Origin of the sequence: Actinoplanes sp. NPDC049668 (assembly GCF_044465445.1) — a bacterium.
GTDB lineage: Bacteria > Actinomycetota > Actinomycetes > Mycobacteriales > Micromonosporaceae > Actinoplanes.
Map to the genome: position 1 here is coordinate 338,717 of NZ_JBITLR010000009.1, position 112,656 is coordinate 451,372.

General features: G+C 72.0%; 102 protein-coding genes and 5 pseudogenes (1 of these 107 running past the window's edge). 59 read left to right on the top strand and 48 right to left on the bottom strand.

Annotation, left to right across the window (positions count from 1 at the left end; translation table 11 throughout):
* Positions 1-907 carry the 3' portion of a hypothetical protein gene (locus ACIBSW_RS35000; protein ID WP_354727478.1) on the top strand. It extends 557 nt beyond the left edge of the window, so the window shows 907 of its 1,464 coding nt (coding positions 558-1,464); its start codon lies beyond the left edge, outside the window; it ends in the stop codon at positions 905-907.
* Here ACIBSW_RS35000 and ACIBSW_RS35005 read toward each other — a convergent pair.
* Entirely contained in the window at positions 825-1,466 is a 642-nt protein-coding gene (locus ACIBSW_RS35005; protein ID WP_354727480.1) for a TetR/AcrR family transcriptional regulator, read from the bottom strand. The two genes, ACIBSW_RS35000 and ACIBSW_RS35005, sit on opposite strands and share 83 nt — an antisense overlap.
* A 118-nt stretch (positions 1,467-1,584) precedes the next feature.
* Between ACIBSW_RS35005 and ACIBSW_RS35010 the strand changes: the two genes are divergently transcribed.
* From ACIBSW_RS35010 to ACIBSW_RS35025, 4 genes are all read left to right on the top strand, one after another.
* The gene (locus ACIBSW_RS35010) at positions 1,585-2,778 is read left to right on the top strand and encodes a molybdopterin-dependent oxidoreductase (RefSeq protein WP_354727482.1); all 1,194 of its coding nucleotides are present in this window, start codon (positions 1,585-1,587) and stop codon (positions 2,776-2,778) included.
* A complete protein-coding gene (locus ACIBSW_RS35015) occupies positions 2,759-3,244 on the top strand; it encodes a nucleoside deaminase (protein ID WP_354727484.1) in 486 nt (161 codons plus the stop codon). Before ACIBSW_RS35010 ends, ACIBSW_RS35015 begins: the two co-directional genes overlap by 20 nt.
* Before the next feature lie 359 nt (positions 3,245-3,603).
* Positions 3,604-3,912: a hypothetical protein gene (locus tag ACIBSW_RS35020; RefSeq protein WP_354727486.1), complete on the top strand. Its 309-nt coding sequence runs from the start codon at positions 3,604-3,606 to the stop codon at positions 3,910-3,912.
* Positions 3,905-5,242 (top strand): wax ester/triacylglycerol synthase domain-containing protein, encoded by a 1,338-nt coding sequence (locus ACIBSW_RS35025; protein ID WP_354727488.1) that lies wholly within the window; start codon positions 3,905-3,907, stop codon positions 5,240-5,242. Before ACIBSW_RS35020 ends, ACIBSW_RS35025 begins: the two co-directional genes overlap by 8 nt.
* A gap of 13 nt (positions 5,243-5,255) precedes the next feature.
* Here the strand turns inward: ACIBSW_RS35025 and ACIBSW_RS35030 are convergent, their stop codons facing one another.
* The gene (locus ACIBSW_RS35030) at positions 5,256-5,408 is read right to left on the bottom strand and encodes a hypothetical protein (protein WP_354727490.1); all 153 of its coding nucleotides are present in this window, start codon (positions 5,406-5,408) and stop codon (positions 5,256-5,258) included.
* A gap of 29 nt (positions 5,409-5,437) precedes the next feature.
* A pseudogene (locus ACIBSW_RS35035) lies at positions 5,438-5,680 on the bottom strand (universal stress protein); the annotation flags it as partial.
* 187 nt (positions 5,681-5,867) lie between these two features.
* Here ACIBSW_RS35035 and ACIBSW_RS35040 point away from each other — a divergent pair.
* The 4 genes from ACIBSW_RS35040 (at position 5,868) to ACIBSW_RS35055 (ending at position 8,717) form a co-directional block, all read left to right on the top strand.
* Entirely contained in the window at positions 5,868-6,317 is a 450-nt protein-coding gene (locus tag ACIBSW_RS35040; RefSeq protein WP_354727492.1) for a universal stress protein, read from the top strand.
* 115 nt (positions 6,318-6,432) lie between these two features.
* Entirely contained in the window at positions 6,433-7,077 is a 645-nt protein-coding gene (locus ACIBSW_RS35045) for an SRPBCC family protein (RefSeq protein ID WP_354727494.1), read from the top strand.
* A 201-nt stretch (positions 7,078-7,278) separates the two neighbouring features.
* Positions 7,279-7,803, top strand: coding sequence for a flavodoxin domain-containing protein (locus ACIBSW_RS35050; RefSeq protein ID WP_354727496.1), 525 nt, complete (start codon positions 7,279-7,281; stop codon positions 7,801-7,803).
* A 23-nt stretch (positions 7,804-7,826) separates the two neighbouring features.
* On the top strand, positions 7,827-8,717 hold the full coding sequence (locus ACIBSW_RS35055) for an Acg family FMN-binding oxidoreductase (protein ID WP_354727498.1): 891 nt from the start codon (positions 7,827-7,829) through the stop codon (positions 8,715-8,717).
* Here the strand turns inward: ACIBSW_RS35055 and ACIBSW_RS35060 are convergent.
* The gene (locus ACIBSW_RS35060) at positions 8,683-11,352 is read right to left on the bottom strand and encodes a PEP/pyruvate-binding domain-containing protein (RefSeq protein ID WP_354727500.1); all 2,670 of its coding nucleotides are present in this window, start codon (positions 11,350-11,352) and stop codon (positions 8,683-8,685) included. The genes ACIBSW_RS35055 and ACIBSW_RS35060 overlap by 35 nt on opposite strands.
* A gap of 180 nt (positions 11,353-11,532) precedes the next feature.
* On the opposite strand from ACIBSW_RS35060, the gene gap reads away from it, so the two are divergent.
* The 3 genes from gap (at position 11,533) to ACIBSW_RS35075 (ending at position 15,609) form a co-directional block, all read left to right on the top strand.
* Positions 11,533-12,549 carry a type I glyceraldehyde-3-phosphate dehydrogenase gene (gap, locus tag ACIBSW_RS35065; protein WP_354727502.1) on the top strand — a complete coding sequence of 339 codons (1,017 nt, stop codon included), beginning with the start codon at positions 11,533-11,535 and terminating at the stop codon, positions 12,547-12,549.
* Positions 12,550-12,739: 190 nt separating this feature from the next.
* Entirely contained in the window at positions 12,740-13,108 is a 369-nt protein-coding gene (locus tag ACIBSW_RS35070; RefSeq protein ID WP_354727504.1) for a CBS domain-containing protein, read from the top strand.
* Positions 13,109-13,176: 68 nt separating this feature from the next.
* The gene (locus ACIBSW_RS35075) at positions 13,177-15,609 is read left to right on the top strand and encodes a phosphoketolase (protein ID WP_404799549.1); all 2,433 of its coding nucleotides are present in this window, start codon (positions 13,177-13,179) and stop codon (positions 15,607-15,609) included.
* 67 nt (positions 15,610-15,676) lie between these two features.
* Here ACIBSW_RS35075 and ACIBSW_RS35080 read toward each other — a convergent pair whose 3' ends face one another.
* Positions 15,677-16,159 (bottom strand): hypothetical protein, encoded by a 483-nt coding sequence (locus tag ACIBSW_RS35080; protein WP_354720340.1) that lies wholly within the window; start codon positions 16,157-16,159, stop codon positions 15,677-15,679.
* On the opposite strand from ACIBSW_RS35080, the gene ACIBSW_RS35085 reads away from it, so the two are divergent.
* On the top strand, positions 16,134-16,481 hold the full coding sequence (locus ACIBSW_RS35085; RefSeq protein WP_354720342.1) for a universal stress protein: 348 nt from the start codon (positions 16,134-16,136) through the stop codon (positions 16,479-16,481). The two genes, ACIBSW_RS35080 and ACIBSW_RS35085, sit on opposite strands and share 26 nt — an antisense overlap.
* A 112-nt stretch (positions 16,482-16,593) precedes the next feature.
* The gene (locus ACIBSW_RS35090; RefSeq protein WP_354720343.1) at positions 16,594-17,592 is read left to right on the top strand and encodes an Acg family FMN-binding oxidoreductase; all 999 of its coding nucleotides are present in this window, start codon (positions 16,594-16,596) and stop codon (positions 17,590-17,592) included.
* Here the strand turns inward: ACIBSW_RS35090 and ACIBSW_RS35095 are convergent.
* The 3 genes from ACIBSW_RS35095 to ACIBSW_RS35105 all read right to left on the bottom strand — a co-directional run bounded on the left by ACIBSW_RS35095 (position 17,589) and on the right by ACIBSW_RS35105 (position 20,380).
* The gene (locus ACIBSW_RS35095; RefSeq protein WP_354720345.1) at positions 17,589-17,744 is read right to left on the bottom strand and encodes a hypothetical protein; all 156 of its coding nucleotides are present in this window, start codon (positions 17,742-17,744) and stop codon (positions 17,589-17,591) included. The two genes, ACIBSW_RS35090 and ACIBSW_RS35095, sit on opposite strands and share 4 nt — an antisense overlap.
* Positions 17,745-17,838: 94 nt before the next feature.
* Positions 17,839-19,485, bottom strand: coding sequence for an ABC transporter permease (locus ACIBSW_RS35100; RefSeq protein ID WP_354720347.1), 1,647 nt, complete (start codon positions 19,483-19,485; stop codon positions 17,839-17,841).
* The gene (locus tag ACIBSW_RS35105) at positions 19,475-20,380 is read right to left on the bottom strand and encodes an ABC transporter ATP-binding protein (protein ID WP_354720349.1); all 906 of its coding nucleotides are present in this window, start codon (positions 20,378-20,380) and stop codon (positions 19,475-19,477) included. Before ACIBSW_RS35105 ends, ACIBSW_RS35100 begins: the two co-directional genes overlap by 11 nt.
* Positions 20,381-20,572: 192 nt before the next feature.
* Between ACIBSW_RS35105 and ACIBSW_RS35110 the strand changes: the two genes are divergently transcribed.
* On the top strand, positions 20,573-21,532 hold the full coding sequence (locus ACIBSW_RS35110) for a universal stress protein (RefSeq protein ID WP_354720351.1): 960 nt from the start codon (positions 20,573-20,575) through the stop codon (positions 21,530-21,532).
* Between the two features lie 9 nt (positions 21,533-21,541).
* Here the strand turns inward: ACIBSW_RS35110 and ACIBSW_RS35115 are convergent, their stop codons facing one another.
* From ACIBSW_RS35115 to ACIBSW_RS35125, 3 genes are read right to left on the bottom strand one after another with little or no spacing between them, the layout of a single operon-like run.
* Complete coding sequence (locus tag ACIBSW_RS35115) at positions 21,542-22,246, bottom strand: VIT family protein (protein ID WP_354720353.1); 705 nt, start codon at positions 22,244-22,246, stop codon at positions 21,542-21,544.
* Between the two features lie 8 nt (positions 22,247-22,254).
* Entirely contained in the window at positions 22,255-22,722 is a 468-nt protein-coding gene (locus ACIBSW_RS35120) for a universal stress protein (RefSeq protein WP_354720355.1), read from the bottom strand.
* Between the two features lie 5 nt (positions 22,723-22,727).
* Positions 22,728-22,934 (bottom strand): DUF1918 domain-containing protein, encoded by a 207-nt coding sequence (locus tag ACIBSW_RS35125; RefSeq protein ID WP_354720357.1) that lies wholly within the window; start codon positions 22,932-22,934, stop codon positions 22,728-22,730.
* Positions 22,935-23,176: 242 nt separating this feature from the next.
* Between ACIBSW_RS35125 and ACIBSW_RS35130 the strand changes: the two are divergent.
* Positions 23,177-23,349, top strand: a pseudogene (locus ACIBSW_RS35130) (nitroreductase); the annotation flags it as partial.
* A gap of 107 nt (positions 23,350-23,456) precedes the next feature.
* On the opposite strand, the gene ACIBSW_RS35135 reads toward ACIBSW_RS35130, so the two are convergent.
* The 7 genes from ACIBSW_RS35135 to ACIBSW_RS35165 all read right to left on the bottom strand — a co-directional run bounded on the left by ACIBSW_RS35135 (position 23,457) and on the right by ACIBSW_RS35165 (position 28,778).
* On the bottom strand, positions 23,457-24,017 hold the full coding sequence (locus ACIBSW_RS35135) for a hypothetical protein (RefSeq protein ID WP_354720358.1): 561 nt from the start codon (positions 24,015-24,017) through the stop codon (positions 23,457-23,459).
* A gap of 98 nt (positions 24,018-24,115) precedes the next feature.
* Positions 24,116-24,253, bottom strand: coding sequence for a hypothetical protein (locus tag ACIBSW_RS35140; protein ID WP_354720360.1), 138 nt, complete (start codon positions 24,251-24,253; stop codon positions 24,116-24,118).
* 378 nt (positions 24,254-24,631) lie between these two features.
* Positions 24,632-25,534 (bottom strand): universal stress protein, encoded by a 903-nt coding sequence (locus ACIBSW_RS35145; RefSeq protein ID WP_354720362.1) that lies wholly within the window; start codon positions 25,532-25,534, stop codon positions 24,632-24,634.
* Positions 25,535-25,638: 104 nt separating this feature from the next.
* Complete coding sequence (locus tag ACIBSW_RS35150) at positions 25,639-26,154, bottom strand: flavodoxin domain-containing protein (RefSeq protein WP_354720364.1); 516 nt, start codon at positions 26,152-26,154, stop codon at positions 25,639-25,641.
* 73 nt (positions 26,155-26,227) lie between these two features.
* The gene (locus ACIBSW_RS35155) at positions 26,228-27,196 is read right to left on the bottom strand and encodes an Acg family FMN-binding oxidoreductase (protein WP_354720366.1); all 969 of its coding nucleotides are present in this window, start codon (positions 27,194-27,196) and stop codon (positions 26,228-26,230) included.
* On the bottom strand, positions 27,193-27,741 hold the full coding sequence (locus tag ACIBSW_RS35160) for a cyclic nucleotide-binding domain-containing protein (RefSeq protein ID WP_354720368.1): 549 nt from the start codon (positions 27,739-27,741) through the stop codon (positions 27,193-27,195). Before ACIBSW_RS35160 ends, ACIBSW_RS35155 begins: the two co-directional genes overlap by 4 nt.
* Positions 27,738-28,778, bottom strand: coding sequence for a zinc-dependent alcohol dehydrogenase family protein (locus tag ACIBSW_RS35165; protein WP_354720370.1), 1,041 nt, complete (start codon positions 28,776-28,778; stop codon positions 27,738-27,740). The genes ACIBSW_RS35160 and ACIBSW_RS35165 overlap by 4 nt, the downstream gene beginning before the upstream one ends.
* 147 nt (positions 28,779-28,925) lie before the next feature.
* On the opposite strand from ACIBSW_RS35165, the gene ppdK reads away from it, so the two are divergent.
* The 14 genes and pseudogenes from ppdK to ACIBSW_RS35235 all read left to right on the top strand — a co-directional run bounded on the left by ppdK (position 28,926) and on the right by ACIBSW_RS35235 (position 45,575).
* Complete coding sequence (gene ppdK / locus ACIBSW_RS35170; protein ID WP_354720372.1) at positions 28,926-31,586, top strand: pyruvate, phosphate dikinase; 2,661 nt, start codon at positions 28,926-28,928, stop codon at positions 31,584-31,586.
* A 10-nt stretch (positions 31,587-31,596) separates the two neighbouring features.
* On the top strand, positions 31,597-31,938 hold the full coding sequence (locus tag ACIBSW_RS35175) for a hypothetical protein (RefSeq protein WP_354720374.1): 342 nt from the start codon (positions 31,597-31,599) through the stop codon (positions 31,936-31,938).
* 243 nt (positions 31,939-32,181) lie between these two features.
* A complete protein-coding gene (gene pflB, locus ACIBSW_RS35180; protein WP_354720375.1) occupies positions 32,182-34,416 on the top strand; it encodes a formate C-acetyltransferase in 2,235 nt (744 codons plus the stop codon).
* A complete protein-coding gene (gene pflA, locus ACIBSW_RS35185; RefSeq protein WP_354720377.1) occupies positions 34,413-35,168 on the top strand; it encodes a pyruvate formate-lyase-activating protein in 756 nt (251 codons plus the stop codon). Before pflB ends, pflA begins: the two co-directional genes overlap by 4 nt.
* A 169-nt stretch (positions 35,169-35,337) precedes the next feature.
* Positions 35,338-35,583 carry an SHOCT domain-containing protein gene (locus ACIBSW_RS35190; RefSeq protein WP_354720379.1) on the top strand — a complete coding sequence of 82 codons (246 nt, stop codon included), beginning with the start codon at positions 35,338-35,340 and terminating at the stop codon, positions 35,581-35,583.
* Between the two features lie 30 nt (positions 35,584-35,613).
* A pseudogene (locus ACIBSW_RS35195) lies at positions 35,614-35,775 on the top strand (cation-transporting P-type ATPase); the annotation flags it as partial.
* A gap of 188 nt (positions 35,776-35,963) precedes the next feature.
* Positions 35,964-36,764, top strand: coding sequence for a universal stress protein (locus ACIBSW_RS35200; RefSeq protein ID WP_404799550.1), 801 nt, complete (start codon positions 35,964-35,966; stop codon positions 36,762-36,764).
* A complete protein-coding gene (locus tag ACIBSW_RS35205; RefSeq protein ID WP_354720383.1) occupies positions 36,761-39,460 on the top strand; it encodes a GNAT family N-acetyltransferase in 2,700 nt (899 codons plus the stop codon). The genes ACIBSW_RS35200 and ACIBSW_RS35205 overlap by 4 nt, the downstream gene beginning before the upstream one ends.
* A 33-nt stretch (positions 39,461-39,493) precedes the next feature.
* Positions 39,494-40,345, top strand: a complete 852-nt coding sequence (locus tag ACIBSW_RS35210) for a universal stress protein (RefSeq protein ID WP_354720510.1) — start codon at positions 39,494-39,496, stop codon at positions 40,343-40,345.
* 555 nt (positions 40,346-40,900) lie between these two features.
* Complete coding sequence (locus ACIBSW_RS35215) at positions 40,901-42,481, top strand: family 16 glycoside hydrolase (RefSeq protein ID WP_354720385.1); 1,581 nt, start codon at positions 40,901-40,903, stop codon at positions 42,479-42,481.
* A gap of 16 nt (positions 42,482-42,497) precedes the next feature.
* A complete protein-coding gene (locus ACIBSW_RS35220) occupies positions 42,498-43,475 on the top strand; it encodes a pectate lyase (protein WP_354720387.1) in 978 nt (325 codons plus the stop codon).
* Entirely contained in the window at positions 43,472-44,434 is a 963-nt protein-coding gene (locus ACIBSW_RS35225; protein ID WP_354720389.1) for a pectate lyase, read from the top strand. Before ACIBSW_RS35220 ends, ACIBSW_RS35225 begins: the two co-directional genes overlap by 4 nt.
* 117 nt (positions 44,435-44,551) lie before the next feature.
* Positions 44,552-44,962: a hypothetical protein gene (locus ACIBSW_RS35230; protein ID WP_354720391.1), complete on the top strand. Its 411-nt coding sequence runs from the start codon at positions 44,552-44,554 to the stop codon at positions 44,960-44,962.
* 61 nt (positions 44,963-45,023) lie between these two features.
* On the top strand, positions 45,024-45,575 hold the full coding sequence (locus ACIBSW_RS35235; protein WP_354720393.1) for a hypothetical protein: 552 nt from the start codon (positions 45,024-45,026) through the stop codon (positions 45,573-45,575).
* 11 nt (positions 45,576-45,586) lie between these two features.
* On the opposite strand, the gene ACIBSW_RS35240 is transcribed toward ACIBSW_RS35235, so the two are convergent.
* On the bottom strand, positions 45,587-46,402 hold the full coding sequence (locus ACIBSW_RS35240) for a DUF6406 domain-containing protein (RefSeq protein WP_354720395.1): 816 nt from the start codon (positions 46,400-46,402) through the stop codon (positions 45,587-45,589).
* 20 nt (positions 46,403-46,422) lie between these two features.
* The gene (locus ACIBSW_RS35245) at positions 46,423-48,342 is read right to left on the bottom strand and encodes a C2 family cysteine protease (protein ID WP_354720511.1); all 1,920 of its coding nucleotides are present in this window, start codon (positions 48,340-48,342) and stop codon (positions 46,423-46,425) included.
* A gap of 639 nt (positions 48,343-48,981) precedes the next feature.
* On the opposite strand from ACIBSW_RS35245, the gene ACIBSW_RS35250 reads away from it, so the two are divergent.
* Positions 48,982-49,791 carry a TIGR02996 domain-containing protein gene (locus ACIBSW_RS35250; protein WP_354720513.1) on the top strand — a complete coding sequence of 270 codons (810 nt, stop codon included), beginning with the start codon at positions 48,982-48,984 and terminating at the stop codon, positions 49,789-49,791.
* 2,865 nt (positions 49,792-52,656) lie between these two features.
* On the opposite strand, the pseudogene ACIBSW_RS35255 reads toward ACIBSW_RS35250, so the two are convergent.
* The 3 genes and pseudogenes from ACIBSW_RS35255 to ACIBSW_RS35265 all read right to left on the bottom strand — a co-directional run.
* A pseudogene (locus ACIBSW_RS35255) lies at positions 52,657-58,863 on the bottom strand (toxin glutamine deamidase domain-containing protein); the annotation flags it as partial.
* Positions 58,864-59,015: 152 nt separating this feature from the next.
* Positions 59,016-59,357 carry a hypothetical protein gene (locus ACIBSW_RS35260; RefSeq protein WP_354720397.1) on the bottom strand — a complete coding sequence of 114 codons (342 nt, stop codon included), beginning with the start codon at positions 59,355-59,357 and terminating at the stop codon, positions 59,016-59,018.
* Positions 59,354-59,746 carry a YbaB/EbfC family nucleoid-associated protein gene (locus ACIBSW_RS35265; RefSeq protein ID WP_354720398.1) on the bottom strand — a complete coding sequence of 131 codons (393 nt, stop codon included), beginning with the start codon at positions 59,744-59,746 and terminating at the stop codon, positions 59,354-59,356. The genes ACIBSW_RS35260 and ACIBSW_RS35265 overlap by 4 nt, the downstream gene beginning before the upstream one ends.
* Positions 59,747-59,901: 155 nt before the next feature.
* On the opposite strand from ACIBSW_RS35265, the gene mycP (ACIBSW_RS35270) reads away from it, so the two are divergent.
* Entirely contained in the window at positions 59,902-61,212 is a 1,311-nt protein-coding gene (mycP, locus tag ACIBSW_RS35270; protein ID WP_354720400.1) for a type VII secretion-associated serine protease mycosin, read from the top strand.
* A gap of 75 nt (positions 61,213-61,287) precedes the next feature.
* Here the strand turns inward: mycP (ACIBSW_RS35270) and ACIBSW_RS35275 are convergent, their stop codons facing one another.
* From ACIBSW_RS35275 to eccB, 3 genes are all read right to left on the bottom strand, one after another.
* Positions 61,288-61,572, bottom strand: a complete 285-nt coding sequence (locus tag ACIBSW_RS35275) for a WXG100 family type VII secretion target (RefSeq protein WP_354720402.1) — start codon at positions 61,570-61,572, stop codon at positions 61,288-61,290.
* Positions 61,573-61,585: 13 nt separating this feature from the next.
* Positions 61,586-61,909: a WXG100 family type VII secretion target gene (locus ACIBSW_RS35280; RefSeq protein ID WP_354720515.1), complete on the bottom strand. Its 324-nt coding sequence runs from the start codon at positions 61,907-61,909 to the stop codon at positions 61,586-61,588.
* A 136-nt stretch (positions 61,910-62,045) separates the two neighbouring features.
* The gene (gene eccB / locus ACIBSW_RS35285) at positions 62,046-63,467 is read right to left on the bottom strand and encodes a type VII secretion protein EccB (RefSeq protein WP_354720404.1); all 1,422 of its coding nucleotides are present in this window, start codon (positions 63,465-63,467) and stop codon (positions 62,046-62,048) included.
* A gap of 104 nt (positions 63,468-63,571) precedes the next feature.
* Between eccB and ACIBSW_RS35290 the strand changes: the two genes are divergently transcribed.
* Positions 63,572-64,333 (top strand): SUKH-3 domain-containing protein, encoded by a 762-nt coding sequence (locus tag ACIBSW_RS35290; protein ID WP_404799551.1) that lies wholly within the window; start codon positions 63,572-63,574, stop codon positions 64,331-64,333.
* A gap of 21 nt (positions 64,334-64,354) precedes the next feature.
* Here ACIBSW_RS35290 and eccD read toward each other — a convergent pair whose 3' ends face one another.
* Entirely contained in the window at positions 64,355-65,737 is a 1,383-nt protein-coding gene (gene eccD / locus ACIBSW_RS35295; RefSeq protein ID WP_354720408.1) for a type VII secretion integral membrane protein EccD, read from the bottom strand.
* A 128-nt stretch (positions 65,738-65,865) separates the two neighbouring features.
* Between eccD and eccCa the strand changes: the two genes are divergently transcribed.
* The 5 genes from eccCa (at position 65,866) to ACIBSW_RS35320 (ending at position 74,223) form a co-directional block, all read left to right on the top strand.
* Positions 65,866-69,822 carry a type VII secretion protein EccCa gene (eccCa, locus tag ACIBSW_RS35300; protein ID WP_354720410.1) on the top strand — a complete coding sequence of 1,319 codons (3,957 nt, stop codon included), beginning with the start codon at positions 65,866-65,868 and terminating at the stop codon, positions 69,820-69,822.
* Positions 69,823-69,948: 126 nt separating this feature from the next.
* Positions 69,949-70,569, top strand: a complete 621-nt coding sequence (locus ACIBSW_RS35305) for a hypothetical protein (RefSeq protein ID WP_354720412.1) — start codon at positions 69,949-69,951, stop codon at positions 70,567-70,569.
* A 14-nt stretch (positions 70,570-70,583) separates the two neighbouring features.
* A complete protein-coding gene (locus ACIBSW_RS35310; RefSeq protein WP_354720414.1) occupies positions 70,584-72,347 on the top strand; it encodes a hypothetical protein in 1,764 nt (587 codons plus the stop codon).
* Positions 72,348-72,485: 138 nt separating this feature from the next.
* Positions 72,486-73,730, top strand: a complete 1,245-nt coding sequence (mycP, locus tag ACIBSW_RS35315; protein WP_354720416.1) for a type VII secretion-associated serine protease mycosin — start codon at positions 72,486-72,488, stop codon at positions 73,728-73,730.
* Between the two features lies 1 nt (position 73,731).
* Positions 73,732-74,223: a hypothetical protein gene (locus tag ACIBSW_RS35320; RefSeq protein ID WP_354720418.1), complete on the top strand. Its 492-nt coding sequence runs from the start codon at positions 73,732-73,734 to the stop codon at positions 74,221-74,223.
* A 9-nt stretch (positions 74,224-74,232) separates the two neighbouring features.
* Here ACIBSW_RS35320 and ACIBSW_RS35325 read toward each other — a convergent pair whose 3' ends face one another.
* From ACIBSW_RS35325 to ACIBSW_RS35335, 3 genes are read right to left on the bottom strand one after another with little or no spacing between them, the layout of a single operon-like run.
* Positions 74,233-75,504 (bottom strand): SseB family protein, encoded by a 1,272-nt coding sequence (locus ACIBSW_RS35325; protein ID WP_354720420.1) that lies wholly within the window; start codon positions 75,502-75,504, stop codon positions 74,233-74,235.
* Positions 75,498-75,983, bottom strand: coding sequence for an SUKH-3 domain-containing protein (locus ACIBSW_RS35330; protein WP_354720422.1), 486 nt, complete (start codon positions 75,981-75,983; stop codon positions 75,498-75,500). Before ACIBSW_RS35330 ends, ACIBSW_RS35325 begins: the two co-directional genes overlap by 7 nt.
* A complete protein-coding gene (locus ACIBSW_RS35335) occupies positions 75,980-76,363 on the bottom strand; it encodes a YwqJ-related putative deaminase (RefSeq protein ID WP_354720424.1) in 384 nt (127 codons plus the stop codon). Before ACIBSW_RS35335 ends, ACIBSW_RS35330 begins: the two co-directional genes overlap by 4 nt.
* Positions 76,364-76,510: 147 nt before the next feature.
* Between ACIBSW_RS35335 and ACIBSW_RS35340 the strand changes: the two genes are divergently transcribed.
* The 3 genes from ACIBSW_RS35340 to ACIBSW_RS35350 are packed head-to-tail and all read left to right on the top strand — an operon-like array spanning position 76,511 to position 80,471.
* Entirely contained in the window at positions 76,511-78,190 is a 1,680-nt protein-coding gene (locus ACIBSW_RS35340) for a right-handed parallel beta-helix repeat-containing protein (protein ID WP_354720425.1), read from the top strand.
* Between the two features lie 32 nt (positions 78,191-78,222).
* Entirely contained in the window at positions 78,223-79,800 is a 1,578-nt protein-coding gene (gene eccE / locus ACIBSW_RS35345) for a type VII secretion protein EccE (protein ID WP_354720427.1), read from the top strand.
* Positions 79,797-80,471: a hypothetical protein gene (locus ACIBSW_RS35350; protein ID WP_354720428.1), complete on the top strand. Its 675-nt coding sequence runs from the start codon at positions 79,797-79,799 to the stop codon at positions 80,469-80,471. Before eccE ends, ACIBSW_RS35350 begins: the two co-directional genes overlap by 4 nt.
* A 28-nt stretch (positions 80,472-80,499) precedes the next feature.
* Here ACIBSW_RS35350 and ACIBSW_RS35355 read toward each other — a convergent pair whose 3' ends face one another.
* The gene (locus ACIBSW_RS35355; protein ID WP_354720430.1) at positions 80,500-81,810 is read right to left on the bottom strand and encodes a sugar transferase; all 1,311 of its coding nucleotides are present in this window, start codon (positions 81,808-81,810) and stop codon (positions 80,500-80,502) included.
* Between the two features lie 282 nt (positions 81,811-82,092).
* Here ACIBSW_RS35355 and ACIBSW_RS35360 point away from each other — a divergent pair, with 282 nt between their 5' ends.
* Positions 82,093-83,178, top strand: coding sequence for an LCP family protein (locus tag ACIBSW_RS35360; protein WP_354720432.1), 1,086 nt, complete (start codon positions 82,093-82,095; stop codon positions 83,176-83,178).
* Between the two features lie 4 nt (positions 83,179-83,182).
* Here ACIBSW_RS35360 and ACIBSW_RS35365 read toward each other — a convergent pair whose 3' ends face one another.
* From ACIBSW_RS35365 to ACIBSW_RS35400, 8 genes are all read right to left on the bottom strand, one after another.
* On the bottom strand, positions 83,183-84,550 hold the full coding sequence (locus tag ACIBSW_RS35365; RefSeq protein WP_354720434.1) for a glycosyl hydrolase family 28-related protein: 1,368 nt from the start codon (positions 84,548-84,550) through the stop codon (positions 83,183-83,185).
* Positions 84,540-85,763, bottom strand: a complete 1,224-nt coding sequence (locus ACIBSW_RS35370) for a hypothetical protein (RefSeq protein WP_354720436.1) — start codon at positions 85,761-85,763, stop codon at positions 84,540-84,542. The genes ACIBSW_RS35365 and ACIBSW_RS35370 overlap by 11 nt, the downstream gene beginning before the upstream one ends.
* The gene (locus ACIBSW_RS35375; protein WP_354720438.1) at positions 85,760-87,028 is read right to left on the bottom strand and encodes a hypothetical protein; all 1,269 of its coding nucleotides are present in this window, start codon (positions 87,026-87,028) and stop codon (positions 85,760-85,762) included. The genes ACIBSW_RS35370 and ACIBSW_RS35375 overlap by 4 nt, the downstream gene beginning before the upstream one ends.
* Positions 87,025-88,101: a glycosyltransferase gene (locus ACIBSW_RS35380; RefSeq protein ID WP_354720440.1), complete on the bottom strand. Its 1,077-nt coding sequence runs from the start codon at positions 88,099-88,101 to the stop codon at positions 87,025-87,027. The genes ACIBSW_RS35375 and ACIBSW_RS35380 overlap by 4 nt, the downstream gene beginning before the upstream one ends.
* Positions 88,102-88,112: 11 nt before the next feature.
* On the bottom strand, positions 88,113-89,117 hold the full coding sequence (locus ACIBSW_RS35385; protein WP_354720442.1) for a glycosyltransferase: 1,005 nt from the start codon (positions 89,115-89,117) through the stop codon (positions 88,113-88,115).
* Positions 89,104-90,186, bottom strand: coding sequence for a glycosyltransferase (locus ACIBSW_RS35390; protein ID WP_354720444.1), 1,083 nt, complete (start codon positions 90,184-90,186; stop codon positions 89,104-89,106). The genes ACIBSW_RS35385 and ACIBSW_RS35390 overlap by 14 nt, the downstream gene beginning before the upstream one ends.
* A gap of 1 nt (position 90,187) precedes the next feature.
* The gene (locus tag ACIBSW_RS35395; RefSeq protein ID WP_354720446.1) at positions 90,188-90,985 is read right to left on the bottom strand and encodes a hypothetical protein; all 798 of its coding nucleotides are present in this window, start codon (positions 90,983-90,985) and stop codon (positions 90,188-90,190) included.
* Positions 90,986-91,401: 416 nt separating this feature from the next.
* Positions 91,402-92,136 carry a hypothetical protein gene (locus ACIBSW_RS35400; protein ID WP_354720448.1) on the bottom strand — a complete coding sequence of 245 codons (735 nt, stop codon included), beginning with the start codon at positions 92,134-92,136 and terminating at the stop codon, positions 91,402-91,404.
* Between the two features lie 194 nt (positions 92,137-92,330).
* Between ACIBSW_RS35400 and ACIBSW_RS35405 the strand changes: the two genes are divergently transcribed.
* Positions 92,331-92,657 carry a cupin domain-containing protein gene (locus ACIBSW_RS35405; RefSeq protein WP_354720450.1) on the top strand — a complete coding sequence of 109 codons (327 nt, stop codon included), beginning with the start codon at positions 92,331-92,333 and terminating at the stop codon, positions 92,655-92,657.
* A 101-nt stretch (positions 92,658-92,758) separates the two neighbouring features.
* Here the strand turns inward: ACIBSW_RS35405 and ACIBSW_RS35410 are convergent, their stop codons facing one another.
* The 3 genes from ACIBSW_RS35410 to ACIBSW_RS35420 form a co-directional block, all read right to left on the bottom strand.
* A complete protein-coding gene (locus tag ACIBSW_RS35410; protein ID WP_354720452.1) occupies positions 92,759-94,381 on the bottom strand; it encodes a DUF1996 domain-containing protein in 1,623 nt (540 codons plus the stop codon).
* Between the two features lie 149 nt (positions 94,382-94,530).
* Entirely contained in the window at positions 94,531-95,907 is a 1,377-nt protein-coding gene (locus ACIBSW_RS35415; protein ID WP_354720454.1) for a hypothetical protein, read from the bottom strand.
* A complete protein-coding gene (locus tag ACIBSW_RS35420; RefSeq protein WP_354720456.1) occupies positions 95,904-96,959 on the bottom strand; it encodes an NAD-dependent epimerase/dehydratase family protein in 1,056 nt (351 codons plus the stop codon). The genes ACIBSW_RS35415 and ACIBSW_RS35420 overlap by 4 nt, the downstream gene beginning before the upstream one ends.
* 124 nt (positions 96,960-97,083) lie before the next feature.
* On the opposite strand from ACIBSW_RS35420, the gene ACIBSW_RS35425 reads away from it, so the two are divergent.
* From ACIBSW_RS35425 to ACIBSW_RS35465, 9 genes are all read left to right on the top strand, one after another.
* Positions 97,084-97,758: a glycosyltransferase family 2 protein gene (locus tag ACIBSW_RS35425; RefSeq protein WP_404799552.1), complete on the top strand. Its 675-nt coding sequence runs from the start codon at positions 97,084-97,086 to the stop codon at positions 97,756-97,758.
* A complete protein-coding gene (locus ACIBSW_RS35430) occupies positions 97,758-98,405 on the top strand; it encodes a DUF2064 domain-containing protein (protein WP_354720460.1) in 648 nt (215 codons plus the stop codon). The genes ACIBSW_RS35425 and ACIBSW_RS35430 overlap by 1 nt, the downstream gene beginning before the upstream one ends.
* On the top strand, positions 98,402-99,049 hold the full coding sequence (locus ACIBSW_RS35435; RefSeq protein WP_404799553.1) for a methyltransferase domain-containing protein: 648 nt from the start codon (positions 98,402-98,404) through the stop codon (positions 99,047-99,049). The genes ACIBSW_RS35430 and ACIBSW_RS35435 overlap by 4 nt, the downstream gene beginning before the upstream one ends.
* The gene (locus ACIBSW_RS35440; protein WP_354720462.1) at positions 99,022-100,158 is read left to right on the top strand and encodes a molybdopterin-dependent oxidoreductase; all 1,137 of its coding nucleotides are present in this window, start codon (positions 99,022-99,024) and stop codon (positions 100,156-100,158) included. The genes ACIBSW_RS35435 and ACIBSW_RS35440 overlap by 28 nt, the downstream gene beginning before the upstream one ends.
* Positions 100,155-100,598, top strand: a complete 444-nt coding sequence (locus ACIBSW_RS35445) for a hypothetical protein (protein WP_354720464.1) — start codon at positions 100,155-100,157, stop codon at positions 100,596-100,598. Before ACIBSW_RS35440 ends, ACIBSW_RS35445 begins: the two co-directional genes overlap by 4 nt.
* Before the next feature lie 9 nt (positions 100,599-100,607).
* The gene (locus tag ACIBSW_RS35450; RefSeq protein WP_354720466.1) at positions 100,608-101,297 is read left to right on the top strand and encodes a response regulator transcription factor; all 690 of its coding nucleotides are present in this window, start codon (positions 100,608-100,610) and stop codon (positions 101,295-101,297) included.
* Positions 101,294-102,316, top strand: coding sequence for an ATP-binding protein (locus tag ACIBSW_RS35455; RefSeq protein WP_354720468.1), 1,023 nt, complete (start codon positions 101,294-101,296; stop codon positions 102,314-102,316). The genes ACIBSW_RS35450 and ACIBSW_RS35455 overlap by 4 nt, the downstream gene beginning before the upstream one ends.
* Positions 102,317-102,401: 85 nt before the next feature.
* Positions 102,402-102,956 carry a DM13 domain-containing protein gene (locus tag ACIBSW_RS35460; RefSeq protein WP_354720470.1) on the top strand — a complete coding sequence of 185 codons (555 nt, stop codon included), beginning with the start codon at positions 102,402-102,404 and terminating at the stop codon, positions 102,954-102,956.
* Between the two features lie 13 nt (positions 102,957-102,969).
* Positions 102,970-103,683 (top strand): flavodoxin family protein, encoded by a 714-nt coding sequence (locus ACIBSW_RS35465; RefSeq protein WP_354720472.1) that lies wholly within the window; start codon positions 102,970-102,972, stop codon positions 103,681-103,683.
* A gap of 27 nt (positions 103,684-103,710) precedes the next feature.
* Here ACIBSW_RS35465 and ACIBSW_RS35470 read toward each other — a convergent pair whose 3' ends face one another.
* Positions 103,711-104,202 (bottom strand): MarR family transcriptional regulator, encoded by a 492-nt coding sequence (locus ACIBSW_RS35470; RefSeq protein ID WP_354720474.1) that lies wholly within the window; start codon positions 104,200-104,202, stop codon positions 103,711-103,713.
* A gap of 81 nt (positions 104,203-104,283) precedes the next feature.
* Here ACIBSW_RS35470 and ACIBSW_RS35475 point away from each other — a divergent pair, with 81 nt between their 5' ends.
* Positions 104,284-104,916, top strand: coding sequence for an NAD(P)H-dependent oxidoreductase (locus ACIBSW_RS35475; protein WP_354720476.1), 633 nt, complete (start codon positions 104,284-104,286; stop codon positions 104,914-104,916).
* Positions 104,917-104,934: 18 nt separating this feature from the next.
* On the opposite strand, the gene ACIBSW_RS35480 is transcribed toward ACIBSW_RS35475, so the two are convergent.
* From ACIBSW_RS35480 to ACIBSW_RS35490, 3 genes and pseudogenes are all read right to left on the bottom strand, one after another.
* Complete coding sequence (locus ACIBSW_RS35480) at positions 104,935-105,723, bottom strand: maleylpyruvate isomerase N-terminal domain-containing protein (protein ID WP_354720478.1); 789 nt, start codon at positions 105,721-105,723, stop codon at positions 104,935-104,937.
* A 233-nt stretch (positions 105,724-105,956) separates the two neighbouring features.
* The gene (locus ACIBSW_RS35485) at positions 105,957-106,142 is read right to left on the bottom strand and encodes an FCD domain-containing protein (protein ID WP_354720480.1); all 186 of its coding nucleotides are present in this window, start codon (positions 106,140-106,142) and stop codon (positions 105,957-105,959) included.
* Between the two features lie 57 nt (positions 106,143-106,199).
* Positions 106,200-106,289 (bottom strand): annotated as a pseudogene (locus ACIBSW_RS35490) (hypothetical protein); the annotation flags it as partial.
* A gap of 29 nt (positions 106,290-106,318) precedes the next feature.
* On the opposite strand from ACIBSW_RS35490, the gene ACIBSW_RS35495 reads away from it, so the two are divergent.
* The 4 genes from ACIBSW_RS35495 to ACIBSW_RS35510 are packed head-to-tail and all read left to right on the top strand — an operon-like array spanning position 106,319 to position 108,349.
* A complete protein-coding gene (locus ACIBSW_RS35495; RefSeq protein ID WP_354720482.1) occupies positions 106,319-106,450 on the top strand; it encodes a hypothetical protein in 132 nt (43 codons plus the stop codon).
* Positions 106,447-107,406 (top strand): aldo/keto reductase, encoded by a 960-nt coding sequence (locus tag ACIBSW_RS35500; RefSeq protein WP_354720484.1) that lies wholly within the window; start codon positions 106,447-106,449, stop codon positions 107,404-107,406. The genes ACIBSW_RS35495 and ACIBSW_RS35500 overlap by 4 nt, the downstream gene beginning before the upstream one ends.
* Positions 107,403-108,230: an amidohydrolase family protein gene (locus ACIBSW_RS35505; protein WP_354720486.1), complete on the top strand. Its 828-nt coding sequence runs from the start codon at positions 107,403-107,405 to the stop codon at positions 108,228-108,230. Before ACIBSW_RS35500 ends, ACIBSW_RS35505 begins: the two co-directional genes overlap by 4 nt.
* The gene (locus ACIBSW_RS35510; RefSeq protein WP_354720488.1) at positions 108,227-108,349 is read left to right on the top strand and encodes a hypothetical protein; all 123 of its coding nucleotides are present in this window, start codon (positions 108,227-108,229) and stop codon (positions 108,347-108,349) included. Before ACIBSW_RS35505 ends, ACIBSW_RS35510 begins: the two co-directional genes overlap by 4 nt.
* A gap of 48 nt (positions 108,350-108,397) precedes the next feature.
* Here ACIBSW_RS35510 and ACIBSW_RS35515 read toward each other — a convergent pair whose 3' ends face one another.
* Positions 108,398-109,147, bottom strand: coding sequence for a hypothetical protein (locus tag ACIBSW_RS35515; protein WP_354720490.1), 750 nt, complete (start codon positions 109,145-109,147; stop codon positions 108,398-108,400).
* Between the two features lie 296 nt (positions 109,148-109,443).
* Here ACIBSW_RS35515 and ACIBSW_RS35520 point away from each other — a divergent pair, with 296 nt between their 5' ends.
* Both ACIBSW_RS35520 and ACIBSW_RS35525 read left to right on the top strand, forming a co-directional pair.
* A complete protein-coding gene (locus tag ACIBSW_RS35520) occupies positions 109,444-110,055 on the top strand; it encodes an RNA polymerase sigma factor (RefSeq protein WP_354720492.1) in 612 nt (203 codons plus the stop codon).
* Positions 110,045-111,217 carry a CU044_5270 family protein gene (locus ACIBSW_RS35525; protein WP_354720494.1) on the top strand — a complete coding sequence of 391 codons (1,173 nt, stop codon included), beginning with the start codon at positions 110,045-110,047 and terminating at the stop codon, positions 111,215-111,217. The genes ACIBSW_RS35520 and ACIBSW_RS35525 overlap by 11 nt, the downstream gene beginning before the upstream one ends.
* A gap of 472 nt (positions 111,218-111,689) precedes the next feature.
* On the opposite strand, the gene ACIBSW_RS35530 is transcribed toward ACIBSW_RS35525, so the two are convergent.
* Complete coding sequence (locus tag ACIBSW_RS35530) at positions 111,690-112,169, bottom strand: GNAT family N-acetyltransferase (protein WP_354720496.1); 480 nt, start codon at positions 112,167-112,169, stop codon at positions 111,690-111,692.
* Positions 112,170-112,656: the final 487 nt, after the last annotated feature.

The window sequence follows — 112,656 nt, forward strand, 5'->3', positions numbered from 1 at the left end:
CGCCGAGGAAGGCCCCTTGCTCTCCGTGCCGCTACTGGGAATGCTGACCGAGCACATCCTGATGAGCATCCCCGGCGGACGGGCGCCGAACAATGCCGCAATCGGCCGTGAGGTGCACCGCCGAATCCTCGCTCGCTACGCGGATGATCACCCGGATCACCTCGTTGTGAACGACGGCCGGGTGCGGTTCACCGGTGTCGGCTCGGAACAACTGGTGGTGTCGGAGATCTGGGACGCCACCGGCGCCATCCTCACCCCGTCCGTCAACATGGATCGGCTGGCGTGCTTCTGGCTGGCCATGCGGAATCCGGTCACCGGCCGGCGCATCCACCCCGACATCGCGGACCTGCACACCAAGGCGACGGGAACCGACCCCGACGACGACTGGGGCTGGTTCGAGATCAAGCCGATGCACGACGCGCGGCGCGCGTTCGACGAGGTCTACGGCTACTACCTGCGCAAATGGAACTACGATCCGATGGTCCGCAGCATGGCGCCGGACTGGGACTGCGGTCCGGGCACCTGGCAACCGGGAACGATCGAGGTACTGCCCAAGTACCGCTGTGTCTTCGCCGCCGTGACGATCTTTCCCGGCGTCATCGGCTACGTCACCTACGACTTGGAGGCCGACGCCAAGGTTGCCGTGGCGGCCGCGCTGGCCGCGCTCGCCTCGTTGTTCAACCGGAAACTCCTGCGCTCCCTGCAGCAGGGTGTTCGCGGCGTGGAGGTGGTGACCAAGGAGATCCTGGAGTATCTGGCCACCGTGGCGCTGTGTGTGACGCTGCTGGTCATCCTGGTGTTCGCCGCCGCGGCGTTGCTCGAGGTCACCGTCCTCGCCCTCCTCGCCGAGCTGGCGGCGCTGCTCGCCCGCCTGTTGGCGCTCGGCCCGGTCCTGGCCCCCAGCTGACGGGGCCGGCGGGTAGGAGATCGAGGCCCCGGTGGATGGTGCGGCGCAGGTCGGTGGTTGCCGGCGCGTCGGCCCACAGGATGATCGCCATGTTGATCATTCCCATGATGGCGGCCCCCATCAGCAGCGCGTCCGGCTCGTCGGCCGCGTCGCCGGCGAGCAGTTCCGCCATCACCTGGATCCAGTCGCGGTCGCGGGCCGCCGCCGCGGCGGCGAGTGACGGTTGCTCGGTCGCCAGCTGGTATGCGGCCAGCACTCGGTCCGCATCCCGTTCGATCTGCTCGGCCACCGCGTCGCAGCAGCGTCGCACCAGGGCCCAACCGGAGCCCGACTGCTCCACGACCACAGCGCGTACGGTCTGCTGCCACTCGTCCTGGACGGAGAAGACGAGGTCCGCCTTGGTACGGAAGTACCGGAACGCGGTCGGCCGCGAGACGCCGGCGGCCTCGGCGATGTCGGCCATGGTCGTTGCGGTGTAGCCCTTGGTACGGAACGACAGTTCGGCCGCCGCCAGCAGGGCGGCGCGAGTGTCGGCGCGGCGTTTCGCGGTGACGGGCATCGCATCCTCCCTCTCTTGCTGAGACTGAGTCTCAGTGTAACGTGCGATGTGATACCGAGTATCACATTGGGGGTTTGCGATGTTCAGTCGTCCGACCATCAGGCGCGGTGCGGCTGCCGTGGCGGCGTTGCTCCTGCTGGTCACCGCGGTCGTGCATCTCTACTGGGCCGGGGGCGGCCGCTGGCCGGGAACCGACGACGCGTCACTGGCCCAGCGGGTGGTCGGAGACACCACCCGCTTTCCGTCACCGGCCGTCACCGCGGTGGTGGCCTGCGTCCTTGCGGCGGCCGCGGTCCTGCTCCTGACGCGAGGTGGCGTCCTCCGACTGCCGCTACCGCGGCGTGCCGTCGCGATCGGAGTCGGGGCCATCGTCGTCGCGGTCACCGCGCGTGGCCTGCTCGGTGTGGTGAGCTCCGGCGTCGCCGTGGCCCGCGGCACTCAGGTGCCGTACTTCCACCTCGACCTGATCTCGTACTCGCCACTGTGCCTGCTTCTCGCCGGCCTGTGCGCGGTGGCGCTGGCCGGCGGGCCACCGGCGGCCGATCCGATTCCGTGGACGAGCCTGTGGCCGCGCCGTTCACCCGGCGTGACCCTGCCGCCCGGGCAACGCGAGCTGCGGGTGTTCCCCCGCTTCTCCGACAACCCGCTGCGGCGACCGCCGGCCGCCCCCGAGCGGGCCACATTGACCGTCGCCGGGGCGGTGCGGCAACCGTTGACCGTCGGCCTCGACGAGCTGCACGACCTCGTCCCGCGGACGTCGCTGACCGCCGACTTCCACTGCGTCACCACCTGGACGGTCCGGGACATCACCTGGCGTGGCGCGCTGTTCGCCGACTTCTGGCACCGGGTCGTCGTCCCGCGTTGCGAACCGGACCCGGAGGTCCGGTACCTCGTCGTGCGTGGCCTCGACGGAGTGCAGGCCGTCGTCGACCTTCGGGACGCCCTCGAACCCGACGTGCTGCTCGCCGATGAGCTCGACGGCGCACCACTCGGCGACGTGCACGGCGCTCCACTGCGCTTCGTCACACCCCGGCAGTACGGCTACAAGAACATCAAGCACCTCCACGGCATCGAGGTGTGCCGTACCGCGCCGCCGAGCACGTTCGGCGCCAAGGAGCACCCCCGAGCCCGGGTGGCGTTCGAGGAGCGCCACGCCACCCTCCCCGCCTGGACCTTGCGGTGGGCGTACCGTTCGCTGGTGCCGTTGACCGCGCGTCTGGCCGAGCGATCCGCCGGGAGGTTGCGGGCCGAGCGGCGCGGCGAACGCCCTGAGGTCGGTAATCTGAGCGGTCATGACCATGAACCCGGATGATCTCGTGCACCTGCGGCGGTGCGTGGCCCTCGCCGCCGAGGCCCTCGACGCGGGTGACCACCCGTTCGGATCCGTACTGGTGGGCGCGGACGGCGATGTCCTCGCGGAGGACCGTAACCGGGAGAGCGGTTCGGCGGATCCGACCGCGCACCCGGAGCTGGCGCTGGCGCAGTGGGCCGCGAGGAATCTGCCGCCCGACCGGCGGGCCGCCGCGACCGTCTACACGTCCGGCGAGCACTGCCCGATGTGCGCCGCCGCGCACGCGTGGGTCGGCCTCGGCCGGATCGTCTTCGCCGCGTCGAGTGCTCAGCTCGCCGACTGGCGTTCCGGCTGGGGCCTGCCGGCCGCGCCGGTCGCGGTCCTGCCGATCGCCGTCATCGCACCCGGTATCCCGACGACCGGTCCGGTGGCGCCCTTCGACCAGGAGATGCGCGTGCTCCACCAGCGCGCGATGCAGCGCTCGTAAAGTCCGTCTTCAGCGGGCTCGGCTAGCAGCACCGGGTGGACAACGACACGCCGCCGAGCGGCCCGGTGCTCAGCGACCGCGCGTGGTGTCCGCCGGCGGAGTCGTCCGGCACGCCTACGTCCGGGAGTTGCGCCGGCGATTCGCGTCGAGGACTGGATCTCCAGCGAGGAATACGTGCGGTGAACCGCACTGCCAGGACTCGGTCCTGACAAGGATCTGCAGGTCACGGTGTGCTGACTGTCAAGGCGGAGCGCCGCGAGGAGCAGAAGGGACCGAACCGCCGTTCCGGTAATCGCCACCCGGGTACTTCGGCGCGGAGCCTCAGGCCATAAGTCCCTGCTGACCATCAGGACGGCTCGATGAGCATGGTCCTGAAGGAGGTGCGGAGGATGTTCTACGTCATCGCTGTCGTCGCGGCCTTCACGTTGCTCTGCGTACTCGCCTGGACCTGGCGCGACCCTGCAGCCGAGCCCGCCGGTACGACAACCGGCGTGGACGCACCGCACACCGGCGCGCCGACGAGTCTCGAGGGGGCGCTGGTCGCCCAGCTCGTCGCCGGAGAGATCACCCCGGCGCAGTACCGGCGGGCCGTCGAAGTGCTCTCCGCCCGGGACGACGAACGTCATCCGATGGACGTGCCGCCGGAGATCGGACCCGCGGATGCGTGAGAGGCACCCGATCGACCGCGCGAGCGACGCCGACCTCGCGTTCCTCGCGATGGACCGGGACGCGGTGCCGCAGCAGATCGCCGTCGTGCTCCTGCTCGACCGGGCGCTGCCGGAGGACGCCTGCCTCCGGCTGCTCGGCGACCGGAGCGCGACGGTGCCCCGCCTGCGGCAGCGGCTGATCCGTACGCCGCTCGGCTGTGGACGGCCGATCTGGGTCGAGGACGACGGCTTCGACCCGAGGCGGCAGGTGAACGCGGTTCCGTGCGCGGCGCCGGAGGACACCCGGGCGCTGCTCGACGCAGTCATGCCGTACGTGCTGCGGCCGCTGCCGCGGGACCGGCCGCTCTGGCGGGCGGTCCTGGTCCGCGGGCCGGCCGGTGGGTGCGCCGCACTCGCGATGATCGTGCATCACGTTCTGAGTGACGGCCTGGGCGGGCTCGCGGCGCTCGATCGGCTCCTGGACGAGGCCGTCGCCGTGACCGTTCGGCCGCCCGCCCGGCGGCCGGCGCCGTGCAGCCTCGCCGCGGACGCGTGGCGGTCCCGGCTGACGGCCTGGCGACGGGTGCCGGCCCGGCTGCGCCGCATGCGGTCGGCGATGGCCGCGGGCGGCGGCGTGGCTCCCGCACCGGTTGCGCGGTGCTCCCTGCTGCGGGCCACCGGTGCGCTTCGCCGCAGCGTCGCGGTCCGGGTCCCGTTGGACGCCCTGCGCGACGCCGCGCATCGGCACGATGCCGGCGTGCACGCCGCGCTGCTGACCGCGGTGGCCGGTGCGTTGCGCGTCGTGCTCGACCGGCGGGGCGAGACGATCGGCGCCGTCACGATCGCGGTGCCCGTCGGTACGCCGCGGCCGGCCGGTGAGACGGCCGGCAACGCGGTCAGCCCGCTGATCGTGACCGTGCCGGTCACCGGGCCGCCCGGCCGCCGCCTCGCCCGGGTCGCCGCCGAGGTGCGGCGCCGGCGCGCCGCGGCCGCCGGGCCGGCACCGATCACCGTGCTGGGCGGCTGGTTCCGGCTGATCGCGGCGCTCGGCGGCTACCGCTGGTACATGACCCATCAGAAGCGCCTGCACACGCTGGTGAGCTTCGTGCGCGGCCCGGCCGCGCCGGTCCGGCTCGGCGGTGCCGAGGTCCGCGCCATGATTCCGATCGCGGTCGGCGGCGCCACCAACGTGACGGTGGCCTTCCTCGCGCTCTCCTACGCCGGCACGCTCACCGTGACCGCCGTCGCTGACCCCGTCCGCTGCCCCGACCTGGACCTGCTCGGCCGCGTCCTGGCGGCGGAGCTGGCCGCCGTCGCCGCCGGGTCCGCGAGCGGCAGCGGTGAAGGATGACGACCCGGCGCGGCTAACCGGCCGGCTCGCCGTCGCGCCAGTGCCGGTATGCGGAGACCGCGGTAGGAAGGGTGGGGAAGATCCGCTCGGCGCCGACGGCCGCGGCCAGGCCGAACGCCTCCAGTTGGTCCAGCAGGTCCTGCTTGACGCGGGCGAGGGCGAACACGCCTGCGGGTAGAACCGGTCGGTTCAGGCTTACCGCGGCTTGGGCACCGGCTCGGCGTTCGCGAGGGCCGGTAGCGGTACGGGGATGACGACCACCGGGCAGGTCGCCTTGCGGATGCACTCGTCTCTGACGGAGCCGAGCACCGTGTGACGGAGCCGGCCGCTGCCGTGGCTACCCAGCACGAGCAGGTCGGCGGTCCGGCCGGCGTGTGCCAGGGCGGCACCCGGGCTTCCCTCGATCACCTCGGCGGCGACCGGGACGTCCGGCCACGGGCCTGTCGGTGCAGATGGTGCTCCGGGTCGGCTACGGAGGGCCGACGGACGCGACGCGGCGGCGGCCGACGGCCGAGGTGCTGCAGCCCGGCCCGCACACCGGCGATGGTCCCGGCCGGGTTAGGTCCTCCGGCCCTGATCGCTTCCCCGCGCGTCGAGGTGTGATGGAGGCGACGAAGGGGGCGACATGACGAACGAGCAGGTTTCCGAGGTGCGGGACACCGACATCGTCGTGGGTGTGGACGGTTCCCTGCCGGGCAAGGCGGCCCTGCGGTGGGCGCTCGCGCAGGCGCGGCTGACCGGAGGACGGATACGCGCCACCATCGCGTGGGAGATACCGAGCTACATCGGTTGGGCGCTGATCCCGTACGACGGTCTCGAGGCCGCCGCGGGAAAGCTGCTCCACGAGTCAGTGGAGGAGGCCGTCGGCTTCGACGGGCCGGACGTCACGGTCGTGGAGAGCGTGATGCCGGGCCACCCGGCGCAGGTGTTGATCGACGCGTCCGCCCACGCGGCGCTGCTCGTGGTGGGCTCCCATGGGCACGGCATCTTCGCCGGCACGCTGCTCGGCTCGGTGAGCCGGCACTGCGCCCAGCACGCGCGCTGCCCGGTCGTCGTCGTGCGCGGGAAGAACTGAGGACCTGCGTCCGGGTGCTGATCGTGCCCGGACGGCGGCCGGCCGGCCCGCCTGACCTCACTCATGGGGCCGGACGACCCTGCCGACGCTCACCGGGCTCTGCGAGCGTGGGGGGATGAGAACAGCATTGTGGAAGGGAATAGGCGGTGCGGCCCTGGCCGCGTCCGCCGTGGCCTACTCGCCGCCGGTGCGGCGGTGGTATCTGGGCTACGGCGCCACCGCCGAAGAGGTCGCCCAGGAACTGCCCGGCGACGATCTGCTGCCGTGCCCGGATCTGCTGTCCACCCGCGCCATCACGATCGATGCCGCCCCGGCGACGGTCTGGCCGTGGCTGGTACAGCTGGGCAGCGGGCGTGGTGGCGCGTACAGCTACGACTGGATCGAGAACCTGCTCGGCCTGGACATGCACAGCGCCGACGAGATCCTGCCGCAGTTCCAGCGGCTCGCCGTCGGCGACGTGCTGCCGCTCGGACCCGCCGGCCCCGGCATGCGGGTCGAGATCTGCGATCCGGAGCGGACACTGGCGTTCCGCTCCACCGACGGCGCCTGGGTGTGGATCTTCGACCTCCGCAGTTACTGGCTGGGTACCCGCCTGATCAGCCGGAATCGAATCGCGACGCCGGGTGCCGGCTGGCCGCGCCGGCTGGTGAACCGGATCGTGATGGAGCCCGGCAGCCTCGTCATGGAGCGGCGGATGCTGCGCGGGATCAAGGAACGCGCAGAGTTCAGCGCGCCGTCCGCGGCGCTGCTGCCCGTCTGACCACCACCGACGTCAGGTCCTCCGGCCCTGCCCGACCCCTCCCGCCCGCTCTTGGCGTCGAGGGCGAGGAGGTTGTCATGACCCGGGCCGTCGTGTCCGTGGAGGAGGGCGCCCGCTATCGGGACGTGGTGGATCTGCTGATCAGCCGTCGTGCCGCGCCGGACTGACGTCGCTGTCTCGACTGTTCGAAAGGAGATCGGGATGACCGTTCTCGTAGCGTACGGATCGGCCGGTGGCGGCACCGGTGAGATCGCTGGATGGATCGCCAAGGAGTTGCGCTCCGCGGGTCTGAATGTTCACCTGTCGCCGGGCGGCGGCGTGACCGATGTCGGGACCTACGAGGCGGTGATTCTCGGCTCGGCCGTCTACGCCTCCGGCTGGCACGCCGACGCCCGGACCTTCACCCACCGGTTCGCCGGCCGGTTCACCGATCGTCCCGTCTGGTTGTTCAGCAGCGGGCCGTTGGACACCTCCGCCGATCGGGGTGTGCTGCCGCCGAGCCACCACGCTGAGCTGGCTCTCAAGGAGTTGCCGGCACGCGAGCATGTGACGTTCGGTGGACGGATGACGTCCGAGGCGCACGGCTGGATCGGCATCATGGCGCGGCAGCTCGCGCGTGAGGGCCATGCCGGTGACTTCCGCAACCCCGAGCGGGTCCGGGCCTGGGCCCGGTCGGTCGCCGCGGAACTACGCAAGGAGGGTGTGCGGGCCGGCTCCGAGCCGTAGCGCCCCGGCACAGCCAGCCCTGGTTGTTCCGGATCGCCGGGCCCGCGGTCGACGTGTACGCCGACCCGGGCCGCCGGCTGCCGGTCCTCGACCCGGATGGGCGCGAGCAACTGATCAGCGTCGGCGCGGCGGTCTTCACCCTGCGCCTGGCCATCCGGCAGGCGGGCTACCGGTGCCGCTCGACGACGTTCCCCGATCGGGAGGAGCCCGATCTGGTCGCCCGCGTCCGGGTGGCCGGGCCCGCGGCGGCGACCCCGGCGGTGGAGGCGCTGGCCGCGGCCGTGCCGCACCGGCACACCAACCGGTTCCCCTTCGCACACACGCCCGTGCCGGACAACGTCCTCGATCACCTCGCGGACGCCGCCCGCCGGGAGGGCGCCACGCTCACGGTGGCGACGCCGGCGGGCCGGGAGAGCATCCTGCGCCTCGCCCGCGAAGCCGATCAGTGGTTGCGGGCCCGCCCGGGCTACCGGGAGGAGCTCGGGCGCTGGTCCGGCACCGGCGTCCGGCCCGACGGTGTCCCGATGTGGGCGGTGGGGCCGTGGGACGCTCTCGAGGCGGTGCCGATGAGGGACTTCGCCGAGCTGCTGCCGCTGCCGCGGCCGACCGATGAGTTCGAGCCCTATCCGACGCTTCTGGTGCTCAGCACGGACGGCGACGGCCCGGCTGACTGGGTGCTGGCCGGGCAGGCCCTGCAACGGGTGCTGCTCACCGCGACCTGGCAGAACCTGTCGACCACGCCGATCAGCCAGCCGGTGGAGGTGCCCGGCCTGCGGCGGCGGCTCACCGATCCGGCCGGCGGCCGGCTCGCGCAGCTGGTGTTGCGGGTCGGCTTCGGCAAAGCGGTCGGCGTGACGCCCCGGCGCAGGCTCGCCGACGTCATGCTCCGGAGGTCGGCGCCGGCACCGGCATGATCAGACCGGTGGTGCCGTCGACGGTGATCCGCTGACCGGTACTCACGTGCGTGGTGGCGCCCGCGACGCCGACGACGGCGGGGATGCCGTACTCGCGAGCCACCACGGCGCCGTGCGAGTTGGCGCCGCCCATCTCCATGACGAGACCGCCGGCGGTCAGGAAGAGCGGCGTCCAGCCCGGGTCGGTGGACGGGGCGACGAGGATCTCGCCGGGCTCCAGGTGGGCGCCGACCGGGTCCAGGATCACCCGGGCCGGTCCGGTGACAGTGCCCGCCGAGGCCGGTGTGCCGGCCAGCGCGCCGTCCGGTGCGGCCGGGCCGGGCAGGTCACGCTCGGGTTCGGTGCCGTCGGAGAGCAGCACCCGGGGCACATGCCGGCGGCGCATCTCCCGGTCGTATTCCGCGCGACGAGCGGCGATCAGGGCGTGCTGGTCGCTGCCGGCGAGCGCCGCGCGGATCTCGGGCAGGTCGAGGAAGAACACGTCGTCGGCGCTGCCGATCCGGCCGGCGGTGGTCAGCTCGGTACCGACGATGGACAGCTGCCGGCGTACCGCGGCCAGCACGACGATGAGGTAGTACTTCGGAAACTCCCGCAGCCCGGCCAGGGCTCGAACCCGGCCGAGAGCGAACCGGACCGCGCGGCGGCGCAGCCCGCCGCGGGCGCGGCCGATCAGGGTCGTGGTCATCTCCTCGGCCTGCCGGGCGCCGGCGGCGAACACGGCGTCCGGTGCCGCGGCCGGGTCGTCGAGGCGCTGGTAGTTCAGGAGCACGCCGAGCACGTGCCGCGGGTCCTCCGACCAACGCGGCAGGCCGAGGTCGATCTCTGCGACGGCGCGGTGACCGTAACGGTCGAGGAAGGCCGCCAGGCCCTGCTGGGCGACCGGCGGCAGTGTGCCGGCCCGGTACCGGTCGGCCAGTGTGTCTGGGTCCGCGTCCAGGGTCTCGCCGGCGGTGCGGATCCGGCTGGCCAGTTGCCACAGAGCCAGGTCCATCTCGGTGGTGACGTTGTTCGGCAGGCCGCGCAGCACGGTTTGCAGCTCGCCGGGCGCCAGGTCGGGGCGCAGCAGCCGGCCGGCGAGGCCGAGCATGGCGAAGCCGGCGGCCGCGGCCGGCGCGGCGACCGGCATGACGACGCCGACGACCTCATGGGCGAGGACCTGTTCGACCAGGTCGAGCCGGTCGCCGGCGGTGGTGGTGGCGGGCAGGTCGAGCCGTCGGCGGGCGGCGTCGGCGAGGCCGTCGAGGTCACGGCGGACCCGCTGCGGGTCTCGCAGCGCTCGCACGACACGGACCGGGAGCCGGTTGCGGGCGGCGATCCGCGCGGCCCGGGCCGCGGTGGGCAGTACGGAACGGTGGGTCAGCGCGAACTCGGGCCGGTCGAACAGCGAGCGCATCACCACGGCGGCGCGGGCCTCCATCACGTCGAACACCCGCGGCACGAGGGCCCGGCCGACCCGGCTTCGCAGTACGCCGGTCAGGTCGACGAACAAGCGCAGCCCGGCCTGTGAGTATGGGGCGGCCCCGGTGACCGGGTCGGCGACCGGGCGGCCGAGCAGCTCCGCAACACCGCTGCTGAGCAGCCGGAGCGCGGCCAGGCCGAGTGGCGTCAAGGGCCGGGTCAGTCCCTGCGCGAGGGTGAAGCAGAAGTAGGCGCGCACTCCGTCCCGGGCGGCCGGTAACGGGTAGACCGTGGTCACCGGCCGGGCCTGGGTCAGCCACAGCGTGCCGCCCGCGTCGATGGCCCATTCGATGTCCTGCGGGTCGTCGTAGTGGGCCTCGACGCGAGCGCCCAGGGCGGCGAGGGCCTGTAACTGTGCGTCGGTAAGGCACGGGCTGCCGGCGTCGCCGGGCTTGGCGACGTGTTCGACGCCGCCGCCCGGTACCCCTCGGACAAGCGTCTTCTTGTCGCCGAGGCGGCGTTCGCGGATCTCGCCGGTTGCGGTGTCGACCACGAAGTGGTCGGGGTTGACCATGCCGGAAACGACCGACTCTCCCAGCCCGGGACTGGCATCGATGACCGCCTCGTGGCGGCGGCCGGTGACCGGGTTGGCGGTGAACAACACGCCGGCGACGGCGGACTGGACCATGGCCTGGAGGACCACGGCGAGGCGGACGGTGCGGTGGTCGATGCCGTTCGCGGCCCGGTAGGTGACGGCCCGATCGGTCCACAGCGAGGCCCAGCAGCGGTGTACCGCGTCGAGCACCGCCGCCTCACCTACGACGTTGAGATAGGTGTCCTGCTGGCCCGCGAAACTGGCGAACGGCAGATCCTCGGCGGTGGCCGAGGAGCGGACGGCGACCGCGTCCATGCCCCGGTACCCGTCGGCGACGGCGGCCTCGATCGCTGCCGGGATGGGCGCCGCGCGCAACGCGCCCCGCACCCGGCCGGCGAGGTCGGTCAGTCGCCGCAGGTCGCCGGGTGCGGTGGCGACCAGGTCCTCGATCATCTCGTCGAGCCCGGGAACCGCGTGGGTGACCTCGTGGTACGCGGTGGTCGTGACGCAGACGCCGGGCGGCACCGGCAGGCCGGCGCGGATGAGTTCCCCGAGGTTGGCCGCCTTGCCACCGACCTCGCCGAGCATGGTGGAGTCGATGTCGGCGAGGTCGAGCACCAAGCGGGAGGGATCGACGGACATGGCGAATCTCCTCGGAGGGCAGGTACCTCGACGATAGTCAGCGACACCTGTCGCAGTGAGCCTTCGCCGAAGATTGCCAGGCTGCCCCCGGCGCCGCCCTCCGCCGGGACTTTCGACTCTGCCCGGCCGTCGGGCGCGGCGGAAGGCTGAGGAGAGGAAGAGAGAATCTGGAGGACGACCATGACCTACCGCATCGCGATCAACGGTTTCGGCCGGATCGGCCGGAACTATCTGCGCCGGCTGTCGGACAGGACGCCGGCCGGCGAGGGCCTGCAGGTGGTGGCGGTCAACGATCTGTACGACACCGCCTCCCTCGCCCACCTGCTCGAGTACGACTCGACCTACGGCCGCATCGACGCCGAGATCGGCCACGACGAAGACAATCTGATCGTCGACCGGCGCAGCATCCCGGCCTTCTCCCTGCGGCGACCGGACGAGCTGCCCTGGGGCGACCTCGGCGTCGACCTGGTCATCGAGGCGACCGGCAGGCTACGCACCCGCGACGAGGCCGCGCTGCATCTGAAGGCCGGCGCCGGCCGGGTGCTCATCTCCGCGCCGGGCAAGGGCGTGGACGCCACCCTGGTCCCGGGAGTGAACGCCGGCACCTACGACCCGGTCCGGCACCAGATCGTGTCGGCCGCATCGTGCACCACGAACTGCGTGGCGCCGCTGGTCAAGGTGCTGCACGACGCATTCGGGATCGAGCAGGGATATCTGACCACCGTTCACGCGTACACCAACGACCAGAACGTGCTCGACGCGCCGCACAAGGACCCGCGCCGCGCCCGTGCGGCGGGCGTCAACATCATTCCGACCAGCACGGGCGCCGCCAAGGCCGTCGGCCTGGTGCTGCCGGAGCTGGCCGGCCGCCTGGACGGCGTGGCACTGCGGGTGCCGGTGGTGGACGGTTCCATCAGCGACCTCTCCCTGGTACTCGGCACGGACGTCACGGCCGACCGGATCAACGAGGTGGTAGCCGCCGCGGCCGCCGCGGATGGGCCGATGCAGGGCATCATCCGCTACGCCGAAGCGCCCCTGGTCTCCACCGACGTCCTGGGCGACCCGGCATCGTGCGTCTTCGACGCCCGCCTGACCCAGGCGCAGGGCCGGCTGGCCAAGGTGTTCGGCTGGTACGACAACGAGTGGGGCTACACCAACCGCCTCGTCGACCTGACGAGGCTGATGGCGCAGAGCTGAGGACCGCTGCCATCCTGGTCCGGTCCGATCAGGACCTACGGCCCTGCCTCCGCCGGATCTGCCGGCCCTATCGTCGGGACACCTGCTACGCAAGATCGAGTACGGCGGTGACGAGACGCCTCGAATCTTCGACGGGTCGCGCCGTCGGGGCGAACGGCGTAAGGCCCAGGGCCGGACGGCGGCTGACCTGATGAGCGCGCCGGCCGTCGTGGCGCTCGCCGACACCTCGATCGCCGCGGCCGCCCGGCGTATGGACAGCGAAGGCGTCAAGCGGCTCCCGGTCACCGACGACCTCGGTCGCCTCGCCGGCATCGTCTCCCGCGCCGACCTGCTCAAGGTGCACCTGCCATGTCGAGCATGTGGCACGGGCGGCGCGAACGGCACAGGCGAACGCAACGAGTCGCTGGGCCGAACGTCCCGCGCGACAGCAACGAGCACCTGGTCGCGGCACCGCCGCCGGTTCCCTCTCCGGACAACGGCGCGAGGGGACGCCCGGTCCTGGCGAAGGTCCCGCCCGCGCGGGCCGGACGGCCCGCCGTGGGCGCCCTTGGGCCCCTGACCGTGCGATCACGACGGACATACGGTGAGACGGAACAGTCGGAGCCCTGCCCCTCGAAAGGAACTGCCGTGACCGCCATTTCGGACGACCAGGTCGCCACTCGCGCCGACGATGAGACGGCCCGAGCACTCGCTGTCCCGACCGAGACGGAGATCGCTCAGCTGGACGCCTGGTGGCGGGCGAACAACTACCTGACCATCGGGCAGATCTACCTGCAGGGCAATCCGCTGCTACGCGAGCCGCTGACGCCGGCGCACATCAAGCCGCGGCTGCTCGGCCACTGGGGCACCAGCCCCGGCCTCTCGCTGATCTACGCGCACGTGTCCCGGCTGATCCGCTACACCGGTCAACAGGCCATCTATCTCGCGGGTCCTGGGCACGGTGGCCCGGCGCTGGTCGCCGCCGGCTACCTCGAGGGGACCTACAGCGAGACCTATCCGGAGATCAGCCAGGACGAGGCCGGCATGCTGCGGCTGTTCCGGCAGTTCTCCAGCCCCGGCGGCATTCCCAGCCACGTGTCGGTGACCACGCCCGGCTCGATTCACGAGGGCGGCGAGCTCGGCTACGTCCTCGTCCACGCGTTCGGCGCGGTGATGGACAACCCGGACCTGCTCGCCATCGCGGTGGTCGGCGACGGCGAGGCCGAGACCGGGCCGCTGGAAGGCTCCTGGAAGGGCGTCTCGTTCCTCAACCCCAAGCACGACGGCGCGGTCCTGCCGATCCTGCACCTCAACGGCGCCAAGATCGCCGGACCGACCGTGCTGGCCCGTAAGGACCCGGACGAGGTACGCGCCCTGTTCCGCGGTCACGGCTACGACGTCCTCGAGGTCGAGGGTTCCGACCTGCCCGGCATGCACCACCGTTTCGCTGCCGTCCTGGCCGAGGCGTGGGGCAGGATCCGCGCTATACAGACCGCCGCCCGCGACGGCGAGTGGAACGGAACCCGGCCACGCTGGCCCCTGATCACGCTGCGATCGCCGAAGGGGTGGACCGGTCCGGAGACGGTCGACGGCATCACGGTGACCGGCACGTGGCGCTCACACCAGGTTCCGCTGTCCGGGGTACGCGACAACCCCGAGCACCTGGCGATCCTGGAGCGCTGGCTCAAGTCGTACCGTCCGGAAGAACTCTTCGACGGCGGCGGCGCGCCCACCGCCCACGTGCGCGGTCTCCCGCCTAAGGGTGCCTTGCGGATGAGCGCAAGTCCGCACGCGAACGGCGGCCGCCTGACTGAGGAACTGGCCCTGCCCGACTTCCGCCGCTACGCGGTCGACGTGCCGCGCCCGGCGGAGCTGCGCGCGGAATCGACCCGCAAGCTGGGTGAACTCATGCGCGACACCTACACGCGCAACCCGGACCGGTTCCGGCTGTTCTGCCCGGACGAGACGAACAGCAACCGGCTCGGTGCGGTGTTCGAGGTCTCCGACCGGGGCTTCATGGAGGCCGTCACGCCGGAGGACGTCGCGATCAGCCGTGACGGCCGCGTCATGGAGGTGCTGTCCGAGCACAACTGCCACGGCTGGCTGGAGGGCTACACGCTGACCGGGCGGCACGGCATGTTCGCCACCTACGAGGCGTTCGCGATGGTCAGCGCCTCGCAGACCGTGCAGCACGGCAAGTGGCTGCAGGAGGCCCGGAGCCTGCCGTGGCGGGCCGAGGTGCCGAGCCTCAACGTGTTGCTGACTTCGACGGCGTGGCGCAACGACCACAACGGCTTCTCGCACCAGGGACCCGGCCTGATCCAGGTGGTGCTGACCCAGCGCGGCGATATCGCCCGGGTCTACCTGCCGCCGGACGCGAACTGCCTGCTGTCGGTGGCCGACCACTGCTTCCGGTCCCGCTCGTACATCAATCTGATCGTCATCGACAAGCAGCCGCAGCTGCAGTACCTGACGATGGACGAGGCGATCGAGCACTGCACCCGCGGCGCCGGGGTCTGGGAGTGGGCCGGCACCGACGACGGCACCAGCGACCCGGACATCGTGCTGGCCTGCGCCGGCGACGTGGTGACGATGGAGACGGTCGCGGCCGCGCAGATCCTCAAGGAGCGGCTGCCCGGCTTCAAGGTCCGGGTCGTCAACGTCGTCGACCTGATGACGCTGCCCCGGCCCAAGGACCACCCGCACGGCATGAGCGAGACCCAGTTCACCGAGCTGTTCACCGACACCGTCGACGTCGTGTTCTCCTTCCACGGCTACCCGGGCGCGATCCATCAGCTGGTGCACGGCCGGCCCGACGCCGACCGGTTCCGCGTGCGCGGCTTCGTCGAGCAGGGCACCACCACAACCCCGTTCGACATGACGGTACGGAACAGGGCGTCGCGTTATCACCTGGTGATGGACGCGATCAACAACGCCAAGCGGCTGCCGCGCGGCGCCACCGTCCTCAAGCAGTGGTGCGAGCAGCAGCTGGCGAAGCACGAGGCGTACGTCATCGAGCATCTCGAGGACATGCCCGAGGTCCGCGACTGGTCCCTCGCCGGCCGGGCGCAGCAGGGCTGACAGAAGGCCCGGATGCCGGGATCCCAGGGCCGCGCGTCGAACCGCGCGGCCCTCGATCCGTCGGTGGTCACGTCACGGGCATGTCCCTGCGGCGCAGCCCGGCGAGACCTGCCGCGCCGAGGGCGGCGGCGATGACGGTGAGCCACAGCACCGGCGTCAGCGTGAACGCGGCGCCGGGCAGCTTCGGTACATGCGCGAACGGGGTGAGATCGACGATCCGCTGGTTCAGCCCGAACAGCGCACCGAGCTCGAAGAGCAGGACCGACACGATGAGTGCGGCCCAGGTCAGCGAGGCGCGCCCGGGCGCAAAGCCGATCAGGGCAGTGCCCAACCCGGCCAGCACCCACGTGGCCGGCAGCTGCACCAGTGCGGCGCCGAGCAGTCGCCCTGTCTGCCCACCGATGTCGTCGACCTGCGCGCCGTACGCGAGACCGGCGGCGACGCCCGCCACGGCCAGCAGCAGCGCCGTGCCCAGCAGCGCGAACGCCAGGTGGCTGGCCGCCCGGCGCGGCGGCGGGCTGTCCGTGGTGCGGTCGTATCTGCCCGCCATCCCGCTCTGGCTGGCCGCCGAGGTCCGTCCGGCCGACGTGGAGACCCCGGAGGCGGACGCGGAGGAACGCGCCCGGCTGGAGGAGCAGCTGGCCCCGTGGCGGGCCAAGTATCCTCAGGTGCCGGTCGAGGTGCTGCTCACCCACGAGAGCGCGGCATCCGCGCTGGTCAAGGCGTCGGCCGGGGCTCAGCTCGTGGTGGTGGGCAGCCACGGGCGCGGCGGCATCACCGGGACCCTGCTGGGTTCGGCCGGTCTGCAGTTGCTGCACCACGCGGAGTGCCCGGTGTACATCAACCGTCCGCCGGCCTACGTGCGGCAGTAGGTACGCCCCGTAGCCCGGGCCGCACGGCGCTCCGAACCGGGACCAACGGCCCTGCACCATCCCGTCACGGCCTGGCAGGTTGAGGGGACAAGCAGGATCGGAGGCTCCCGCCATGAACGCCAACGCCAACCTTGTCCCGCGCGCCGAGGCCCGCGTGGCCCTCGAGTCGGCCGCGCGGGTGTCCCTGCGCGCACCGTCGGTGTTCAACACCCAGCCGTGGAAGTGGCGCATCACCGGTGACGCCGCAGAACTGTCTTCTGACCCGGAGCGCCGACTCGGTGTGACCGACGCGGAGGGACGCCTGCTGCTGCTCAGCTGCGGCGGCGCGCTGCACCACGCGCGCGTCGCCCTGGCCGCACAGGGCTGGCGCGCGGAGGTCGACCGCCTGCCGGACGAGCGGCGCCCGGACCTGCTGGCCCGAATCCGGGTGACCGGCAATACCGCGCCGGACCCCGCAGCGGGGAGTCTGGCCGACTCCATCAGCCGCCGGCGCACCGATCGCCGGTCCTTCGGCGAACGGCGGCTGTCGGACGAGACGCTGGCGCGGCTGAGCCGGCTGGTCGAGGCCGAGGGCGCACGCCTGCACAAGGTGCCGGACGAGCGCGTTCCAGCGCTGTCTGTGGTGGTGGACCAGGCCGCCGACGTGGAGTACTTCGACCCGGCCCACCGCAGCGAGCTGACCCGCTGGACGCACCGGCCGGCGTGGACGGGCGACGGGGTGCCACCCGCCACGGCGGTGCAGAACAGCCTGCGCCGGGTGCCGGTGCGTGACTTCTTCCCGTCCGGCTCACCGGGCCTGCTCGCCGGCGCCGGTGACGACGAGGGCGCGGCGTACGTGATTCTCGTCGGTGCCGGTGAACGCCCGATGGACCTGCTGTGCGGCGGGGAGGCGATGTCGGCGCTGCTGCTCGGCGCGACCGCCGAGGGCATCGCCACCGCGCCGATCAGCGAGGCCGTCGAGGTGGCCTGGCCGCGCCGGCTGCTGCGGCGGCTGCTGCCCGAGGACGGCGAGCCGTTCCTGGTCGTGCGGCTCGGCTACGTCGACTCCGACGAGGTCCTGCCGGTGTCGCCGCGGCGCGAGGTCCACGACACCATCCAGGTCGACGACTAACCGCCCGCCGGGCGGCTGACGATGGCCCGGGGGCCGGGCCATCGTCGTACCGGGTTGTAGCCGGCGCGATCGCGCCCCGCCTCCAGGGCCAGCAGCGCGCCACCGCCGATGCCGAGACCGGCCGCGGGCGCCACCAACAGATCGCCTGCCACCAGCACATCGCGGCAGGGCGGGCGGGGGCAGAGCCGGAAGTCTCCAACGAGCGGGAAGTCAGGCCCCCTGATCTGCCGGGCCACCGGCGGATCGTCAGGGTCCGGCGAGGGCACCGCGTCGCCATCGGGCCACCAGCAGGGCGAGCACCGTCCATCCGGCGACGACGGACAGATGGTCCCAGGCGATACCCGCGCCGGTGTCGCCGGATCCGGTCGCGGCGAGTAACGCCTGCAGGAGGTGGCGGATCGGAAACACGTCCGCCACGGCGGTGAGCGGGCCGGGCAGCGGCTGATCTCCGACGACGAAGACCTCCGAGATGAAGCAGAGCGGCAGCAGCGTGCCGAGCGTGACGGCGACCAGCGAACGTGCCGACGGCATGACAGCGGCGAGCGCCAGGCCGAGCGCGGAGAAGCACAGAACTCCGGCGCCGAGCGCGAGCAGGAGCGCCGGTACGCCGCCGGCGGCGACGCTGACGCCGCCGAAGCCGATGCCGACCGCGGCGAGCACGGCGCAGGCCAGCAGCACGATGATCAGAGTCGCGCACACCCGGCCCGCGACGTACCAGCGGAACGGCAGGGGAGTGCCGCGCAGCCGTTTGAGGACACCCGCGGACCGGGCACCCACCACGGCCTCGGTCAGGTTTACATAGCCGACCACCGCGGCGGTGTAGGCCGCCATCCCGGCGAACAGGTACTGGGCCATCGGAAGGCCGTGTACGCGGGCGTCGCCGAAGACCGTCGGGAGGAGCATCAGCAGCAGCGCCGGGAAGACGACGGCGAAGAAGACCGAGAGCGGGTCGCGGCGCAGGCCGAGAAGCGCGTACCCGATCTGGCCGCGAAGCAGCGCACCGGGCGCCCAGCGCCGGCGTTCGCGGGGCACCGTCAGCCGCGCGGGTCCGGGCCTGCGCGTGGGGGTGACCGTCGGCGGACGCGACGAGAGCCGCGGCTGCCAGCCGAAGCCGCGGCGGGCGAGCACCGCGCCGAGCGCCGCCCAGACGGCGAGGACGGCGAGATGGCGCGGTGTGAAGCCGTACCCCTCGCCGGGGCGGAAGGTCTCGGCCATGGCCTGAGCGAAGTGCTTGAGGGGCAGGACCGAGCCGGTTGCCGCCAGCCAGCGGGGGAGTTCGGCACCGACGATGAACACGTCCGAGATGAAGGCCAGCGGGATCAACAAGCCCTGGGCAAGGGTCTGTGCCGCCGCAACCGTCCGGGTCGCGGAGGCCAGCGCCAGGCCGAGCGCCGCGCAGCAGGCGACCCCGAGCAGCAGCGTGACCAGCATCGCGGGCACCTTGCGCCAGGGGATCTCGACCCCGTAAGCGAGCACTCCGACGGTGGCGAGCAGTGCCACCACCGCCCCAGAAACGATCATCGAGGCGCCGATCCGGGCGGTCAGGACGGCCCACGCGGGCACGGGCGCGGCGCGCAGGCGAAGGAGCACGCCGCTCTCCCGCATGACGGCGGTGTCCACGGCGAGCATGGTGAAGGACGCCTGTGCCACCCCGAAGACGGCGAAGGGCGCGACAAGGAACTGGGTCACGGCAACGCCGTCGCCGGTGACCCGGCGCCCGATGATCGACGAGACGATGACCAGGAACGCCAACGGGAACGCGAGGGTGAAGAACACGGCGATCGGGTTGCGCAGGAACGCGCGTACGGCATGGACGGTCAGCGCCGGTACACCGGCCGGCCGGGTGTGCTGGATCCGCGGCACGACCCGCGCGGGCACCTGCTCAATGGTCATCGTCGTGCTCCCGGGTCAGGGCGAGGTACACGTCCTCCAGCGCGGGCGGGGTGACGGCGAAGTCGGACAGGACGATCCCGCGGGCGGTAGCCCAGCCGGTCAGGCGCGAGGTGTCCGGCACCGGTGCGTGGGTGACGAGTCGTAGCCGGCCGTCGCGGAGACGAGGCCGGGCACTGAGCTCGGGCAGGTCCGCGACGACCGTGGGTACCCGGCAGCTGATCACGGTCGGCAGGTCACTCGCTTCCCGCAGCTCCTGTGGAGTGCCCTCGGTCAGCAGCCGGCCCGCGCGCAACACCGCGACCCGGTCGGCGAGCCGTTGCGCCTCCTCCAGGTAGTGCGTGGTCAGCAGGATCGTGGTGCCGAGCTCGCGCAGATCCGCGATGAGGTCCCAGGCGTGGTGTCGGGCGGCCGGGTCGAAACCGGTGGTCGGCTCGTCGAGAAAGAGCAGGTCCGGCGCGCCGGCCAGGCCGAGCGCGAGATCGAGACGCCGCCGCTGCCCACCGGAGAGGCCCTTGACCCGGGTGGACCGCTTGTCGCCGAGCCCGACCACATCGATCAGCTCCTCGGGGTCGTACCGGCGCGGGAACAGTGCGGCCTGCAGGCGAACCAGCTCGCGGACGGTGAATTCCTCCTCGAACCCGGCAGACTGCAGAACGACGCCGATCCGCGCCCGGTAGGCCGCGCCGCCGGTCGCCGGGTCGTAGCCCAGCACCTCGACCGAGCCGGAGTCCCGCGTGCGGTAGCCCTCCAGTATCTCCACGGTGGTCGTCTTGCCGGCACCGTTGGGCCCGAGAAGCGCGAAGATCTCGCCCTCGTTCACCGTGAAGCTGATGCCGTCGACCGCCCGCACCGGCCCGTAGGCCCGGACTAGGTCGCGTACCGCGATGGTGGCCATGTACCGAGCCTGCGCCCGTCCCGCCCGCCGTCACAGCGGCGAAGGTCCCGCCCCGCGGGCCCACTCGGCCGGCGATCGGCGGCGGGCCGGTCGGGAGCCCCGAACCGGCGAGGCGCGATCCGGGACCTCCGGCCCGGCCGGCCGTGTCCACCGGCCGTGCCGGGCCCGGCGCATCGCGCTTAGCCTGCGAATATGCCTGGAATCGACGCGGTCACGGAGGTACGGCCGGTAGTGGCTTGCGTGGACGGCTCGCGCACCACTCCGACGACGGTCGATCTCGCCGCCGCGGAGGCGGTCCGCCACCGGGCTCCCCTGCTGATCGCCCACGTCTGGCCGGGCAGGTACACCGGTGTCTTCCGCAGCCGCGGCGCGGTGGCCTCGCCGGCGGACGGCCGGCGCCTGCTCGACGTCACGGCGCGGCGTGCACAGCTGAGCTCCCCGGACCTGCCCGTCAGCACCGAGTTGCTGGACGGTGGAGCCGCGGACATGCTCACGGGACTGTCGAGGCGGGCACAGCTGATCGTCGTGGCGCACCGTGACGACGTTCTGACCCGTCTCAGCTGGGGGTCGACCACGGCTTACCTCGCCCATTACGGTGCCTGCCCGGTGCTCGTGCATCGTGGTGCCGTGCCGACGAAGACCGGGCCCGTCGTGGTAGCGGCTTCCGCGCGTTCGTCGGGGACCGCGACGCTGGGCTACGCCTTTGCCGAGGCCGCAATGCGGGGGGCCGATCTCGTGGCGGTGCACATGTGGACGCGACAGGGCGGCCAGGACGGTCCGGCGCCCGCCGTCGTGGCGGGCGGTCATGTGGCGGAGCGCCGCGAGGCCGATCGGACGCTGGCCGAGGCGCTGGCCTGCTGGACGGCGCGGTATCCGGATGTTCCGACCGAGCGGCTCGTCGTGCACGACCTCGACATGGGGTACACGATCGAACGCGCCTCCCGGCGTGGGCGGCTGTTGGTCGCGGGAATCGGCCGGCACGGCCGCTTCGCGGAATCGTTGTACGGTTCGGCCGGTCCGGGTCGCAGCGCTGTGGGTGCGGTGGCGTGCCCGGTGGTACTGGTACCGGCGGGATGGCAGGCCGGAGAACCGGTGCCGGCCTACGGCGGGCCGGCCGCGGCCGATCCGGGTCGAGGTCGCCGGCACGCCTGACGCCGGCCGTCACCCGACGGCGATGCCGACCAGTTGCCCGATGCCGAAGGTGACCGCCATCGCCAGCATTCCGCCCACGACGAGCCGGAGCACGGCCCGGACGGGCGGGGCGGACCCCAGGCGGGCACTGAGGTAGCCGGTCAGGGCCAGCGCGGCCACGACCGCCGTGACGGTGACCGGCACGCGGGACGCGGCCGGCGGGAGCACGATGGCCGCCAGCGGGAGCAGGGCGCCGACGATGAACGCGAGCGCGGACGCGGCTGCCGCGTGCCAGGGGTTCGTCAGGGCGCCGGGATCGAGGTGCAACTCGGCCTCGGCATGCGCCCGGAACACGTCCTTGGCCGTCAGCTCTTCCGCGACCCGGCGCGCGGTCTGTGCGGACAGTCCTTTGGCCTCGTAGATCGAGGTGAGCTCGTCGAGTTCCTCGTCGGGAAACGCGGCGAGCTCACCACGTTCCTGCTCCAGCAACGCCCGTTCGGTGTCCCGCTGGCTGCTGACAGACACATATTCTCCGAGTGCCATGGAGACGGCACCGGCGACGAGACCGGCGACGCCGGCGGTCAGGACCGGGCCGGCGGCCGTCGTGGCGCCGGCAACGCCGACCACCAGGCCCGCGGTCGAGACGATGCCGTCGTTGGCGCCGAGAACACCGGCCCGCAGCCAGTTGAGGCGGCCGGAGATGGCGCCGTCATGCGGCTCGCCCCGATGCGTCACACCGGTCCCTATGGCCATCGGCCGGCAACGCTCGTAGGTCCGTTCGCCGATACGATCGCAAGCGGACAGGCGGTTCGCCCGGAGACCGCGCTTGCGCATTTCCCCAGGTGTTCGGGCATGCCCGCCGGATCGCTGTTCGCGGCCATGACGACGAGCGCGGCCTCATGGCTCAGCTCGATCAGGGCGTGCGCGGGGTCGCGGTCACGCACGATCTGCCGTTCGGTATCCGTCGCCGCCTCCGGCGGCAGGCTGTCGTAGAGCGCGTCGGACAGCAGATGGTCCGCGTCCGGCATCCGTTCCCGTCCGGCGCAGATGTGCGCCACCCGCAGCGGTAGACCCAGACGCTCTGCTTGGGCTCGGGCGTACCGGAGGATCGGGCCCGCGGCGCCGTCATCGTCGATCGCGGCGAGAACGAAGGTGCCGACATCGTCCGGCATACAGATCGGTGCCTGTCCGGTGTGCGGCGCGCCGGTCATGGTCATCACCGACCACGGCCTGGCACGGCGGGGTGTTCGATCCGTGCCTCCGGACCGGGGAAGATCAGCGTGGTGCGGCCGTCGTCGAGCCACCGCACCTCGTACGGTGGGCCGCCGTCGGCATGGGCGATCGCGGTGATGACGCCGATCCGGCGGAGATCGCCGAGATGGGCCGCCTCAAGGATGATTCGATCACCGATCTCAGCGATCATCATGGGCCTCCGTGGGTCTCGGGGCCCACCGGCTGCCTGGCGTTGGTAGGCCGTTGACCGTCTTGGCGACGGTGGGTCTGGCGGCTCGTCGGCCGTCCGCTTCTTCTCCGGTCGTCGCGCCGTTCGGCATCCGGTGGGCTCAGGACAAGCATCGCCGGGATGCCGCCACGTCGTCAGGGTCATATGGCCTGATCGCGGCAGCCGTGGCGGATCCACGACGGGACTTTCGGCCTCGTCACGCGGCGGTGGGCGCATCCGGGTGCGCGTCGATGCTCTCTCAGTCGATCGAGGTGCCGGCGGCCCGCGACCAGCTGCGCCGCTCGCTCGGCCGCGCGGGCACACCGCAGCTCGCGCTGCGGTTCGGCTAGGGCCAGCATGGACACCAACACCGCGCCGCGACGTCGCCGAGGTTCTGCTGTCGCCCAGGCCGTGCTCCCGGATCTCCATCAGCTGCTCCCGAGTGCGCTACCGACGGCACGACCGACTGCCCGGCCGGTGGGCCAGGCAGCCGGTCGGGGTGGGTCAGATGAGCCAGCGGTTCTTCTGGACGAGGGGGAGTTTGGCCCACCAGCGTCCGAGGCCCCAGGTGTGTCCGGCGTAGGTGAGTGCCAGGACGATGCCGACGAGGGCGTAGATGACGTGGTAGTCGGTGATGGGGTTGGTGGAGCCGGAGGCCAGTGGCCATTCGGCGGCCCACATGAGTGCCATCATGAACGCGGAGGCGCCGGCGGCGACGCGCAGGCCGATGCCGGCGGTGAGGGCGATGCCGATGCCGAGCAGGCCGAGCATGAAGGCCCAGTTGGTCCAGGTGTCGCCGGCGATGGTGTGGAAGAAGTTCTGGAACGGGCCGACCTCGACGCTGGACAGGAAGCCTTTGGTGGGGGATCCGCCGTTGATCCAGGCCCGTTCGCCGGGGGTGGCGTAGCCGAAGCCGAAGGTCTTGTCGAGGAACGCCCAGAGGAAGACGAATCCGGTGGAGACGCGTAGGACGGCGAGTGCCTTGGCGGCGGCGTGGGTGAGCATGGAGCCGGGGGCCTCGACCTTTTCGAGGTGGGCGGTGGTGCCTTGGCCGGTGGTGGTCATCGTTTCTCCTCTGTCGATGTCTGCACCTATGAGGCTGCCCCGTGCGCCGCCGCGGCACCCGGGCCTGCCCGCCCGTCATGGTGGGTCCAAAGTCCTGACTACCGCGTCGGGTCCTCCTCGGTGGGCCCCCGGTCACCGGTGATCAGTGACCACGGCGCCGACGCACACTGCCGGGCCAGCGCGGTGATCTCGTCGGCGACGGCCGGCTGCAATGCGGCCGGCAGGTCGTGGCCCATTCCGGGGAAGACGTCGACGAGGTGGCGAGGCTGCGCCCGGCCGCCTCGCCGCGGATGACGGCGACGCCGAAGGCGCCGCGACGCCGTGCCACGGCCCGGATCGCGGGGTGACGTGGCGCCGGACGTGACGTCCCGGCCGAACGGGACCATAGGCCCTGTCCGGTCCGCGCTCACGGCGAAAGGCTGGAGGCTGAACGCTGAGGGCAACGCCGACGGGCAGTCCCGCTGGACGGCCTCCGTCGAGGGTGGCGTCGCCACGGTGACCGGAGAGTTCGACGACGAGACCGAGCGCACGGTCGTCACGGTGCTGGCACGGACCGTGCCGGGTGTCGCCGCGGCCCGCATCGGCGAGATGACGTCGACCTGAATGATGCTCGCCTACACCATGGGCTGCGCGGTCTCGCCGATTCTCCGGCTACGGTGCCGGACGATGTAGACGGGGCAACTCGCGTGGTGCAGCAGTTGCAGGCCGGCCGACCCGAGGAGCGCTCCGGCGAGCACACCGTGACCGTGGCTGCCGACGATGACCAGGCATGCGCGCGAAGAGAGGCCGACCAGCGCGGAGGCCGCGCTGTCGTGGGTGAGCATGATCTCGACCGGCACATCCGGGTACTTGTCGCGCCACGGCGCCAGGTCCCCCTCCAGCCGAGCTCGTTCGGCGGTGTCCTGTTCCGGCGTTTCGACCTCGGCGGCGCGGACCCTGGCCAGCCATGGCGGGATCGACGGCAGGTACGCCCGGACGACGGTCAGGGCGCAGCCGCGGCCGGCCGCCACCTCGAAGGCGGTCGCAAGGACGTGGTCGGCCGCCGGGGAGTCGTCGACGCCGACCACCACGGGCCCTTCGACGAAGTCACCGTCGCCGCGTACGACGACCACCGGGCACTTGGCGTGGGTCGCCACCCGCTGACTCACCGAGCCGAGCCCCAGCCCGGCGAAGCCACCGCGGCCCCGGTGGCCCAGCACCATCAGCTCCGCGCCCTGCGACGCGGCGATCAACTCGGGGGTCGCGTGGCCGACGACGGTGTCACGGGTGCACTCGATCTCCGGAGCGACGGCCCGTGCCCGGTCGAGGGCGGCGGCCGAGACGGCCTCGGCGAAACCGCGGGCGAAGTCGAGCGACTCACCACCGATGTCGTAGCGTGCGTCGACCCAGACCCACTCGAAGACGTGCATGATGCGCAGTGGCAGGCGCCGAAGCCGGGCCTCGCGGGCCGCCCAGTCCACGGCTGCCTTGCTCGACTCGGTGCCGTCGGTGCCGACAATGATGGCTCGGGTCCGCATGACCGCTCCCCTCAGGGTTCCTCTCTCGAAGTGTCAGGACGGTTGATGTCCTCGGACAGGGCGTCAGGTCCCGTCCGAGCGGGGCCGGAAGTCCCGGGATCGGTTCAGACCGCGTGTCGCTCCGAGAGGACGGTGGACGCCAGAGCGCCGGCCCAACGCCGGGCTCGCTCCAGCTCACCGGCGGCGAGCGGGCCGGCGGTGCCGCTGACCCGGAAGCTCTCCGGAGCCAGCATCATCCGGCAGCCGAGCCGGCGCATCCGGCGGTGCGCCCGGTGGGCCGCGGAGCCGGGCAGGAACGGCTTGTCGATCTTCGTGTCGAAGGCCGCCGCGGCGATTCCCGGCAGCATCGGCGCTTGGTCGAGATACTCCCGGAGGCCGACGGCGTCGGCACCGGGCCGTACGCCGTCCTGGCGGGCGGCGTCCGCGCGGGTACCGGGCCGGCTCATTCCGAATGCGTGTGTCGGCGCGCCGGCGACGAGGAGGTCCACGTCCACCGGGGCCGGCCGGCCGCTCACGTCCGCGACAACGACGTCGAACGCGTCGCCGAGCCCTTCGGCGACGGCGCGCGCGATCTTCTCGGTGTTGCCGAACATGGATTCGTAGACGATCAAAGCCTTCATGGCGGTCTCCTTTCCCTGCGAGTTCGAGGCGACCGACCCCGTCGTGGCCGGCTGCGCCATGAGAGTGGAACGATCATCGGCTCTCGTCCTGCAGGACCTCGGTGAGTGGTCTGCGTGGTGTCGTCGCGGGTGGTGGACCGTAGCCGAGCCGAATGATCATCTGTGCCCATCGGCCGGTGGTCGTCCTCGTCAGGAGTTCCCGGATCGCGGGGATCTCCACGGGCTGGCTGATGGGTGTGGTGGCCAGGCCCAGGCGGGTGGCGACGAGAAGGACGTGTTGCAGTGCCTGGCCGGCGAGGACCCATTGCGGCGGGCCGTCGCCTTGGGTCGCGAGGACGGCGATGCTCGGGTATGCCTCGAACCGTTCGCTGGTGCGCCAGGGCTGGGCGTGCATCAGCCCGAAGTCGCGGACCGGCAGCCGTTCCAGGGCGTCCCACGGTCCCATCGCGCTCGGCGGCACGCCGTCACGCCGACCGTGCTCAGGCCGGGTCCACCGGCCCAGTTCGGCGCGGTAGCCGCCGTCGGCGCGGAGCCGTCGTTCGGCCGCCTGTCCGAGCCCGAGGATCGCGTCGCGGCTGACCGCGCCGGCGATGACGAGTGTCGCGCCCTCGTCGCCGGCGGCCCGGGTCAGTTCCTCGATGGCGTCGGCGGGGACCACGGCGGCGGCGAACGGCCACCGGTTGGTGTGTCGGTGCGGGATCGCGGCGGCCAGCGCCGTCACGGTCTCGGACGGTGTGGCCTGGTGGCCCGGCTCCACCCGGGCCACCAGGTGGGGCGTACCCGGCTCCGGGAAGAGGACGTGCTCCGGTTCCCAGCCCTGCGCGCGCAGTGCCAGCCGCAGCGTGAACAGGGCCGCGCCGACGCTGATCAGGAGTTCGCGTCCGGAGGCGTCGAGCGCGTCGAGGCGGCGGCCGGGGTCGGCGTACACCTCGACCGCCCGGTCGGTGATCCGGAAGCGCCAGGGCTGGCTGTTGTGCAGCGAGGGTGCCAGCGTCGCGGCCTCGACACATCGGGTGAGAACGCCGCTGTCGACGGTGGTCATGGCGTGGCGCCCGGGTAGGCGTACAGCTCGACGAGGCGGTGCCGCGCGGCCTGTAGCCGGTCGGACACCGTGTCGAGGAGCCGGGCGTTGAGCTCCCGGCCCAGCTCGGCGTCTTCGGCGATCATCGCCCGGACCCGGACGGCGTCCATCTCGACCGCGCGGATGTCCTCGGCGACGACGGCGCCGAACCGCCACAGGTACGGTGCCCGCGCCCAGGACCAGCCGACGACGGTGCCGGCGGCGACGTGTTCGACGACGATGTGTCCCCGTCCGGGCACATGGAGGTCGACCGCGACGGTCCCGGAGTGCACCAGCCAGAACCGGTCCGCCGGGGTGTCCTGGTGGCACAGCCGGTGCCCGGTGGCGCGGAAGACCGGCCGACCCGCGGCCGCCAGTCGGTGCAGCCGCTCGGCCGGCAGGTCGGCGACGAAGTCGTGCAGGGTGAGCAGGTCGAACACGCTCAACGACGGCATGGCGTCGCTCCTCGCGGTAGGTGTCGTGACCGTCGGCGCCAGGCCGGCGCCGACGGTCAGCGGGATTCTCATCGTGAGAGCACGACCTTCAGCGCGCTGGTACGCGCGGGGTCGGCGAAGACGTCGTACGCCTCGGCGAACCCGTCCAGGGCGAACCGGTGGGTGACCATGTGCCCGAGGTCGAGCTGGCCGGCGACGAGCATGTCGAGCAGCTTCGGCGTCGAGTACGTGTCGACCAGGCCGGTGGTGATGGTGACGTCGCGGATCCAGAGGTCCTCCAGGTGCAGGGTGGCCGGTTTGCCGTGCACGCCGATGTTGGCGACCCGGCCGCCGGGCCGGACGAGGGTGGTGCACAGCTCGAAGGTCTGCGGCGTGCCGACCGCCTCCATCACCACGTCGGCGCCGAGGCCGCCGGTCAGCGCCTGGACCGCGGCGAGCGGGTCGTCGGTACCGGCCAGAACGGTGGTGTCCGCGCCGAACATCTTGGCCGCCTGCAGGCGGCTCTCTGCCTTGTCGATCACGACGATGTGCGCGGGGGAGAAGAGGCGCGCGGTGACCACGGCGGCGAGCCCGATCGGGCCGGCCCCGACGATCACGACGGTGTCGCCGGGGCGCACCCGGCCGTTGAGGACCCCGACCTCGTAGGAGGTCGGCAGGATGTCGGCGAGCAGCACGGCCGACTCGTCGCCGACCTGATCCGGCAGCTTGTAGGTGGAAAGGTCGGCGAACGGTATCCGGGCGTACTCGGCCTGGACCCCGTCGACGAGGTGGCCGAGGATCCAGCCGCCTCCGCCGCGGCACTGGCCGTAGACGCCCTCGCGGCAGTACCGGCATATTCCGCACGCGGAGATGCAGGAGGCGAGTACCCGGTCGCCCTTGACCAGCCCGGCGACGCCGGCGCCGGTCTCGACGACCGTGCCGACGGCCTCGTGGCCGAGCACGCGGCCGGCGGCGACCTCGGGCACGTCGCCGCCGAGGATGTGCAGGTCGGTGCCGCAGATGGTGACGGCGTCCACCCGGATGATCGCATCCCTGGGGTCCTGGATCCCCGGGTCCGGAATCTCCGTCCACGATCGCGATCCGGGCCCGCCGTACACGAGTGCCTTCATGGCAGCGCTCCTCTCGATTGCCTTCGCCTCCACGCTGGCCCTGCCGAGGCCCGTTCAGTAAGGGACCTCCGGCCCTACTCGGTGGGACCGGCGCGGGGCTACCAACGAGGTGAGAGGTATCCGCGAGCGATCGAGGGCGAGGACCTGATGTCCAGATACGTGTACGACTTCATCGAAGGCGACAAGGACCTCAAGGACCTGCTCGGCGGCAAGGGCGCCAACCTGGCCGAGATGACCCGGATGGGCCTGCCGGTACCGCCCGGCTTCACCATCACCACCGAGGCGTGCCGCGAGTACCTGCGCACCGGATCGACGCCGGACAGCCTCTTCGCGGAGGTCGAACTCCACCTGCGGGCGGTGCAGACGCGGATCGGCAAGCGACTCGGCGACCCCGGCGATCCGCTGCTGCTGTCGGTGCGCTCCGGCGGCAGGTTCTCCATGCCCGGCATGATGGAGACGATCCTCGACATCGGCCTCAACGACGCCAGCGTGGCCGGACTCGCCCGGCAGAGCGCCGACGAGCGCTTCGCCTGGGACTCCTACCGGCGACTGATCCAGATGTTCGGCAAGACGGCGTTCGACGTTCCCGGCGAGGATTTCGAAGCGGAACTGGCGAATGCCCGCGCCGCCGCCGGCGCCGCCACCGACGCGGACCTCACCGCCGCGCAGTTGCAGGACCTCGTGCACACCTACAAGAAGGTCTTCCAGGCGCACACCGGCCGCGAATTCCCGCAGGCACCGCACGAGCAGTTGTTCCTCGCCATCACCGCGGTGTTCAAGTCGTGGAACGCCGAGCGGGCCGTGCTGTACCGGCGGCAGGAACGCATACCGCAGGACCTGGGCACCGCGGTCAACGTGATGGCCATGGTCTTCGGCAACCGTGGCACCGACTCCGGCACCGGGGTGGCGTTCACCCGCGATCCGGCGACCGGCCGCCGCGGCGTCTACGGCGACTACCTGCGCAACGCTCAGGGCGAGGACGTGGTGGCCGGTATCCGCAACACGGTCGGCCTGGGCGAGCTGGCCACGATCGACCCGGCGAGCTACCGGCAGCTGCTGTCGATCATGCAGCGGCTGGAGGGGCGCTACCGGGACCTGTGCGACATCGAGTTCACCATCGAGAACGGCAAGCTCTGGATGCTGCAGACCCGGGTCGGCAAGCGCACCCCGGCCGCCGCGTTCGTGATCGCCGCCCAGCTCGTCGACGAGGGCACCATCACCCTCGACGAGGCGTTGCGGCGGGTCACCGGCGAGCAGCTCGCCCAGCTGATGTTCCCGAGCTTCGACTCCGATGCCGCCCCCGACCCACTCACCACCGGCGTGCCGGCGTCGCCGGGCGCGGCGGTCGGCGCGGTCGTGTTCGACTCCGCGGCGGCCGCCGCGGCGACCGGGCCGGTCATCCTGGTCCGCCGGGAGACCAACCCGGACGACCTGCCCGGCATGATCGCCGCACAGGGCATCCTGACCAGCCGCGGCGGCAAGACCTCGCACGCCGCCGTCGTGGCCCGGGGGATGGGCAAGACCTGCGTCTGCGGCGCCGATCAACTCGAGATCGGCGCGGACTCCGTCACCGTCAACGGCCACGTCGTCAAGGCCGGCGAGATCATCTCGGTCGACGGCACCACCGGCCGGGTCTACGCGGGAGCCGTGCCCGTCCGGTCTTCCGCGGTGGTGCGGTACTTCGAGGGCGGCCTGAGCGCACACGGCGAACCGCTGCTCGCCGCCGTGGAACGCCTCATGATCCACGCGGACCACACGGCCCGGCTCGGCGTGCACGCCAACGCCGACACCGGCCCCGACGCGGCCCGGGCCCGGCGCTTCGGTGCCACCGGAGTCGGCCTCTGCCGCACCGAGCACATGTTCCTCGGCGACCGCCGCGTCCTGGTCGAGCGCCTGATCCTGGCCACCGACGACGCCGAGCGGGCGGCCGCGCTCGCGGAGCTGCTGCCGCTGCAACGCGCCGACTTCGAGCAGCTGTTCGCCGCGATGGACGGCCTGCCCGTGACGGTCAGACTGATCGACCCCCCGTTGCACGAGTTCCTGCCCCCGCTGGAGGAGCTGACCGCCCGGGTCGCCCGCGCCGAGGCGCTCGGCGAGGACCCCGGCCACGATGCGACGCTGCTGACCGCGGTGCGCCGGATGCACGAGCAGAACCCGATGCTGGGCCTGCGCGGCGTGCGCCTCGGACTGGTCATCCCCGGCCTGTTCGCCATGCAGGTCCGGGCTATCGCGGAGGCCGCGGCCGCCCGGGTCGCCGCCGGCGGCGACCCGCGACCGGAGATCATGGTCCCGCTGGTCGGCGCCGTCCAGGAGCTCGACACGGTACGGGCGGAAGCCGAGTCCGTGCTCGCCGGCGTCGCCGGGGCGCCCCCCATCCGGATCGGCACGATGATCGAGGTGCCCAGGGCCGCGCTCACCGCCGGGCAGATCGCCGGCGTGGCCGAATTCTTCTCCTTTGGCACCAACGACCTGACCCAGATGACCTGGGGCTTCTCCCGCGACGACGTGGAGGGCGCGTTCTTCGGCCGCTACCTGGGCCTGGGCATCTTCGCGGCGTCCCCGTTCGAGACGATCGACACCGACGGGGTCGGCGAGCTGGTCCGCATCGCCGTGGAACGCGGCCGCGCCGCCCGCCCGGACCTGACCGTCGGCGTCTGCGGCGAGCACGGCGGCGACCCCGCCTCGGTGCGGTTCTTCCACGACGCCGGGCTGGACTACGTGTCCTGCTCGCCGTTCCGGGTCCCGATCGCCCGCCTCGAGGCCGGCCGTGCCGCCGTCGCGGGCGACGCAGCCTCGGACAGTCGATAGGAGCATGATCATGACTGCCACCCTCGACCGGCGAGGCGAACTCATCCCGGTGCGCTCGGGCGAGCGTGAGATCGGGGTGTTCGCCGTAGGCCCGGACCGGACCACCTTCGTGCCCGCCGTCGACGTGACCGCCCTCGTGCTCGGCTCGATGACCGTCGCGGCCGTGTCCGCCGTGGCGCTCGCGCTCGGCGTCTCGCGACGCAGGCCGCCCGCCATCGGCACGGTGACGATGGGCCCCGGCGGCTGGCTCAGCCTCAAGCGGGCGGCCGCCCCGCCGCTGCGCGCCGCCGCCGAGCCGCGACCCTGGTGGGCCCACCTGCTGCGCGCCCACCGCCTGGTGGTCAAGCGCTGAGTGGACTCGACCGGACAGTCCTCGGAGAGGAGCGGAGTCCTCTCCCTGGGCGTCACCTGGTTGGTTCTGGCGGTCGGCGGCGCGCTGTGGGTCCTCATGCCGGCCGGTAGGCATCGCCCGTTGCAGGCCATCGGTGCCTGCCCGCAGGCTGCCGCACTGCCCTCGGTCCCGGGCGGTCGTGACCTTCGGCCCTGACCGCCCGCGCCGGCCTTCGCGAGGCTTGAGGTGACGCGAGGAGGTCACATGGAACACGGGGCGGCATGGCGCGGATTCGTCGGCAGCGGGTGGCGCGAGACGATCGACGTCGGCGCGTTCATCCACGACAACATCGAGCCGTACACCGGCGGGCAGGAGTTCCTGACCGGGCCGACTCCGCGCACTGAGCGGGTCTGGCAGCAGCTGACCCGGATGTTCCCCGAGGAGCGCCGGCGCGGGATCTACGACGTTGACACGCACACCCCGTCGACCATCACCTCGCACGTGCCCGGCTACATCGACCGTGACCACGAGCTGATCGTCGGGCTGCAGACCAGCGCGCCGCTACGCCGCGCCATCATGCCCGCCGGCGGCCTGCGGATGGTCGAGGCGGGGCTCAAGGCCTACGGGTACGCCCTGGACCCGGCGGTACACGCGATCTTCTCCCGGTACCGCAAGACCCACAACGACGGCGTCTTCGACGCCTACCCGGCGGACGTGAAGGCGGCGCGGCGCTCGCACATCATCACCGGCCTGCCCGACGCGTACGGCCGGGGCCGGATCATCGGCGACTACCGCCGGGTCGCCCTGTACGGCGTCGACCGCCTGATCGCCGAACGCCGGGAGCGCAAGGCCGCGCTCGACGCGCGGCTGTCGTCCGAGGACGTCATCCGCGACCGGGAGGAACTCGCGGAGCAGATCCGCGCCCTGGACGAGTTGAAGACGATGGCCGCCGCCTACGGCTGCGACATCTCCGGCCCCGCGGCCACCGGCCGGGAAGCGATCCAGTGGCTGTACTTCGCCTACCTGGCCGCGACCAAGGAGCAGAACGGTGCCGCCATGTCGCTCGGCCGCACCTCCTCCTTCATCGACGTGTACCTGCGGCGCGACCTGGCGGAGGGCACGCTCGACGAGACCGGCGCGCAGGAACTGATCGACGACTTCGTCATCAAGCTGCGCATCATCCGGTTCCTGCGCACCCCCGAGTACGACCAGCTGTTCTCCGGCGACCCGACCTGGGTCACCGAGGCGCTCGGCGGCATCGGCTCGGACGGCCGCCCGCTGGTCACCCGCAGCAGCTTCCGCTACCTGCAGACGCTGTACAACCTGGGACCCGCGCCCGAGCCCAACCTGACGGTGCTCTGGTCGCCGCGACTGCCCGAGGGCTTCAAGCGGTTCTGCGCCCAGGTGTCGCTCGACACCAGCGCGATCCAGTACGAGAACGACGACCTGATCCGCCCGGCATACAGCGACGACACCGCCATCGCCTGCTGCGTCTCGGCCATGCGCGTCGGCAAGGACATGCAGTTCTTCGGCGCGCGGGCCAACCTGGCCAAGGCCCTGCTTTACGCGATCAACGGTGGCCGCGACGAGCTGACCGGCGAGCAGGTGGCGCCCGCCCGCGCGCCGATCGCCGAGGACGTGCTCGACTACGACAAGGTCCTCGCCGCCTTCGACCGCACCCTGGACTGGCTCGCCGAGACCTATGTGGACGCACTGAACGTCATCCACTACATGCACGACAGGTACGCCTACGAACGCCTCGAGATGGCCCTGCACGACCATCCCGTGCACCGCTTCCTCGCCACCGGCATCGCCGGCCTGTCCGTCGCAGCCGACAGCCTGAGCGCGATCCGCTACGCCCAGGTCAAGGCGCTGCGGGACGAGACCGGCCTGGTCGTCGACTACGCGGTCGACGGGGACTTTCCCACCTACGGCAACAATGACGATCGGGCGGACGCGATCGCGGTGGACCTGGTCGAGCGGTTCATGGACAAGATCCGGCGGCAGCCCGCGTATCGCGGCGCCGAGCCGAGCCTGTCGGTGCTGACGATCACCTCGAATGTGGTCTACGGCAAGAACACCGGCAACACACCCGACGGCCGGCGCGCGGGCGAGCCGTTCGCGCCCGGCGCCAACCCGATGAACGGCCGGGACCGGCACGGGCTGGTCGCGGCGGCGCTGTCGGTGGCGAAGCTGCCGTACCGGTGCGCCCGCGACGGCATCTCGCTGACCAGCACCGTCACCCCGGACGGCCTGGGCCACACCCGCGAGGAACGCATCGGAAACCTGGCCGGCGTGCTCGACGGCTACACCGACGCGGGTGGCTTCCACCTGAACGTCAACGTGCTGGACCGGACCACGCTCGAGGACGCGATGGCCCACCCGGAGAAGTACCCGCAGCTGACCGTCCGGGTCTCCGGCTACGCGGTGAACTTCGTCAAGCTCACCACCGAACAGCAGCGCGACGTCATCTCCCGCACCTTCCACGGCTCGCTATGACCACCCAGACCGCGATCCGGGCGCTGACCGGCTCCGTCCACTCCTTCGACATCTCGACCGGGGTGGACGGGCCCGGCACCAGATTCGTCGCGTTCCTGGCCGGCTGCCCGCTGCGCTGCCTCTACTGCCACAGCCCCGACACCTGGTACCGCCGCAGCGGGACCCCGACGACCGTCGACGAGCTGGTCACCGAGATCCGCCGCTACGAACGCTTCCTCAAGGTCGCCGGCGGCGGCGTCACGATCAGCGGCGGGGAGCCCCTGCAACAGCCCGCCTTCACCCGCGAGGTGCTGCGGCGCTGCAAGGAGATGCGGCTGCACACCGCCCTGGACACCAGCGGCTTCCTCGGCGACCGGGCCGACGACGCCCTGCTCGACGCCGTCGACCTGGCGCTGCTCGACATCAAGTCCGGCGACCCCGGCACGTACCGGACGGTGACCCGGACCGGCCGGCTCGCGCCCACCGTGCGCTTCGCACACCGCCTGGCCGACCGCGGCATCCCGATCTGGGTCCGCTTCGTGCTGGTGCCCGGCCTCACCGACGACCCCGCGAACGTCGACGAGGTCGCCGCGATCGCCGCCGCGGTGCCGACCGTCGAACGCGTCGAGGTCCTGCCCTTCCACCGCCTCGGCGCCGCCAAGTACGCCGCGCTCGGCCTGCCCTTCCCGCTGGCCGGCACCGCGCCGCCCGGGGAGACTCTGCTCGACCGGGTGCGAGGCCGGTTCCGGGAGCACGGCCTCGCCGTGTGCTGACCCGGCAGCCGGGGTCACCGGGGGTGTTCGCCGAGCAGGCGGGTGGCCAGGACCGCGGCCTGGGTGCGCCGCTCCAGGCCCGGGTCCCGGCATGAAGGGTCGTCCGACCCGTGCCAGAGCGCACGGAAGGCCGAACGATGGGAGGTGCCACCCGGAGAGGAGTGCGATCATGATGTATCACGGATACGGCATGGGAATAGGCTGGGCTCTGATCCTCTTCGCCGTCGTCGTACCGACCCTGCTGGCCGCGTTGTGGCTGCTCATCACGCGGCTACAGCACAGTCCCGAAGTGCCCGCCGCGTCCGATCCGCTACCAGGCGCGGAGCGGATCCTGGCGGACCGCCTCGCGCGCGGCGAGATCGACACCGACGAGTACGCCCAGCGTCTACGAGCACTGCGCGCGGAACGCTGCTGACCGCAGCGACTCGACCGCACCGCCGCGGAGGCCGGTGCACGGCTCACCGCGGACGGCCCGAACCTGGTAGCCGCACCGGCACCTCGACACCTGCTCGGCCGGATCGGCCGGCAACTGGCGGACCCGTTCGTCGCCCTACTGATCGCCGCCGCCGTGGTGACCACCCTCCTTTGTGCAACGACGCCGAGCTGATAGCGCCGGAACCCGGCCGAACCGGGTGGGTGCAGGGCGGGACCTTCGGCCCGTTCGCGGGTGACCTGACGCACTGCCTCGAGGGGCCGTCCCGGGCTGACGATGGAATCGAGAACGCGAGGGGGAGCCATGAGGACCACCGCCATCGTCGTCGGCGCCGACGGCACCGCCAGCAAGGCGGCCGTGCGGTGGGCAGCGCGCGAGGCACAGCGACGGCACCTGCCCCGCATGTCGTGCACGCCTATGACTGGATACAGCAGGAGTCCCGCGTCGACATCTGCGGCGAAGACATCGACGTTGCCCGCGAACTCGCTCGAGTAATCACGGCCGAGGCCCGCGGGCAGGCCCTGCGGACAGTCCCGGACGTCGATGTCCGGGCGGACATCGTCATCGGGCCCGCGACCGATCGATTGCTGGAGATCGCGGAGTCGACAGCGCTGATGGTGCTGGGCAGCCGAGGCCGTGGCGGACTCGCCGGCCTGCTGCTGGGCTCCGTCAGCCGGCGGGTGGCCACCCACGCCCCGTGCTCCGTGGTGGTCGTCCGTGACGGCGACACCACGTCCGACGGCCCGGTGGTTGCCGGCGTGGACGACTCGCCGGCCGCCGACGACGTCCTCAAGACGGCCTTCGAGGCGGCGGCCGACCGTAGTGCCGGCCTCATCGTCGTCCGGTCGCACCTGCCGGTGTCTCCGCTCTGGCCGTCCGCCACCATGGCGGACGTCGACACCCGCGGCCAGGACGTCGCCGAGCAGACCCGGCTCGACGAACTGCTGGAACCGTGGCGGGTCAAATACCCCGACGTGCCGGTCGGGACCGTGCTGACCCGCGAGAGCGCCGCCGACGCGCTGGTCGTAGCCTCCCGCACCGCGCAACTGGTCGTCGTGGGCAGCCGCGGGCGCGGCGTCGTCGCCGGTGCCCTGCGCGGCTCCGTCGGCCTGCACCTGCTGCACCACGCGCACTGCCCCGTCTACCTGGCCCGGCAGTCATGAGCACCATCGTCGAGGCGGACGGCCACGGCGTTGACGCGCTCACCGCCGACGGCGGGATCGTCACCCTGCGGCCCGTTCGCCACACCGACCGCCGCGCACTCGCCATGCTGTACGACACGGCCTCGCCGGACGACTTGCGCCTGCGGTTCTTCGCCCAGCCCGGCTCCAGCGCCCTGGCCGCCGAGGTGGACCGGCTGTGCCTGCCGGAAACCGACCAGCACCTCGCGGTCCTCGCATTCGAGGGCGACGACCTCGTCGGCGTGGCCTCCTGCGAGCGGGACGGCCGCCGCGCGGAGTTCGCACTCTTCGTCGCCGAGCCACAACGGGACCGCGGCATCGGCACCCTGCTGCTGGAACACCTCGCCTACCGGGCCCGCCGGTGCGGCATCAAGGAACTGGTCGGCGAGGTACTACCCGGCAACACCCGGATGCTGCGCGTCGCCCGAGGCCTGACCGCCCACGCCTGGTCCCGGTTCGACTACGGCGTCGTCGACGTCGGGTTCGACATCGACGTGGACGACGCCACGCAGTCCACCATCGACAGCCGGGACCGCACCGCCGAACGCGCCTCGCTGCGCGCCCTGCTCTCGCCCGCCTCGGTGGCGGTGGTCGGCGCGGGCCACCGGCCCGGCGGCATCGGCCGGGAGACCCTGCTCGCGCTGCGCGACTACGGCTTCCCCGGCACTCTGTACGCCGTCAACCGCACCGGCTCCGAGGTCGACGGCGTCGCCGGCTACCGCTCCGTCCGCGAACTGCCCGCACCGATCGACCTGCTGGTCATCGCGGTACCCGCCGACCAGGTGCCGGGTGTCCTCGCCGATGCGGGCACCGTCGGCGTCCGGGGTGCCGTCATCCTCAGCTCAGGGCTCGGCGAAGCCGGACCGGACGGCGTACGCCGCCAGCAGGAGGTGCTCCGGCTGGCCCGCGCACACGGCATCCGCCTGGTCGGGCCTAACTGCCTTGGAGTGATCAACACTGATCCACGCGTGCGACTCGACGCCGGCTTCGCCCCCATGGCGCCGCCGCCGGGCGGGCTCGCGATCGCGTCGCAGTCCGGTGCCGTCGGCATCGCACTGCTGGAGAACGCCATCCGCACCGGGCCGGGCATCTCCACCTTCGTCTCGCTGGGCAACAAGGCCGACGTCAGCGGCAACGACCTCATCGCCTACTGGTACGACGACCCCGGCACCACCGCGGTCGCGCTCTACCTCGAGTCGTTCGGCAATCCCCGCAAGTTCGCCCGTACCGTCCGCGCCCTCGCCCGCCGCAAGCCGGTCCTGGCGATCAAGAGCGGGCGTTCCGACGCAGGCCGGCGGGCCGGTGCCTCGCACACCGCCGCCGCGGCCGCGCCGGCGGCCACCGTCGACGCGCTGTTCGCCCAAGCCGGTGTCGTGCGCCCGGAGAACCTCGGCGACCTGATGGACGCCGCGCGGATCCTCACCGATCAGCCCTTGCCCGCCGGACGCAGACTTGCCGTCATCGGCAACGCGGGCGGCCTCAATGTGCTCGCCGCCGACGCCGCGGAGACCGCCGGGCTCACCGTGCCCGCGTTGAGCCCGGCGACCCGCCTGCTGCTCGAAGGGGTCGCACAGGGCGCCGCGAGCCTCGACAATCCGATCGACCTCGGCGCCGGGGCGTCACCGGCCGCCTTCGCGGCGGTGACCACCGCCGTCGCGGACAGCGGCGAGGCCGACGCGCTGCTCCTGGTCATCATCGGTACGCGGGCCAACCGGCCGGACGAGATCCTGTCCGCGCTCGCACCGGTCGTTGATGCGTACCCCGGCCTGAGCGTCGCGGTCACGCTCGCCGGATGCATGGACGCCCCGACGACGCTCGGCGCTCGGCGAGCTCCGGTCTACGACATGCCGGAGCGGGCCGTCCGGGCGCTCGGCCACGCCGCCGCGTACGCCCAATGGCGCCGGCAACCGCTCGGCCGCCGCCCGGAGCTGTCCGGCATCGACGCCGCACAGGCGCGCGTCGAGGTCGACCAGGCGCTGAAGGAGGGCGCCGGATGGCTGCCCTACGGCCGTACGGCGGAGATCCTCACGGCCTATGGAATTCCGATCCTGCCCGCTTCGACCGTCGCGACCGCCGACGCAGCGGTCGCCGCCGCGGATCTGGCGGGCTACCCCGTGGTGCTCAAGTCCGCGGACCCCGACCTGGTTCACAAGACCGACACCGGCGGCGTGCGGACCGGCCTGGCCGACGCGACCGCGGTGCGGGCGGCGTTCCCGGCCGTCGCCGCCGCCGGCCGGCCCGTCGCCGGTGTCCTGGTGCAGCAGCAGGTCGACGAGCCGGTCGAGCTGTACGCCGGCGTCGTCCACGATCCGCTGTTCGGCTCCGTGATCGTGCTCGGACTCGGCGGCGTGCGGACCGACCTGCTCGGCGACCGCAGCCTGCGGCTCGTCCCGCTCACCGACCTGGACGCCGGGCGAATGTGGCGCGACCTGCGCTCGGCGCCCCTGCTCACCGGCTTCCGCGGCGCTCCGCCCGTGAACACGGCCGCGCTCGAGGACGTGTTGCTGCGGCTCGGTCGCCTCGCCGAGGACCTGCCCGAGGTCGCCGAGCTGGACCTCAACCCGGTGCTCGCCGGCCCTGACGGTGTCATCGCGGTGGACGCCAAACTTCGGCTCGCGCCGGTAGGCGCCGAGCCGGACCCGACGCTGCGTCGACTTCGCGCGGCGGACGGCTCCTGAAAGGAGAGCAGCCATGCCCCCCCCCGAAAGATCATCGTCGGTTACGACCGCTCACCGGGCGGCAAGGCGGCGGCCGCGTGGGCCCTCGACGAGGCGGCCCGCACCAGCGCACCCGTGGAGTTCTTCTTCGCCTACGAGTGGCCGATCTGGGCGCCGGCGACCAACACCATGCCCGTGGTGTCGGTCTGGCCCGACGGCGAGACCGACCGCGCCATCAGGGAATTCCTGGATGGGGCCGTCGCCTCGGCGAAGCGCACCCATCCTGGCGTGCCCACCCACGTCTCCACCGTCAACAACGGCGCGGCCCTGACCCTGATCGACCGCTCCCATGAGGCGCGCCTCATCGTGCTCGGCGCCCGGGGGCACAGCGCCGTCGCCGGCCTTCTTGGATCCGTCAGCGTCGCCGTCAGCGCGCACGCCCGTTGCCCGGTCATCGTGGTCCGCGGTGAGACCTCGGCACAGGCACCGATCGTCGTCGGCATCGACGACTCACCGCAGGCACCGGCTGTGCTTGCGTTCGCTGTCGAGCAGGCCGCCGCTCGCGCGGTGCCGCTGCGGGTGATCCGCGCCTGGAAGCCCGTGTCGGGCATCTGGGAGGACAGCCCGATCGTCACCCGGACGATCACCCAGACGGAGCGTCAGCCGTTCGACGACCTCGTCGCGAGCTGGCGGGAGAAGTACCCCCAGGTCGACATCTCGGCCGAGGCGGTCCTCGACCACCCGGCCGGAGCACTCGCCCACGCCAGCAAGACCGCCCAACTCCTCGTGGTCGGCACCCGCTGCCGCGGGGCCGTCCGGGGAATGCTGCTCGGCTCGGTGAGCCAGCACGTCCTGCGCCAGTCCGCCTGCACGGTCGCAGTCGTCCACGAGACCGCACAGGCATGATCCCAGGCCCCGGAGGTCGCGGCGGCTGACGATACCGACGACGGCGCCGTCTCGACCACCGGTAGGCGACGCAGCAGGAGCCTTCCTCCATGGGATCGGCTTGAGTCCTCCTTCTTCCCGGCCTCGCAGTGACGCTGACCCTCACCGCCCTCGCGCTCGCGGGTGCCGTGGTGCTCGGCGACCGGCGAGAGCTCTGACGACCGGCAGGTGGACCGGGTCGCGGTTGACGGTCGTGCCGGTGCGGGGGCTAAGGTCGGCGCAGGCTTTGCAGGGCGCCGCGCAGACGATCTCTCCGATGGAAATGCCGGTGCAAACAACAGAAGAACGGTGCGGGCGCAAACCGGACCGTAAGTGTTGTTCTCGACCGTTCGACGGTCGAGTGAATGAATGCTGCGCGCGGCATATGCAACAGACCTGCACATCCACGGCATTGACTCACGCCGATGGCGATACCTATGTTTTTCGTAGACGTTTCGTCAATATTGCGGCGCCCGGCATCAATTCGATCGGGCGCCGTCGCCGGGGACCGAGTCGCCCTGAATCGGAGAATCCGCCATGCGTAGGAAGCCTCTGCTCGGCGCCGTCGCCGCGCTGACCGTACTGATCGGGGTCGTCGGCATGAATGCGGCCTTCGCCGCCGCCTTATTCGGCGACACCTTCGACGACGGTGACGCGAACGGCTGGACCAAGACGGGTGGCAGCTGGTCGGTCGTCAGCGACGGGTCACCGGCCTACCGGCAGGCGAGCACCGGCGCGAATGCCAAGACACAGGCCGGCGACCTGGCCTGGACCGACTACACCCTGCGCGCCCGGGTCAAGCCGACCGCCTTCGCGACGTCCGCCCGCTCGGCCGGGATCACCGCGCGCAGCACCACGTTCAGCAGCTACTACGCCCTGGTGCTGACCGGTGGCGGCGCGGCGCAGCTGCAGCGGGTCGCGAACGGCACCGTCACGACCCTCGGCTCCGCGGCGGTCGGCGTCACCACCGGTACCTGGTACGACCTGGCGCTGCGGGTGGTCGGCTCCACACTGGCCGGCTCCGTCAACGGCACCCAGGTGGTGCAGGCGACGGATTCGACGTTCGGCGCGGGGCGGATCGGGCTGGTCACCTCGTACGCCTCGGCCACCTTCGACGACGTGGTCGTGGAGACCCCGGCGCCCGGTCCCGACCCGACCGGTACGCCGCCGACCACCTCGCCGCCGGACCCCGGCAACTGCCGTGTCGCCGGAGCTGCCACCGGCTTCGCGGGAGTGAACGCGCTCGGCCGCAACGGCACCACCGGCGGCGCGGGCGGCGCCACCGTCGCGGTGGACACCGCCGCCGAGCTACTGGGCGCGATCGCGCGTCCCGAGCCCCTCACCATCTGCGTCAGCGGCACGATCACCCTGCCGGCCGGCATGTACGACGTCGCGTCGCACAAGTCGATCGTCGGCGTGGGCGCCACCGCGGGCATCACCGGCGGCGGCTTCAACATCGGCCTGCCGGTCTCGACGGTGACGACGCCCCCGGCCGACGCCGTGCAGAACGTGATCATCCAGAACCTGTCGTTCCGCAACGCCACCGACGACTCGATCAACGTGCAGATGTTCTCCCATCACGTGTGGCTCGACCACAACGACCTGGCACAGGGCTACGACGGCCTGATCGACATCAAGCGCGGCTCGTCGTACGTGACCGTGTCGTGGAACCACACCCACCACCACACCAAGAACATGCTGCTCGGCCACGACGACGCCAACGGGGCGCAGGACACCGGGCGGCTGATGGTCAGCTACCACCACAACTGGTTCGACGCGACGCCGCAGCGCAACCCGCGGGTCCGCTTCGGCGAGCCGGTGCACGTCTACAACAACTACTACTTCTACAACACCGACACCGGCGTGGCCTGCCAGAACAACGCCGGTTGCCTGGTCGAGGGCAACTACTTCGAGAACGTCGAGGAGCCGGTGACCAACACGTACGCCGGGCCCGCCGGCCGATGCGTCGCCCGCAACAACGTCTTCGCCGGCGAGTCGGGGACGCCCGACTGCTCCGGCACCGTACGGGAGGCCAGCGCGTACTACGCGTACACCCTGGACGACCCGAACGCCGTCAAGGCGATCGTGACCGGCGCCGCCGGCGTCGGCCGCGTCTGATCCCGGGGGAGCGACCATGAGACGACTCATCGCCACCGGCGCCGCCGTCTTCGCGGCCGCACTCGTCGCCCCGGCCGGGCCGGACGCTCAGGCGGCGGCGCCGGCGGGGCAGGCGGACGGCTTCGCCGGCGTCGACGCCCTCGGCCGCGACGGCACCACGGGCGGTGCGGCCGGACCGACCGTCACGGTCACCACCGGCGCCGCCCTGGCGCAGTACGCCGGCGCGAACACCCCCTACACGATCCTGATCAGCGGCCGGATCACGGTCGACGACATGGTCACCGTGGTGGCCGACAAGAGCATCATCGGTGTCGGGTCGACGGCGGAGATCACCGGTGGTGGGCTCCAGCTGGGCTCCACCACCCGGCCCGGCAACAACGTGATCATCCGCAACATCCGGTTCGGCAACGCCTCCGACGACTCGGTGAGCGTCACCAACAGCGCCCACCACGTGTGGATCGACCACAACGAGTTTCTGCCCGGCTATGACGGATCGCTGGACATCAAGCGGCGCTCGACCTATGTCACCGTCTCCTGGAACCGTTTCCGCGGCACCGACAAGACGATGCTGCTCGGCCATTCGGATTCGTACTCCGCCGACCTCGGATATCTGAAGGTCACCTATCACCACAACTATTTCGAAGGCAGCAATCAGCGTCATCCCCGGGCCCGCTTCGGCGATCCCGTGCACGTCTACAACAACTACTACCGCGACATCGGGCTCTACGGCATCGCGTCGACGCAGAACGCGGGCGTGCTGGCCGAGGGCAACTACTTCGAGAACGTGCCGTTCCCGTGCCACTCGGTGGGCGGGTACGCCGAGAGCGATCCCGGACGGCTGGTGCAACGCGACAACGCCTTCGTCAACTCCGGGCCGTGCGAGGCGGGCGGCGCCGTAACCGAACCGTCGACCTATTACGCCTACCGGCTCGACGCGGCGTCATCCGTGCCCGCCGCGGTCAGCGCCGGGGCCGGCGTGGGGAGGGTGTCATGAACCGCTGCGCTGTCGCGCTGACCACTGTGCTGATCGCCGCCGGTCTGACCGGCACGGCCACGGAGGCCACGGCGGCCGCGGTCGCCGCCCCGGACGGCTTCGCGTCCGTCGCGGCGCTGGGCCTGTCCGGCACCACCGGCGGCGTCGCGGGGCCGACCGTCACGGTCGACACCACCGACGAACTGCTCACCGCGATCGACACGGTCGGCCCGATGACCATCCAGGTGTCGGGCACCATCGCCATCACCAGCAAACAGGGCGTACGGCCGAACAAGACGATCGTGGGCCTCGGCTCCTCGGCGGTCATCACCGGCGGCGGCTTCGACTTCTACCGCTCGTCGAACGTGATCGTGCGGAACCTGACGTTCACCGACGCGGAGGACGACGCCGTCAACGTCGGCCAGCAGTCGCACCACATCTGGATCGACCACAACACCTTCGCCCGACCGGTCGACGGCTCGATCGACATCGTCCGCGGCGCCGACTACGTGACCGTGTCCTGGAACCACTTCGCCGGCACCGACAAGAGCATGCTGATCGGGCACTCGGACGGCGCCGCGTCGACCGACATCGGGCACCTGAAGGTCAGCATCCACCACAACTTCTTCGACGGCTCCCGTCAGCGTCACCCGAGGGTGCGCTTCGGCGAACCGGTGCACGTCTACAACAACTACTTCCGGGGCAACGAGCTCTACGGCGTCGCGTCGACGCAGAACGCGGGCGTGCTGGTGGAAGGCAACTACTTCGCCACGGTGCCGTTCCCCTGCCACTCGACGAGCGGCTACGCCGACAGCGGCCCGGGCCGGTTGGCGCAGCGCGCCAACGTGTTCGTGAGCTCCGGACCGTGCGAGGCGGGCGGTGCCGTCGTGGAGCCGCGGACGTTCTACGCGTACACGTTGGACCCGGCAGCAAGCGTGCCGGGCCTGGTCACGGCCGGGGCCGGCGCGGGCCGGCTCTGACCGCACGGCGGTGTCCTGAGCTCGGTGGTCGACGCCGAATGGATTAGCCGGGACGGCTGCCGATTGTCGGCAATTCACCCTATTACCCGCTTATCGCACAACTGACAGTCTGGCTTCATGACTTCCAGCGATCCGTCGCCACCGCCTGGATCGGCCTTCCGGGAAGGCAAGGACCTGATCTCTTACGGCGCGATGGCCGCGGTCGCAGCGGCGGTCACCGGGGTGACCGCCCTCGCGATCGACCTGGTCACTGTCCGTTTAGGTGGCGTCACCGAGCCCCGCCTGGGCCCGATCTTCACCCCGGCGCTGCTGGTCGGCCTGATCTGCGGCCGAGCATCGGCACGAACCAAGGCCGGCCGGATCGCCATGCACCTGAGCTGGGCCCCGTTCGTCATCACCCTGATCGTTCTAGCCGTCGTGGACAAAGATCAATCGGCCCACTTCCTGCGCGCGCTCGGCGACACCCTGTTCGGAATGATCAGAGGCGCGGGCGAGGTCGCCGAGACGGCGGTGAAGGGCTCGGAGTGAAGCGGCTCGGGAACCACGTGGCGCGCGGGGGCAGGTGTGCGGACCTGAGTACTGTGGGCGCATGGTTCTCCCGCTCAGCCGTACCAGCGCCGAAGCGCATCTTTACCTGGAGTTGCACTCCTGTGACTGCGGAGAGCGCTCGTTCGGCCCGGACAGCGCGGTAGTCGTCCTGGACGACGGCGATCTCGGCCGGCGATACACGGGCGCCTGCCCACGCTGCGGCAGGGACCGTGAGTTCACGTTCCGGCTTCCGGCGGATCCCACACCACCATCCGCGACCGGGTTCAGCTTCGGCGGCAGTGCGCCGTCTGAGCTGATCGACCCGGGCGAATGGCTAGCGGTGAGTGACGAGTACGCGGCCCAGGCTCCGGCGGAGACGGCCGGCCTGTCCGCCGATCAGTCCCGGCACGCCGGGGCGGTCCTCGCCCGGGCCGTCGCGGCGCTGGACGAGGTGCTGAAGTTCATCCCCGAGGGCACGGACGCGGTGCCGCCCACGGCGTTCTTCACCGACCGCGGCCGGGAGGTGTACCAGCGGGAGCCGGGCAGGTTCCGCCGGGACCGCCTGACCGCGGTCCGGCAGGCGTACGCCGGGCTACTCCACCAGTTCGCCTGAGCGGACCGCGGTCAGCCTGGTGCCGACCGGTAGCCCGGGTCGCCGGGCTGGATCAGCCCGGCGGGCGCTCCCTCCGGCTCGTACGGCCGCAGGGATGCGATGAAGTCGGTGATGTCGTGGCCCCCGCCACGCAGGAACCGCACCCGGTCCGCGGGATCCAGCTGGCCCGTCATCGCCTCCGGCGGTAGATAGCGGATCCCGTCGTCGACCCGCACGGCCAGCAGCCCACCGACACCGCCGGGCGTCGCGATCACCAGGTGGTCACGCGTCAGGTACGGGTCGCGCCACGTCCGCTGCACCGCCACCAGGTCGAAGGCCGGATACTCCGGATGCAGACCGAACAGCGGACGCTCCGGCGTCATCAGGAAGTTCGATTGCAGGTACCGGTACGGCCGCGCCGGCTGTGCGCCGTTGTTCCGCGCCAGCCAGTCCCGGTATTCCGGCGGCAGCGCGGTGCCCAACTCCGACTCGGCCGCGGTGATCTGCGCCTCGGTCAGCGTCCCGTACGGCTGAAGCTCGGCGTCCTGCCAGATGTAGCCGCTCGGCGGATCCTGCGGCTCGTACTCGTCCACCCGGCGCAGACACACCGAGTAGTCGTCTCTGGTCTGGTAGTCGATGTCCGCCAGCCGCCACGTCTCACCCGCGATCGGAAACGTCTCGCCCAGCTTCACCAGGTGCTTGGTGCTCCGCGTCCGGTCGTCGTACATGACTACCAGCTGGACCTCCGGTTCCGGGACCGTCGTCGATCCCATGATCCCGATATCGGCGGCGGGGGTCGCGACGACAACGTTGTTGCCAACCCACACGACCCGGTCATCGGGTTCCACCGGACTGCCTCCCGCCTGTGTCATCCGTCCAGCATCCCATGCAACGTCGTCTCGTCCGGCAGCGCGAACCCGAGCGCCTCGATCGCGATCCGCTCCGCCTCCGGCCGGGTCACCACCCGCTCGCCACCCAGGCCCAGTGCATGCTGGCTCGCCATCCATCGCGCCGACCTCGGCCCGACCGCGGTCACCTCCACCACGGTCAGACCTTCCACCGTTCCGTCGACCGCCATGACCGCGTAATAGACGTGGGAGTAACCGTGCTCGTCGGTGCGGACCCGGCCCGCGGCGTGGTGCACGCCCACCGTGCCCGGGGCGGCGTGCGGTCCGGATGGGGGTGCCTGCTGCCCGGTAACGGCAGGCGCCGGTGCGGTGGCCGGCCGGGAGTCGAGGTGCGCGAAGTCGGCCGCCATGAGATCGAGGAACTGGCGCACCGGTATCGACGCGGGGTGCTCCGTGTTCCACGGGTTGCGCAACCGCACCTGACCGTCGCCCACCCCGACGACCTCGTAGGCATGCCCGGCTCGCAGGTTGAACGGGAGGTTCGTCCGGATCGCCGCTGGATACCGGCTCTCGTTCATCGTGCTGACGATGATCGGGTTGCCCGCTGCCAGCAGGGTGCCGAGCCACGCCTCGGTGGCCGGCTCGGTGCCGGGCGTGCGGTCGAACCGGACCGCACGGGCCGGTTCACCGGTGAGCTGAGTCAGCAGCTCCGCCCAGAGATCCGGCGTGCTTCCGACGTTCAACCGGCCGTACCCCAACGGCGCGCCGGCATTCGGCGAGTTCTGGCCGGTCCACTCACGCCAGCTGTCCTGCCACAGGTCACGGCGGGCGTTGCTCCAGGTCCGGTCGACGGCCGCGATCGCCTTCTCGACCGCGGACGCCCACGCCGCCTGAGCCTTACGCTGGCTCGCGTAGGCCGAATCGGCCGGTGCGGCACCGTAGGCCGGCACGTCGGGCGAGACGGTGATGCGCAGCTCGCGTCCGGTCGCCGAAGTGACGCCGCCCGGCGTGCTGCTCTCGTGCAGCACCACATCGACGGTGCCGTCATGGTTGGGCCGCACCAGCTGGTTCATCAGGTGCGGGCGATGCCCGACCACGGCGGCGAGGGTGGCCAGCATGCCGCAGTCACCGAGTTCGCCCTGGGCGACCTGCTCACGGACGGGTGGCCCGTTGAACAGCGGCACGTGCTGCCCCGTCGAGTCCACCGGACGGCCGTAGGTCGGCGCGGACCGGTGCCGAGCCGGGGTGGGCAGGGTGACCCGGTCCGCCGTCGCCGTCGTCCGGGCGGCGGTGACCGACGTGGCCGTCGCCTCGTGGGAGACCAGGGTCGGCGGGGGCGCCAACAGGGCGATGGCCGAGGTCAGGACGTCTGGAACCAGGTACATGGTGCGGCCGTCGTTGGCGTAATGCAGGCTGTTGGTCGCGAGCAGCGCCACGGCGGCATCCCGGGTGCCGGGACTCGTCCGCAGGGCCGCCTCGGCGCGGGCCCGGTCCTCCATCAGCAGGGCCTGACGCCCCTCGGGCGTCGTCAGGTCGAATCGCGGGACACCGCTGCCGATGTCGAGGTCCGGGACGTTGTCCAGCGCGTACGCGCGCAGGTCGGCCCGGCCGTTGAGGTTGACGTACACGCCCTCGGCGGCGACCCGGGCGGCCAGCTGCGGATCCACCTGGTGAATGGTGTTCAGCAGTTGGCCGGGCAGCTGGAGGAACTGGCCCGCGTACTCCGGCAGTCGCGGCGCACTGTTCTGCGCGTTCTCGGCACTGACGCTGAGCTCCCGCAGCCGGGCGGCGATGTCCGCGTCGGAGAGGGTGCTCCCCCCGCTGGTCAGCCGGCTCCGGTAGTCGATCTGGCGGAAGTGCTCGCTGACATTGTTCGGCAGGGTCGTCCAGATGTGCTCGGCGTACGCCGCGGTGATCGCCGGGGTGGTGAGCCTGCGCATCGTGGCGTGCACGTCGGCGGGCAGCAGCGACCAGCGGGCCGGGGCGTCCGGGTCGACGGAGCGCAGACCGAGATGTTCGGCGAGGGCGTCCAGTTCCGCCCGGACCGCCACCTGCCCGGCGGGATCCGCGTGGGCGTGTTGGACGGCCAGCCACCGGGCCTCCGCCAGCCGCCCCCGGTCGTGGGCGGTGAGCCCGGCGGGGTTGATCGGCCCGACCGGTCCTCCGTAGAGCGGACCCGCCGGCACCACGGCGGCGGCGTGCACCGCGGCCAGTTCGGCGATCTCGTGCGCCAGGGCACGGGCGATCGTCGCGTCGGCGGCCCGGTCCGAGACCGTCAGCGTGTAGCCGCCGTCGCCGTCGCGGACGGTCTGTGCCACGACGTCGCCGGTCAGCGGGCCGGTCTGCAGACTGATCCGCAGCGGGACGCCGGTGTGCGGCCGCACCTCGTACCGGGCGTAGTCGATCTCGGAGATCGACGCGACCCCGCCGACCTGGGACAGCGCCGGCAGCACTGCCCGCGCGCCGGCGAGCACGGCCTGGGGCTCCGCGACGGGCCTGCCGTGGCCGTGGAAGGCCGAGCCCGGCACGGCGGCGGCGGTGATTCGGCCGTCCGGGCCGGCCGTGGTTACGCTCGCGTCATGACCGACCCCGCCGACCTGTACGCCGCCATCCTGGCCGCTCCCAACGACCTCGACCTGCGGCTGGCCTACGCCGACGCCATCGAGGCCACCGACCCCGACCACGCCGAGCTGATCCGCGTGCAGATCGACTTCACCCGCCGTGAACACATCCGCGTGGAGCGGATGGAGACCGGGGACCTGCCCGAGGAGATCTCCGCCGTGTACGGCCGGGGATACCGGCTCGCCCGGCGCATCGGCGACCGGCTCGCCGCTCCGATCGCCGGCCTGGTGCGCAGGTTCCACTTCGCTTGCGGCTTCCCTGAGACGGTGACGCTCAGTGGGGCCGCCTTCCTGGAGAACGGGCGAATCCTCTACGAACGCGTCCCGGTCCGCCACGCGTTCCTGATGGACGTCGACGCGAGCTTGGTCGCGACGCTCGCCGACAGTCCGTTGCTCGACCAGCTCGTCAGCATCTCGCTGCTGGATTGCCGGATCGGCAGTGACGGCGTGCGCGCTCTGGTCGCCTCGGAGCACCTGCGCGGGTTGCGTTGGCTGGACCTCAGCAACTGCGGCATCGGCCAGATCGGCGCTGAGGCCCTCGCCGAGGCCGCCCCGGCGAGCCTGCCCAACCTCCAGTGGCTGGGCTTCGCCCAGAACACCCCCTTCATCCCGTACGGGGAGGGGATTGACGCCATCTCCGGCAAGGAACCGGTCGACACCTACATTCCCGAGTTCGGCGTCCGGCTCAACGAACGGTACGGCCCCTTCCCCTGGATGCGCCCGAAATGGCTCGACGTGGCCACGCCGCCGTACCTCGGCACGGTCTGAACCCCCCGGACCGGCGGCGCGGCCGGGGGTGCCGGGGCGCTGCGGGTCCGGAGGGCCTGCGGCACGGTTGGCTTCGGCGATGCGCTGGGCATGGAACCGGATGCTGGGCGCGATGCCACGGGAGTCCTGCGGCAAGGCCTGCGCCTGTTCACGCAGCGCGACGCCGACATCTCGCCGATCGCCCCGGAGCCGCTCCAGCACCATGACGTTGACGGCTGCCGCGCCGAGCACCCGCAAACCGGCCCCGTCACCTATACCGAGCACGTCACCGGTCAGGCCCGTCGATCCGTCGTCGAGGTCCGGCCCGACGATCGGCACGAGGCCGAGGCTCTGCACGAGAACGCCGACGCCACCCGGCAGGCTCGCGTCCTGGCCGATGGAGAGGACCACCCGGTCGAACTGGGCCTGGCTGCCGTCGGTGAACGTGACGAGGAACCGCCCGTCCACGGTATGCCGCACCGAGGCCAACTCGTTCAGCGACTGCTGCACCTGATCCAGCACGTCGTACGCGCCTACCTCAGGCAGGGTGTTCCGCCGGTTGTAGCCGCCGGCGAAACTCTCGGTGAAGACCAGCCTGTCGTGCTCCGCCTGGCTGAGGGCCGGGTCCCGCTCCACCCGAGCGGGCCTGGAGGCCCAGGCGACCTGCGCGGCCGCGGAGGCGACCGCCTGCTCGATGTCCCACGCCCCGGACGCCCCGGACCCGAAGACCAGTACATGATCACCGGAACGGTACGCGTCGGCGAGGTTCTGACCGCCGAAGTCCACGGTCGGGTGCACCGGACGCGGGTCGGTGAAGACACCATCGGCGGCGAAACCCAACCGCGCACCGATGTCGGCGGGCAGCGAGCCCGCCGGGACCGGGTTGCCATCCGGGTCGTAGGCCTGCTGGGTGGCCGTGTCCACGGCATACCCGGAGGCCGGATCGACGACCTGCTGGCCGGTGAGCCGCCCATCGGTGTCCGCGATCAGCGGCGCGCCGATCGCGCCGTCGACGTCGACGCCCAGGACCGCGCGAACCTCCGCCGGCAACCCGGCCGGGTCGGCGGCGTTACCGAGAGCGTCCCGTACGACCGGCACGGTCCCGCTGTGGTCCACGCTGTACCCCGAGCCCGGATCCACGTACCGGCCCGCGGGGTTGATCTGTGTGGGTACCCGCGGTGTGCCCAGGCCGCTGGCGATGTCGACTGAGCCGGCCCAGAAGCTGCGGCCGTCGACGGTGACCCGGTAGCGGGCGCCGTCGGGCCAGCCCGCGGCGTCGGTCTCCGGCCGGGCCTCGACATCGGTGGCGAGGCCCTGGTAGGTGGGCATGCCGGAGAGTGCTCGCGCGGCACCGACGGCCGCCGCGAACACGTCCGACGGCGCGAACTGGGTGCCGACGTCGGCGAGGTCGGCCGGCTGGAACGGCATTCCGGGCAGTTCGAGCTCGGCGGGCACCTGGCCCATCAGCAGGTCCTGGCGGTCACCCCACGGGTCGTGCCCCTGTGACAGGCAGAGCACCGGCGGCAGCCCGCCGGAAGCGGTGTGGCCCGGGGCGCCCATGGTGACGAAGTCGGCGGTCGCCGCCCAGCCCCCGCCGATCGCCAGCCGGTCGAACACGTGCCCGGGGTCGGCGTCCAGCGCGGCATCCACGTGGGCGGTCAGGGCCAGGTCCGCCTCGTTGCGCAGGTTCGTCGCCTCGCGGGCCCAGGCACGCGCCTCCGCCCGTACCTCCGACTGGGCGGCCCGGACGGCCGCGGCCAGGCCGTCGGCCGCCGCGACGCCGGCCATCACGTCGGTCACCGCCGCGAACTGTGCCGCGTCGAGGTGTCCGCGGATCAGGTCGAGGCGCGCCAGCGCGGCCTCCGGCCCGACCTGGGGCACGTTGTCGTTCAACCCGTGTACGTGATGGGCCGGCGCCTGCTCCAGCAGGCCCGCCGAGACCAGGAGGCCGACCGCGTCGGCCTCGAGCTGCGCCCGGCGCCCGGGGTCGGCCGCGTCCTGCAGGTCGGCGGCGACGACCTGCAGCTCGGCGAGCCGGCCGGCGTCGCGCGCGGTGACGGCCCGCTCCCGCGACCCCTCCGCGAGCGCGGACGTCGCGTCGAGCCGCACCTCGACGGCGCGCTGCTGGGCGACGAAGTCGGCCTCGGCGAGCGCGGCGGCGACCGCCCGGCGTACGTGATCGGGGTCGGCGGAGGTCGAGACCCGCACCGTCGCACTGTCCGGACCGGCGTGCACCGTGGCGACCGGCGCGACGGTGGCCCCGTCCGGGGCCGAGGCCAGCTCCAGCTCGACCCGGTAGGACCCGTTCGGCGTGGTGATCGTGACGACCCGGGCGTCCGGATCGACGGTCGCGCCGGCGGGCAGCAGTCCGTCGCTCAACGCCCGGTCGACGGCGGCGGCGGTCCGTGCCGGATCCGCGTCGAGCAACGCCCCGCCGAAGGTCGTCCCGGCGGCGGCGCGCCGCAGATCCGGCCCGCCACCGGGGTCCGCGCCGCCCGTCAGGTCGGTTGGTCCACCTCCGGCCACACCTGGCGGCCGGTGATCCGGCCCTCCCGGCGTGCCTGCGTGTACCGCCGGATCAGGATCCGGGTCGACAGGCTGGGATGGGCGGTCACCGTCCCGTCCTGGTCGATGATGAAGCTCCCCTGCCCCAGCCCTCTGCTCCGGGACCGTTCCTCCGCCGACAGCGTCGGATGTGCCAGCCAGCCGAACTCGAACGGTTGCAGCGTCACCGGATGCCGGGTGCCCAGCAGCCGGGTGATGAGGGCCAGCGCCTGTTCCTCCGTCATGGGTCGATCCTCCCTCCGGCACGGTCAGGGACCAGAACGAGTGGGTGTCCGCCGCGTACTCCGGAATCGGCTGCGCCCACGTGCTCCCGTCCTGCGGATCCCACCAGACCGGCCGGTCACTGTCGGTGGGATAGACCAGCACGAACGCGTGCTGGTCGCCCTCCACGGCATTGCCGTCGCCATCCACCTCGGGATGCCCGGTCGCCGGGTCGAAACTCTGCCATGCGATTACCACGAGCGCGGCAGAACCGGGACCGGCCGCCGCGATCGCGTCGTACAACGCCTGGTACTGCTCGTGGACCCGGGCCGAGCGGGCGGCCGGGTCACCGGGCATGTCGCCGGGCAGCGGCGCGAACTCGGCGCCGAGCCACGCCTCCGCCCGCTCGATACCGTCGAGCTCACCGGCGAGGTCGAGGGTGCCGTCGGGGTTGACGTCGGCCCAGCGAGGCATCGAGACCTGGGGATCGCCCCTGAAGCTGGCCAGCGCGGCGAGCGCACAGTCCAGGCAGTTGTTGGCCCGCCCGGGCCGGTCCGGCCCACCGTCGTTGACCAGCCCACCGTACGGGTGCTGCGAAGGGTCGGCGCCGACCTGGTAGCCGTCGGGGGTCTCGAGACTCAGCTCGAGGTCCTCCTGGTATCCGGGGTCCTCGAGCGGTGCGAGCTGATCGGGCCCGTACTGCCGGGTGCCCTCCAGCGGAGGCAGGTCGGCGGCACCACTGTCACGCGGGACCTGTCTGTCCTGGTCCAGGCCGGTGTCGCCGTCCGCCTCGGTGTGGGTGTCCGCCTGGGTCAGGTTGTCGTTGCCGCGCGGCAGATCTCCGTCAGTTCCAGTTCGCTCGGCAACGGCTTCGTCGCGAACCTCAGCGCTTCTGTCTCCGCCGTCTTCCGATCTACCCGCCGGGTCCGATGCTCGTCCGACTTCAGGTGAAGCATCGCTATCGCGGCCTCCGGCTGGAAGGTCCAATCCCGGGTCGGATAGTCCCATGCCACCGCCGGCAGCGGGCCCACTGAAACCCCCCTCGCTATCAGATTCAGCGGGGCCTCTGACGGTTGGATCGGGTTCTCCTCCTGGTCCCCCGGCTCGTACACCAGGTGGTACCCGAACTTCAGCAGGTCCATTTCCGCTCTCCAGTGTCGCCGGGTCCAGGCCCGGCACATCGGCTGAATCAAGGCCGCGCCGCGCGAGCTCCTCCGAGAACGTACTCCCGTGCCGCTCCAGCCAGTTCGAGTACTCCTCGACGAGCTCGGTGTTTTCTTCCTCGCCGAGCCAATTGGCGAGGCTCTTGTTCTTGGCCTCGGGGTAGATGTCCCGGCCTTCCATGCCTCCGGGCATGTGGTCCATCGCGCCGAGATTCCGGTTGATCGCAAGAATGTCGAGGAAGGCGTGGATCCGCGCGCCGGGGTCGGTATCCCGATCGCGCGCGACTTCGTAGGCCGTGTGCGTCAGGTTGCCGATGGCCTTGCTGGTCGCCGTCGGGAACTGCAACTCGAAGGTTCGGCCCTGGGGCGACTCGGGCGTCGGGGGAGACGTGATCGTGCAGTTCAGACCGTAGAAACGGTTTCCCGGCCGCCAGAAGTTCTTCAGCTTGCCGACCTGGTAGCCGCTGTCCGCGAGGCTTCTGAGAACCTGCTCCACCGCGGGGCCGTATGCCTCGGACTCGGGCGCCCGCAGCGAGAACCGGACCACGTCGTTCATCCTGCTCAGCGCCGTTTTCATGTCCTGGCCGAGCGGCCGATGCTCCGCCGTGTACTTCCGGGCGATCGACTCGGCGCCTTTGACCCGATTGTCCTCACCGACGGGAGTCAGCACGTCCGGGCCGGTCAGAGAATGATCACCGTTTACCTGGGCCGCGATCTCGGTGAGCTTCTCGAGGACCCGGTTGGCGTCCCTCTTGGCGGCTTCGATGCCGTCGCGCACGTCCTGCTGGACATCGGCGTCCAGCGAGTCGAAATACGGGCCCGTGTCGTTCGCCGGGTCGTAGGCCGGGGAACTCGATTCGGAGCCGACCGGATCGCTCGGAGAAGGATCGCCCTGTGACTCGTGGTCTTCCGGGCTATTCAGCTCGTTATCGCCGTGCGGCAGATCTCCGTCAGCTCGGCCTCGCTCGGCAGGGGCTTCGTCGCGAACCGCGGCGTCTCGTTCTCCGCCGTCGTCCGGTCGACCAGCCGGCTCCGGTAGCGCTCCGGGTTCGCGTACATGCCCGCCACCACGGTCGTCTCGAGAGTCCACGTCTGCTTCGCGTGATCCCAGAGGACCGCTGGCGTCGGTCCTCTCGTGATCGCGGCCGCGACCAGGTTCCGGGGCGCCTCTGTCGGTGGGATCGGCTCCTCGTCCAGGTCCCCCATCTCGTACAGGAGGATGTATGAGAGGTGCAGAGGTTCCATCGTCATCCTCCATCACCGCCGGATCCTGGTCGTTGTCGGCGGGGGCGGTGCTGGTGGTCGGGACGGCCGGGGCCACCGAGCCGGGGGTGAACGGGTTGCCGTCCGCGTCCAGCGTGATCGACCAGGTGTTGTCGACCTCGGTCGTGTAGATCGGGCCGGTGTCACTGACCTGGCGGGTCTGGCCGTCGATCCACACCACCGTGCCGTCGACGTTCACCGCGTTCCAGGTGTGTGCCGGGCCGCCGTTGTTCCAGCTGGAGATGATCAGGGCGGCCGAGCCCGGTCCGGCCTGGAGCAGTTGGGCGGCCACCGCGTCGAGCCCGCTCGTGCCCTGGCCGCGGTAGTCGAAGCTGGTGCCCAGCCATTGCTCCTGGCGGGCGGTGCTGTCGGCCTCCAGCCCGTTCTGCTGCGCCACGGCGCCCGCAACCTGTGGGTCGCCGTACCAGGTGGAGAGCACCGCCAGGCCGACGTCCGGGCAGTTGCTGTTGCGGCCGGGGTTTGTGGGGCCGCCGTCGTTGATCAGGCGAGCCCACCACCCGGACCGTGGGTCCGGGTGGACGGCGGGCCGGCCGTTGGCGTCGCGCGGCACCGCGTTGTCGAGTGCCTGCTGGTCGGCGTCGGTGGGCGGGATCAGGCCCTGCGGCCCGGTGGGCCGGGTGTCGGCGAGCGGCTGCCCGTTGGCCAGGGCACCGGTTTCCGTCGGCGGGGTCCACTGGCCCGGCTGACGTCCGTCATCGACGACGGGTTCGACGCCGAACTCGGGCAGGAATTCGGTGCAGCTTCGGCACGGCGGCCGGTAGTCGCCGTCGTTGTAGGTCTGGCCCTCGCTGAAGTTGGACCCGAGCTGGTGGGTGACGATTCTGGAGCCTTCAAGCTGGGCGGCCGCATAGTCCGCGAGGTCTCCCGGCCGTCCGGCGGCGTTCCACTGGTTCTCGATGGCATAAAGCTGATCGGAGACGAGCGCCACCTCCGCACATCGGCCGTGGCCGGCGCCGGGCCGGGAAACCCGCTGCAGGACCCGGTCGAGGGCGGCCTGCGCCAGCGGGTGCACCGCCGGATTCGTGTGCGGGGTTCTGCTCCGGTTCGGGATCATGCTGCTGTGGATGTGGATCTCGCCGTCCGACGTCAGCAGCGCACCCGCCATGCCGGGCCGTTGCCGCGGCGGGATGTTCTGTCGGCTCACCTCGACGCGGGCGCGCTCCGCCAGCGTCCGAGACGCGTCGATCAGCGCCTGCTCCGCTTCGGGACTGGTCGGGTCGGCGGCGGTCGTGGTCGAGTCGAGTTGCCAGCTGTGCGTGCCGTTGGCGGTCCGGCCGGTCGAACGCCGGAAGGTGCTGGGGTCGGCGCCTCCTGGTCCGTGCGTGTGGGTGCCCCCGGATAGCACGGGTACGGGTACGACGAGGCCGTCAGTGTCCGATCTGGAGTGATCGGTGTCGCGGCTCGCGTCCGTGTCGGCCCTCGAGTCTGTATCGGACCTCGCGTCGGATTCCGGTGCGGCGTTCGTGTCGGGTGCCGCGAGAGGGTCGGAGCGCCCCGGTGCCTGGTCGCCGTTTCCTTGCTGGTCTGAGGTGGTGTTGCTGTCCGGGACGCGGTGGTCCGGCGTGCTGTTCGGGTCTGTGCCGCGATGGTCGGGCGCGGAGGTGTCCGGCGTGGTTGCGATCGGGCCCGCACCGACCGGTACGCCCTGTGTGGCGTCACGGTCGCCGGTCGGTGCGTCAGACGTGGTGCCGGGGTTCGCGACACCGCGGTCGCTGGTGCCAACCCTGTCGCCGTCCATATTGCCCGGATCGGTGGCGGGCGCGACAGAGACGGAGCCGGTGGCGGGTGTGGACCTTGAGTTGTCGGACGTGCTGCCGGGGGTGATCGGGGGAGTGGGGGTATTCCGGCCGCTACCCGTGGCGTTCGTAGCCGGATTGGAGGTTCCGGTGCCGCTCGTGCCCGTGTTCGGGCTGGTGGTCGCCGTCGCGCCGGTGGTCGTGGATGCGGTTCCGGTCACGTTGGTCCCGGACCCGGTGGCCGTGGAGGTGACCCCGGAGCTCGCGCCCGCGAGGCCGGTGGTGCCCGTCACCGTGCCCGCGGGCCCGGTCACCGTGCCCGGGGTGCCGGCGATGGGACCGGCGCCCGGTGCCGCGCCGGCCATCCCCGCGGGAACCACGGCCGGGGTCGGAGCGGCGTCGGCGCCGTCTGAAGTCGCAGGAGCCGAGGTGGGGCCGTCGGCGATGCCCGAGGCCGACCCGACATCGGATGCCTCACCGGCCGACACACCGGCGCCGGGTGACTCGACGGACGGCGAACCTGCCGAGGAATGCGAACTGTCCGGCGCCGCCGCGGTCGACCCGTCGGTCTCGGACGGACCGGAGTCCACTGAGGAATCCGGTGCACCTGAGGAACCGGAACCGGGCTGCGAGCCGGGTGCAGGCCCGCCGCTGTCACCGGCATCGACGGCCGCCGGGCCGTCGGAGGTGGAGGAGGGCGGTTCGACTGCCGCCGGACTGCCCGCGTCGGGCACCGAAACGGGCGCCCCGGCGCCCGCGCCCTCCTGAGCCCCGGAGCCTTCAGGCGATCCGGACCCAGCAGTCGAACCGGTTCCGGCATCGCTGCTGGAGTCGGGCGAACCGGAGGAAGTGCTGGAGTCGGGGGAGCTGGTGGAGGTGCTGGAGTCGGTGGAGCTGGTGGAGGTGCTGGAGTCGGGGGAGCTGGTGGAGGTGCTGGAGTCGGTGGAGCTGGTGGAAGTGCTGGAGTCGGTGGAGCTGGTGGAAGTGCTGGAGTCGGGGGAGCCGGAGGAGCCGCCTGCGGTACCCGATTCGGAAGACGCGCCCGAGCCGAGATCACCGAGGTCGGGGCTACCGCCGTTGACCGCGTTGTTGCCCCCAGCGCCGACTTCGACGCTGCCGGTGCCGGTGCCGGTGCCGGTGCCGCCGGACCCCGCTGCTTGGCCGCCGTCGCCGCCGATCCGATTCTGGAGATCGGCCAGACCGGTGCCCGCGATGCCCGCCGCGCCGGTCATACCGGATCGGCCGGCGCCACTGGTGAACCCACCCAGGAAGGCGTCGGCGCCCGGCATCTGCCACTGGCCGTTTACGAGGCCGTTGGCGAGCACACTGGCCGCGGGTGAGATCACGGCGTTCTGCCCGCCCGAGGCGATCGTGCTACCACCCCAGCGGACCACACCGCCACCGCGGAAGTTGGTCGAGGGTGGGCTGAACCTGACCGGCATCCTGGGACCGAGCTTCTTGCCGGCGAAGTTCAAGCCACTGCCGAGACCGGCGCCGATCGCACCGCCGACGCCGGCGGTCACCGTACGCTTCACGTCCCAGCCGTCGCGGGTGCCCGTGGCGTTCTGGTACGCCTGAGCGCCGACGTCGATGATCAGCTCTTCGCCGATCTCTTCGACCAGCTCCTTCGCGAGGTGCTTCCCGAACTTCTTGAGCGCTTCCCGCTTGAGCTGGTTCGTGACGACCTTCTGGGCGCCCTTACGAAGCGCGGTCATGGCGGTCTTGACCAGAATCTTGCGCCCGAGCGCCGCCAGCAGGCGATTGAAGGCGATGGTGACGGCCTGGCGCCCGGCGGCCAGGATGCCGGGGATGGCGCCCGCGGAGACGCCGCCGAGCCACGCCATGAGCAGGGCGACGAAGACCGCGATGACGGTGATGATGACCGAGATCAGTACGGTGAGCTTCGCGTACTCGATCTCCATGGCGGCGCTGTCGCAGCTGGCGCCGATCGCGGACGCGGCCTCCTGCAGGACGGGCAGGCCGGTGCTGGGGCCGACGCCGAGGTGGCCCCACAACGTGTTGAACGCCTCGCCGGCGGCGCCGCCCCAGCCCTCGAGGATCTTCATCACGGCCGGGTCGGCACTGCCGAGCGACTTGCCGATGGAGTCGGCGAGCTGGGTCCACGCGTCGGCGAGCTCGCGCATCTTGTCTTCGTCGCCGTCGGGCCACGCCTCGCCAGCACTGACCCAGCAGACGGCATCCCAGACCCACCCGTACTCGCCGAGTGAGCTCTTCGGATTGGGAACCGCCAAGCCGTGTTTCCCCTTTGCCCCGTGCCGTCAGATTTCGCCGACGGTTACTTGTCGCCGCCGAACCACTTGGCGACCAGGTCGTCCATCTCCACGGTGCCCTCGATGGCCTCGCGGACGTCCGGCCCGAGCTGGCTCACCCGCTCGACCACCTGCTTGCCCGCGTCCAGCATCACCTTGGCCGGCGCTTCGTCGCCGCCCTCCAGGTACTGCTTGTTGAACTGCTTACCCGGATCGTCGTTGCCCCAGGGCTGCTGGCCGTTCAGTCCTTCGATGACCCCGGCGAGGCGGTTGAAGTTGCTGGACAGGGCCTCGCCCGCGTGGGTGAGCTGCACCGCACCGCCGGCCGCCTTCGCGGGGTCCAGGAACGTGTCGTCGACGCCACTCATCGTTCGTCACCCTTCGGGAGATCGCTGTCCAGCTGTCGAAAGATACCGTCAAGATCGTGGTCGATGTATGCCTGGAACTCGGCGTTCGGCATGAAGGGCCGCATGAGCTCCTCCACTTGAGACATCGCCTTCTCGGTCGCCTTACGGATCGTATCGGTGACCGTCGCGGAGAGTTCCTTTGAGTTGGGGCGGCGATAGATGCGCGGGTCGAAATCGACTTTGATGACCTGTCCGCGCGGTCCGACGACTGCCGTGACCAGGCCGTCATCGGACGTGACGGACACCTGGACGGCCTTGACCTTCTGCTGGAGGTCACCGACGCCCGAGCGCATCCGCTCGAACTGCGCCATCAGCTCATCGGCGTGCGCCCGCATGGCCGGCAGATCCATGACGTCCCTCCCCGTGTCGCGTCTCACCGCCGCGCACGCGGCGGCGTATCCAACGGCGTGACGGCTCGACCATACTTAATGCCGGCGAATTCCGGTGCCCGCGAACCCGGCTACGATGCCTCAGGCGCCGGCGATGACGGGGAGGTGGGGCGCGGATGGGAATCGTTCTGCGCAGCGCCACGGCGGTCGCTGCCACCGTCGTTCTGGGCCTCGGCGGCGCGGCTCCGGCCGCGGCCGGACCACGACAGGCCCATCGGTACGCCCCGGCGGCCTGCGAGAACCCCGCCGAGCCGGGTCAGGTCATCGCGCAGACTCCGTGGCAGCAGCAATGGCTGGCACCGGAACGGGTCTGGCCGTTCAGCACCGGGGCCGGGGTCGAGGTCGCGGTCGTCGACTCCGGCACCGACGCATCCCACCCTCAGCTCAGCGGCCGGGTGCAGCAGGGGTTCGACATGTTGAGCGGCGGCGCGGGCGGCAACGTCGACTGTGTGTCGCACGGCACTGCGGTCGCCAGCATCATCGCCGCGCGCCGGCAGCAGGGCGTGGGTTTCGCCGGTCTCGCACCGGACGCGGAGATCCTGCCGATCCGGGTGACCGAGCGCGAGGTGGACCAGGGCAAGGGGCAGGGCCCCGCCGTCCCGGCGGAGCGGTTCGCCCAGGCCATCCGCACGGCGGTGGACGAGGGCGCCAGGGTCGTGAACCTGTCGGTGACGCTCTATCAGAACGACCCGGCCGTCGAGTCCGCGGTGACATACGCGCTGGACAAGGACGTGGTCCTGGTGGCCGCGGCGGGCAACCTGCATCAGAGCGGCGGGCAGCCGGACCCGGTGCCGTATCCGGCGGCGTATGACGGCGTGATCGGCGTCGGCGCGATCGACCAGACCGGTGCCCGCGTCGACCTGTCACAGATCGGGCCGTATGTGGACATCGTGGCGCCGGGTGGCGCGGTGGTGGCCGCGACCCGGGTACGCGGACACAGCACCTGGTCCGGCACGAGCTTCGCCACGCCGATGGTCAGCGCCACCGCGGCCCTGATCCGGGCCGCCGAGCCCCGCCTGAGCGCCGAGCAGGTGGCCCAGCGGTTGCTGGCCACGGCGGACCCGGCTCGTGGCAGCGCCGCGCAGGGCTACGGGCGGGGGGTCGTGAACCCGTACCGGGCGGTCACGGAACGGCTCACCGACGCCCCGGCACGGACGCGGGAGGCGCTGCCCGCGGCGCCCTACGACCCGGTGCGAGCCGCCCGAACGGACCGCTGGGCGACGATGGGCCACATCGGCTGGTGGGTGGCGCTGGGCCTGGTGGCGGCGGCTGGGGTGGTGGCGGCCGTCGCGCTGCTGGCACCGTACGGCCGCAGGCGCCGTTGGCGGCCGACCCGCACCGCCCCGAGCCCCGAGCCGCACCCGGAGTGCGGCGAACCGGACCCGGAAGAGGTCTTCTTCCGGGTTCCCTCGGCGCCCACGGGCTGATCCGGCTCCCGAAGCGGCGGAGACGACGAAGGCTCGGCGCGTACCGGACGCGCCGAGCCTTCGTATGTCGGTGTGCTAGTCGAACTTCGCCTTGTTGGCGGACTCGCGGGCCTGCATCTTGATCGCAGACTCGCGGAGCGCCTTCTCGATGCGGGTGAGCAGGTCACGGATGTCACCGGCCGCCGCGTCCCACTCCTTCTGCCGCTGGAAGTAGGCGGTGCGCGCGTCACCATCCCAGGACGACAGCATCGGCTGGAGGCCCTGCGTGAGGGTGTCCAGCTCCGCGGTCATGTTCTTAACCGCGCTGCCACATTTGTCCGCGCCCATGCTCAGTTGCGGGAAGTTGTACTTGATCTCCATGTCCGTCCCCCCGTCAGAGCTTCAGTGCCGCGGTGATCTGACCGGCGGTCGCGCCGGCGGACTCCATGTCGGAGCGGATCTCCTCGTCGCTCACGTCGTAGTCCTTACCGGCCGAGCCGACCGCCTCGGCGACCGCCCGCAGGGCCACGTTCAGCTTGGCCATGTCCTCGTCGAACCGCTGCCGGACCTGCTGGAAGGAACCGGCACCGGCACCCTTCCAGGCGTCCTGCAGCGGCGCCAGCTCATTCATGAGCCCGTTGAGGTTGCTGGTCAGTCGATCCGCGACGCCCTCGACGTCCTGCGCGGTCTTGTGCATCAAGTCGGTATTGGACTGCATCTGCGACATGGCGGTCACCCCCGTTCTCGCTGAATCGCCCCGGGACCTCCGGGGCAGCTCCGATGGCCTGGGTAAGCCACCCGTCGTGCAAAACGGTAGCGGGTGTCGCCCAGCCAGCGCTACACCGCTAAATTCCTCAATCCTTACTAAATGGACGTTTCGCCGCCTCGGGATCGAGAGCCGGGCCACTCGGCAGACGTACGACCAGGCTGGCGGGCAGCCGGACCGGCTTCACCCGACCGTATCCGAGCATCGCCGGTACGTCGTTCGAGGCCAGCGGATAGCGGTAGCCGAGATCCGTCACCAGGTTCAGCGTCCCGGCCGGGGCCTCCGGTGAGGGCATGGCCGCGACGAGGACGCCGTATCCCGGCTCGACCACGATCCGGTCGGCCAGCGGAACCCCGTCCCCGGTACGCCCGGCGGTACGCACGGGATCGGCGAGCGGCTGCACCTGGGCGTCCAGGACCACCCGTGGCTCCTCCCGACCGGGGGTGTACTCCGCGCACACGGCCGGCTGGTCGCCGGCCAGCCGCGCGACCTCCGGGCGCCGCTGGGGCGCGCGGTACGGGCTGTCGGAGGCGGCATTCGCCTTCGGCGCGTTGGCGGCGGTGTCCGCCGCGAGTTCCTCGGCGCGTGGATTCTCGCCCCCGTACGCGTCGCGCGTCGCCGTGTCGGCCAGCAGGACGCCGGCCTGCAGCTCGGTCAGCGGCACCAGGACGTCGGACTTGGCCAGGTAGTACTCCTTGTCACCGGACTGGCTCTGCACCACGTAGACACGGCCGACGACGCCGTCCGGCACCGCGGAGGACGGCTGGCCGCGGTCGTCGACTCCGCGGCCGCCGATGGACTCACCGGCCGGCAGCGCGTTCAGCCACGCGCCTCCCGCGGCGACCACCGGCTCGGAGGTCATGGCCATGCCCTGCAGCACGGTCCGTTCGTCCTTGATCTCGTGGCGGTGGTCGTGCCAGACGAGGTAGAGGACGTCGGTGGTGTCGTCGCGGACGAGCAGCGCGGCGTCCCCGGCCTCGCGGCCGCCGCCGACCCGGCGCCCGAGGGTCAGCACCGTCGTCGCCACCGTCTCCCCGGCGGAATCGCGGGTCGGCTGGGAGCAGAGCGTCCACGTGCCGTCGAGCATCCGCTTCGGGTCCGGCAGGGAGTCCGGAGCGCCGGGAATGCCGATCAGCGACCCGCGCGCCGTGCCGGTCAGCGAGTTCCGCGACACCTGCACGGTCTTCGCGGCGCCGAGGGCGAGCAGCGCGGACGCGTAGTTCGCCACCGGGTGCAGGCGGCCGTCGCGGTACACGTACCGGGCGCCGGTCTCCTTCTCGACGATGACCGAATCGCCCTCTTTCCAGCTGGTCGACCCGCCCGGCCGGATCAGGCCGAAGATCCCCACCGCGGCCAGGCAGAGCACCGCGACCATGATGCCGCCCAGCCCGGCGCCGCCGAGGCGCCGGAACGGCGCAGCCTCGGGATCGGGCTCACGCGCCACGAGCGCCGACGTCAACCGCTGTACGAAGAACTGGTACGACTGCACCTGATCGCGCCGCGACGGCACATCCACCTCCCCTGGAGCGCGGCTGCGACGACGTACGCGCGGCCTGCGGTGCCTACGATAGGCACCCAGGCCTCGTCATGCCGCCCGCCCCCGGGCGCCGAGGCGTGCAGCTCCCGCTGGAGGACGACCGGATGATCACCCGAGACGAGGCGCTGGACCGCGCCCGCGCCTGGATCTGCGAGGGCCGCGACGACCAGCCGGAGATCGGGCTGCACGAATTCGACCTCGGCTGGGTCGCCTGGCCCGCCGCTCCCGCCCCGGCCGACGCCACACGCCCACCGGCATCCACCGGCGGCCCGCAGATCGTCGTCGACCGGGAGACCGGCGACATCACCCGCTGGCCGCCGCTGCCCGCCCCGACGATCGCCGAGCAGTACACCGCCGCCCGCGCCGCCGAGAGCCGCTTCCCCGCGGACGTCGGCCGGGTCCTCGTCGACGCCGGCTGGTTCCCGGGCCGCGACGTCGCGGCGGCCGTCGACGCGTGGGCTCGGGAGAACGCCGAGAAGGTCGAGGCCTTCCCGTTCTTCGCGGCGGCGCGGGCGGCCCTGTGCGAGTTCGGCGGGCTCGTCCTGCCCCAGTTCGACGGCGACGGCAAGCTGGGCGGAGGGTTCTCGAGTCACCTCTACCCGACGACCGTGGGCTTCTTCGCGGATCGGGCGGAGGGGTTCGACGAGGACTACGGCTTCGCCGTGTTCCCGCTGGGCTTCAGCGAGGACGACGCGGCCGTCATCGCCATGGACGAGCGCGGCAGGGTGTTCTTCCTGCACTGGGGTGACGAATTTCTCATCGGCGCCGACCTGGACGCCGCGGTGGTCTCGCTCGTGCGGGGCGGCCCGTGGCCCAGCGCGGACACCGGCTCGCTGTGACCGGGCCGGCCGGCCGGCGGCTCAGCCGCCCAGGCCCCGCATGAAGGCGTAGAGGCCGAGGACGCTGCACGCCACGGGGACGATCGACAGCTGGAGCACGACGTCCGCCACCTCGCCGAGCCGGGCCACGCGCGGCGACGGCGGCCGTCGGCTGTAGGTGCGCCCGGCGCCGATGGCGATCGCCGCGGCCAGCACGACGGCGGGCAGCAGGACGAGCACCCGGACGACCGGGTCGTCGACGCCCAGCAGCGCCACCAGGACGACGCCGCTCAGGCCGGTCAGCAGCAGCGGGATCCGATGGCGGACCGTGACGACCAGCCGGGAGCGCAGCAGGCAGGCCAGCGTCACGATGCCGCTGAGCAGCAGTGCCGACAGCGTGCCCGCCGCGGTGAGCGCGACCAGGCCGGCGATGGTCGCCACCGCCGCGCCGAAGATCATGCCGGTGAACACCTCGTCGGCGCGGGCGGTGGCCTGGTAGACGCGCTCGCGGCTGGGCTGCGGATCGTCGCGGACCAGGTCCGCGGCGGTGCGGGGCAGCACCGGCATCGGCACCTTGCCCAGGCGTACGGCCAGCGCCGGCATGGCGGGCAGCAGCAGGACGGCGAGGGTCACCACGACGGCGGCGGACTCCGCGGCGTCCATCGGGCCGTAGGCCAGCCCGCCCGCGACGATACCCAGCACTCCCACGAAGATCGCGGCGACGAAGACCCGGCCGCCGTCGCCGACGCCGAGGATGCCGAGGACTGCGGTGATCAGCAGCGTGGCCGAGCCGAGCAGCAGGTGCGGGGCTCCGAAGTCATGGAACGATTCGCCGCCCGCGATGATCAGGGCGCCGCCGGCCAGCGCGTACGGCAGGGCCAGCCCGGCCACGACCGCACCGGCCACGGAGTCACCGACCGCGCGGGAGAGCAGGATCCCGCCGCCGAGCAGGACCACCGCGATGCCGAGCGCGGCCGCGCCGCCGAGCCAGCCGAGCCGGTCGGCGGTGACCAGGGCGAACAGGCCCAGGGCGAGCAGCACGCCGGCGACGACGAGGCCGGTGAGCCGGGTGGCTCCGGGAGTCCAGGCGCGGCCGCGCAGCCGGGCCCCGGCCGCGACCGCCTCGGTGAGGTCGTCATAGGACAGCTCCGGCCAGTCCGCCCGGCGCGGCACGAGGTGCAGCATCTCGCCGTCGCGGACGTGCTGAGCGGCGAGTGTGCCGGAGAGGTCGAGCAGCGTGCCGTCGCCGCGGCGCAGCGCCCAGCCGCCGTGCGCGGCACCGTCCGTCGGTTCCTCGTCCGACTGGCGCAGCACGGCGGGCAGCAGCCCGACCAGCGGCAGATGCTCGGGCAGGGCGATGTCGATCCTGCGCTTGGGCGCCATCAGCGCGAGGCGCGCAAGTCCGGTTCCTGCCTGGGTGACCACGTCGCTCCCTAGCCCAGGGCGGGCTGTGAGGCCCGCGGGGTGTCCATGACGGGTGAAGGTTACCTACCATGTGCCCTGGTCGTGGTGCCCGAGGTGATGGGACCGCAGGTAACGGGGAGGTCTCCAGCGTGGGCACGGTGGTCGTACGGCGTCCGGCTCGGCAACCGGAGCCTCAGTACCCGTCCGGTGAGCTGCTGCTCGACGCCCCGCCCGAGGTGCCGCCGCCGTCCGGCCGGGGCTGGGGCCAGATGATGATGATGCTGCCGATGCTGGGCGGCTCGATGGCGATGGCCCTGATGTTCGCCGGTCAGCGCGGCAGCACGCTCGGCTACGTGACCGGCGGCCTGTTCGGTCTCTCCGCGGTCGGCATGCTCGCGTCGCAGTTCGGACAGGGCGGCGGGCCGAGCAAGCAGGAGCTGCTGCAGCAGCGACGGGAGTACATGCAGCACCTGTCCAAGCAGCGCAAGAAGGTGCTCAAGACGGTGCAGATGCAGCGTGAGGCGGCACTGTACCGGCACCCCGATCCGAACGCGTTGTGGTCGCTGCCGGTGGGGCCGCGGCTCTGGGAGCGCCGTCGCGGCGACGCCGACTTCGCCACCGTCCGCATCGGGCTGGGGCCGCAGGATCTGGCCACGCCGCTGGTTCCGCCGGCGTCCGCGTCGCTGGAGAAGATGGAGCCGATGTGCGCGCTCGCGCTGCGTCGCTTCGTCACCACGTACGCGCAGGTGCCCGATCTGCCCGTGACCATGGCCTTGAACGGCTTCGCCCGGGTGCACGTGCGCGGCGACGACGCGGCCGCACGGGCGCTGGTACGCGCGCTGCTGGCCCAGGTGACGGCGTTCCACGCACCGGACGACGTGCTGGTGGCGGTGGCCGCGTCGGCGGAGCGCCGGGCCGCGTGGGAGTGGACCAAGTGGCTGCCCCACGCGCTGCATCCGGTGCGGACGGACGCGCTGGGCGCGCTGCGCCTGGTGGCGCCGAGCGTGGCGGGCCTGGACGCGATGCTCGAGGACGTGCTCGGCAGCCGGCCCCGGTTCAATCCGTCCGGCAGCGACCAGCAGGTGGAGGGCCCGCACGTGGTGGTCGTCATCGACGGCGGCGACACGGCCGGGTCGGACCACCTGATGACCGACGGCGGTGTCGAGGGCGTGACGATCATCGACCTGTCCAACCCGCCGCCGCGGATCCTGGACCGGGCCCGGCTGGTCCTGGAGGTGTCGGCGGACGCGACGATGCACAGCACCACGTTCGACGGGCGGGCCGCGATCGGGCGGGCCGACAATTGCGGCACGGCCGAGATGGAGACGCTGGCCATGCAGCTCGCGCCGCTGCGGCTGTCGGTGGCGTCGCGGGGCTCGGCGAGCCCGCTCGGCGCCGACCAGGGCCTGCTCGATCTGCTGGAACTCGGCGATCCGTACGAGTTCGACGTGGCGCGGGCCTGGACCCCCCGGCCGAACCGGGACCGGCTGCGGGTGCCGCTGGGCGTGGCGCAGGACGGCAGTCCGCTGGAGCTGGACCTCAAGGAGTCGGCGCAGGACGGCATGGGCCCGCACGGCCTGCTGATCGGCGCCACCGGCTCCGGCAAGAGCGAGTTGCTGCGTACGCTCGTGCTCGCGCTCGCGGCGACGCATTCCTCGGAGAGCCTGAACTTCGTCCTGGTCGACTTCAAGGGCGGCGCCACCTTCACCCGGCTGGACCGGTTGCCGCACACCAGCGCGGTGATCACGAACCTCTCCGACGAGCTGCCCCTGGTCGACCGGATGAATGATTCGATCAACGGCGAACTGGTGCGCCGGCAGGAACTGTTGCGTTCGGCCGGCAACTACGCCTCCCAGCGTGACTACGAGAAGGCGCGCGCGTCCGGCGCTCCGCTGGCGGCGCTGCCCAGCCTGCTGATCATCTGTGACGAGTTCTCCGAGCTGCTGACCGCTAAGCCGGACTTCATCGACATGTTCGTTCAGATCGGACGAGTCGGGCGATCGCTGGGCGTGCACCTGCTGCTGGCCTCGCAGCGTCTCGAGGAGGGCCGGCTGCGCGGCCTGGACACCCACCTGTCCTACCGGATCGGCCTGCGGACCTTCTCGGCGATGGAGAGCCGGGTCGTGCTGGGCGCCACCGACGCCTACGAGCTGCCGCGGGCGCCCGGGCACGGTTACCTGCGCTTCGGCACCGAGCCCCTGCAGCGCTTCAAGGCCGCGTACGTGTCGGGGGCGTACCGCAGCAAGACCGCCGCGGCGATCGCGGCCGGCGACGCCGAGGACCGGGTGCAGGAGTACACCACCGCGTACGTGCCCGCCCGCCTGCCGCGGGAGCCACAGCAGCCCGCCGACGAGGCGCCGGAGACGGCCGAGGGCGAGAGCGTGCTCGACATCCTCGTCGGCCGCCTCGCCGGCCGGGGCGAGCCGGCACACCAGGTGTGGCTGCCGCCGCTGAGCGAGGCGCCCACCCTGGACCAGCTGCTACCGCCGCTCGCCGCCGACCCGGTGCGGGGCATCACGGTCGCCGACCCCGCCCTGCAGGGCCAGCTGCAGGCGGCGGCCGGCATCGTCGACAAGCCGTTCGAGCAGCGCCGCGACGTGCTGTGGATGGACCTCGCGGGCGCGGCCGGCCACGCCATCGTGGTCGGCGGCCCGCAGAGCGGCAAGAGCACCGTCCTGCGTACGTTCGTGATGTCGCTGGCCCTGACGCACACCCCGCGCGAGGCCCAGGTGTACTGCCTCGACCTCGGCAGCGGCGCCCTGGCGTCGCTGCGCGAGCTCCCGCACGTCGGTGGCGTCGCCACCCGGCTCGACGCGGGGCAGGTCCGGCGCACGATCGCCGAACTGCAGCTGCTGATGGTGCAGCGGGAACGCCGCTTCGCCGCGCTCGGCGTCGAATCGATGGCCGAGTACCGGCGGGCCCGCCGGCTGGGCCAGCACGCGGACGACCCGTTCGGCGACGTGTTCCTGGTGATCGACGGCTGGGCGAGCATCCGGACCGATTTCGAGGACCTCGAACCGACGATCATCGACATCGCCAACCGCGGCCTGTCGTTCGGAGTGCACCTGCTGGCCAGCGCCGCCCGCTGGATGGACGTCCGCCCGGCCGTGCGCGACACCTTCGGCACCCGGCTGGAGCTGCGGCTCTCCGACGCGAGCGACTCGGCCCTGGACCGCCGCGCCGCGATGAACGTGCCGGAGAAGGCCCCTGGCCGTGGCATCACCCCCGACGGCATGCAGTTCCTCGCCGCCCTTCCGCGCGCCGGCGGCATCTCGGACCCGGAGCAGCTGCCCGAGGGCTCCCGGAAGCTGATCAGCGACCTCGCGAACGCCTGGCAGGGGCCGGGCGCCCCGCCGATCCGGCTGCTCCCCGCCAGCGTGCCGTACGGCAGCCTGCCGGACACCGGACAACCCGGCGTGCCGATCGGCATCGCCGAGGTCGACCTGGGGCCGGTGCTGCTCGACTTCGCCGCCGACCCGCATTTCCTGCTCTTCGGCGACGGCGAGTCGGGTAAGAGCACGTTCCTGCGATCCCTGGCGCAGACCATCGTGGACACCAACGACCTGACCCAGGCGCGGATCGTGATGGTCGACTACCGGCGCAGCCTGCTCGGCGACATCACCAGCCCGCACATGATCGGTTATGGTTCCTCGCAGCAGGTCACCGAGGGCATCATCGCCGAGGTCGCCGGCGTGATGCGCGACCGGATGCCACCACAGCAGATCACCCCCGAGGAACTGCGCGCCCGCAGCTGGTGGAAGGGCCCCGATCTGTACGTCCTGGTCGACGACTACGACCTGGTCGCGGGCGGTGGCGGCAACCCGTTGACGCCGTTGCTGGAATACCTGCCCCAGGCCCGTGACATCGGCCTGCACCTGATTGTGGCGCGTCGCACAGGCGGCGCGAGCCGGGCGTTGTATGAACCGATCCTGATGCGATTGCGTGAATTGAGCACCCCGGGAATCGTCATGTCCGGCGATCGGGACGAAGGTGTGCTGCTCGGGACCGTCCGTCCGGGACCGTTGCCGCCGGGGCGTGGCTGGCTCGTCACGCGTCGTGGGGGAACGAGGTTGGTGCAGTTGCTGGATCTGCCCTCGCGCACGTAACCTCGGGCTTCCACGGGGTTGCCGCCTGCCCGCAGCCGGGGCGAAAGTGGACACGAACGGTAAGGATGATGTGACGGCTTCGGGCCGGCTATGGCGGTGGAGCGGAGAGTAACGGGGGAGGGGACCATGGGACCCGAGTGGTTGGTCGACAAGGAAATCGAAGTCGACATTCACCAACTGCAGGATTTCGCCAGGCACATCCAGGCTGAGCTGGACCAGAACTTCAAGCCGAGCTTCGAGCACGGCATCAAGCCGATGCTGATGGTGCAGGCGCCGTTCGGCTCCGGAGGCCTGGGCGAGGCGAGGTTCTTCCGGGGCCGCCACGACGAGAGCCGCTCCGCGGCGGCCTCGATGCTCGCGGACGTCATGAAGGGTCTCGTCGCCCTGCAGATGGGCGCGGCGTCCATCGCGGCCGAATACCTCACCGGCGACGCCCTGGCGCAGGCCACGAACGAGGACGTCTACAAGGCGTTCAGCGGCGGCGACGGGCTGAAGACGCTCGATGACATCTTGAAGCAGGCGCCGGCGGACCAGCAGGCCGAGGGCGCGATGCCGGAGGAAGCCAAGGACCCGAGTAAGTACTTCGAGGACACGAACAACGACGGCGTCGCGGACGGCGACAAGACCGGCGGCATGTACGACGAGACATGGGTCGCGAAGGACACGTCCGGCCAGTACTACATCCCGGCCGACACGCAGGACCTCAACAACCCGAAGCTCGACGTGCCCACTGATCTGGACCACTGACCGAGGGAGGCGCAATGGCCGAGAACTACTACGGGTACAGCGAGCCCTCCAGCTACTACTCGGGAATCAGTAACGACTACGTACAGAACTCGAGTGATATCGAGCCGTACTCACCCACCAACTGGGACGGCAAGACCATCGAGGAAATGTGGGAGATGGTCCGCAAGGAGAGCGACGAGCGCGCGTTCGCGCTGGCCGCCATGTGGAATCGCACCAGTTCCCTGCTCGAGGCGACCCGGGGCAACCTGCAGCGGCACGCCGACGCGCTCCGCGCGAAGTGGTCGTCCGCGGCCGGCGACATCTTCATGCAGAAGGTCGGCGCCGCGCTGTACTCCATCGACGAGTGGAAGAAGATCGCCGACGACAACGCCCGCGGGCTCGAGCAGATCGGCAACAAGATCAGCAACACCCAGCGCGACCTCAAGCCGCTCTGGGAGGAATACCTCGCCAAGCAGGCGTCGGAGGGGAAGAAGCGCGCGGACGACGAGGGCTTCCAGGGCTCGGACCTGATCGACTGGCTGCCCGGCGTCGACGGAAACGACGGCAAGTCGCACGAGGACGTCCACAACGAGTACAAACAGCGGTTCCTCGACAAGGTCAAGCCGCTGGCCGAGACGTACATCGACGTGTACATCTCGAACATCTCGCGGGCCGGCAAGTACAAAGGCCCGACGAACGCCGTCGTCGCCAACCCGGGCCAGGTACCGACACCGTCTCGGCCGGCGCCTCCGGGTGCGCCTCCCCCCGGTGCCCGGGGCGCCGCGCCGAACCGGCCGACCCTGCCCGGCGGCGCCCAGCCACCTCCGCCGCCGGCCACTCCCGGCACGGGTCCGGGCGCGCCGCCGGCCGGCCTGCCCGACGGGCTGTCTCTCGCCGGCGGCGCCGTCGCCGCGCCGGCTCCGCCGGCACCCACGGCTCCGTCCGTGTCGCCGGGACCGGCACCGACGCCGCCGCCGACGCCCGCCGTGCCCGCCGGCTTCAGCGGCCGGCCCGGGGTTCCACCCACCGGCCCTGCTCCCGGACGCCCGGGCGCCGGCCCGGCCCGGCCGAGCCTTCCCGGCGCCGGCGGGGGAGGCGGTGCTCCCGGTGCCCGGGGACCGGCTCCGTCCAAGCCGACGCTGCCGGGCAGCACTCAGAACGGCCCGGGTAACCGACCCGGTGCACCCGGCGGCGGGGGAGCCCGGCGAGGCGGCGCCCCCTCCGCGCCGCGGCTGCCCGGTAGCACCGCTGAGGGCGCGGGGCGCCCCGGCACGCCGAGGACGGGCGCTCCGGGCGGCCGCGGCCCGCAGTCGCCGAACCTCGGTGGCAAGCGCGGCACGGCTCCAGGCGCGCCTGGTTCCCCCTCGACCGGCGCCAATCGTCCGGGCTCACCGCAGCTCGGCGGTCGCGGTGGTCGGCCGGGGGCACCCGGTGGACCGGAGGCCGAGACCACTCGCACCGGACGCCCGGGCGCTCCCGGTACGGGCGCGCGCCCGAGCGGCGCAAAGCCCGGTCCGGTCGGCGGCAAGCCGGATCTGGCCGGACGGGCTGCCGAGGGCACGGCCGGACGGCGTGCACCGGCAACGGGCCCGAATCCCGCACTCGGCGGCCGCCGAGGCGCGTCCGATGTGCCCGGTCAGCGCAGGAACGCGCGCGGTGACGGCAAGGCCGAGGGCGCTGAGTGGGCCTACGGCGAGGACGATGAGCTCTGGATGACCGAGTCGGAGACGGTGAGCGTGATCGAGACGCCCGCCGAGCGCCGGCCGCAGGAGCAGGGCCGGGTCCTCGGTCACGACTGACAGCGAACCCGGCACGGGCTGGCCACCTCGCGCGAGGTGACCAGCCCGCTCGCCCGTCCAGGCCACGCAGTGGCGGACGCGGCCACAGCGTTTCCGAACAGGGCGGCCAGTGCAGCCCATCGAGGAGGTTGAACCGATATGCGTGCCGTCAGACCGGCCGCGCTCTGCGCCACTGTGCTCGGTGTGATCGCGGCCCTCGTGGTTCCCGCGGGACCGGCCTTTGCCGACGACATCCGGGACAAGCAGTGGTGGGTCAAGACCCTCGAACTGGACGCCGTGCACCAGATCACCCAGGGCGAGGGCATCACCGTCGCCGTCATCGACTCCGGGGTGGACGCCGACCACCCTGACCTCAAGGGCAACGTCCTGCCCGGCGTCGACTTCGCCGACGAGAAGACCAAGGGACAGCAGGACCGCAACGGCCACGGCACCGCAATGGCCGCACTCATCGCCGGACACGGACACGGGCCCGGCAACCGCGACGGCATCATCGGCATCGCCCCGAAAGCCAAGATTCTGCCGGTGAACGTCGAGGCCAAGAACAAGGTGATCGCGCCCAAGGCCATCGCCGCGGGCATCTTGTGGGCTGTCGACCAGGGCGCCGACGTCATCAACGTCTCGCTGAGCAGCGGCCACGACGACGACCTCTCCGCCGCCGTCGAACGCGCCTACGACAAGAACATCATCCTGGTCGCGGCCACCGGCAACCAGTCGGACTCCGCGAGCTTCATCATCGGAGCACCCGCCGACCACCCGGGCGCCATGGCCGTCTCCGGCACCGACAAGCAGGGCGGCCCCAGCCGCGAGAACATCCAGGCCGAGCAGACGGACATCGCCGCCCCGGGCGTGGACATCGTCACCGCCGCGCCCGACGGCCGCTACGCGACCTCCACCGGCAACAGCGACGCCACCGCCATCGTGTCCGGCGCCGTCGCCCTCGTCCGGGCCGAGTACCCGGATCTGTCGTCCCGCGACATGTTCAAGCGAGTGCTGGAGACCACCCGCGACGCCGGCAGACCCGGCCACGACGAGGAGTACGGCTGGGGGATTCTCGACCTGAAGAACGCCCTCACCGGCCAGCCGGACGGCCGCAACGACAAGGAGGCCGACCCCACCGACGCCGCGATTCCCAGCTACGCCCGGGAGGAGGGCAACGGCGGCGACGCCGAGGTGGTCATCATCGTCGTGGGGTTCTGGCTCGGCATCCTGCTCCTCATCGGTGGCCTCGTCTTCCTCCTCGTCCGCCGGTCGCGCCGCAAGCGCCGGGCCACCGAGGCCGCGGTCCCGGTGGGTGCCGCCGTCGGAGGCGGTCAGGCACCGGGCCCTGCGGCTCCGTCACCGGTGCAGGACGAGTCCGCGTGGCGGCGCCCGCCCTCCACATGACATGACTGAGACTCCGCCCGTCGCCCCGCGACGGCCCGGGGTACGGCCGTCGCGGCCACCGGTGGTCACGGCGGGTCTGCTGCTGATGCTGCCGGCCGCGGTGATCTGGCTGGTCGCCGGCATCGCCTGGGTGGTCGTCAGCGCCCGGATGGAAGGCGGCGCCTTCTGGGTATGGATGCTGGCCGTGCCCGTCGTGGCCCTGTGCCTGCTGGTGTCGCTGATCTGTTTCGCCGGGATACGCCTGGGCTGGCGGGGCAGGCCGCACGGCCTGCACGTGCCGGGCGGCTTCACCATGGCACTGTTCGTGATCGTGATCATCAACCTGCTGGTGAGGGGCCGGATCGAATACAGCCCGACGCAGCTGACCCCGCTCATCGTCGGCACCCTCGCCGGCGTCGCGGTGGGCCTGCTCAGGAGCCGGCAGTCCAAGCAATGGTTCCGGGCCTGCGCGGCTTACGACGGACGCCCGCCGCCTCCGCCGCGGAGGTTCTGAACCCGGCACTCACCCCGGCGCGGGTGGGGCCCAGCTGCGGGCGTCCGCGTCGAAGACGGCCACCAGGACGTCGCGCCCGTCCGCGTGGATGCGGTGCAGGCCGGCGCCCTCCGGCACGACCACGGACTCCATGCGCGGTCCGCCCTGCGCCCACTCGGCCGGCGTCTGCTCGTCCGGGGTCCAGCGCAGCACCACCACCCAGTCGTCATCGGTGTGGAACGGTGAGCCCTCACCCACCAGATCGAGCCGGTCGTACAGGCGCCGCGGGGTCTCCCGGCCGGGTCCGTACCAGCTGTGCACCAGTCCGGCGGCGCGGTCGTAGCCCTGTTCCAGGTACGCCGACAGGTACATCGGCGGGATGACGAGCTGCAACCGCAGCGGGGCGTCCGGGTCCGGCTCGTACGGCGTCTCCCGCCTGGCCACACTGGGGGCGGCGGCCAGCGCCGGGCGTACCCGCGGCTCCGCCTCCTCCTCGGCGGCCAGGCGCCGGCGCTCCTGCTCGTAGGCGTCGGTCATGGTGGTGCGCAGCTCGCCGAGCCAGCCGCCCAGCTCGCGCACCGCGGTGCCGGGCAGCTGCACCGCCAGCGGCGTGCCCGGGTTGAGGGAGAGCTGCCACGACGGGTCCGGCCAGTTCTCCGCGAGCTGCAGGCTGGAGACCACGACGAGGTCGTGGTCTCCGAGCGCCTGAGCAAGTCGCTCCTCCGAGGTGAACACGGCAACGGCCGGGGCGCCGGTGGCGTCCGCCGTGACCCACCACGGGAACTCCGGATCCGTCAGGTCCCGGGTCGGCGGGCCGTCGGGGCGCACCGGCACCACCATCTCGGCGCGCAGCATCGCGGCGGTCAGGGCGTCGGCGTCCTGGGCGGCGACGGCGGCGCGTAACGCGTCCTCGCCGCCGACGGCGAGGTCGGGCAGCCGGTTCAACTGGTCGGCGGTGAGGGTGAGTCCGATCGGCAGTCCCAGGTCGACGGTCAGTTTCCAGCCGGTGTCCGGCCAGCTCGCCACCACGTCCGGCACGCTGTCCGTGCGGTAGCTCACCGGCTGCCCGGGCAGGCAGGCCGCGATCGCCTCCGGCGAGGTGAAGGTCAGGACGTACGTCTCACCGTCGCGGGTGCCGGTGGCCCAGGCGGGGGGTTCGCGGCCCTCCGCGGCGGCCGGTGACACGGGCATCAGCAGCGGACCGGTGACCAGGGCGGCCAGCAGCGCGTCGCGATCCCCGGTCTGCGCGGCGGCCAGCATGGCCTGCTCCGTCGCGGTCGCCGGGCGCCAGTCGCTCACCACGTCCCGTCCTCGGCGACGCGGCGGGCGGACAGGCCGAGCACGAGTGCGGTCAGCGCCTCGTCGAGGGATTCCCCGAGCAGCCAGTCGCCGCCGTGGTCGCAGACGAACACCCGGCCGTGGGCGTCGACCGCGAGGATCCCGGTGCCGTCGCCCTCCTCGCCGAGCGGGGTGAGCGCCACGCCGATGGCGTCGGCCAGGCCGGCCAGCGTGACGACGCTGTGCCGGACCACGAACGGGTCCAGGACGAACGAGCTGGAGGCGATCTGCTCGCCGTCCGGCCGGGCGGGCACGGACAGGCCGCCGAACTCCGCCCATGCCTCGATCGCCGCCGGGACGACCGTGTGGTGGCGGCCGTCCTGGACGGCGTATGCGGACAGGCTCAGCGCCCAGGTCTTGGCGCGTTCGTCGTCGCGGGTGCCGGGCTGCCAGCCGGCGGCGCGCAGCGCCTCGGCCACCGGGGCCGGGAAGCGGTCGGTCACGGCAGCACCTCGATGCCGAAGTAGTCGAGCAGCTCGCCGCAGGAACGGCACGGCTGCTGGGCCTGGCCGTGCCGGGGATCGCCGTCCTCACGCACCCGGACGACCCGGATCCGGGCACCCCAGAGCAGCGATCTGGCCGCCGTCGCCGACATGGTGGCGCCGGCCTGCTCGGCGGCGTACAGCCGGTCGGAGATCAGCACCGCCTCGGCGCACCATCCCGCGTAGCGCTCACGCCGGTCCGCGGGAAGCTCGTCCAGCAACCGGCGGACCATCGGATGCAGGTCCGGTGCGACGTCGCCGCGTACGGAGCTGTGCGTGTGGATGACTCCCTCGAGCAGGAGTGCGCCCGCTGCCATCGGCAGTGTCCGCCCTTGTGCCACCGGTCCCTCTCTCCCGCTCCGCGGCCCTCGCCGGGTCCGGCCATGAGCCTAGCGGCCCGGTACGAGCCGGTCAGGGGTCCCGAGGGCCGGTCCGGTTGCGATATCGTCGGGCTCCGCCCCTCCCGCCCTAGACAGCGATCCGGAGCCATGCCCCGTACCCTTCTCGTCTCCCCGGACCAGCCCGGCGCGTTTCCGACGATCGGAGACGCGCTCACTGCGGCGACCGAGGACTCCGTGGTCTCGGTCAGCCCCGGCACCTACTACGAAGCGCTGTTCATCACCGACCGTGACATCGCCCTGGTCGCCGCGGAGGGTGCGGGCACCGTCACCATCGACACGTCCGCGTCGACCTACCCGACCGTGTCCTGCGACGGTGGCCGGGTCGAGCTGCGCGACCTGGCACTGAAGGCCGGCGACGCCCCGGTGGTGATCGCCGACCGGACCAGGCTGACGATGAGTGGCTGCACGCTTTCCGCGGGTCACGGCGCCGCGATCACGGTGCGCAGCCGCAGCGAGTTCGAGCTGAACCGGTGCAAGGTCACCGGGGCGCGCCACGGGCTCATTGTGGAGGATGCGGACGGTACGGTCGACGGCTGCGAGTTCGCCGACCTCACCGACGACGGCATCATCGTGCGGATCGGCGCCGCGCCGACCATCCGGACCACCACCGTCACCCGCTGCGCCGGCCGGGGCATCTACGTCTACCAGTACGGCAAGCCGACGATCGAGGCGTGTGACATCTCACAGACCTCCGGGACGGCGGTGGCCGTCGCGCACCAGAGCGCCCCCGTGCTGATCCGGTGCCGCATCCACGACACCCGCGGCCCGGCGATCTCGTTCGGCAAGGGCTGCCAGGGCACGGTCGACGCCTGCACCTTCGAGAACACCGGCCTGCCCGCCATCGAGATCATGGAAGGCGCCAGCCCCACGGTCGTGGAGGGCACCACGAACAAGCGCGCGGTGTACGGCGCGGAGGCGGCGACGTCCGCGGTACAGCAGGACACCGCCCGGACCGACGAGCTGCTGGCCGAACTCGACGCGATGGTCGGCCTCGAGTCGGTGAAGGACGAGGTCCGGGCCCTCATCGACGAGATTCAGGTCAACGAGTGGCGGCGTAGCGCCGGTCTGCCGGTCAGCGCCGTCAGCCACCATCTCATCTTCGCCGGGGCGCCCGGCACCGGTAAGACGACGGTGGCGCGGATCTACGGTGAGCTGCTGGCCGCCCTCGGCGCTTTGCCGGGCGGGCCGTTCCGCGAGGTCTCCCGCCGGGATCTCGTCGGTCAGTATCTCGGTCACACCGCGGAGAAGACGGCGGCCGCCTTCGACAAGGCTCGTGGTGGTGTGCTCTTCATCGACGAGGCGTACACCCTGTCGCGTTCCTCCGGCAGCGGCGGTGATTTCGGTCAGGAGGCGATCGACACCCTGGTCAAGCTGATGGAGGACCACCGCGACGAGATCGCCGTGATCGCCGCCGGCTACACCGGTGAGATGCTCGACTTCCTCGACACCAACCCCGGTCTGGCCTCCCGGTTCGCCAAGACGATCGAGTTCGCCAACTACGCACCGGACCAGTTGGTCACCATCGTCACGCGGATGGCCGGGTCGGACGAGTATTTGCTGACCGACGGAGTGACCGACGTACTGCACGACCACTTCTCCACGATCGAGCGGGACCAGAACTTCGGCAACGCCCGCGAGGCCCGCAAGCTGTTCGAGGGTGTGCGCAAGACGCAGGCACAACGGCTGCGGCTGTCCGGCCGGCGGCCCAGCTTCGACGAGTTGCGCACCGTCGAGGTCGACGACGTTCGCGCGGCCCTGGGACGCTGAGCGGTGACCGGCGCGATGCACGGGGACGAGCGATGACCACGCCACAGGTGCCGCAGCCGTACGGCCAGCACAGCCGGGATGCGCGGCCCGAGACCGGTGTGGAGGCGCAGCAGTCCGACGGTGGCTGGGGCCCAGCCGGCCCCCAGCAGCCTGCGGTGTGGGGGCAGCAACCGACTCAGGCGCAGCGGACGCACCAGCCGGCGTCGGGCATCCCGGCGCAGCCACGGGCGTACGCCGGCGCCGCGGCGGCTTCCGGCGCGCACGCGGCGTCGGCGACCTACGCCTCGGTCGCGGCTCAGGCGCCCACGGCCACCCGCCCCGAGGCGGCCACACCGACCACATACGACTTCCGCAGGGCCGCCGCGTCGGCCGGGCCGACCCCGCCCAAGGCGGTCATCGCACCGGGAGATCCGCGTCCCGTGCGTACCGGGATCGCCGGCGGGCAGGTGATCGCCTGGCAGCTCGCCGTGGCCGCGGTACTGGTGGCGTACCGGATCGGCGATGTGCTGGTCGCGGCGATGGTCGGTGCCGTGGCCGTGCTGGTCATCTCGCCGACCGTGATCCGGTTCCGGGGTCGCTGGCTGCATCGCTGGTTCGGCGTGTGGTTGCGGTACCGGGGACGTACCCACGGTGCCCCGCACACTCACGGGGGCGCGGCCCTGGACCTGCTCACCCACGCCGAGGCGAGCGTGGCGGTGACCTCGGTGGAGCTCGACGACCGTGCTGTCGCCCTGCTCACGCACCGCGGCGGGCTGTGCGCCGTGCTGGCGCTCGGATCGGGCGACGACGCCCTGCTGGGCGGTGACGCGGCGATCCTGCCGTCGCCGATCGCGCTGCTGCCCGGGGCGGAGGCGCACACCATTCCGACCGCCGCGCAGCTGCTGGTGTCGCTGCGCCCGGCGCTCGTCGGGCCCGGCATGGTCGAACGTTCCTACCGCGAGCTGACCGGCGGGAAGGTTCCGGCTCAGCGGCACACCTGGCTGGTGCTGCAGACCATCCGTACCGCCGACGCCTACTCCGATGCCGAGCTCCAGCCGGCCCTGATCTCGGCGGTTCGCCGCGCCCGTCGCCAGCTGCGGACGGAGGGGGTCGAGGCTCGGATCCTCGACCGCGACGCGCTGGTGTCCGCGATCGGCCACCTCGGTGGGCTCACCGACGTGCTCCGCGGCGTACCGCACGGCGGTCGGAACTCGGGCGGCTCTGTCGGCCGGGCCACTGTCGGCGCGAGGGCGGCCGGCGAGTCCGCGAGACCGACCAGCCGGGAGACCTGGCGCGGTGTCGCCGTCGAGGAGACCGTGCAGAGCTGCCACCGGATGGTGCGCTGGCCGGCCCACGACAGCCAGCTGGCGGAACTGCTCGCCACGGCGTCCGCCGCCGGCAGCGTGTTGTCCCTCGCGGTCACCCGCGTTCCGTCACAGGCGGCCGCGGGCGACGACGTTCTGGTGGAGGTGGCGGTCCGGCTGATCGCGGCCGACCAGGCCGGGCTGGCCGCCGGAGAGCGGGCGCTGGAGGATGCGGTCCGAGCGGCAGGTGGCCGCACCGAACGACTCGACGGGGAACAGGTGAACGGTCTGGCCGCCACCCTCCCGTTCGGAGGTTTCCTGCTGTGATCGCCAGCCGAGTCGGGATGTTCACCGCGGGCCCGCAGGCCTTCGACGACAATCCGTTGCGGGCCGGCGGTGCCGGGCTGATGATCGGCCGAAATCGGCAGAAACTGCCGGTCACGCTGCGCCCGTTCCGCCCCACGCCCACGAGGATGCTGGTGGTCGGCGGCGTCGGCTGCGCACAGCTGCTGGCCTTCCGGGCGATGGCGGTGGGTGCACGGCTGTTCATCCAAACCGCTCGTGAGCAGGTGTGGGATGCGTTCCTGCGGCGTGGCGGTGTCGGCCAGGGGGCCGCGGTGTTCCTGCCGCCGGGCGAGAACCCGCAGGTGGCGGCCGGCCCCGGCAGGCCGCACCTGGTGATCGTCGACGTCGGCGCCGCCCTGGGCATGCCGCCGGGCGGCGGCGGACCGTGGCAGGCGACGATGGTGGTCCGCGACGACCTCGCCTCGTGGGACGAAGCCCTGCTGCAACAGAGTGACATCGTCGTGTTGCAGCGGCTCACCGAGGCGGAGTCGTCGTTGGCGGTGTCGGTGCTCGGCATCCGGCAGGCGCAGGCCTGGCTGCCCCAGTTGCCCGATGAGATGGTCGGGCTGGTCAGCCGGGCGAGCCTGCAGTGGGTGATGCTCGGCTCGACCCCGACCGAGCAGAGCGTGCTCGGCTCGGTCGCCCGCCGCTGAAGCCGCCGCGTAGCGGGGCGGTCTCCCGTCAGCGGCCGCCGCCGCGCAGGACCTCGAACACCGTGCGGAGGATGACCTTGACATCGAGCCAGAGGGACCAGTTCTCGATGTAGTAGTTGTCATATCGCGTGCGGTCGGAGATCGGGGTGTCCCCGCGTAGCCCGCTCACCTGTGCCAGGCCGGTCAGCCCGACCAGCACCCGGTGCCGCATGGCGTAGTCGGGATAGTCGGCGGAGAAGCGGTCCACGAAGTAGGGGCGTTCAGGGCGCGGCCCGACGATCGACATGTCGCCGGTCAGAATGTTCCAGAGTTGGGGCAGTTCGTCGAGCGAGGTGCGCCGCATCATCCGGCCGACCGGCCCGACCCTGGGGTCGCCGGCGACCGACCAGTTGGTGGCCGACTCGGCGTCGTCGCTGGGCTTCATCGAGCGGAACTTCACCAGTTCGAAGGGTCTTCCGTGGCGGCCGATGCGGGATTGCCGGAAGAGCACGCCGGGGCCGCCCTCGATCCGGGTGGCGAGCGCGCACAGCAGCAGGACGGGGCTGAGCACGATCAGTGCCAGCGACGCGATCAGAATGTCCGACGTCCGCTTGACCGCCCACTTCGGACCCGCCAGCGTGGGGCGGTGTACCCGGGTGACGGGAATCCCGCCGATGTGATCAGGCACACCATGGTCGGCGTGGAACTCGCGCAGCCGGGGCACGACCCACAGGTCGCACGCCGCGGCGCGCGGGAGCCGGACGGTGCGCAGCAGCTTCTCGTCGGGGCTGTCGAGGTCGGCGATGATCACCACGTCGACCTTCATGAGGCGGATGGTCTCCTCGAGGTCGTCCAGGCCGCCCAGCAGCGGTATCTCCTCGGCGTTCTCGTGCCCGGTGGGGTCCGCGTCGATGAAGCCGGCGAAATGCAGGCCGTATTGCGGATAACGGCGGAGCAGGCGGGCGAGCTCGATGGCGACCGGGCCGCCGCCGAGCACGACGGCCGAGCGTTCCACCCAACGCCGGCGGCGGGCCAGGAGGATCGCCGCGCGGGTGGTCGCCCGGCCCAGCAGGACCAGCCCCGCCGACACGGCCACGATCTGAAGGAACCCGCCGACGTAGGAGACCGAGTCGTGCCGCTCCGCCGCGATGATGGCGACCACCGCCGCGGCGGCCAGCAGCCGTACGCACAGGTTGGGCAGCTCGTCCAGGAAGCTGATGTGGCGGCGGGCCGCGTACAGCCCGCCGAGCTTGAAGGCGGTCACCATGACCAGTCCGGCGACGATGACGCCCTTCCAGTACGCCTGGTTCCAGGCCAGCGGGCTCACGAAGGCGACCAGGTCGACGGGGGCGGTCAGCATCCACCCGCGTAGGCCACGGGTGCGTTGGGCGCCCCGCGCTCCGGCGTACGGCAGAACCAGCGTCGCGGCGGGGGAGTGTCCACGTTGGAGTGGCACCCGCCGCCCGGTTGCGGGTGGCGCAGAGTGTTCAGCCTGAACCACGACTCTCCCCCCGTTCGCGCCCCGTACGCCTGAGTCTGGGCAGCATCATACGAGGTGGTGGTCGGTTTCCGCAGGCCCGTGCCCGGCGGTCGGCGGCGACCCGGGCAGTGGCTGTCGCGGCCGGAGGGTACGATCCCCGCCATGCCTGGTACACAGCTGACGGGTCTCGATGTTCCGGAGTCCGCGGAGGACTCCGACATTTCGCCGGGCACTGACGGTCGGACGACAAAACGACGCTCACGCCGGCGGCGGATCCTGGTCATCACGCTGGTCGTGTTGCTGGTTCTCGCCGGTGCCGGTGCGGCGGGCGCTTCGCTGTACGCACGCTCGATCGACAAGAGCGTCGAGCGCATCGAGGCGTTCGACGAGGTGCCGGAACAGGAGCGCCCGCAGAAGGCGCCGGTCGCCAGCGACGCGATGAACTTCCTGATGCTGGGCAGCGATACCCGCGATCCGGGCGGTGCCGGCGGCTCGCGCAGCGACACCATCATCGTGCTGCACCTGCCGAAGGACCGGTCCGGTGCGCAGCTCATCTCGATACCGCGGGACACCTGGGTGCACGTCCCGAAGAGCAAGGACGGCCGGCACGGCGGCGTGGACGCGAAGATCAACGCGGCGTACGCGTGGGGCGGCCCGGCGTTGACCGTGCGGACGGTCGAGGCATACACCGGCGTCCGGATCGACCACGTCGTGATGGTGGATTTCTCCGGTTTTCAGGAGATCGTGGACGCGCTCGGTGGCGTGACCATCGACGTGGAGAAGTCGTTCACCTCCACCCACTCGCTGAACCCGGACTCGATCCGGCGCTTCGAAAAAGGGCCTCAGCTGATGGACGGCGCCACCGCGCTGGACTACGCCCGCGAGCGGTACGCGTTCGCCGACGGCGACTTCGCCCGGATCCGGCACCAGCAGCAGGTGATCAAGGCCATCCTGAACAAGGCGTCCTCCGGTGGGATCCTGGCCAATCCGGCCCGGCTCAACTCGTTCCTGCGCGCCACCGCCAGCTCGGTCGCCGTGGACGACACCCTCAACATTCTCGGCCTGGCGGGCGACCTGCGGCATCTGCGCGGGGAGAACCTCGACTTCTACACCAGCCCGAGCTCCGGAACGGGCACCAAGGCCGGCCAGAGCGTGGTGCTCCCGGACCGGGCGAAGGCGAAGGCGTTGTTCACCGCGGTGCGCGAGGACGACGTGGCGAAGATCACCGAGGCGGCCGGCCCCGCCTGATCCGTCAGCCCTCCGCCGCCAGGACCTGAACCTCGCCGTTCGGGAAGCGGACGCACAACTGCGTGCGCCCGCCGTCGTTGCGGGCGAAGACGCGGAGCGAACCCTCGCCCGGCGGTTCCGGGGTCGGCTGCGCGCGCAGATCGAACGCGGGCCGGACCACCAGGTTCTTCGCGTGGCCGAGACCGTGGGTGATCTCCACCTGGGTGGTTGCGGCGGGCCGGCCGATCCAGCCGAGCCCGGTGCCGGGCAGGGTGGTCCGTCCCGGTCCGGGTACGCCGGGCTGGGAGAGCGTTGCGCGGATCGACGACATGCCCCGGTCGGTGCCGAAGTCGATCGCGGCGGTGCCGCAGTTGCGGATCTGGGTGTCGACAGTGGCGGCCGCCGGCTCCTCCTTGCCGGGACCGGGCACGAACTGCAGGCCGATCTCGGCGGCCGGACCCGAGTGATTGGCGCCCTGGATGTACCCGGCCACCCACCGGCAGTCGTTGCGCGAGATCCGCACGCCGACGCCGCCGTCCAGGTCGGCATAGCAGTTGACGCAGCCGATGCCGGATGCGGCGAGTTCGAACGACACGTTCTGCCCGACACCCCAGGCGTGGCAGTTGACCATCAGCGTCCCGTGCGCGTTGTCGGCCATGTTGAAGCCGGCGCCGCCGTTCTTGAACGCCAGGCAGTTCAGGAACATCGAGTCGTGCGGCCCGGTGAAATGGATGCCGTGCCCGCCGTTGTCATGCACCCGTAGCCCGGTCAGCCGCGCCTCCATCTGGTGCGACGGGCTGGGCAGGTCACCGGCGGTGCCCCAGGCGCTCACGATCCCGTCGGCGCCGCAGTTGTACGCGATGACGTCGCTGAGCTCGTAGCCGTACCCGTAGATTCGCAGGCCGGAGCCGATCGGGTTGTCCCGGGCCCGGTTGCCGTCGAGGGCGAGGTCGCGGACGCTGAAGCCGAAGATGCCGCCGCTTCCCCGCGCGGCGCTCTCCTGCTCGAAGCCGTACGACTCGAGGATGGCGGTGTTGGCACCCGGTGCCAGCCGGAGCACCGCCGCGTCGCCGCCGGATCCACGCAGGTGGACGTTGGAGTACAGGGTGAGCCGCCGGGTGAGGTAGGTGCCCGGTGGGAAGAAGACGATGCCGCCGGCCGGTCGCGCGGCGTCGAGCGCCTGCTGTAGGGCGGCGGTGTCGTCGCTTGACCCGTCGCCGGTCGCGCCGAACTCCCGGACGTTGAACTGCCCCCCGGCGCCGGCTTCGTCGGCGCTGGTGACGGCGCCCGCACCGAACCCGATCACGCCCACCCCCGTGACGAGCGCGCCGATTGCGGCTCGCCGTGGGAAGGCGGCGTCGCCCGGCGAGAAGCCGGACAGATTAGGGGACATGCGTTCTCCTTGGCGCGACTTGAGACTCGACGGTAGCCGCCACCACGGGAGCACCACCGGCCGGTTCGCGCAGGCGCAGCGCGTACCAGGCCACCACCGCCACCTCACACGCCGCGAGCTGAAGGAACAGGTCGCCGACCGAGCGCACCCACAGCGCCGCGAGGGCGAGGCTGCCGAACGCCACCGCCCGCGATCCGATCGCGGAGACCAGGAACCGGCGCGGTGCGGCCCTGACCATGTGCCGGACGGACAGCCAGGTGGACGCCATCAGGGCTGCCTTGTACGCGCAGTACAGCGCCACCGCCGCCAGGCCCAGTCGGGCCAGGTCGGTGGAGAGCAGCCCGCGCGCCCACGGCGCCGCCACCAGGACCACGGAGATGCCCACCAGCAGGACCGCCGTCAGCGCCCGCGGCGCGGTGCGGAAGCGGCTGGCCCGCCCGCCCACCACGTCCTCGCGGGTGGTGGCGGAGAGCGCCACATGGAAGGGCCCGAACGCGAGGTCCATGGCGCGCAGCACGACGATGGCGACCGGGCCGGCCAGCGCGCCGGCAAACGACGGGAGCGCCACCGCGTACCCGAGATCGATCGCCGCGGCCGTGCAGTATGCCGCGCCGACCCGCACCGCCCGCAGCGGCGACGGCCGGATCTGGTCCGGCCCGGCGCGCAGCCGGGTCGCGACCAGCCATCCCAGCACGAGCAGCTGGACCGGCACGGCCGCGACGTCCAGCCGCACACCGGCGAGCGCGAAGGCGCCGGCGGTGAGCATCGTGCCGGCGGCGACGAACTGCGGCACCGCGTTGGCGCGTCGCCGGGTGCGGGTTCGCGCCAGCACCCAGAACGCCGCCTCCAGCGGTAGCTGCAGCAGCACCGGCGAGATCACCAGCAGCCGGTCGACGACGGAGGTCTCGGGCAGTGCGATCGAGACCGCGACGTATCCGACCAGCGCGACCGGCGCCGTGATCAGGGCGGCCGCCCGCGCCGCCCAGGACTCCAGGTGCCAGGCGCGCGGCACGACGTCGGCCGACAGCGGCCGGCCGACCAGCGCCTCCACCATCGTGAACGGGATGGCGAGCAGGACTCCCTGGAACGCCACCAGTGCCAGGTGCCGGGTGTCCGCCCAGGAAGCCAGCAGAAACACGCACACGCTGGACAGCCGGGTCAGTGCCTGCACCGACAGCTGCGACCCCTGCAGCCGGCGCAGCGCCGCGGTCATCGCACCACCGGCCGCGGCTCGGGGCGCAGCCCATGCGCGCAGAACAGGAACGCCGCCAGCATGGCGGCCTGGAACTCCCACGTGTCGATGACCAGCGACGCGGCGGCCAGGCCGGCCACCAGCGCGATCGGCATGACCCACTGCGGCCGGGCGGCCGAATTCTTCGCCAGCCAGGCCAGCGCGCCGACCACGGCCGCGATCAGCACGGCCATGACCACCGGCCCGAACTGCAGCCCGAGGTTCAGGTAGTAGTTGTCCACGAACACCGGCGGCGAGTCGGCCACCCGCGAGTACGTCGCGGCGCCGGCGCCGCCGATGCCGAAGCCGGCCGCCGGTACCCCGCGCAACAGGCCCGCCCAGACGCCGAACCGTTCGAACAGGCTGCGGCTGCCCGCCGCGCCGAGCACCGCGAACGCGCCGACGACGGCGACCACCAGGCCGCCGGCCAGCGCGAGCATGGCCACCCGCCGGGCCCGGCTCCGCGACCGGGGCAGGAGCACCGCGCCGAGCACGCCGCCGAGCACCAGCAGCGCGCCGGAGCGGCTGGTGCTCATCGCCAGGCAGGTCGTGGCGGCCACCGCGCCCGCGTGCCACGACCACCGGCGCGGCCGCGCCCGCGGGGTCAGCCAACAGGCGAGGTAGCCGAGCAGGTAGACGCCCGCCAGCATGCCCAGCTCGGCGTTGAACGTGGTCAGCCCGGGTACCCGGAACACGCCGTCGATGTAGCGGATGTTGCGGTCCTCGCTGAATCCGATCCGCACCAGCCGGGCCGGGCCGACCGCGAGTTCCACCAGCCCGGCCACGGCGTTCGCCACGACCAGCCAGGACAGCAGGGTCAGCAGCCGGCGCACGGCGGCCGGCCGCAGCGCGACGACGACGACGATCATCGCCACCGGCACCAGGATCAGCCGTAGCCCGGTGAGAGTCTGGCCCAGGCCGTGGTGCGCGACGCCGACGGCGCTCCAGGCGGCCGCCGCGAGACCGACTGCGAGCGCCACGTTCACCCAGCGCAGCGGGAGCGTCCAGCCCCGGCGCAGCACGACGGCGACGGCCAGCGCGCACACCACCACCGAGCCGGAGAGGTTGAGGACATAGTCGCGGCCGCCGAAGGCGAGGCCGGCAACCTTCTGGATGCCGAGCAACCACAGCCCGAGCGGCACGGCGACGACCACCATGGTGTAGCCGAGCCCGTACTCGTAGGCGCGGTCCCATCCGGTCGTGCCGTCGTCCGGGTCGGTGTGCCAGGCGCGCGTCAACCACTTCACGGCGCCGCACCCGCGGCCGCGTAGATGTCGAGCAGGGCGTCGAGGTGCTGGTCCCAGTCGAACCCGCGGCCGTCGGCGGCGGCGGACGCGGCCATCGACGCGTACTCCTCGGCCGGCATGCCCGCCGCCCGGGCCAGCAGCTTCGGCAGCTCCGCCGGGTCGCCGTAGAGCAGCAGCGAGGAATCGGCGGCGGTCGGCGGGCGGACCCGTTCGGCGGCGATCACCGGCCGCCCGGCGATCAGCGCCTCCGCGCAGGAGAGGCCGAAGGTCTCCGCCCTTCGGCTCGGGAAGACCAGCCACCCGGCCTGGCGCAGTGCCGCCTGCTTCCCGGCCTCGTCCAGGTAGCCGAGGAAGCGCACCGACTTCTCGGCCGCCGCGGCCCGCTCCACGTCGGCGCGCATCGGGCCGTCGCCGGCGACGAGCAGCGTACCCATCGCGGGGTCCCAGGCATCGAGCAGCAGATCGAGGCCCTTGTGCGTGCTGAGCGCGCCGAGGAAGAGGAACACGTCGCGCCGGCCCGCGGGCCAGTCCCGCCGCGGCCCCGCGACGGCGAGGGGGAGAACCTGACCGTTCGGGCCCGCGCCCACGGCGTCGCGGGTGCGCGCGGCGGCGAACAGCAGCGTCATCCGGCGGAATCTGCGCCTGATCCACGCGGAGCGCGCCCGCAGCAGCACGTCGAGCGTCCGCGACCGGCCGAGATTACCCAGCGCGTTGTTGGGATCGAGGATGGCGTGGTCGTGCACGGTGTGCACGGTCGGGTAGGCCGCCGCGATCCGCGCCAGCGGCAGCACGCCGAGCTCCTGCCAGTTGTGCGCGTGCACCACGTCGGGGGCGAAGTCGCGCAGCGCGCGCGGGCCGAGGCCGCTCGGGTCGACCAGGTCGCCGAGGTGCACGAGGGCCTTGCGGATCGGCGCCGGCATGCGGTCACCGATCCGCGCCGTGATCCGCGGGCGGCCGGGCACGGTGTCGCGGCTGAAGATCCGCACCTGGTGTCCGCGGGCGGTCAGGCCGGCCGCGACGTCCTCGAGGTATCGCTCGGCGCCGCCCCGGACCGCGAATGTCGAGTGCACCATCGCGATCCGCATCAGCCGGCCAGCCGCTCGGCCAGGTCCTCGGCCGCCTCGCGCCAGCGCCGCCCGGGCGGCCCGGCCACCACGGGCCTCGCCCGGTCTATCCGCTCGACCGCGTTGACCAGTGCGGACGCGGTCCAGCTGGTCATCCGCACCGCGGCACCGTCGGTCGCCTCGTGGAGCGCCGGATCGGGGGAGATCACCGTCGGGGTCCCCAACCGCAGCGCTTCCACCGCCGGCAGCCCGTATCCCTCGAAGTGGCTCGGCATGAGGAACGCGGCGGCACCGGCCAGGGTCGCCGCGTACTCGGCCTCGGTGAGCCGGCCGAGCGAAAGGACCCGCCCGGCGGGCCCGGCGGGCCAGGAGATCCCGCTTCCGCCGGTGAGGACCACCAGCCGGTAGCGGGGTAGCCGGTGCATCGCCTCGATGGCGAGCTCCACGCCCTTGTGCCCGGCGTGACCGGCCACCACCAGATAGTCGCCGTCGAGCCCGGCCGGCAGCCGCCCCGGCTCGGCGAGATCACAGCCCGGGTACCAGACGCCGGCGCGATCGCCGTGCCGGCCGTACAGCCCCTGCAGGTCGTGCCGGGTCCGCTCGCTGACGCAGAACAGCCGCGCCGAGCGGCGCAGCGCGGTCGCGTAGCTGAGCCGGCGGTACTGCAGTTGCGACGTCGACAGGCCCTGCGGCCACAACCGGAAGGCCAGGTCGTGCACGATCGTGGCGACCGGAACCCGGGCACCGGCAACGGCCAGCGACGGGCTGAGCGACAGGACGGGGCCGGCGGCCCGCCGCAGCCCGGCGGCCGCCGCGGTGATCGTCCGGCGGCGGCTCGCGACCTGCCGGCTCACCACGGCGACGTCGGTACGGGCGTCATCGGGGACCGCCCAATCGGCCGGAGCGGCCACCACCTCGAGGCGCTCGCCCGCGGGCCAGTGCCGGACCAGCTCGGTCAGCACCCGGGTGATCCCGCCGGCGCCGACCCCGCTGCAGTCGAACACGAGCGGTTCAGCGCGTGGCATCTTCGACCCATCGGGTCAGCCGGTCGGCGAACGCGGCATGCGAGAACCGCGCCGCGTGGCGCCGGATCCGATCCGGGTCCAGCTCGGCCACCCGGCGCACGAGCGGCACATAGTCCGCCGGGTCGGCGGAGTCGACGAGGAAACCGGTCTCGCCCTCCACGACGGTCTCCAGCAGTCCGCCACGCCGCAGGCCGAGCACGGGAGTGCCGCAGGCCTGAGCCTCGACCGGCACGATGCCGAAGTCCTCGTGCGCGGGGAACAGCAGCGCCCGCGCCCCCTCGTACAGCTCACGCAGGCGACGCCGATCGGGGCGGACCTCGAAGGTGACCGGCACGCCGGCGCCGTCCGCGCGCCGCCGCAACGCGGCCTCCTGCGGCCCGGAGCCCGCGAGCACCAGCGGTACCCGGGCGGCCGCGGCCACGTCGATCATGAGCTCGAAGTTCTTGTACGGAATCCAGCGGCCGACGCCCAGCAGATAGTCCCGAAGCCCGGCTGCCTCGCCGCCGCCGTAGAACTCCACGTCGACCGGCGGGTGGATGACGACGGCGTCCCGACCCCAGCAGCGCCGGATGCGCCCGCGGACCTCGGCCGAGTTCGCCGCGTACGCGTGCACGTGCCGACCGCCCCACCGGTCCACCGCCTGAAGCACCTTGCGGGGCGCCGCCAACGCCGGGTGCGAGCCGCGGCTGTCGAAGTCAGGACTCCACAGGTATCGCGCCGGCGAGTGCACGTAGCTCAGGTGCCGGGTGCGCCGCGGGTCGCCGAGCTTCACGGTGTGCGCGAACGCGTGGCTCGACGAGATCACGACGTCCGGCGCCGGCCGTCCCGAGGTGCGCCAGACCAGCGGCATCAGCGGCAGCGCGAGCGCCTTCGAACGGCGCAACGGGGTACGCGCCAACCAGGTCTGGCGCAGCCCGGTCGCGTCGGCGTCCGGCTCGGCCCACAGCACGCGCCGGTCGGCGTGCGGGACCAGGTCCGCGATGGCCCGGAAGACGTTCTCCGAACCGCCGACCGCGCTGAACCATTCGTGCACCACGGCCACGGACCGGCCGGCCAAGAGGTCGCCCATGTCAGCTGTGCAACTGCCACACGGCGCGGAGCGGATCCCACTTGCCGCCCAGGCTTTCGCAGAGCACGTCGACGTAGACGCTGGAGGTGGTGTTGTCCAGATCCCACCACACGCCGCACAGTGCGGGCGACTTCTCGCCGCGGGTGGCGTACTCGACGTAGGTGCCCGCCGCGCCGGTCACCCCGCCCAGCTTGCGGGCGGGCTGCTCGCTGCCCGACAGGATCGCCGCGGTGCCGAGGGCAAGCTGCTGGCGATAGCTGCGGTCGGCGTTCTTCTCGTCCGCTGACTGGTATGTGACGAAATGGACGTACATGCCGCCGTCGCGACAGAGCACGTGGCGCTGCTCGCCCTTGCCGAGCTGCGGTCCGCCCGGGTCGATCTCGCCGGCGCAGCCGCTCATGTCGGCAAGCCATGGCTTGGCCAGGGCGGCCAGATCGCCGGTGAGCTTGGCCTGGTTCGTCGCGATCACCCCGGCGACCTGCGGCGGTACCGGCGACGGGTTCACCGCGGCGGTGTCGTCGACGCTGGCGCGGCCCACGAAGAATCCGGCCGTGCCGAACACGAGCAGGCCGCCGACGAGCCCGACGAGCAGGCCCAGGGCCAGCCGTCGGCGCGGCGGCGGCGGGGACGGCTCGATCCGCCGGGCGTAGGCGGAACCGCCGAGCCCGCCGCCCGACAGCGGATCGACCGGGGACGGCCCGAGACCGTGGGGGTCCGGTCCGGCCGGTGCGGCCGGCCACGGGTACGGCGGGCCGGAGGTTTGCTGCCAGTGCTGCGGTGGTGACGCTTCGAAGTGCACGGTGGGCTCGTCCGGGGAGTTCCGATACGCGCCGGCGTTCCAGCGGGGGTCGTGACCCGGTGCTGGCGACACTGCGTAACCAGGTGACTCGAATCCAGTGGCCGGGGCGGCGGGCGCACCCGAGCCGGGGATCGGCGTGCCGGGCGTCGCGGGATAGCCCGATGCGGCAGGGGATCCGGGCACGATGGGCGATCCGGTCGCCGCGCTCGCCTGCGCGCCGGTGGCCCGCTCTGGAGTCACGTCTTCATTCACGAGCCGCAGGGTATCAGCGGTAAACTACGCGGGCAGACCCGTACGGAGTTGCCTCCGTCGCACTTTGGGTAGCCCGCGCGCGCCTCACGCCGGGGAAGGCCCATTACCGCGATTCGGGGACCGGGCCGCTCCGCCAGGCTCAGGGGCGCTTCGCGTCGCCGCGGCTACCGGACCGGGCGGTTGCTCGCGATGTTGACGAGCGGCTGGGCGGCGCACACCGCTGCGGCGGCGACGTCGCCGGGGGCGTACCAGACCACCATCGGGTCGCCCACCTTGGGATGGAAACCGCCCGCCGGTGATTGGGAGATGGTGGTGAACGTCCACGTAAGACCGCTGCCGCCGGTTGCCGCCACGGTCACCTCGACGCGGTTGGTCGGGGAACTGCCGCTCCCCGCGTCGCGGGCCAGGTCCGTGACGACGGCGTCGGTGCGGACGTGACTCTCGAGAAGCGGCGCGGTGCGTGCCCACCGGCGACTGCGCGCGCGGTCACCGCGCCACGTGGCATAGCCGAGGCCGGCCAGGCCGACGACCGCGACGACGGCTGGGGTCGGTGCGACCCGGATCAGGACGGGCAGCGTGAGCGCGAGCGCGACGGGGTACATCCACCAGGAGCCGAACTTCCAGTTGACGACGCAGAGCACGAACAGGGCCATCGCACACGCGAACGCGGCGAGCGGGGTCCACGCGGCGACATGCTTCGAGACCAGCTGATTGCCGAGCCACCCGATCGAGCCCAGCGCGACGAACACGCCGAGTGCGACCGCGGCGACGTGGCGCGACACCGACGGGCGGTCGGCGAGCACCACGGAGGTCGGGAAGGTGAAGGTGTCCTCGACGGTGGGGACCATGACGAACCGCACCGGGCGGTCGTCGATCATCCGGATGTCACGTACGATCACGCGGAACAGGCTAGCCGCCGCTCGTCGGACTCCCACGTCGCAGGCCTGCTTGACTGCAGCCTGTTGGAGTCGAGGGTCAGCACGGCTGTGCTAAGAATTCCACGCCATCGCCGTCCTCACGCTGCTCGCGTTCCGGCCGTTCATCCGGCTCGTGTACGGCCAGCGCCGCGGTCGGCTACAGGAAGGCACTCGCCATGGAACGCACCTCGTTGACAGCACTGATCCAGGAACACCTGTCGCTGGCCCGCGACGCGACCAGCGGTCGCAGTGCCCACACCGTGTACGGCGGGCATGCGCGCACACTCCGGCAGACCCTCATCGCGCTGACCAACGGCCAAAGACTCGACGAGCATGAGAACCCGGGCGAGGCGACTCTGCACGTACTGTACGGCCGGGTCCGCCTCACCGCCGGCGACACCGCGGCGGAAGGCGAGACCGGCGACCTTCTGATCATCCCGGACGCCCGGCACGCACTCGAGGCGCTCGAGGACAGTGCCGTCCTGCTCACAGTGGCCAAGTAGTGACACAGCGGCGCCCGCCCCTGTACGCGGCACCTGCACGTTCGCAGGCGTAATCCGTCTCCTCGAGGGGCGGGCCTCGGTGCGTTAGGACCAGCGCGATGTCAGGCGCAGCGTCTGCCGTTGTTGAGGCAGGCGGCGATCGTCCTCATCTGACGGTCGGAGTTGACGTTGATGAAGTCGTTGTGGTCGGAGAACGGGTTGTGGTTCTCCTCGGGGAACGAGTCGAGTGCGAACTGGCCCTTCGCCTGCACGTCCTGCGGGATGTCGTAGGAGATGGTGATCCGTAGCTGCGGGATGGCCTTGAAGCCCTGCGGGCAGGCGCCCGACGACTTGTCGGCGAAGGCGAGATGGGCGCGGTGGTTGTCGCTGTCGATGTCCTTGCCGTTCCAGCAGCCGGGGAAGTCCTGCACGCGTTGGACCCTGCTGCCGGCCGGGCAGATCGGGTACTTGTCCGACAGCCGGTCGGCGAAGCCGGAGCAGGTCCAGGTGGCGCGGGCGTTCGCCGGGCCGCGGCTGGTCGGCTTGGCGTCGCCGGTCAGCGCGCGCAGGAAGCGCGGCATCGCGCTGACCTTGCCGGTGGGGTTGCCGCGGTACTCGATCAGCACGGCGGCCGGGCGCACGATGCCGCCGGTGTTGCCGGGCAGCTCGAGGTCGGGTCCGCTGGGGTCGGGGAGTGCCCCCGTCTCGCCGCCCTTGGCCAGGGTGCAGGCCGCGAGCGTGTCCAGGCCCTCCGGCCGCCGCGCGGCGCGGCCGATGGAGATCACGATCCGCTCGATCGTCGCGGTCCGTTTCGCCCGCAGCGCGCCGAGCACGCCGCCGTCGCCCGGCGCCCGTACCAGGCGCTCGTCGGCGTCGGCGATCTGCTTGTCCAGCTCGGCCAGGTTGCGGTCCACCTCGGCGAGGGCCTGATCCGGTACGCCGGGCAGCTTGTCGCGTACCGAGGGACAGCGCACGGACGGGTTGGCCACGCTGCGGGTGCTCGCCGCGTGGTGCCCGGCGTGCATCCCGTCGTAGCTGACCTCGCACTCGACCAGCGACACCATTCGGGCCGACCGGATGTTCAGCATGCGGCTGATCTTCTTGAGGGCGGTGGCGCGCTCGGCGCGAAGCGGGGCGATCACCGAGTCGTTGAAGTCCGCGTCGATCCGGCCCTTGCCGGCGGCGATCCGGTCGTTCGCGGCGGCGACGGCCCGGTCCAGCCTGGCGAGCTGGCGGTCGATCGCGGCGCGCAGGCGGGCGGGCACCGCCGGGAGCCGGCTGCTCACCCGGGGGCAGGAGACGGTCGGCGTGGTCGTGGCGAGTGCGGCGTCGGCGTCGGCCCGGACCGCCTTGTCGATCCGGACGACCGGCCAGAAGTACGAGGATCTGTCGCCGTTGCGGCAGGTCGTGCCGGCGGCGGCGAGGGCTTCGTCCGAGGTGTCGGCGGTGATCGCCTGGTTGCCGACGAAATCGTGTACGTGCTCGGCGCCGTTCCTGATGCCCGGCTGCGCGACGGGGTTGTCGGGGCTGAACTTGCCGTTGCGGTTGGTGCCGCAGTCCACGATGAACGTTCCGGTCGAGGCGCCACGCCGGGGTCGCGGTGTCACCACGTTCGGGGCGACCTTCGCGATGGGCACGTAGTCCGCGAGGCTCGTCGCGGCGGAGGCCTCGCCCTTTCCGCCGCTGGAGACGAAGTAGACGGTGGTCGCGCCGGTGGCGGCCAGTGTCACCGCTACGGCGATCATGCGTCCTGTCCGGGCTCTTCTTCCGGCCGTCATAGATGCTCTCCTTCTGTCGGGGTGCAGCGCGGGCATCCGCCTGTGTGCCGGAGTACGCGCATCCGGCCGGGCCCGATCAGCCTCGGACCGGCACGTCATGGGTCGGTAAGATCTGGTCACCAGGTGGTGAGCAGGAGATGGTTGATCAGCAACGCGACCGTCGCCTGCGCGAGGAGCCAGCCCCGCCGCGTCGGCGACGGGAGCAGCGCGGCACCCGCCGGCAGCCAGACCGCGAACGGCAGCCAGATCCGCTCCACCTCGGCCTTGCTGAGCCCGGACAGGTCGGCCGCCAGGATCGCGACGAGGCCCGCGAGGGGAAGCAGCACGACCGGTTCGAGGCTGGGCGACGTCCGCGGGCGGCGTGGCGATGCGGCCGGGACGGCCCGGACCACGGCTCGCCGCAGGATCACCGCGGCGACCGGTCCGGCGCAGGCGACGACAAGCGCGAGGTCCGCCCACACCCAGTACGCGTAGGGCCGGTCGCTCGCGATGCCCTGGTAGTACCGCACGACGACCAGCCGGTACCCGTCGAACCACCAGAAGCCGGCGAGCGTGAACGCCACCGCGACCGCTGCCCCGGCGCCGATGGCCGCGCCGATGGTGCGCCACGCCAGTGAACCGGCGCGCCATGCCAGGAACACCACCGCGAGCGCGGGAACCACGATCAGTGTCAGCCCGTATGACAGGTACAGGCCGAAGACCAGCAGCGCCCCGGCGGCGATGCCGGTACGGACCTGCCCGCGGGTCAGGGCCACCGCCAGCAACGCCACGCCCGTCGCCGTGACTCCCGCGAACAGACCGTCGGCGGAGACCCCGATCCAGATGGCGCCGGGGAACAGCACCAGGAACGGCACCGCCGCGCGGGCGGCGCCCTCGTCGCCGAGAGCCCGGATCGTCACCGGCACCGCCACCGCGGTCGACGCACCGACCGCGACGCACACCAGGGCGGCCCACGCGCCACCGCCGAGGCCGACGCGGTCGAGGCCGACGAAGACCAGCAAGGCGCCGGGCGGGTGGCCGGACACGTGCGTGGTCCAGGAATCCGGCTGGAAGTCGAGAATCCGTCCGGCGAACCCGCGCATCATGGCGGGAACGTCGGCGACCCCGCCCACCTCACTCAGGTATTCGTCGTCGGTGACGAGACGCCCCGCGAGCCCACGTTGCCAGCCGTCGGCGAGTGCGAGCGAGAGGATCCATGCGGCCGCCGTCCCGTAACCGGCGACCATCAGCCGCCGCCAGCTCAGCACGCTCGCGAGCCGCTGACCGTGCCACACCACCAGCCCCGCTACGGTGAGCGCGAGCGGTGTGCCCGGGCCGGCGTGCGGCAGCCAGACGGCGGTGAAGGGCGCCGACGTGGCGCGCATCGGATGACCCGCGAGGTACAGGGCGGCACCCACCACGGCCGCCAGCGCGATCAGACCGAGGGCGCACCCACCCGTGACGAGGTCGGCGGTCCCCGCCCGGCCCGTGAGCGTCGTCTCGCGGACGGTCATCCGCGCAGCGCCGCGTGCGCGAACTCGATCACCCCGGTCTCGAGATCGACCTCGGCGCGGAAACCCAGCTCGGCCGTGGCCCGGGCGGGGGAGGCGACGACGTGGCGCACGTCGCCGAGCCGGAACTCGCCGGTGACCACGGGCTGTGGGCCGTCGACCGCCCGGGCCAGCGCCGTCGCCAGCTCACCCACCGTCGCGGGCCGTCCCGACGCCACGTTGTACGCCCGCAGCCCCGGCCCCGCATCGCGGCCGGTGGCGTCCAGGGCGGCGACGTTGGCCCGCGCCACATCGCCGACGTGGACGAAGTCGCGCCGCTGCGCGCCGTCCTCGAAGACCCGTGGCGCACGGCCGGCCTCCAGCGCCGAGCGGAAGATCGCGGCCACCCCGCTGTACGGGGTGTCGCGTGGCATCCCGGGCCCGTAGACGTTGTGGTAGCGCAGGGCGACGACCGATCCGCCGCACTGCCGGGCCCAGGCCGCGCTCAGGTGCTCCTGGGCGAGCTTGGTGGCCGCGTACACGCTGCGCGGGTCGAGCGGGGCGTCCTCGTCCACCGGCACCGAGGTCAGCGGTAGTCCGCAGGACGGACAGGCCGGCTCGAACCGGCCGGCGGTCAGATCGGCGACGGCGCGCGCGGCCGGGCGGGTCGGGCCGTGCACGGGGCAGGAGTACGTGCCTTCGCCGTACACGACCATCGAGCTGGCCAGCACGAGACGGTGCACGCCGGCCCGGGCCATCTCGGCGAGCAGCACGGCGGTGCCGAGATCGTTGCAGTCGACGTACTCCGGCAGATCGTCGAGGTCGACGCCCATTCCGACCATCGCCGCCTGATGCACGACCGCCTCGACGCCGCGCAACGCGTCGGCGACGGCGGCCCGGTTCCGGACGTCGGCCCGGTGCACCGGAGCACCGTGGACGGTGTCCGGCGGCGGGGCGGTGTGTGCGGCGGGATGGCCGATGTCGAGGACGCTGACCTGGTGCCCGGCGTCCTGCAGGGCGGAGGTCACGTGGGTGCCGATGAAACCGGCGCCGCCGGTCACGAGTACGTGGGTCACGGGCCGACCCTAGGCATGGCGCGGCGCAACCGTCGCCGATCGGCGAAGCATGTCAGCGGACGGTAATAACCTCCCGCACGTAAGCACTCCGTAAGGCCGAATCGCCGCTGCCGGGCCCTCTGCCATGGCTACGTTTCCGGTCGTGACCGATGTCGTTCTGCCCTGCCTCAACGAAGCTCCCGCACTGACCTGGCTGCTGGCACGGATGCCCGCCGGATACCGGCCGATCGTCGCCGACAACGGCTCCACCGACGGCTCGGCCGACGTGGCGCGCGGCTTCGGCGCCCGGGTCGTGACCGTGCCGCGGCCCGGCTACGGTGCCGCCGTGCACGCCGGCGTCGTCGCCGCCGACCCGCTCGACGGGGTGGTCTGCGTCATGGACGCCGACGGCTCGTTCGACCCCGCCGAGTTGCCGTTGGTCGCCGACCCGGTCCGCGTGGGCGCCGCACACCTGGCGGTGGGCCGGCGCCGGCCGGTCGGCCGCGGTGCCTGGCCGCCACACGCCCGCCTCGGCAACGCCGTGCTCGCCCGACGGCTGCGCCGCACCACCGGCTTGCGGGTGCACGACATCGGGCCGATGCGTGCCGCGCGGCGCGAGGACCTGCTCGCCCTCGACCTGTTGGACCGCCGCTTCGGTTACCCGCTCGAACTGCTGATCGCCGCGGCCCGCGCGGGCTGGACGGTCACCGAGGTCGACGTCGCATACCGGCCGAGGACCGCCGGTACGAGGTCGAAGGTCACCGGATCGGTGCGCGGCACCGCCCGGGCGATCCGCGACATGAGCGCGGTGCTGGGCTGATGAGCACGCAGGTGCTGGTCATGGCCAAGACTCCGGTCGCGGGCCGGGTCAAGACCCGCCTCTGCCCGCCATGCACGCCGGAACAGGCCGCCGGGATCGCCGCCGCCGCGCTCGCGGACACCCTGGCCGCCGTCACCGCTACACCGGGCGTGCGACGCCGCCTGGTCGTGGAGGGCGACCACCCGGCGCCGCCCGGCTGGAACCGGACGGTTCAGCGAGGCACGACGCTCGGCGAACGCCTCGCCCACGCCTACGCAGACACCCGGACCGCCGGTGTGGCAAGCCTGCTGATCGGCATGGACACCCCGCAGGTCAGCCCCGGGCTGCTCGTCGCCGCCGTCGAGCCGCTCGACCGTGATGCCGCCGACGCGGTGCTGGGACTCGCCGAGGACGGCGGTTGGTGGGCTCTGGGACTCCGCGACCCCGCACACGGGCAGGCGGTGCGCCGCATACCGATGTCCACCCCGGACACCGGTGCACGCACACTCGCCGCCCTGCGTGCCCGCGGACTTCGGGTCGCGCGACTGCCGACATTGCGTGACGTGGACACCGCCGCGGACGCCCGTGGCGTTGCCGCGCTCTGCCCAGCCGGCAGCCGCTTCGCGCTCACCGTCACCGCCCTGATGTCCCCGGTGGCCGCGCCATGATCACCACAGCCGCGGTCTTCGATGAGGTCATAGCCCGGGCCGGCGCGGGACTTCCCGCCGAGCTGACGATCACCGACGATCGCGGCACCGGACATCCGGTCGATCCCGCCGCCTGGTGCCGGGGCCACCTGCCGGGCGACCGGGGGCTCCTGGCGCGCTGCGCCGGGCCGACCCTGGACGTCGGGTGCGGCCCCGGACGGCTGACCGGCGCGCTCAACCGGCTCGGTAACCCGGCACTGGGGATCGACGTGAGCGCCGCGGCCGTCCGCATCGCCCGCGCCCGAGGTGCCACCGTCCTGCGCCGCGACGTCTTCGGTCCGCTACCGGGACAAGGCAGGTGGCGCCACCTGCTGCTCGCCGACGGCAACATCGGCATCGGCGGCGACCCCGAAGCACTGCTGCGCCGCTGCCGCGACCTGATCGCCGCCGACGGCCGGCTACACGTCGAGCTGGCCCGGCCCGGCACCCGCAGCTGGGCCGGCGACGCCCGGCTCCACGACGAGACCGGACGCCCCGGCGCGCCGTTCCGCTGGGCCCAGCTGGCGGCGGACGACCTGGCGGCGACCGCTGACGCGAGCGCGCTGCACGTCCTGGCCGAATGGACGGAGGCGGACCGATGGTTCGCGACGCTGACCCCGGCCTGAGCCGCACCCCGCGCTCGCCGCGCCTGACCGGCCTGCTCGGTGTCGCCCTCGCCGTCGCGTTCATCACCTGTTTCGTCACCGGGCTGATCAGCCACCTCATCCAGCACCCACCCGCCTGGTTCTGGTGGCCGTCGCGGCCGGTCGGCCTCTACCGGGTCACCCAGGGCCTGCACGTCGCGACCGGCCTGGCATCGGTGCCGCTGCTCGGCGCGAAACTCTGGTCGGTCTACCCGCGCCTGTTCGCCTGGCCGCCCGCCCGCAACCTCGCACACGCCATCGAACGGGCGAGCATCGCCGCCCTCGTCGCCGCCGCGCTCTTCCAGCTGATCAGCGGCATCCTCAATATCGCCCGCTGGTACACCCCGATGCCGTTCTTCTTCACCGCCGGCCACTACTGGTCGGCGTGGCTGGCCATCGGCGCCCTGATCACCCACGTCGGCGTCAAACTCCCGATCATCCGCCAGGCCCTCACCCGGGCCACGCCCGACCGGACACCGCCCGGCACCCTCACCCGGCGTGGGCTGCTCGGCACCGTCGGCGCGGCGGCCGGCGTCATCACCCTGGCCACCATCGGACAGACCGTCGCCCCGCTCGCACCCGTCGCCGTCCTCGCCCCGCGACGACCCGGCACCGGCCCACAGCGCCTGCCGGTCAACAAGACGGCGGCCGGTGCGGGAGTGCGTGCCGCGGCGTTCGACCCCGGCTACCGGCTGACCGTCACCGGGCCCGCGCGGACGGTGAGTCTCGACCTGACCGAGCTGGCCGCGCTGTCGCAGCACACCGTCGTCCTACCGATCGCCTGCGTCGAGGGCTGGAGCTCCACCGGTACGTGGACCGGCGTCCGGCTACGGGACCTGGTCGCCCTCGTGGGCGTCGACCCCGCGAACGCCGAGGCATACGTCGAATCCCTCGAGGCCCGCGGCCGATACCGGGCCACGACCGTGCCGCCCCCGCACCTCCGGGACCCTTACACGCTCATCGCGCTGCGACTCGGCGGGGAAGTCCTGCATGCCGACCACGGCTACCCGGCCCGCCTGATCGCCCCGAACCGCCCCGGCGTGCTGCAGACCAAATGGGTCAGCCGGATCACCGCCCGGAGCACCGCGTGAAAACCGTCCGGCGCACGCTCATCGGATTCGGCGCGCTCATCATGGCGTACGCGGTCAGCGGCGCCCTCACCGACGACGACGTCAAGGGCGGCGCGCTGATCTTCCTCGTCGCCGTCCTCGTGGCTCACGACGGGATAATGCTGCCGCTGACCATCGGTGCCGGCGTCCTGATCGGCAGGATCGTCCCGTCCCGGCTGCGCACACCCGTCCGTGTCGCCGCGGTGATCAGCCTCGCCGTCACCGTCGTGGCGCTCCCGCTGGTCCTGGGCCGCGGGCGGGTCCCCGACAACCCGTCCATCCTGCCGCTGCACTACGGACGTGGACTGATCGTCGTCTACACGGTCATCTGGGCGACGACCGCCGTCGCCGTCGCCGTGCGACACCGCTCCGGCCGGATCCGTAAGCACCTGGAAAGATCTTCAACGGCCCGGGATCGGTAGCGTGGTCGGGTGGCACATCGCATACTCGTTGTCGACGACGACCCGACCGTCAGTGACGTCGTCCGCCGCTACCTGGAACAGGACGGCTGCCGGGTACGGCTGGCCTCGGACGGCTCGGACGCCCTCGCCGCCGTCGCCGAGGAGGTACCCGACCTCGTCGTCCTCGACCTCATGATGCCCGGCATCGACGGCCTCGAGGTCTGCCGGCGACTTCGGGGGAGCCTGCCCGACCTGCCCGTCGTCATGCTCACCGCGCTCGGCGAGGAGGCCGACCGGGTCGCCGGCCTCGAGGTCGGCGCCGACGACTACGTCACCAAGCCGTTCTCGCCCCGCGAGCTGGTCCTGCGCATCCGCTCGGTCCTGCGCCGGGCCGCCCCCGCCGCCTCGGGCGAACCGGCGGTGCTCACCGACGGCGATCTGGTCGTCGACACCGGTCGCCGGGTCGCCCGCCTGGGCGGTGCGCCGCTCGCCCTGACCGTCCGCGAGTTCGACCTGCTCGTCTTCCTGCTCCGCAACCCGGCCAGGGCGTGGTCCCGGGCCGAGTTGCTGGACCGCGTGTGGGGCTGGCAGTTCGGCGACCAGTCCACCGTCACCGTCCACGTCCGGCGCCTGCGCGAGAAGATCGAACCGGATCCCGCCACCCCGCGCCGCCTCCTCACCGCCTGGGGCGTCGGCTACACCTACGAGCCGTCCCGATGACCGACCTGCTGCTCATCGGCCTGTACGCCCTAATCGCGGGCGGCGCCGTCGCCGCCGTCGGGGCGCTGATGCTGCGGCTGCTGCGCCGACGGTCGATCGCGGTACACATCTGCGTCCTGCTCGCCGTCACCGTGGTCGCGGTGGTCGCCGGCGTCGCGACGGTGGCCTGGGCGATGTTTCTGTCCGCGCACGACCTGCAGGTGGTCCTGCTGACCGTCGCCGCCGCCGCGCTGGTCAGCCTCGGCGTCGGCGCGGTCTTCGGCCGCCGCCTCGCCTCCGCCGCGGTGTGGGCCGCCGAGGCCCGCGCTACCGAGCGGCGCCTGGAGGCCGGCCGGCGGGATCTCGTCGCCTGGGTCTCCCACGACCTGCGCACCCCGCTGGCCGGACTACGGGCCATGGCGGAGGCGCTGGAGGACAACGTCGTCGACGACCCGAGGACCGTCGCCGAGTACCACCGGCGGATCCGGACCGAGACCGACCGGATGAGCCGGCTCGTCGACGACCTGTTCGAGCTGTCGCGGATCAACGCCGGCGCGCTGAGGCTGGCCCTGTCGAGCGTGCCGCTCGCCGACATCGTCTCCGACGCCATCGCCACCACCGCCCCGCTCGCCGCCAGCCGTCGCGTCCGGGTCGTCGCCGCCGAATCGGGCTGGCCCGTCGTGACCGGCAGCGAGCCGGAACTGTCCCGGGTGGTGGCGAACCTGCTGGTCAACTCGGTGCGGTACACCCCGGCCGACGGCACCGTGCACATCACCGCCGGTGCGGACCACGGCGACGCCTGGCTGGCCGTCTCGGACTCGTGCGGCGGCATCCCCGAGGCCGACCTGCCCCGCATCTTCGACGTGGCGTTCCGCGGCGAACGCGCCCGCACCCCGCAGTTCGCCGGCGGCACGGCCGGAGGCGGCCTCGGCCTCGCCATCGTCCGCGGGCTCGTGGAGGCGCACGGCGGCCAGGTGCACGCCCACAACACCCGGAGCGGATGCCGCTTCGTGGTGCGCCTACCGGCCGCGCCGGCCTGAGCGCCCGGTAGCCGACCCGGACAACGGGTGCGAAGCACCCCCGCGGTTTCGTGTAACGCTGACGCGTCGAGCGGAGACTTCCGACATGTTCAAGTACTTGGTAGCCACGCGGGCGCGGCGTCGGGTCGCCTGGCTCGTGCTCGCCGCCGGTGTGGCCGTCGCCGCGGTGGCCCTGCCGCTGTTCCAGCCGTGGAAGATCTGGGTCGACGAGACCGTCGACGAGCCGCCACCCGCCGCCGTGGCGGCTGTCTCCGGCACGGCGAGCGCCGGTCCACGAGCCACGGCCGGGCCCGCGACGATCGCACGGGGCACGTTCGTGAGCCACGAGCACGACACCACCGGCACCGTGCGCGTCGTGCGGGGACCCGACGGCTCGCGACACCTGCGCATCGAGGACCTCGACACCAGCAACGGCCCGGCGCTGAAGGTCTGGCTGACCGACGCGCCGGTCCTGGCCGGCAGGGACGGCTGGCACGTCTTCGACGACGGACGGCACGTCGACCTCGGTGCGCTCAAAGGCAACAAGGGCAGCCAGAACTACCCGATACCGGCCGGCGTGGACCTCGCCGCCTACCGCAGCGTCTCGATCTGGTGCGCGCGGTTCCGGGTGTCCTTCGGCGCCGCACAGCTCACCGACTGAGGAGGCCGACACCATGACCGAGATCCGCTACGACGACCTTCGCGCCCTGTTCGTCAACTGCACGCTCAAGCGCTCTCCCGAGCTCACCCACACCGGCGGACTGATCGAGGTCAGCGCCGGCATCATGCGCAAACAGGGCGTAGCCGTCGACGTCATCCGGGCGGTCGACCATGACATCGCCACCGGCGTCTGGCCGGACATGACCGAACACGGCTGGGCCACCGACGAGTGGCCCGCGATCTACCGGGACCTGGTGCGCCCCGCCGACATCCTCGTCATCGCGGGACCGATCTGGCTCGGCGACAACTCCTCGATCACGAAACAGATCATCGAACGGCTCTACGCCTGTTCGAGCGAGCTGAACGACGCCGGGCAGTATGCGTACTACGGCCGGGTCGGCGGCTGCCTCATCACCGGCAACGAGGACGGCGTCAAGCACTGCGCCCAGAACGTGCTCTACAGCCTGCAACACATCGGGTACACGATCCCGCCGCAGGCCGACGCCGGCTGGATCGGCGAGGCCGGCCCCGGCCCGTCCTACCTGGACCCGGGCTCGGGCGGCCCCGACAACGACTTCACGAACCGCAACACCACGTTCATGACCTGGAACCTGCTGCACCTCGCCCGGATGCTCAGGGACGCCGGCGGCATCCCCGCACACGGCAACCAGCGCAGCGAGTGGGATGCCGGCTGCCGCTTCGACTTCGCCAACCCCGAATACCGGTGACCGCCGTCGCCCGCGGCGGCCGCGTAGCTATCGGCGGTTTTCGTCGATGGTCTCCAGGACTTCCGGGGCGGTGGCGGTCAGCAGTTTCTGGCAGGTGTTGCGAAGCTGGTCCAGTTCCTCGGCGGTGAGCACGTCGACCACCGTGCGCCGCACCTCGCGGACGTGGGCCGGGGCGATCTGGACGAGTCTCGCCATCCCCGCGTCGGTGAGCACCGCCTCGACCGCGCGGGTGTCGCCGGGGCAGTGCCGGCGTTCCACCCAGCCGGCCTTCTCCAGGCGGCTCACGGCGTGTGACAGCCGGGACGGCGAGCCGTTCGCCAGCTGCGCGAGGACCGCCATCTGCATGGCCCGGCCGGGGCGCACGGACAGGCCGGACAGGATCGAGTACTCGAAGAAGTTGACGCACGCGTCGCGCTTGAGCTGGGCGTCGATGGTCGCGGGCAGCGCCGTCAGTACCCCGGCCAGATGGAGCCAGGCCTGCAACTCGTCGGCGGAGAGCCATGGGGTGTCGTCGCTCACAGGCGCAGCATAAGGGTATTGAACATTCAATCCAACCGTGGCAGCCTCAGTTGAACATTCAATCCCGGCAAGGAGCTCACCGTGACACTTCTGCGCATCGACGCCAGCATCCTCGGCCCGCGGTCCGCCAGCAGCGAACTCGCCGACCTGGTGCTCGCCGCCTGGCAGGCCGAACGCCCCGGCGAGGCCGTGGTGAGCCGGCACCTGGGCGCGGAGCCGCTGCCCGCCGACGCCTGGGCGGCCGCGGTCGGCGCCGGACACACGCCGGAGGACCAGCGCAGCGACGCGCAGCGCTCTGCCGTCGCGCTCGCCGCCGGCCTGGCCGGCGAACTGCGCGCCGCCGACCACGTCGTGATCGCCGCGCCGCTCTACAACTTCGGCGTCTCGCAGCACCTCAAGATCTGGCTGGACCTGGCCATCGCCGGCGCTCCTCAGGGCGAGAAGCTGCTCGACGGCAAGCCGGTCGTGCTGGTCACCACCCGCGGCGGCGCCTACGGCGCGGGTACCCCGCGCGAGGGCTGGGACCACAACACCGGGTTTCTGCGCCGGATCCTCGCCGACGTGTGGGGCGCCGAGCTGACCGTGGTCGAGCGCGAGTTCACCCTGGTCGGGGTCAACCCGGCGCTGGACGCGTTCACCGAGGCCGCCGCGCTGATGAAGAAGGAAGCCCACGAGCAGGCCACCGCGGCCGGGTCGGCGCTCGCGGGTCGCTGAGCCGGGCCTGCCCGCCGATCAGAAGCCCGGGAAGACGGCGCGCAGCTCATCGAGCGAGATGTTGCCGGTGACCTCGACGCCGGCCGGGGTGTGCTGCGGGGTCAGCCGTCCGGCGAGCAGTCGCATCGCGGACTCCACCGGCCCGGCGAAGGTCGCGGTCGCCGGCAGGGCTTCGGTGGTCAACCGGATCCGGTCGTCGAGGACCACGCGGTAGGGCGTCCCGCCGATCTCGATCACGGCGTGCTCGCGTACCGCTTCCGGCTTGGCGATGAAGCCGAGCAGGAAGCCGAGGCCGCCGCTGAAGTGCTCGGCGAGCAGCTGGGCCGCGGGTTCGGCGAGGGCCGCCGCCGGGTCGGTGCCGACGCGGACGTCCCAGCCGTGCTGGACCACCTCGCTGAGCCGCATGGCGGCGAACGACGCGAGGGGGAGCGGCTCGGGCAGGAAGCCGGGCTTGACCTTGAGCTCGTCGTGGCGCTCCTCGGGTACGGCTTCGAGGGCGGTGACCAGCGTGTTGCCGGATCCGAGCGAGCCGGCGGCCTGGTCCTGCGGGCTCAGGGCGTTCCACCGGTCCCAGACGCTCTGGTTGAAGCCCGGCGCGGGCGGCTCCGCCTCGCCCAGGGACGCGCGGAAGTCGGCGAGCGTGATCTCGGCGCCGCTGCCCAGGTGCGAGAGGACGTCGGCGATGGTCCAGTCGGCGGCGCCGGACGGGCCGGTGAGCTGCGCGGTGGCGAGCGCGGGGACCGCGCTCGCCAGGGTGTCGTGCTCGCTGCGCAGGGCCGCGATCGTGCGGCCGGCAAGGGTCGTCATGGAATAGAGCCTAGGGTCGAGTCCGCGCGGCAGGCCCACCCCCGCGTGCGACAGGCCGACGGCATGGCCGGTACGACAACCCCGCCGCGACCAGCTCCACGGTCGGCAGGGCGACCAGGACCAACAGCGCGCCCGCCCGGCCGTGGGCCCGCAGACCTCGAGAGCGGCGTCACGCGGCAGGAGATCGGGGGCGAGGGCTGCCTCGTACTCGCCGTGCCGGTCACGCAGCCGGCTCAGGCCGCCGCGACCAGGTCGCGATGCTCGTCGCCGCCCTCGACGGTGCGGGCCGCCTCGGCCACCAGTTGTTCGCACTGCGCGTCGGTGGCGCGCTCGGCGGCCCAGCGGGCGGCCGCGCTCTCCAGCAGCAGGCGCATGTCGAACATGTCGTTGAACTCGGCGACGGTGAGCCGCGGGCTCACCGTGTAGCCGGCGCGCGGGCGCTTGCGCAGCAGTCCCTCGGACTCCAGGCGGGCGAGCGCCTCGCGAACCGGGGTGGGTGAGACGTCGAGCTCCCGCGCCAGCGCGTCGATGTTGACCCGGTCGCCGGGCGCGAGGAAAGATCCTATAGGAGCTACGACTCGGAAAAGGAAGCCGCATGAAGCGGTCCCCGTTCCACCGCCTCGGTCGGGGTGCGGCGCCCCGGGTCGACCATCCGCGGATGAGCCGGCGGATCATCCGGCTGATCCACGCCGAGACGCACGTCGACGGCGGGGTGGCCGCGCCGTGAACCCTGTCGAACGGGTCCGGCTCGGCCGCACGAACGTGCACGTGACCCGGCTGGGGCTGGGTCTCGCCCCGCTCGGCGGGCTGTTCACCCCGGTCGGCGCCGATGCCGCCCGGGACACCGTCGAGCATGCCTGGCGGCTGGGCATCCGGTACTACGACGTGGCACCGCTCTACGGCAACGGGCTGGCCGAACGGCGGGCCGGTCCGGTGCTGGCGAGCAAGCCGCGCGACGAGCTCGTGCTCTCCACCAAGGTGGGCCGGTTGCTGCGGCCGGGCGGCGCGGACACCCAGGACATCTGGGCCGAGCCGACGGACCTGACGCCGGTCTTCGACTTCAGCGGCGGGGGCGTGCTCCGGTCGTACCGGGAAAGTCTTGATCGTCTCGGCCTCGGCCGAGCCGAGGTCCTGCATCTGCACGACCCGGACCTGCACTTCGGCCAGGCCGTGCGCGAGGCGCTCCCGGCGCTGGCCGAGCTGCGCGACCAGGGCCGGATCGACGTCGTGTCGGCCGGGATGAACCAGGCCGGGATGCTCGCCGACCTGGTACGCACCGGCGAGCTGGACGCGGTGCTGCTGGCCGGGCGGTTCACGCTGCTGGACCAGTCGGGCGCGGAGGCGCTGCTCCCGCTCTGCGCCGACCGCGGCGTCTCGGTCATCGCCGGGGGAGTGTTCAACTCGGGGCTGCTCGCCGATCCGCGGCCGGGCGCCCGGTTCGACTACGCGCCCGCCGATCCGCGGCTGATCGAGCGGGCGCTGCTGCTGCGGGAGGTGTGCCGGCGGCACGGCGTCGCGCTGCGCGCCGCCGCGATCCAGTTCCCGCTGACGCACCCGGCGGTGAGCTGCGTGCTGGTCGGCGCCCGCACGCCCGCCGAGGTCGAGGACGCCGTGCGGATGGCCGCGGCGCCCGTCCCCGGAACGCTCTGGTCCGATCTCCGCTCGGAAGGACTCATCGCGTGATCATCGATGCGCATCAGCACCTGTGGACCGCCGACTACCCGTGGCTGCAGACGCCCTCGCTGACCCGGATCCGGCGCGACTACACGGCGGACGACCTGCGCGCGGCCATCGGCGCCGCGGGCGTCGACCGCACGGTGCTGGTCGAGGCGGGCCGGTGCGACGCCGCCGAGACCCGGCTGTTCCTGAAGATCGCGCAGAACACTCCGGAGATCGCCGGCGTGGTCGGCTGGGCCGGCCTGCAGGATCCGGACCTGGCCGCGACCATCGCCGGCTACCGCTCCGGCCCCGGCGGCCACCTGCTCGTCGGCATCCGGGACCAGGTGCAGGCCGAGCCGGACGACTTCCTCGACCGGCCCGGCGTGCGCGCCGGCCTGGCCACGGTGGCCGCCGCCGGGCTGGTGAACGAGCTGGTGGTCCGCTGTACGCAACTGCCGTCCGTGGCGCGGGCCGCCGCCGCGCTGCCGAAGTCCACCTTCGTCCTCGACCACCTCGGCAAGCCGGAGATCGCGGCCGGTGCGGTCCGGCGGTGGCGCGAGCTGATCGCGCCGGTCGCCGCCCGGTCGAACGTGATCGCCAAGCTGTCCGGCCTGGTCACCGAGGCGGACTGGGCGACCTGGACCCCGGCCGACTTCAAGCCGTACGTCGACATCGCGGCCGACCTGTTCGGCACCGGCCGGCTCATGTTCGGCTCGGACTGGCCGGTCCTCGAGGTGGCGGCCACCTACACCGAGGTCAAGGACGCGATGACCGGGCTGCTCGGCGGCGTACCGGCCGACGTCTTCGGCGGCACCGCCATCAGCACCTACCACTTGGAGATCACGTGAAATACCTGCGAGTCGGGCCCGTCGGCGCGGAGCGGCCGGTCGCCGAGGCGGCCTATCTGGCGTCACCGGTGGCCGGCGCGACCACCGGGATGTCGGGCCTGCGACCGCCTCGCCGGTGACCTCTGCCCGTCCTGCGGGTGCCGGGAACACGCGTTCAAGGCTGGATGTCAGCGGGTTCTCGCTGCGACCCACCGGGCAGACAAGGTCTTGATCTCCTGGTCGCTGAGCAGTTCCGGCTCGGTGAGTGCAGTCGTCATGGCGAGGGCCGCATCGCGGGCGGCGAGCCAGGACGGGTCGGTGAGGCTGGGCCAGCTGTCGTCTTCTTCTGTGTACTCGAACAGGTGTGGACCGGTGCGGGCGGCAGCGAGGGCCACGGCATTGTTGAGGTGCTGGCCGCAGAATCCTGCCGGCCCCGGTGAGCTGGGGAACTCGGGGGCGCGTGAGTGCCGTTCGGCCCACTGGTCGAAACGTGCCATGCGGGTTTCATGTTCCTCTTCGTCGTCTGCTGCGGCGATGACGTCGACTTGGTCTTGGGTGAGGTGCTTGGTCTCCTCGATGAGTTCGGCGACGGCTTTCCCGTGCGGGCCGAAGGCACGCCAGCTGGGCACTTCTTCGATGACCTCGAATGATCTGCACCGCACGAAGGGCATTTCTCGTCCTTCATCGGTCGGGTCGAGGTGGTGAACGCGCCAGAGTCGGCACGGCCATATCGTGACCGCCGTGGCGGCTCGGGATACGGCCAGGCCTTGCCGGGTCCACGAGGACTGGTAAGGGCTCCGCCAGTACCGGCGCGGCCCCAAAGCGGCCAGCGCCGCCGAGTCGAACTGGACGCGGACGCCAGGTGTCGGAAACGGCGAGCCGAAAAAGTCGGGCTGTTCGGTGCCGACCGCGAAGTGATATGTACCGTGCTCGTCCATTCTTACCCCGATGTTTCGAGGGTGACTCGTGAAAGTCAGCAAAGCCCATACGTGAAGAATGTTAGATCGCTGACCGACCCCGGCGGTCACGTCGGGTGCCTGGTGTCGTGCCTGCACCCTGACCTCGGGTTCGACTCGCCGCCACCGGGCGCGCTTGCTGCGTACCATCATCGCCTCGCGGATCCGGAGCAGGCTGCCCAAAATAAGCGTGAAGACGGATCGGGCCTCGCGCATAGACCTAGGTGGAAGGTAACCCGAGGACAGGAGCTCGACGTTATGCTACGGCCCGATCACTCATGGCTGCGGTAGGTCAGGCAGCGGCCGAGACCAACGCCGACACCGACGCCGCGGTGATTCGCGCGTCGCTGGCGGATCCGGACCGGTTCGCGGCCATCTATGACCGGTACGCCGCGATGCTGTACCGGTACGCGTATCAACGGGTGGGTCCGGAGATCGCCGACGACGTGGTGGCGGAGACGTTCCTCGCGGCATTCCGCGGGCGGGCGTCCTACGACCTGGACCGCCGGGACGCCCGGCCGTGGCTGTTCGGCATCGTCACCCGGGAGCTGGCCGCCCACCACCGGCGGGAGCGGGCGCGCTACCGGGCGATGGCCCGCTCGACGCACGAGACGGTGCAGGACGGCCCCGCCGACCAGGTGGCGGCCAGGGTGGTCGCCGACGCGGCGCGGGGTCCGCTGGCCGCCGCGCTGGCCGACCTGGCGCCGGGCGACCGCGACGTGCTGCTGCTGGTCGCGTGGGGCCAGCTCAGCTACGACGAGGTCGCCGACTCGCTGAACATCCCCCAGGGCACCGTGGGTTCCCGGCTCAGCCGAGCCCGGCGCCGGGTCCGCTCGGCGCTGCGTGGCTTCGACCCGACCATGATCACAGAGGAGAGTCATGAAGTCTGACCTGTCCATTCTCGAGGACTTCGGGGCGAGCCTGGCCCCGCCGCAGGACCGGCCGCCGGCCGAGGTGCGCCACCGGGTGATGAACGCCATGCGGAGCCCGGCCCGCCGGCCGCGGCTGCTGCCGTCGCTGCGCGGCGTGCGCCTGGCCTGGCGGATCGGCACGCCCGCGGTCGCCGCCGCGGCCCTCGTCGTGGCGCTGGTCGCCGGGCAGCTGCCCGACGACAACACCCGTGGTCGGCCGGCGCCGCCCGTCGCGGCGAGGCCGGATGCCGGGCCGCCGGCCCAGCCGGACGCCGGGCAGGTGTTGCTGCTGGCGGCGCAGCACACCGCCGAAACCCCGGCGCTGGACGCCCGGCCTAACCAGTTCCTGTTCATCGACGCCGTGGAGGTCGAGTCGACGGTCGACCTGCGGGAGAACCGCGACGGCAAGATCGTTGCCGGCAAGCGCACGGTCTCCGGGCCGCTGCGCACCCGGACCTGGCTGTCGGTGGACGGCACCCGTGACGGGCTGGTCGTGCGAGGATCCGACCGCACCCACCTCGACGGCTGCAAGAACGGGCGGCAGGCGGAGACGATCGACCGGCCGGAGACCACGCCCAAGATCGCCTGCACGCCCGAGCCGGCCTACCAGCCCGGCCGCATCCCCACCGACCCGGACCGGCTTCACGCGTACGTCTACGAGATCGCCCGCGACCAGCCGGCGTGGGTGTCCATCGGCGCGCGGACGGACCGCAAGCCGCGTGGATTCGTGCGGCTCTCCGACGACCAGCGCGCGTTCTCCCAGATCGCCGAGATCCTCTACAAGAACCACTCGCCGGCCGTGCAGGAGGCCGCCTTCCGGGTCGCCGGGCGGATCCCCGGCGTTCAGCTGCGCCGCGACCTGGCCGACGCCGCGGGCCGCGCCGGCGTCGCGGTGACCCGTACCGAGGCGGGCACCCGCGAGGAACTGGTCTTCGACCCGACCACGTACACCTATCTCGGGCACAACCTCATCGGTGCCGAGTTCGACCTCAACGGCGCGGAGGTGGTCCCCTCGCTGGACAAGGCCAGGCGGATCGGCCAGGTCACCATGATGGGATCGGCGCCGAAGCCGGGCGAGGTCATCTACAAGTCCGCGCTGCTGCGGGTCGCCATCGTCGACAAGGCCGGCCAGCGCCCGTAACCGCACCCGGTGATTGCCCCGGCCGCCGGCCGGGGCATCGCACGACGACTGGACCAAGCCCTTCGACCATCAGCGTTGACGGTTCGATCGACCTCGATCGTCGCGCCGAGCGTGACTGGCCGATTGCGTGCGGGCTTCACAAAGCAAACCGCCCGGGTGAATTCCTTCCGAGCGGCTTCCGTTTTGGCTATTGAAGCGGAATATTCGTAAGATGCCTTACGGTAGGGTGGCCATTGGTGTGTGTCGATCCCGGCACACACTCTTTGCCAACAGTCGAGGTCAAGGCTCGATTCGAGTTCTCGCGTTCGTGGTCGAGTTGAACCCCAACGCAGGACTTGTTGAGTGTTCGTTAATGGTGTCGCTGTGCTTGCCGGATCCCGTGAAGCCGGTCAGTAGCCCGCGCCGCCCTCGCAGCACGAGATCCGGGTGGCATCGGCGACCCAGAGCCGGTTCGGTTCTCCGTCGCGCCTGGTCATGCGACCTGCTTCACGTAGCGGCGGCATGGCATCGTGACGGTGCCGCTGGCGTATCGTGCCTCGTATAGGAATCCTCCGTCGTCGGTCCAGCCGTTGCGCTCGTAGAACCGGCGGGCGCGGGCGTTGCCGGGCACTACGGCGAGCCAGGCCACCGGGTGTCCGCTACTCGCGACGAGCCGTTCCGCCTCGGCGAGCAGTGTGTCGGCGACGCCGCTGCCTCGATGAGCGGCGGCCACATAGACCTGTTCCACCTGGTCGCCGATGACCATGACGAAGCCGGCGACCTGGCTGTCGATCTGAGCCACGGTCGTGTCTGCGACATGCTCAGCGGCCCGTTTGCGGAAGGTATTGGCGGTGCGGAGGGCAACAAGTTCGTCAGGCACATTGCCAAGGTGTCCATCGCGCCAACCGGACTCCCAAATCATCGCGACTGCGGCAGCGTCGTTCTCGGTGGCGGGGCGCAGTTCGACCGGCATCCGCCGACCATACCGAAGCAGCTTGTGGCTCAGTCGGAACCGGCTGAAGGGTCGTCCCGGCACGTTCAGGTGATGCCGAGCAGGGCAAGCGGGAGGATGTTGCCGCGGCGCTGGCCCGGGACGACATCCGGTCCATGCTCGGCGCTATCCAGCGACGGACTGGACTAAGCGAACACCCATCTCTTTGACCGCGCTCTGACCTGGTGGCAAGGCTAAGTGAAACCATCGGTATCACGTATCCGGACTTCCCGCGATGAAGGATCGCTCTCGCACTTGGGTTCGGGGTGCTGGCCTGCGTTTTGGTCGCGAGTTCGGGTCGCACCTCGATCGGGCGGATTCGATGTTCACTAGTTCCGGACCCGCCTTGGGCGGTGGGAACATCGGCGGGTCTTGACGGGACCGTCTACGGTTCGGTCCCCACGCGCATCGACGCGTCAGCGTCAAGTAACAGCGCGACAACCGCTGCGACGTGCGGTGGGTCGCCGGC

Excerpts from the sequence above, each read along its gene's own strand:
- ACIBSW_RS35005 (WP_354727480.1), bottom strand. The coding sequence starts at position 1,466 with ATGCCCGTCACCGCGAAACGCCGCGCCGACACTCGCGCCGCCCTGCTG.
- ACIBSW_RS35015 (WP_354727484.1), top strand. The coding sequence starts at position 2,759 with ATGACCATGAACCCGGATGATCTCGTGCACCTGCGGCGGTGCGTGGCC.
- ACIBSW_RS35020 (WP_354727486.1), top strand. The coding sequence starts at position 3,604 with ATGAGCATGGTCCTGAAGGAGGTGCGGAGGATGTTCTACGTCATCGCT.
- ACIBSW_RS35025 (WP_354727488.1), top strand. The coding sequence starts at position 3,905 with ATGCGTGAGAGGCACCCGATCGACCGCGCGAGCGACGCCGACCTCGCG.
- ACIBSW_RS35040 (WP_354727492.1), top strand. The coding sequence starts at position 5,868 with ATGACGAACGAGCAGGTTTCCGAGGTGCGGGACACCGACATCGTCGTG.
- ACIBSW_RS35045 (WP_354727494.1), top strand. The coding sequence starts at position 6,433 with ATGAGAACAGCATTGTGGAAGGGAATAGGCGGTGCGGCCCTGGCCGCG.
- ACIBSW_RS35050 (WP_354727496.1), top strand. The coding sequence starts at position 7,279 with ATGACCGTTCTCGTAGCGTACGGATCGGCCGGTGGCGGCACCGGTGAG.
- ACIBSW_RS35060 (WP_354727500.1), bottom strand. The coding sequence starts at position 11,352 with ATGTCCGTCGATCCCTCCCGCTTGGTGCTCGACCTCGCCGACATCGAC.
- gap (WP_354727502.1), top strand. The coding sequence starts at position 11,533 with ATGACCTACCGCATCGCGATCAACGGTTTCGGCCGGATCGGCCGGAAC.
- ACIBSW_RS35070 (WP_354727504.1), top strand. The coding sequence starts at position 12,740 with ATGAGCGCGCCGGCCGTCGTGGCGCTCGCCGACACCTCGATCGCCGCG.
- ACIBSW_RS35080 (WP_354720340.1), bottom strand. The coding sequence starts at position 16,159 with ATGGCGGGCAGATACGACCGCACCACGGACAGCCCGCCGCCGCGCCGG.
- ACIBSW_RS35090 (WP_354720343.1), top strand. The coding sequence starts at position 16,594 with ATGAACGCCAACGCCAACCTTGTCCCGCGCGCCGAGGCCCGCGTGGCC.
- ACIBSW_RS35100 (WP_354720347.1), bottom strand. The coding sequence starts at position 19,485 with ATGACCATTGAGCAGGTGCCCGCGCGGGTCGTGCCGCGGATCCAGCAC.
- ACIBSW_RS35105 (WP_354720349.1), bottom strand. The coding sequence starts at position 20,380 with ATGGCCACCATCGCGGTACGCGACCTAGTCCGGGCCTACGGGCCGGTG.
- ACIBSW_RS35110 (WP_354720351.1), top strand. The coding sequence starts at position 20,573 with ATGCCTGGAATCGACGCGGTCACGGAGGTACGGCCGGTAGTGGCTTGC.
- ACIBSW_RS35120 (WP_354720355.1), bottom strand. The coding sequence starts at position 22,722 with ATGACCGGCGCGCCGCACACCGGACAGGCACCGATCTGTATGCCGGAC.
- ACIBSW_RS35125 (WP_354720357.1), bottom strand. The coding sequence starts at position 22,934 with ATGATCGCTGAGATCGGTGATCGAATCATCCTTGAGGCGGCCCATCTC.
- ACIBSW_RS35135 (WP_354720358.1), bottom strand. The coding sequence starts at position 24,017 with ATGACCACCACCGGCCAAGGCACCACCGCCCACCTCGAAAAGGTCGAG.
- ACIBSW_RS35140 (WP_354720360.1), bottom strand. The coding sequence starts at position 24,253 with ATGGGCCACGACCTGCCGGCCGCATTGCAGCCGGCCGTCGCCGACGAG.
- ACIBSW_RS35145 (WP_354720362.1), bottom strand. The coding sequence starts at position 25,534 with ATGCGGACCCGAGCCATCATTGTCGGCACCGACGGCACCGAGTCGAGC.
- ACIBSW_RS35150 (WP_354720364.1), bottom strand. The coding sequence starts at position 26,154 with ATGAAGGCTTTGATCGTCTACGAATCCATGTTCGGCAACACCGAGAAG.
- ACIBSW_RS35155 (WP_354720366.1), bottom strand. The coding sequence starts at position 27,196 with ATGACCACCGTCGACAGCGGCGTTCTCACCCGATGTGTCGAGGCCGCG.
- ACIBSW_RS35160 (WP_354720368.1), bottom strand. The coding sequence starts at position 27,741 with ATGAGAATCCCGCTGACCGTCGGCGCCGGCCTGGCGCCGACGGTCACG.
- ACIBSW_RS35165 (WP_354720370.1), bottom strand. The coding sequence starts at position 28,778 with ATGAAGGCACTCGTGTACGGCGGGCCCGGATCGCGATCGTGGACGGAG.
- ppdK (WP_354720372.1), top strand. The coding sequence starts at position 28,926 with ATGTCCAGATACGTGTACGACTTCATCGAAGGCGACAAGGACCTCAAG.
- ACIBSW_RS35175 (WP_354720374.1), top strand. The coding sequence starts at position 31,597 with ATGACTGCCACCCTCGACCGGCGAGGCGAACTCATCCCGGTGCGCTCG.
- pflB (WP_354720375.1), top strand. The coding sequence starts at position 32,182 with ATGGAACACGGGGCGGCATGGCGCGGATTCGTCGGCAGCGGGTGGCGC.
- pflA (WP_354720377.1), top strand. The coding sequence starts at position 34,413 with ATGACCACCCAGACCGCGATCCGGGCGCTGACCGGCTCCGTCCACTCC.
- ACIBSW_RS35190 (WP_354720379.1), top strand. The coding sequence starts at position 35,338 with ATGATGTATCACGGATACGGCATGGGAATAGGCTGGGCTCTGATCCTC.
- ACIBSW_RS35205 (WP_354720383.1), top strand. The coding sequence starts at position 36,761 with ATGAGCACCATCGTCGAGGCGGACGGCCACGGCGTTGACGCGCTCACC.
- ACIBSW_RS35215 (WP_354720385.1), top strand. The coding sequence starts at position 40,901 with ATGCGTAGGAAGCCTCTGCTCGGCGCCGTCGCCGCGCTGACCGTACTG.
- ACIBSW_RS35220 (WP_354720387.1), top strand. The coding sequence starts at position 42,498 with ATGAGACGACTCATCGCCACCGGCGCCGCCGTCTTCGCGGCCGCACTC.
- ACIBSW_RS35225 (WP_354720389.1), top strand. The coding sequence starts at position 43,472 with ATGAACCGCTGCGCTGTCGCGCTGACCACTGTGCTGATCGCCGCCGGT.
- ACIBSW_RS35230 (WP_354720391.1), top strand. The coding sequence starts at position 44,552 with ATGACTTCCAGCGATCCGTCGCCACCGCCTGGATCGGCCTTCCGGGAA.
- ACIBSW_RS35235 (WP_354720393.1), top strand. The coding sequence starts at position 45,024 with ATGGTTCTCCCGCTCAGCCGTACCAGCGCCGAAGCGCATCTTTACCTG.
- ACIBSW_RS35245 (WP_354720511.1), bottom strand. The coding sequence starts at position 48,342 with ATGCGCAGGCTCACCACCCCGGCGATCACCGCGGCGTACGCCGAGCAC.
- ACIBSW_RS35250 (WP_354720513.1), top strand. The coding sequence starts at position 48,982 with ATGACCGACCCCGCCGACCTGTACGCCGCCATCCTGGCCGCTCCCAAC.
- ACIBSW_RS35260 (WP_354720397.1), bottom strand. The coding sequence starts at position 59,357 with ATGAGTGGCGTCGACGACACGTTCCTGGACCCCGCGAAGGCGGCCGGC.
- ACIBSW_RS35265 (WP_354720398.1), bottom strand. The coding sequence starts at position 59,746 with ATGGATCTGCCGGCCATGCGGGCGCACGCCGATGAGCTGATGGCGCAG.
- mycP (WP_354720400.1), top strand. The coding sequence starts at position 59,902 with ATGGGAATCGTTCTGCGCAGCGCCACGGCGGTCGCTGCCACCGTCGTT.
- ACIBSW_RS35275 (WP_354720402.1), bottom strand. The coding sequence starts at position 61,572 with ATGGAGATCAAGTACAACTTCCCGCAACTGAGCATGGGCGCGGACAAA.
- ACIBSW_RS35280 (WP_354720515.1), bottom strand. The coding sequence starts at position 61,909 with ATGCAGTCCAATACCGACTTGATGCACAAGACCGCGCAGGACGTCGAG.
- ACIBSW_RS35305 (WP_354720412.1), top strand. The coding sequence starts at position 69,949 with ATGGGACCCGAGTGGTTGGTCGACAAGGAAATCGAAGTCGACATTCAC.
- ACIBSW_RS35310 (WP_354720414.1), top strand. The coding sequence starts at position 70,584 with ATGGCCGAGAACTACTACGGGTACAGCGAGCCCTCCAGCTACTACTCG.
- mycP (WP_354720416.1), top strand. The coding sequence starts at position 72,486 with ATGCGTGCCGTCAGACCGGCCGCGCTCTGCGCCACTGTGCTCGGTGTG.
- ACIBSW_RS35320 (WP_354720418.1), top strand. The coding sequence starts at position 73,732 with ATGACTGAGACTCCGCCCGTCGCCCCGCGACGGCCCGGGGTACGGCCG.
- ACIBSW_RS35340 (WP_354720425.1), top strand. The coding sequence starts at position 76,511 with ATGCCCCGTACCCTTCTCGTCTCCCCGGACCAGCCCGGCGCGTTTCCG.
- eccE (WP_354720427.1), top strand. The coding sequence starts at position 78,223 with ATGACCACGCCACAGGTGCCGCAGCCGTACGGCCAGCACAGCCGGGAT.
- ACIBSW_RS35355 (WP_354720430.1), bottom strand. The coding sequence starts at position 81,810 with ATGCTGACCGCCCCCGTCGACCTGGTCGCCTTCGTGAGCCCGCTGGCC.
- ACIBSW_RS35360 (WP_354720432.1), top strand. The coding sequence starts at position 82,093 with ATGCCTGGTACACAGCTGACGGGTCTCGATGTTCCGGAGTCCGCGGAG.
- ACIBSW_RS35365 (WP_354720434.1), bottom strand. The coding sequence starts at position 84,550 with ATGTCCCCTAATCTGTCCGGCTTCTCGCCGGGCGACGCCGCCTTCCCA.
- ACIBSW_RS35370 (WP_354720436.1), bottom strand. The coding sequence starts at position 85,763 with ATGACCGCGGCGCTGCGCCGGCTGCAGGGGTCGCAGCTGTCGGTGCAG.
- ACIBSW_RS35380 (WP_354720440.1), bottom strand. The coding sequence starts at position 88,101 with ATGGTGCACTCGACATTCGCGGTCCGGGGCGGCGCCGAGCGATACCTC.
- ACIBSW_RS35385 (WP_354720442.1), bottom strand. The coding sequence starts at position 89,117 with ATGCCACGCGCTGAACCGCTCGTGTTCGACTGCAGCGGGGTCGGCGCC.
- ACIBSW_RS35390 (WP_354720444.1), bottom strand. The coding sequence starts at position 90,186 with ATGGGCGACCTCTTGGCCGGCCGGTCCGTGGCCGTGGTGCACGAATGG.
- ACIBSW_RS35405 (WP_354720450.1), top strand. The coding sequence starts at position 92,331 with ATGGAACGCACCTCGTTGACAGCACTGATCCAGGAACACCTGTCGCTG.
- ACIBSW_RS35410 (WP_354720452.1), bottom strand. The coding sequence starts at position 94,381 with ATGATCGCCGTAGCGGTGACACTGGCCGCCACCGGCGCGACCACCGTC.
- ACIBSW_RS35415 (WP_354720454.1), bottom strand. The coding sequence starts at position 95,907 with ATGACCGTCCGCGAGACGACGCTCACGGGCCGGGCGGGGACCGCCGAC.
- ACIBSW_RS35425 (WP_404799552.1), top strand. The coding sequence starts at position 97,084 with ATGGCTACGTTTCCGGTCGTGACCGATGTCGTTCTGCCCTGCCTCAAC.
- ACIBSW_RS35430 (WP_354720460.1), top strand. The coding sequence starts at position 97,758 with ATGAGCACGCAGGTGCTGGTCATGGCCAAGACTCCGGTCGCGGGCCGG.
- ACIBSW_RS35435 (WP_404799553.1), top strand. The coding sequence starts at position 98,402 with ATGATCACCACAGCCGCGGTCTTCGATGAGGTCATAGCCCGGGCCGGC.
- ACIBSW_RS35440 (WP_354720462.1), top strand. The coding sequence starts at position 99,022 with ATGGTTCGCGACGCTGACCCCGGCCTGAGCCGCACCCCGCGCTCGCCG.
- ACIBSW_RS35455 (WP_354720468.1), top strand. The coding sequence starts at position 101,294 with ATGACCGACCTGCTGCTCATCGGCCTGTACGCCCTAATCGCGGGCGGC.
- ACIBSW_RS35460 (WP_354720470.1), top strand. The coding sequence starts at position 102,402 with ATGTTCAAGTACTTGGTAGCCACGCGGGCGCGGCGTCGGGTCGCCTGG.
- ACIBSW_RS35465 (WP_354720472.1), top strand. The coding sequence starts at position 102,970 with ATGACCGAGATCCGCTACGACGACCTTCGCGCCCTGTTCGTCAACTGC.
- ACIBSW_RS35480 (WP_354720478.1), bottom strand. The coding sequence starts at position 105,723 with ATGACGACCCTTGCCGGCCGCACGATCGCGGCCCTGCGCAGCGAGCAC.
- ACIBSW_RS35495 (WP_354720482.1), top strand. The coding sequence starts at position 106,319 with ATGAAGCGGTCCCCGTTCCACCGCCTCGGTCGGGGTGCGGCGCCCCGG.
- ACIBSW_RS35515 (WP_354720490.1), bottom strand. The coding sequence starts at position 109,147 with ATGGACGAGCACGGTACATATCACTTCGCGGTCGGCACCGAACAGCCC.
- ACIBSW_RS35520 (WP_354720492.1), top strand. The coding sequence starts at position 109,444 with ATGGCTGCGGTAGGTCAGGCAGCGGCCGAGACCAACGCCGACACCGAC.
- ACIBSW_RS35525 (WP_354720494.1), top strand. The coding sequence starts at position 110,045 with ATGAAGTCTGACCTGTCCATTCTCGAGGACTTCGGGGCGAGCCTGGCC.
- ACIBSW_RS35530 (WP_354720496.1), bottom strand. The coding sequence starts at position 112,169 with ATGCCGGTCGAACTGCGCCCCGCCACCGAGAACGACGCTGCCGCAGTC.